The organism is Streptomyces sp. NPDC040432, from assembly GCF_055595445.1.
In genome coordinates this window covers 1-112,937 of sequence record NZ_JBVIVP010000017.1, presented here as the reverse complement: position 1 = coordinate 112,937, position 112,937 = coordinate 1, and the positions used below count along the sequence as shown (strand labels likewise).

Annotated in this window: 106 protein-coding genes, 5 tRNA genes and 2 pseudogenes (1 of these 113 running past the window's edge); 34 read left to right on the top strand and 79 right to left on the bottom strand. The window is 71.2% G+C overall.

Annotated elements, in window-relative coordinates:
• From ACZ58N_RS28490 to ACZ58N_RS28455, 8 genes are all read right to left on the bottom strand, one after another.
• Window positions 1-12, bottom strand: partial view of a chitinase gene (locus ACZ58N_RS28490; protein ID WP_471165507.1) — the start only. The gene continues 1,779 nt to the left of window position 1, outside the view; only the first 12 of its 1,791 coding nucleotides appear in the window; its start codon is at window positions 10-12; its stop codon lies beyond the left edge, outside the window.
• An 88-nt stretch (window positions 13-100) separates the two neighbouring features.
• Complete coding sequence (locus ACZ58N_RS28485) at window positions 101-589, bottom strand: hypothetical protein (RefSeq protein WP_471165391.1); 489 nt, start codon at window positions 587-589, stop codon at window positions 101-103.
• A gap of 231 nt (window positions 590-820) precedes the next feature.
• Window positions 821-2,239: an NAD(P)/FAD-dependent oxidoreductase gene (locus ACZ58N_RS28480; RefSeq protein ID WP_471165388.1), complete on the bottom strand. Its 1,419-nt coding sequence runs from the start codon at window positions 2,237-2,239 to the stop codon at window positions 821-823.
• A gap of 23 nt (window positions 2,240-2,262) precedes the next feature.
• The gene (locus ACZ58N_RS28475; protein ID WP_281207335.1) at window positions 2,263-3,069 is read right to left on the bottom strand and encodes an ABC transporter permease; all 807 of its coding nucleotides are present in this window, start codon (window positions 3,067-3,069) and stop codon (window positions 2,263-2,265) included.
• A complete protein-coding gene (locus ACZ58N_RS28470) occupies window positions 3,069-4,004 on the bottom strand; it encodes an ABC transporter permease (RefSeq protein ID WP_471165384.1) in 936 nt (311 codons plus the stop codon). The genes ACZ58N_RS28475 and ACZ58N_RS28470 overlap by 1 nt, the downstream gene beginning before the upstream one ends.
• Window positions 4,001-5,152 carry an ABC transporter ATP-binding protein gene (locus tag ACZ58N_RS28465; RefSeq protein ID WP_471165382.1) on the bottom strand — a complete coding sequence of 384 codons (1,152 nt, stop codon included), beginning with the start codon at window positions 5,150-5,152 and terminating at the stop codon, window positions 4,001-4,003. The genes ACZ58N_RS28470 and ACZ58N_RS28465 overlap by 4 nt, the downstream gene beginning before the upstream one ends.
• Before the next feature lie 83 nt (window positions 5,153-5,235).
• Window positions 5,236-6,486 carry a polyamine ABC transporter substrate-binding protein gene (locus ACZ58N_RS28460; RefSeq protein WP_471165379.1) on the bottom strand — a complete coding sequence of 417 codons (1,251 nt, stop codon included), beginning with the start codon at window positions 6,484-6,486 and terminating at the stop codon, window positions 5,236-5,238.
• Between the two features lie 49 nt (window positions 6,487-6,535).
• Window positions 6,536-8,050 (bottom strand): gamma-aminobutyraldehyde dehydrogenase, encoded by a 1,515-nt coding sequence (locus ACZ58N_RS28455; protein ID WP_471165504.1) that lies wholly within the window; start codon window positions 8,048-8,050, stop codon window positions 6,536-6,538.
• A gap of 182 nt (window positions 8,051-8,232) precedes the next feature.
• On the opposite strand from ACZ58N_RS28455, the gene ACZ58N_RS28450 reads away from it, so the two are divergent.
• Together ACZ58N_RS28450 and ACZ58N_RS28445 are read left to right on the top strand one after the other, a co-directional pair.
• The gene (locus ACZ58N_RS28450; RefSeq protein ID WP_471165377.1) at window positions 8,233-8,787 is read left to right on the top strand and encodes an NADAR family protein; all 555 of its coding nucleotides are present in this window, start codon (window positions 8,233-8,235) and stop codon (window positions 8,785-8,787) included.
• Window positions 8,788-8,807: 20 nt separating this feature from the next.
• On the top strand, window positions 8,808-9,203 hold the full coding sequence (locus tag ACZ58N_RS28445; RefSeq protein WP_471165374.1) for an NUDIX hydrolase: 396 nt from the start codon (window positions 8,808-8,810) through the stop codon (window positions 9,201-9,203).
• 139 nt (window positions 9,204-9,342) lie between these two features.
• On the opposite strand, the gene ACZ58N_RS28440 is transcribed toward ACZ58N_RS28445, so the two are convergent.
• Window positions 9,343-10,041, bottom strand: a complete 699-nt coding sequence (locus ACZ58N_RS28440; RefSeq protein ID WP_471165372.1) for a DUF4190 domain-containing protein — start codon at window positions 10,039-10,041, stop codon at window positions 9,343-9,345.
• Between the two features lie 108 nt (window positions 10,042-10,149).
• On the opposite strand from ACZ58N_RS28440, the gene ACZ58N_RS28435 reads away from it, so the two are divergent.
• Window positions 10,150-11,175 (top strand): adenosine deaminase, encoded by a 1,026-nt coding sequence (locus ACZ58N_RS28435; protein ID WP_471165371.1) that lies wholly within the window; start codon window positions 10,150-10,152, stop codon window positions 11,173-11,175.
• A gap of 34 nt (window positions 11,176-11,209) precedes the next feature.
• Entirely contained in the window at window positions 11,210-11,899 is a 690-nt protein-coding gene (locus ACZ58N_RS28430) for a glycerophosphodiester phosphodiesterase (protein WP_471165368.1), read from the top strand.
• A 135-nt stretch (window positions 11,900-12,034) separates the two neighbouring features.
• Here the strand turns inward: ACZ58N_RS28430 and ACZ58N_RS28425 are convergent, their stop codons facing one another.
• The 3 genes from ACZ58N_RS28425 to ACZ58N_RS28415 form a co-directional block, all read right to left on the bottom strand.
• Window positions 12,035-12,589, bottom strand: coding sequence for a hypothetical protein (locus ACZ58N_RS28425; protein ID WP_471165366.1), 555 nt, complete (start codon window positions 12,587-12,589; stop codon window positions 12,035-12,037).
• An 80-nt stretch (window positions 12,590-12,669) separates the two neighbouring features.
• Window positions 12,670-13,848, bottom strand: a complete 1,179-nt coding sequence (locus ACZ58N_RS28420) for a polyamine ABC transporter substrate-binding protein (protein WP_471165364.1) — start codon at window positions 13,846-13,848, stop codon at window positions 12,670-12,672.
• A gap of 115 nt (window positions 13,849-13,963) precedes the next feature.
• The gene (locus ACZ58N_RS28415) at window positions 13,964-15,403 is read right to left on the bottom strand and encodes a gamma-aminobutyraldehyde dehydrogenase (RefSeq protein ID WP_471165501.1); all 1,440 of its coding nucleotides are present in this window, start codon (window positions 15,401-15,403) and stop codon (window positions 13,964-13,966) included.
• 169 nt (window positions 15,404-15,572) lie between these two features.
• Between ACZ58N_RS28415 and ACZ58N_RS28410 the strand changes: the two genes are divergently transcribed.
• From ACZ58N_RS28410 to ACZ58N_RS28365, 10 genes are all read left to right on the top strand, one after another.
• Window positions 15,573-16,076 carry an Lrp/AsnC family transcriptional regulator gene (locus ACZ58N_RS28410; protein ID WP_281207348.1) on the top strand — a complete coding sequence of 168 codons (504 nt, stop codon included), beginning with the start codon at window positions 15,573-15,575 and terminating at the stop codon, window positions 16,074-16,076.
• Window positions 16,061-17,440, top strand: a complete 1,380-nt coding sequence (locus ACZ58N_RS28405) for an aspartate aminotransferase family protein (RefSeq protein ID WP_030227477.1) — start codon at window positions 16,061-16,063, stop codon at window positions 17,438-17,440. Before ACZ58N_RS28410 ends, ACZ58N_RS28405 begins: the two co-directional genes overlap by 16 nt.
• Window positions 17,441-17,662: 222 nt before the next feature.
• On the top strand, window positions 17,663-18,412 hold the full coding sequence (locus ACZ58N_RS28400) for an ABC transporter ATP-binding protein (RefSeq protein ID WP_471165360.1): 750 nt from the start codon (window positions 17,663-17,665) through the stop codon (window positions 18,410-18,412).
• Window positions 18,394-19,476, top strand: a complete 1,083-nt coding sequence (locus tag ACZ58N_RS28395; RefSeq protein ID WP_471165357.1) for a hypothetical protein — start codon at window positions 18,394-18,396, stop codon at window positions 19,474-19,476. Before ACZ58N_RS28400 ends, ACZ58N_RS28395 begins: the two co-directional genes overlap by 19 nt.
• Window positions 19,477-19,502: 26 nt before the next feature.
• Window positions 19,503-20,594 carry an LOG family protein gene (locus ACZ58N_RS28390; RefSeq protein ID WP_471165354.1) on the top strand — a complete coding sequence of 364 codons (1,092 nt, stop codon included), beginning with the start codon at window positions 19,503-19,505 and terminating at the stop codon, window positions 20,592-20,594.
• Window positions 20,595-20,675: 81 nt separating this feature from the next.
• The gene (locus ACZ58N_RS28385; RefSeq protein WP_471165351.1) at window positions 20,676-21,593 is read left to right on the top strand and encodes a DMT family protein; all 918 of its coding nucleotides are present in this window, start codon (window positions 20,676-20,678) and stop codon (window positions 21,591-21,593) included.
• Between the two features lie 101 nt (window positions 21,594-21,694).
• Complete coding sequence (locus tag ACZ58N_RS28380; protein WP_471165348.1) at window positions 21,695-22,303, top strand: hypothetical protein; 609 nt, start codon at window positions 21,695-21,697, stop codon at window positions 22,301-22,303.
• Between the two features lie 126 nt (window positions 22,304-22,429).
• Window positions 22,430-22,666 carry a ferredoxin gene (locus ACZ58N_RS28375; protein WP_471165345.1) on the top strand — a complete coding sequence of 79 codons (237 nt, stop codon included), beginning with the start codon at window positions 22,430-22,432 and terminating at the stop codon, window positions 22,664-22,666.
• On the top strand, window positions 22,656-24,050 hold the full coding sequence (locus tag ACZ58N_RS28370) for an NAD(P)/FAD-dependent oxidoreductase (protein WP_471165343.1): 1,395 nt from the start codon (window positions 22,656-22,658) through the stop codon (window positions 24,048-24,050). The genes ACZ58N_RS28375 and ACZ58N_RS28370 overlap by 11 nt, the downstream gene beginning before the upstream one ends.
• Window positions 24,051-24,106: 56 nt before the next feature.
• Window positions 24,107-25,351: a cytochrome P450 gene (locus ACZ58N_RS28365; protein WP_471165340.1), complete on the top strand. Its 1,245-nt coding sequence runs from the start codon at window positions 24,107-24,109 to the stop codon at window positions 25,349-25,351.
• Between the two features lie 92 nt (window positions 25,352-25,443).
• Here ACZ58N_RS28365 and ACZ58N_RS28360 read toward each other — a convergent pair whose 3' ends face one another.
• From ACZ58N_RS28360 to rpsB, 9 genes are all read right to left on the bottom strand, one after another.
• On the bottom strand, window positions 25,444-26,472 hold the full coding sequence (locus tag ACZ58N_RS28360; protein WP_471165337.1) for an ABC transporter ATP-binding protein: 1,029 nt from the start codon (window positions 26,470-26,472) through the stop codon (window positions 25,444-25,446).
• Window positions 26,472-28,088, bottom strand: coding sequence for an ABC transporter permease (locus tag ACZ58N_RS28355; protein WP_471165335.1), 1,617 nt, complete (start codon window positions 28,086-28,088; stop codon window positions 26,472-26,474). Before ACZ58N_RS28355 ends, ACZ58N_RS28360 begins: the two co-directional genes overlap by 1 nt.
• Before the next feature lie 56 nt (window positions 28,089-28,144).
• On the bottom strand, window positions 28,145-29,245 hold the full coding sequence (locus ACZ58N_RS28350; RefSeq protein WP_471165332.1) for a thiamine ABC transporter substrate-binding protein: 1,101 nt from the start codon (window positions 29,243-29,245) through the stop codon (window positions 28,145-28,147).
• 260 nt (window positions 29,246-29,505) lie between these two features.
• Complete coding sequence (rlmN, locus tag ACZ58N_RS28345; RefSeq protein ID WP_281207361.1) at window positions 29,506-30,618, bottom strand: dual-specificity RNA methyltransferase RlmN; 1,113 nt, start codon at window positions 30,616-30,618, stop codon at window positions 29,506-29,508.
• Window positions 30,619-30,786: 168 nt separating this feature from the next.
• On the bottom strand, window positions 30,787-31,863 hold the full coding sequence (locus ACZ58N_RS28340; protein WP_471165328.1) for a phosphatidate cytidylyltransferase: 1,077 nt from the start codon (window positions 31,861-31,863) through the stop codon (window positions 30,787-30,789).
• Window positions 31,863-32,420 (bottom strand): ribosome recycling factor, encoded by a 558-nt coding sequence (gene frr, locus ACZ58N_RS28335; protein WP_471165326.1) that lies wholly within the window; start codon window positions 32,418-32,420, stop codon window positions 31,863-31,865. The genes ACZ58N_RS28340 and frr overlap by 1 nt, the downstream gene beginning before the upstream one ends.
• Window positions 32,421-32,515: 95 nt before the next feature.
• The gene (pyrH, locus tag ACZ58N_RS28330; RefSeq protein ID WP_281207363.1) at window positions 32,516-33,295 is read right to left on the bottom strand and encodes a UMP kinase; all 780 of its coding nucleotides are present in this window, start codon (window positions 33,293-33,295) and stop codon (window positions 32,516-32,518) included.
• 162 nt (window positions 33,296-33,457) lie between these two features.
• The gene (gene tsf, locus ACZ58N_RS28325) at window positions 33,458-34,294 is read right to left on the bottom strand and encodes a translation elongation factor Ts (protein ID WP_281207364.1); all 837 of its coding nucleotides are present in this window, start codon (window positions 34,292-34,294) and stop codon (window positions 33,458-33,460) included.
• 135 nt (window positions 34,295-34,429) lie between these two features.
• Entirely contained in the window at window positions 34,430-35,323 is an 894-nt protein-coding gene (rpsB, locus tag ACZ58N_RS28320; protein ID WP_471165321.1) for a 30S ribosomal protein S2, read from the bottom strand.
• A 251-nt stretch (window positions 35,324-35,574) separates the two neighbouring features.
• Between rpsB and ACZ58N_RS28315 the strand changes: the two are divergent.
• Window positions 35,575-36,243: pseudogene (locus ACZ58N_RS28315) on the top strand (peptidoglycan DD-metalloendopeptidase family protein); the annotation flags it as partial.
• 444 nt (window positions 36,244-36,687) lie between these two features.
• Here the strand turns inward: ACZ58N_RS28315 and ACZ58N_RS28310 are convergent.
• The 18 genes from ACZ58N_RS28310 to proS all read right to left on the bottom strand — a co-directional run bounded on the left by ACZ58N_RS28310 (window position 36,688) and on the right by proS (window position 51,442).
• Window positions 36,688-37,245, bottom strand: a complete 558-nt coding sequence (locus ACZ58N_RS28310) for a TetR/AcrR family transcriptional regulator (protein WP_471165499.1) — start codon at window positions 37,243-37,245, stop codon at window positions 36,688-36,690.
• A gap of 71 nt (window positions 37,246-37,316) precedes the next feature.
• On the bottom strand, window positions 37,317-38,153 hold the full coding sequence (gene whiG / locus ACZ58N_RS28305) for an RNA polymerase sigma factor WhiG (RefSeq protein WP_471165319.1): 837 nt from the start codon (window positions 38,151-38,153) through the stop codon (window positions 37,317-37,319).
• Window positions 38,154-38,362: 209 nt separating this feature from the next.
• Window positions 38,363-39,613 carry a DNA-processing protein DprA gene (gene dprA / locus ACZ58N_RS28300; RefSeq protein WP_471165317.1) on the bottom strand — a complete coding sequence of 417 codons (1,251 nt, stop codon included), beginning with the start codon at window positions 39,611-39,613 and terminating at the stop codon, window positions 38,363-38,365.
• On the bottom strand, window positions 39,610-41,235 hold the full coding sequence (locus tag ACZ58N_RS28295) for a YifB family Mg chelatase-like AAA ATPase (RefSeq protein ID WP_471165314.1): 1,626 nt from the start codon (window positions 41,233-41,235) through the stop codon (window positions 39,610-39,612). Before ACZ58N_RS28295 ends, dprA begins: the two co-directional genes overlap by 4 nt.
• Complete coding sequence (locus tag ACZ58N_RS28290; protein ID WP_471165312.1) at window positions 41,235-41,606, bottom strand: YraN family protein; 372 nt, start codon at window positions 41,604-41,606, stop codon at window positions 41,235-41,237. Before ACZ58N_RS28290 ends, ACZ58N_RS28295 begins: the two co-directional genes overlap by 1 nt.
• Before the next feature lie 138 nt (window positions 41,607-41,744).
• Window positions 41,745-42,053, bottom strand: coding sequence for a DUF2469 domain-containing protein (locus ACZ58N_RS28285; protein ID WP_281206306.1), 309 nt, complete (start codon window positions 42,051-42,053; stop codon window positions 41,745-41,747).
• A 55-nt stretch (window positions 42,054-42,108) separates the two neighbouring features.
• On the bottom strand, window positions 42,109-42,636 hold the full coding sequence (locus tag ACZ58N_RS28280) for an NUDIX hydrolase (protein WP_471165309.1): 528 nt from the start codon (window positions 42,634-42,636) through the stop codon (window positions 42,109-42,111).
• A complete protein-coding gene (gene lepB, locus ACZ58N_RS28275) occupies window positions 42,626-43,408 on the bottom strand; it encodes a signal peptidase I (protein ID WP_471165306.1) in 783 nt (260 codons plus the stop codon). Before lepB (ACZ58N_RS28275) ends, ACZ58N_RS28280 begins: the two co-directional genes overlap by 11 nt.
• 44 nt (window positions 43,409-43,452) lie before the next feature.
• Window positions 43,453-44,349 carry a signal peptidase I gene (lepB, locus tag ACZ58N_RS28270; RefSeq protein ID WP_471165303.1) on the bottom strand — a complete coding sequence of 299 codons (897 nt, stop codon included), beginning with the start codon at window positions 44,347-44,349 and terminating at the stop codon, window positions 43,453-43,455.
• Between the two features lie 112 nt (window positions 44,350-44,461).
• Window positions 44,462-45,499, bottom strand: a complete 1,038-nt coding sequence (gene lepB, locus ACZ58N_RS28265; protein WP_471165300.1) for a signal peptidase I — start codon at window positions 45,497-45,499, stop codon at window positions 44,462-44,464.
• Window positions 45,492-46,229, bottom strand: a complete 738-nt coding sequence (gene lepB / locus ACZ58N_RS28260) for a signal peptidase I (RefSeq protein ID WP_471165298.1) — start codon at window positions 46,227-46,229, stop codon at window positions 45,492-45,494. Before lepB (ACZ58N_RS28260) ends, lepB (ACZ58N_RS28265) begins: the two co-directional genes overlap by 8 nt.
• Window positions 46,230-46,273: 44 nt before the next feature.
• Window positions 46,274-46,624 carry a 50S ribosomal protein L19 gene (gene rplS, locus ACZ58N_RS28255; protein WP_030227407.1) on the bottom strand — a complete coding sequence of 117 codons (351 nt, stop codon included), beginning with the start codon at window positions 46,622-46,624 and terminating at the stop codon, window positions 46,274-46,276.
• Window positions 46,625-46,757: 133 nt separating this feature from the next.
• Window positions 46,758-47,579: a tRNA (guanosine(37)-N1)-methyltransferase TrmD gene (trmD, locus tag ACZ58N_RS28250; RefSeq protein WP_471165295.1), complete on the bottom strand. Its 822-nt coding sequence runs from the start codon at window positions 47,577-47,579 to the stop codon at window positions 46,758-46,760.
• Entirely contained in the window at window positions 47,579-48,148 is a 570-nt protein-coding gene (gene rimM, locus ACZ58N_RS28245) for a ribosome maturation factor RimM (protein ID WP_471165292.1), read from the bottom strand. Before rimM ends, trmD begins: the two co-directional genes overlap by 1 nt.
• Window positions 48,149-48,317: 169 nt before the next feature.
• Entirely contained in the window at window positions 48,318-48,557 is a 240-nt protein-coding gene (locus tag ACZ58N_RS28240) for an RNA-binding protein (protein ID WP_030011889.1), read from the bottom strand.
• A 2-nt stretch (window positions 48,558-48,559) separates the two neighbouring features.
• Window positions 48,560-49,000, bottom strand: a complete 441-nt coding sequence (rpsP, locus tag ACZ58N_RS28235) for a 30S ribosomal protein S16 (RefSeq protein WP_281206312.1) — start codon at window positions 48,998-49,000, stop codon at window positions 48,560-48,562.
• Between the two features lie 216 nt (window positions 49,001-49,216).
• Window positions 49,217-49,816, bottom strand: coding sequence for a hypothetical protein (locus ACZ58N_RS28230; protein WP_281206313.1), 600 nt, complete (start codon window positions 49,814-49,816; stop codon window positions 49,217-49,219).
• 213 nt (window positions 49,817-50,029) lie between these two features.
• Complete coding sequence (gene proS, locus ACZ58N_RS28225) at window positions 50,030-51,442, bottom strand: proline--tRNA ligase (RefSeq protein ID WP_471165288.1); 1,413 nt, start codon at window positions 51,440-51,442, stop codon at window positions 50,030-50,032.
• A 131-nt stretch (window positions 51,443-51,573) separates the two neighbouring features.
• On the opposite strand from proS, the gene ACZ58N_RS28220 reads away from it, so the two are divergent.
• Window positions 51,574-52,254 carry a methyltransferase type 11 gene (locus ACZ58N_RS28220; protein ID WP_471165285.1) on the top strand — a complete coding sequence of 227 codons (681 nt, stop codon included), beginning with the start codon at window positions 51,574-51,576 and terminating at the stop codon, window positions 52,252-52,254.
• 69 nt (window positions 52,255-52,323) lie between these two features.
• On the opposite strand, the gene ftsH is transcribed toward ACZ58N_RS28220, so the two are convergent.
• The 6 genes from ftsH to nsdA all read right to left on the bottom strand — a co-directional run bounded on the left by ftsH (window position 52,324) and on the right by nsdA (window position 62,156).
• Complete coding sequence (gene ftsH, locus ACZ58N_RS28215; RefSeq protein WP_471165282.1) at window positions 52,324-54,261, bottom strand: ATP-dependent zinc metalloprotease FtsH; 1,938 nt, start codon at window positions 54,259-54,261, stop codon at window positions 52,324-52,326.
• Window positions 54,262-54,426: 165 nt separating this feature from the next.
• Complete coding sequence (ffh, locus tag ACZ58N_RS28210) at window positions 54,427-56,001, bottom strand: signal recognition particle protein (protein WP_471165279.1); 1,575 nt, start codon at window positions 55,999-56,001, stop codon at window positions 54,427-54,429.
• A gap of 227 nt (window positions 56,002-56,228) precedes the next feature.
• Entirely contained in the window at window positions 56,229-58,670 is a 2,442-nt protein-coding gene (locus tag ACZ58N_RS28205; protein WP_471165277.1) for a [protein-PII] uridylyltransferase, read from the bottom strand.
• Between the two features lie 17 nt (window positions 58,671-58,687).
• Complete coding sequence (locus tag ACZ58N_RS28200) at window positions 58,688-59,026, bottom strand: P-II family nitrogen regulator (protein ID WP_362875886.1); 339 nt, start codon at window positions 59,024-59,026, stop codon at window positions 58,688-58,690.
• Window positions 59,023-60,366 (bottom strand): ammonium transporter, encoded by a 1,344-nt coding sequence (locus tag ACZ58N_RS28195; protein WP_471165274.1) that lies wholly within the window; start codon window positions 60,364-60,366, stop codon window positions 59,023-59,025. Before ACZ58N_RS28195 ends, ACZ58N_RS28200 begins: the two co-directional genes overlap by 4 nt.
• A 305-nt stretch (window positions 60,367-60,671) precedes the next feature.
• Entirely contained in the window at window positions 60,672-62,156 is a 1,485-nt protein-coding gene (nsdA, locus tag ACZ58N_RS28190; protein ID WP_471165272.1) for a transcriptional repressor NsdA, read from the bottom strand.
• A 406-nt stretch (window positions 62,157-62,562) separates the two neighbouring features.
• Between nsdA and ACZ58N_RS28185 the strand changes: the two genes are divergently transcribed.
• Complete coding sequence (locus ACZ58N_RS28185; RefSeq protein ID WP_471165269.1) at window positions 62,563-63,231, top strand: bifunctional DNA primase/polymerase; 669 nt, start codon at window positions 62,563-62,565, stop codon at window positions 63,229-63,231.
• Window positions 63,232-63,318: 87 nt separating this feature from the next.
• Here the strand turns inward: ACZ58N_RS28185 and ftsY are convergent, their stop codons facing one another.
• Window positions 63,319-64,542 carry a signal recognition particle-docking protein FtsY gene (gene ftsY / locus ACZ58N_RS28180; RefSeq protein ID WP_471165267.1) on the bottom strand — a complete coding sequence of 408 codons (1,224 nt, stop codon included), beginning with the start codon at window positions 64,540-64,542 and terminating at the stop codon, window positions 63,319-63,321.
• Window positions 64,543-64,699: 157 nt separating this feature from the next.
• Between ftsY and ACZ58N_RS28175 the strand changes: the two genes are divergently transcribed.
• Both ACZ58N_RS28175 and ACZ58N_RS28170 read left to right on the top strand, forming a co-directional pair.
• Complete coding sequence (locus tag ACZ58N_RS28175; RefSeq protein WP_471165264.1) at window positions 64,700-66,172, top strand: cytosine permease; 1,473 nt, start codon at window positions 64,700-64,702, stop codon at window positions 66,170-66,172.
• A gap of 59 nt (window positions 66,173-66,231) precedes the next feature.
• Window positions 66,232-67,218: an LLM class flavin-dependent oxidoreductase gene (locus ACZ58N_RS28170; protein ID WP_471165261.1), complete on the top strand. Its 987-nt coding sequence runs from the start codon at window positions 66,232-66,234 to the stop codon at window positions 67,216-67,218.
• A 45-nt stretch (window positions 67,219-67,263) separates the two neighbouring features.
• Here ACZ58N_RS28170 and ACZ58N_RS28165 read toward each other — a convergent pair whose 3' ends face one another.
• The 4 genes from ACZ58N_RS28165 to ACZ58N_RS28150 all read right to left on the bottom strand — a co-directional run bounded on the left by ACZ58N_RS28165 (window position 67,264) and on the right by ACZ58N_RS28150 (window position 73,740).
• Entirely contained in the window at window positions 67,264-68,694 is a 1,431-nt protein-coding gene (locus ACZ58N_RS28165) for a sugar porter family MFS transporter (protein WP_471165258.1), read from the bottom strand.
• 195 nt (window positions 68,695-68,889) lie between these two features.
• Complete coding sequence (locus tag ACZ58N_RS28160; protein ID WP_471165256.1) at window positions 68,890-72,642, bottom strand: AAA family ATPase; 3,753 nt, start codon at window positions 72,640-72,642, stop codon at window positions 68,890-68,892.
• A 251-nt stretch (window positions 72,643-72,893) separates the two neighbouring features.
• Window positions 72,894-73,109, bottom strand: coding sequence for a hypothetical protein (locus tag ACZ58N_RS28155; RefSeq protein WP_030227372.1), 216 nt, complete (start codon window positions 73,107-73,109; stop codon window positions 72,894-72,896).
• 349 nt (window positions 73,110-73,458) lie between these two features.
• Window positions 73,459-73,740 carry an acylphosphatase gene (locus ACZ58N_RS28150; RefSeq protein ID WP_389709262.1) on the bottom strand — a complete coding sequence of 94 codons (282 nt, stop codon included), beginning with the start codon at window positions 73,738-73,740 and terminating at the stop codon, window positions 73,459-73,461.
• Between the two features lie 130 nt (window positions 73,741-73,870).
• Here ACZ58N_RS28150 and ACZ58N_RS28145 point away from each other — a divergent pair, with 130 nt between their 5' ends.
• A complete protein-coding gene (locus tag ACZ58N_RS28145; RefSeq protein WP_471165251.1) occupies window positions 73,871-74,797 on the top strand; it encodes a CAP domain-containing protein in 927 nt (308 codons plus the stop codon).
• 24 nt (window positions 74,798-74,821) lie between these two features.
• Here the strand turns inward: ACZ58N_RS28145 and ACZ58N_RS28140 are convergent, their stop codons facing one another.
• Entirely contained in the window at window positions 74,822-75,436 is a 615-nt protein-coding gene (locus ACZ58N_RS28140) for a flavodoxin family protein (RefSeq protein ID WP_471165248.1), read from the bottom strand.
• A gap of 118 nt (window positions 75,437-75,554) precedes the next feature.
• Here ACZ58N_RS28140 and ACZ58N_RS28135 point away from each other — a divergent pair, with 118 nt between their 5' ends.
• Complete coding sequence (locus tag ACZ58N_RS28135) at window positions 75,555-75,959, top strand: winged helix-turn-helix transcriptional regulator (protein ID WP_471165246.1); 405 nt, start codon at window positions 75,555-75,557, stop codon at window positions 75,957-75,959.
• On the opposite strand, the gene mutM is transcribed toward ACZ58N_RS28135, so the two are convergent.
• From mutM to ACZ58N_RS28090, 9 genes are all read right to left on the bottom strand, one after another.
• A complete protein-coding gene (gene mutM, locus ACZ58N_RS28130) occupies window positions 75,932-76,801 on the bottom strand; it encodes a bifunctional DNA-formamidopyrimidine glycosylase/DNA-(apurinic or apyrimidinic site) lyase (RefSeq protein WP_471165244.1) in 870 nt (289 codons plus the stop codon). The two genes, ACZ58N_RS28135 and mutM, sit on opposite strands and share 28 nt — an antisense overlap.
• A gap of 159 nt (window positions 76,802-76,960) precedes the next feature.
• Window positions 76,961-77,794 (bottom strand): ribonuclease III, encoded by an 834-nt coding sequence (gene rnc, locus ACZ58N_RS28125; protein WP_471165242.1) that lies wholly within the window; start codon window positions 77,792-77,794, stop codon window positions 76,961-76,963.
• 19 nt (window positions 77,795-77,813) lie between these two features.
• The gene (gene rpmF, locus ACZ58N_RS28120; protein WP_003965982.1) at window positions 77,814-77,987 is read right to left on the bottom strand and encodes a 50S ribosomal protein L32; all 174 of its coding nucleotides are present in this window, start codon (window positions 77,985-77,987) and stop codon (window positions 77,814-77,816) included.
• 2 nt (window positions 77,988-77,989) lie between these two features.
• The gene (locus tag ACZ58N_RS28115; RefSeq protein ID WP_471165496.1) at window positions 77,990-78,640 is read right to left on the bottom strand and encodes a YceD family protein; all 651 of its coding nucleotides are present in this window, start codon (window positions 78,638-78,640) and stop codon (window positions 77,990-77,992) included.
• A gap of 143 nt (window positions 78,641-78,783) precedes the next feature.
• Window positions 78,784-79,833 carry a cell division initiation protein gene (locus ACZ58N_RS28110; RefSeq protein ID WP_471165240.1) on the bottom strand — a complete coding sequence of 350 codons (1,050 nt, stop codon included), beginning with the start codon at window positions 79,831-79,833 and terminating at the stop codon, window positions 78,784-78,786.
• Window positions 79,834-79,957: 124 nt separating this feature from the next.
• The gene (coaD, locus tag ACZ58N_RS28105) at window positions 79,958-80,437 is read right to left on the bottom strand and encodes a pantetheine-phosphate adenylyltransferase (protein ID WP_471165493.1); all 480 of its coding nucleotides are present in this window, start codon (window positions 80,435-80,437) and stop codon (window positions 79,958-79,960) included.
• 29 nt (window positions 80,438-80,466) lie between these two features.
• A complete protein-coding gene (gene rsmD / locus ACZ58N_RS28100; protein ID WP_471165237.1) occupies window positions 80,467-81,045 on the bottom strand; it encodes a 16S rRNA (guanine(966)-N(2))-methyltransferase RsmD in 579 nt (192 codons plus the stop codon).
• Between the two features lie 84 nt (window positions 81,046-81,129).
• Complete coding sequence (gene recG, locus ACZ58N_RS28095) at window positions 81,130-83,331, bottom strand: ATP-dependent DNA helicase RecG (RefSeq protein WP_471165234.1); 2,202 nt, start codon at window positions 83,329-83,331, stop codon at window positions 81,130-81,132.
• A 26-nt stretch (window positions 83,332-83,357) separates the two neighbouring features.
• Window positions 83,358-85,028 (bottom strand): DAK2 domain-containing protein, encoded by a 1,671-nt coding sequence (locus ACZ58N_RS28090; RefSeq protein WP_471165231.1) that lies wholly within the window; start codon window positions 85,026-85,028, stop codon window positions 83,358-83,360.
• Window positions 85,029-85,270: 242 nt separating this feature from the next.
• Between ACZ58N_RS28090 and rpmB the strand changes: the two genes are divergently transcribed.
• Complete coding sequence (rpmB, locus tag ACZ58N_RS28085; RefSeq protein ID WP_073911113.1) at window positions 85,271-85,456, top strand: 50S ribosomal protein L28; 186 nt, start codon at window positions 85,271-85,273, stop codon at window positions 85,454-85,456.
• Window positions 85,457-85,650: 194 nt separating this feature from the next.
• On the opposite strand, the gene thiD is transcribed toward rpmB, so the two are convergent.
• Both thiD and ACZ58N_RS28075 read right to left on the bottom strand, forming a co-directional pair.
• Window positions 85,651-86,472, bottom strand: coding sequence for a bifunctional hydroxymethylpyrimidine kinase/phosphomethylpyrimidine kinase (gene thiD / locus ACZ58N_RS28080; protein ID WP_471165228.1), 822 nt, complete (start codon window positions 86,470-86,472; stop codon window positions 85,651-85,653).
• A complete protein-coding gene (locus ACZ58N_RS28075; RefSeq protein ID WP_471165225.1) occupies window positions 86,469-87,452 on the bottom strand; it encodes a thiamine-phosphate kinase in 984 nt (327 codons plus the stop codon). Before ACZ58N_RS28075 ends, thiD begins: the two co-directional genes overlap by 4 nt.
• Before the next feature lie 272 nt (window positions 87,453-87,724).
• On the opposite strand from ACZ58N_RS28075, the gene ACZ58N_RS28070 reads away from it, so the two are divergent.
• Entirely contained in the window at window positions 87,725-87,958 is a 234-nt protein-coding gene (locus ACZ58N_RS28070; RefSeq protein WP_281206340.1) for an Lrp/AsnC ligand binding domain-containing protein, read from the top strand.
• 23 nt (window positions 87,959-87,981) lie between these two features.
• Window positions 87,982-88,476 carry a DUF3515 domain-containing protein gene (locus ACZ58N_RS28065; RefSeq protein WP_471165491.1) on the top strand — a complete coding sequence of 165 codons (495 nt, stop codon included), beginning with the start codon at window positions 87,982-87,984 and terminating at the stop codon, window positions 88,474-88,476.
• A gap of 136 nt (window positions 88,477-88,612) precedes the next feature.
• On the opposite strand, the gene ACZ58N_RS28060 is transcribed toward ACZ58N_RS28065, so the two are convergent.
• From ACZ58N_RS28060 to ACZ58N_RS28050, 3 genes are read right to left on the bottom strand one after another with little or no spacing between them, the layout of a single operon-like run.
• Window positions 88,613-89,770, bottom strand: a complete 1,158-nt coding sequence (locus ACZ58N_RS28060) for a D-alanine--D-alanine ligase family protein (RefSeq protein ID WP_389709286.1) — start codon at window positions 89,768-89,770, stop codon at window positions 88,613-88,615.
• Window positions 89,771-89,809: 39 nt separating this feature from the next.
• Complete coding sequence (locus tag ACZ58N_RS28055; protein WP_471165222.1) at window positions 89,810-90,820, bottom strand: NAD(P)H-dependent glycerol-3-phosphate dehydrogenase; 1,011 nt, start codon at window positions 90,818-90,820, stop codon at window positions 89,810-89,812.
• On the bottom strand, window positions 90,817-91,569 hold the full coding sequence (locus tag ACZ58N_RS28050; RefSeq protein WP_471165219.1) for a lysophospholipid acyltransferase family protein: 753 nt from the start codon (window positions 91,567-91,569) through the stop codon (window positions 90,817-90,819). The genes ACZ58N_RS28055 and ACZ58N_RS28050 overlap by 4 nt, the downstream gene beginning before the upstream one ends.
• Window positions 91,570-91,758: 189 nt before the next feature.
• Between ACZ58N_RS28050 and cofC the strand changes: the two are divergent.
• A pseudogene (gene cofC, locus ACZ58N_RS28045) lies at window positions 91,759-92,409 on the top strand (2-phospho-L-lactate guanylyltransferase); the annotation flags it as partial.
• A gap of 313 nt (window positions 92,410-92,722) precedes the next feature.
• Here cofC and ACZ58N_RS28040 read toward each other — a convergent pair.
• From ACZ58N_RS28040 to leuC, 4 genes are all read right to left on the bottom strand, one after another.
• Complete coding sequence (locus tag ACZ58N_RS28040) at window positions 92,723-93,412, bottom strand: HU family DNA-binding protein (RefSeq protein ID WP_471165217.1); 690 nt, start codon at window positions 93,410-93,412, stop codon at window positions 92,723-92,725.
• Between the two features lie 144 nt (window positions 93,413-93,556).
• Complete coding sequence (locus ACZ58N_RS28035) at window positions 93,557-93,784, bottom strand: SCO5555 family protein (RefSeq protein WP_362875861.1); 228 nt, start codon at window positions 93,782-93,784, stop codon at window positions 93,557-93,559.
• A 137-nt stretch (window positions 93,785-93,921) separates the two neighbouring features.
• On the bottom strand, window positions 93,922-94,515 hold the full coding sequence (gene leuD / locus ACZ58N_RS28030; protein WP_389709294.1) for a 3-isopropylmalate dehydratase small subunit: 594 nt from the start codon (window positions 94,513-94,515) through the stop codon (window positions 93,922-93,924).
• A gap of 3 nt (window positions 94,516-94,518) precedes the next feature.
• Window positions 94,519-95,952 (bottom strand): 3-isopropylmalate dehydratase large subunit, encoded by a 1,434-nt coding sequence (leuC, locus tag ACZ58N_RS28025; RefSeq protein ID WP_471165213.1) that lies wholly within the window; start codon window positions 95,950-95,952, stop codon window positions 94,519-94,521.
• Between the two features lie 184 nt (window positions 95,953-96,136).
• Here leuC and ndgR point away from each other — a divergent pair, with 184 nt between their 5' ends.
• On the top strand, window positions 96,137-96,853 hold the full coding sequence (gene ndgR, locus ACZ58N_RS28020; RefSeq protein WP_007266782.1) for an IclR family transcriptional regulator NdgR: 717 nt from the start codon (window positions 96,137-96,139) through the stop codon (window positions 96,851-96,853).
• A gap of 195 nt (window positions 96,854-97,048) precedes the next feature.
• Here ndgR and ACZ58N_RS28015 read toward each other — a convergent pair.
• The 9 genes from ACZ58N_RS28015 to ACZ58N_RS27975 form a co-directional block, all read right to left on the bottom strand.
• Window positions 97,049-97,121: transfer RNA gene (locus tag ACZ58N_RS28015), tRNA-Glu, on the bottom strand.
• A gap of 15 nt (window positions 97,122-97,136) precedes the next feature.
• A tRNA-Gln gene (locus ACZ58N_RS28010) sits at window positions 97,137-97,208 on the bottom strand.
• A 27-nt stretch (window positions 97,209-97,235) separates the two neighbouring features.
• Window positions 97,236-97,308 (bottom strand) — tRNA-Glu (locus ACZ58N_RS28005).
• A gap of 64 nt (window positions 97,309-97,372) precedes the next feature.
• Window positions 97,373-97,445 (bottom strand) — tRNA-Glu (locus ACZ58N_RS28000).
• Window positions 97,446-97,471: 26 nt separating this feature from the next.
• Window positions 97,472-97,543 (bottom strand) — tRNA-Gln (locus tag ACZ58N_RS27995).
• An 85-nt stretch (window positions 97,544-97,628) separates the two neighbouring features.
• The gene (locus tag ACZ58N_RS27990) at window positions 97,629-98,357 is read right to left on the bottom strand and encodes an HAD family hydrolase (protein WP_471165211.1); all 729 of its coding nucleotides are present in this window, start codon (window positions 98,355-98,357) and stop codon (window positions 97,629-97,631) included.
• A 126-nt stretch (window positions 98,358-98,483) separates the two neighbouring features.
• Window positions 98,484-99,959: a glutamate--tRNA ligase gene (gene gltX, locus ACZ58N_RS27985; protein ID WP_471165208.1), complete on the bottom strand. Its 1,476-nt coding sequence runs from the start codon at window positions 99,957-99,959 to the stop codon at window positions 98,484-98,486.
• A complete protein-coding gene (locus ACZ58N_RS27980) occupies window positions 99,952-100,758 on the bottom strand; it encodes a fumarylacetoacetate hydrolase family protein (protein WP_471165206.1) in 807 nt (268 codons plus the stop codon). Before ACZ58N_RS27980 ends, gltX begins: the two co-directional genes overlap by 8 nt.
• 97 nt (window positions 100,759-100,855) lie before the next feature.
• Window positions 100,856-101,044 carry a hypothetical protein gene (locus ACZ58N_RS27975; protein WP_393713403.1) on the bottom strand — a complete coding sequence of 63 codons (189 nt, stop codon included), beginning with the start codon at window positions 101,042-101,044 and terminating at the stop codon, window positions 100,856-100,858.
• A 581-nt stretch (window positions 101,045-101,625) separates the two neighbouring features.
• Between ACZ58N_RS27975 and ACZ58N_RS27970 the strand changes: the two genes are divergently transcribed.
• The 8 genes from ACZ58N_RS27970 (at window position 101,626) to ACZ58N_RS27935 (ending at window position 112,065) form a co-directional block, all read left to right on the top strand.
• Window positions 101,626-105,399, top strand: a complete 3,774-nt coding sequence (locus ACZ58N_RS27970) for a nitrate- and nitrite sensing domain-containing protein (RefSeq protein WP_471165202.1) — start codon at window positions 101,626-101,628, stop codon at window positions 105,397-105,399.
• Between the two features lie 9 nt (window positions 105,400-105,408).
• On the top strand, window positions 105,409-105,822 hold the full coding sequence (locus ACZ58N_RS27965) for a roadblock/LC7 domain-containing protein (RefSeq protein ID WP_008739864.1): 414 nt from the start codon (window positions 105,409-105,411) through the stop codon (window positions 105,820-105,822).
• A 152-nt stretch (window positions 105,823-105,974) separates the two neighbouring features.
• Entirely contained in the window at window positions 105,975-106,367 is a 393-nt protein-coding gene (locus ACZ58N_RS27960) for a DUF742 domain-containing protein (protein WP_007266775.1), read from the top strand.
• Window positions 106,348-106,932 carry a GTP-binding protein gene (locus tag ACZ58N_RS27955; protein WP_100660867.1) on the top strand — a complete coding sequence of 195 codons (585 nt, stop codon included), beginning with the start codon at window positions 106,348-106,350 and terminating at the stop codon, window positions 106,930-106,932. Before ACZ58N_RS27960 ends, ACZ58N_RS27955 begins: the two co-directional genes overlap by 20 nt.
• Window positions 106,933-107,224: 292 nt before the next feature.
• A complete protein-coding gene (locus ACZ58N_RS27950; RefSeq protein WP_471165198.1) occupies window positions 107,225-110,413 on the top strand; it encodes a sensor histidine kinase in 3,189 nt (1,062 codons plus the stop codon).
• 10 nt (window positions 110,414-110,423) lie between these two features.
• Window positions 110,424-110,837 (top strand): roadblock/LC7 domain-containing protein, encoded by a 414-nt coding sequence (locus tag ACZ58N_RS27945; RefSeq protein ID WP_030037347.1) that lies wholly within the window; start codon window positions 110,424-110,426, stop codon window positions 110,835-110,837.
• A 93-nt stretch (window positions 110,838-110,930) separates the two neighbouring features.
• Window positions 110,931-111,491, top strand: coding sequence for a DUF742 domain-containing protein (locus ACZ58N_RS27940; RefSeq protein WP_471165196.1), 561 nt, complete (start codon window positions 110,931-110,933; stop codon window positions 111,489-111,491).
• Window positions 111,472-112,065, top strand: coding sequence for a GTP-binding protein (locus tag ACZ58N_RS27935; RefSeq protein WP_319192543.1), 594 nt, complete (start codon window positions 111,472-111,474; stop codon window positions 112,063-112,065). The genes ACZ58N_RS27940 and ACZ58N_RS27935 overlap by 20 nt, the downstream gene beginning before the upstream one ends.
• A gap of 549 nt (window positions 112,066-112,614) precedes the next feature.
• On the opposite strand, the gene ACZ58N_RS27930 is transcribed toward ACZ58N_RS27935, so the two are convergent.
• Complete coding sequence (locus ACZ58N_RS27930; RefSeq protein WP_471165193.1) at window positions 112,615-112,809, bottom strand: acyl-CoA carboxylase subunit epsilon; 195 nt, start codon at window positions 112,807-112,809, stop codon at window positions 112,615-112,617.
• Between the last annotated feature and the right edge of the window lie 128 nt (window positions 112,810-112,937).

Genomic DNA, 112,937 nt, shown 5'->3' with positions numbered 1-112,937 from the left:
GGCCGTAAGGATGGACCAGGCTCTGCGCACAACTGCCTCCGGGGCATGGGGGGATGGAGGGGGTCAGCGGCGCCCAAGATGGTCCAGACCAATGCGCTTGTCAAGGCTTCCGGCCCCCCGGGTCCCGTGGAGCGTCCGCGGCGGCGGCCGCCGCGGTCGCCGCCGCCTCGTGCATGGCGAGTTCCAGGACGGCCGGGTCGGTGAGGGTTCCGCTGCCGTCCGGAACCACCAGCCAGCGGACCCCGCCCGTCGCCCGGCCGGGGTACGGGACCACGATCCAGGTGCCGCGTCCGGCTCCCCGTACGCCGGTGCCGATCCAGCGCGAGGCCGTCCCCGGGGGCACGAAGAAGCCGACCCGGGAGTCCCCGAAGTCGGCCAGCACCGGGCCCGGTCCGCCGGGCAGTCGGTGCATCACGTCGAGGGCGGCCTGCCCCAGCTCCCCCGGGAGGATGAGCACGTCCCAGCTCCGACCGGCCGGGAGGAGGGTGACCGCCAAGGGGTGGCGCTCCCATTCCCGGCGGCAGGCATCGGGATCCGGCGCCACCGATACCAGCCAGTCCACTGCCGTCTTGGTGCCCGCGAGCGTCATCGCCCGGCCTCCGTTCGTCTCGTGCGGTGAGGGTTCTCACCGGGAGAGAGCGGGGCCGGGCCCGGCTATGACGCGGGTCGCGTCATTCCGTGGTGGTGAAGCGGGTCACACGGTGATCGCTCGCGCGCCCGGCGTGCGGCGGTGGGCTCATCCGTTGATCGACCGGACGGGCCCGCCCGGCGGACGGGCCGGACGGGGATTCGGCCGGCCGCGGATCGGCGCGCCCGTCGATCAGCTGTCGAACCCGAGGCCCAGCCTGTCCAGGGTCCTGAGCCAGAGGTTCCGGTGCCCGCCCCTGGCGTCCGCGCGGGCCAACGACCACTTCGTGAGGGTGATCCCGGTCCAGGCGAAGGGCTCGGGCGGGAACGGCATCGGCTTGGAGCGCACCATCTCCAGCCGGGTCCGTTCGGTGGGGACGCCGTCCAGCAGGTCGAGCATCACGTCCGCGCCGAAGCGCGTGGCTCCCACGCCCAGACCGGTGTACCCGGCCGCGTAGGCGACCTTCCCCGAGTGCGCGGTGCCGAAGAAGGCGGAGAACCGGGAGCAGGTGTCGATGGCACCGCCCCAGGCGTGGCTGAATTTGACCCCTTCCAGCTGCGGGAAGGCGGTGAAGAAGTGCTCCGCGAGCTTGAGGTAGGTCTCCGGGCGGTGGTCGTACTCGGAGTCGAGCCTGCCCCGGTAGGGGTAGATCGCGTCGTAGCCGCCCCACAGGATCCGGTGGTCCCGGGTGATGCGGAAGTAGTGGAACTGGTTCGCGCTGTCGCCCAGCCCCTGCCGGTTCCGCCAGCCGATGGCGGCCAGCTGCTCCTGGGTCAGGGGCTCGGTCATCAGCGCGTAGTCGTACACCGGGACCGTGAACGGCCGGATCCGCTTGACCAGCGACGGGAAGATGTTGGTGCCGAGCGCGACCCGACGCGCGAGGATCACCCCGTACGGGGTCTCCACGGTCATCCCGGCCCCGGCGGGGGACATCCTCAGGCCGCGGGTGTTCTCGTAGATCCGTACGCCCAGGTCCAGGCAGGCCCGCTTGAGGCCCCAGGCCAGCTTCGCCGGGTTGAGCATGGCGACGCCGTCGCGGTCCCACAGTCCGGCGAGGAAGGTCGGCGAGTCGACCTCGGCCCGCAGGGCGTCGCCTTCCAGCCATTCGGAGCCGTCTCCGAGACCGAGCCGGCGGGCCTCCTCGTGGAGCTCGCGCAGTTCCTCGACCTGGTGCGGTTCGGTCGCCACGTCGATCTCGCCGGTGCGCTCGAAGTCGCAGTCGATGGCGTAGCGGGCGACCGCCTCCTCGATGGCGTCGAGGTTGCGGGCGCCCATCTCCTCCAGCTTGGCGAGGTCCTTGGGCCAGCGGGCCAGCCCGTTGGCGAAGCCGTGCGTGAGGGAGGCGGCGCAGAAGCCTCCGTTGCGCCCGGAGGCGGCCCAGCCCGCCTCCTTGCTCTCGATCAGGACGACGTCCCGGGCCGGGTCGCGCTCCTTGGCGAGCAGCGCGGTCCACAGACCGCTGTAGCCGCCGCCGATGACGAGCAGGTCGCAGCGCTCGTCGGAGGTGAGGGCGGGCTGTGGTGCGGGCTTGCCGGGGTCGTCGAGCCAGTACGAGACCGGCTTCGCCTCGGAAAGTGAGTTCGCGACACTACGCATGGCGACTGGGGCCATGTCTTCCAACTCCCTACAGGGGTCTACTTCGGTTGCGCCTTCTTGCGGCGGTTGCCGACCATCTGGCCGGCGAGGACCACCAGCACCGCGATGACGAACATCGCCGTGCCGATGACGTTGATCTGCACGGGCGTGCCGCGCTGGGCCGATCCCCACACGAACATGGGGAAGGTGACGGTGTTGCCCGAGTTGAAGTTGGTGATGATGAAGTCGTCGAACGAGAGCGCGAAGGAGAGCAGCGCTCCCGCCGCGATGCCGGGCGCCGCGATGGGCAGCGTGACCCGCAGGAACGTCTGCACCGGGCCCGCGTAGAGGTCGCGTGCGGCTTCCTCCAGGCGCGGGTCCATGGACAGCACGCGTGCCTTGACGGCGGCGACGACGAAGCTCAGGCAGAACATGACGTGGGCGATCAGGATGGTCCAGAAGCCCAGGCGGATGCCCATGTTGAGGAAGAGCGCGAGCAGCGAGGCGGCCATCACGATCTCCGGCATGGCCATCGGCAGGAAGATCAGCGAGTTGACCGCGCCGCGCGCCCGGAACCGGTAGCGCACGAGCGCGAAGGCTATGGCGGTGCCGAGGACGGTCGCGCCGATGGTGGCCCACAGGGCGATCTGGAGGGACAGGGCCAGGGAGCCGCACAGGTCGGCGACTCCGCAGGGGTCCTTCCAGGCGTCGAGGGAGAACTCCTGCCAGGAGTAGTTGAACCGGCCGGTCGGGTTGTTGAAGGAGAACAGCGTGACGACGAGGTTCGGCAGGATCAGGTAGGAGAGCGTGCACAGTCCCGCGATGACGACGAGATGACGGCGCAGCCAGGCCAGGGGCTTGTTCATCAGACCAGGTCCTCCGTTCCCGCTCGGCGGATGTAGATGGTCACCATGATCAGCACGATGGCCATGAGGATGAAGGACAGCGCGGCCGCCGTGGGGTAGTCGAGGATCCGCAGGTACTGCGACTGGATGACGTTGCCGATCATCCGGGTGTCCGTGGAGCCGAGCAGTTCGGCGTTCACGTAGTCGCCGCTCGCCGGGATGAAGGTCAGCAGGGTCCCCGAGACGACGCCGGGCATCGACAGCGGGAAGGTCACCTTGCGGAACACCGTGGCCGGACGGGCGTACAGGTCGCCGGCGGCCTCGTGCAGGCGGGTGTCGATGCGCTCCAGCGAGGTGTACAGCGGCAGGATCATGAACGGCAGGAAGTTGTACGTCAGGCCACAGACGACCGCGAGCGGGGTGGCGAGGACCCGCTCCCCCTCGGTCATGCCGAGCCAGCTGGTGACGTCGAGGAAGCCGATGCCGTTGAGGACGGCGACCACCGGTCCGCCGTCGGCCAGGATCGTCTTCCAGGCCAGGGTGCGGATCAGGAAGCTGGTGAAGAACGGGGCGATGACGAGCACCAGCAGGAGCCCCCGCCAGCGTCCGGCCTTGAAGGCGATCAGGTAGGCCAGCGGGTATCCGAGCAGCAGGCACAGCGCGGTCGCGGTGCCCGCGTACAGCAGGGAGCGCAGGAACTGCGGGTAGTACTCGGTGAAGGCGTCCCAGTACGTGCTGAAGTGCCAGGTGACCTGGAAGCCCTCTTCGAGGGAGCCGGTCTGCACGGAGGTGGAGGCCTGGTAGACCATCGGCAGGACGAAGAAGACGAGCAGCCACAGGATGCCGGGGAGCAGCAGCCAGTACGGGATCAGCCGCTTGCGCAGCGAGGGCTTGTGCACCGGCGGCTCCGGTGCGGCCGGGGCGGGCGCCTGGGGCGGCGCGGTGGTGGCGCTCACGCGCTCTCCTCGACGGTCTCGACGCCGGCGTCGATGGACTGGGAGGCGTCCAGGCCGAAGGTGTGCTCAGGGTTCCAGTGGAGGACGACCTCGGCGCCGGGGACCAGGCGGGCGTCGCGTTCGATGTTCTGCGCGTACACCTCCAGTTCCGGGCAGACCGGGCTGTCGATGACGTACTGGGTGGAGACGCCGATGAAGGAGGAGTCCGCGATACGGCCGGCGATGGTGTTGCGGCCCGCGGCGATGGTGTGCTCGTCGTCCGCGTGGACCAGGGAGATCTTCTCCGGGCGGACGCCGACCAGGAGCTTTCCGCCCGCGCGGGGCGTGGTCGAACATCGTGCGGCGGGCAGCTTGAGCCGGGTGCCGGCCGAGCCGACGGTGACGTCTCCGGAACCCGCCTCCAGGACTTCCGCCTCGATGAGGTTGGAGGTGCCGAGGAAGTTGGCGACGAAGGTGGTCCGGGGGTTCTCGTAGAGCTCGGCGGGGGCGCCCAGTTGCTCGACACGGCCGCCGTTCATCACGGCGACCGTGTCGGCCATGGTCATGGCCTCCTCCTGGTCGTGCGTGACGTGGACGAAGGTGATGCCGACCTCGGTCTGGATGCGCTTGAGCTCCAGCTGCATCTGGCGGCGCAGCTTGAGGTCGAGGGCGCCGAGCGGCTCGTCGAGGAGGAGCACCTGCGGGTGGTTGATGAGGGCCCGGCCGACGGCGACGCGCTGCTGCTGGCCGCCGGAGAGCTGGTGGGGCTTGCGCTGCGCGAACTGGCCGAGCTGGACCAGCTCCAGCATGTCGTCGACCTGCTTCTTGACGGACTTCACGCCCCGGCGGCGCAGCCCGAACGCGACGTTCTCGAAGATGTTGAGGTGCGGGAACAGCGCGTAGCTCTGGAAGACCGTGTTGACCGGGCGCTTGTACGGCGGCAGGTGCGTGACCTCGCGTTCGCCGAGGCTGACCGTGCCGGTGGAGGGCTCCTCCAGGCCGGCGATCATGCGCAGGGTGGTGGTCTTCCCGCAACCCGAGGCGCCGAGGAGGGCGAAGAAGGAGCCCTGCGGGATGGTGAGGTCCAGCGGGTGCACTGCGGTGAAGGATCCGTAGTGCTTGCTGATACCGGCGAGGCGGACGTCCCCGCTCGCGGTCTTGTCAGTCATGGGCCTGGGCCTTCGGTGGTCTCGTCGGAAGGGGCGGGAGGCACGGGTGCGGGTGGCGGTGCACCGTGCGGGAGGCGGATCCGTCAGCCGCCGATGAGCTTGGCGAACTTCTCCTCGTACGCGGTCTCTTCCTCGCTCGTCAGGGAGCGGAAGGCGTGGGCCTTGGCGGCCATCGCCTTGTCCGGGACGATCAGCGGGTTGTCCGCGAGCGCGGGATCGATCTTCGCGAGCTCTTCCTTGACGCCTTCGACGGGACAGACGTAGCTGATGAAGGCGGCGAGCCGGGCGGCGATCGGGGGCTCGTAGTAGAAGTCGATGAGCTTCTCGGCGTTGGCCTTGTGCCGGGCCTTGGCGGGGACCAGCAGGTTGTCGCTGGAGGTGATGTAACCGGGCGCGGGGATGGCGTACTTGATGTCCGGGTTGCCGGCCTGGAGCTGGATGACGTCGCCCGCCCAGGCGAGGCAGGCGGCGAGGTCGCCCTTGTCGAGGTCGGCCGTGTAGTCGTTGCCGGTGAAGCGGCGGATCTGCTTGGTGTCCACGCCCTTCTGCAGCCGGCCGATCGCTCCGTCGAAGTCGGCGGTGGTGAAGTTCGCCGGGTTCTTGCCCTGGTCGAGGAGGGTCATGCCGACGCTGTCGCGCATTTCGGTGAGGAAGCCGACGCGGCCCTTGAGCGTGGGATCGTCGAGCATCTGGGTGACGGAGTCGACCGTCTTCCCGTCGGTGGCCTTGGAGTTGTAGGCGATGACGGTGTCGATGCCGGTCCAGGGGTAGCTGTAGGAGCGGCCCGGGTCCCAGTCGGGGCTGCGGAACTGCGGGATCAGGTTGGCGTAGGCGTGCGGCAGGTTCGCCGGGTCCAGTTTCTGGGCCCAGCCGAGCCGGATGATGCGGGCGGCCAGCCAGTCGGTGACGACGATCAGGTCGCGGCCGGTGTCCTGGCCCGCGGCCAGCTGCGGGCGGACCTTGCCGAAGAACTCGACGTTGTCGTTGATGTCCTCGGTGTACTTGACCTTGATTCCGGTGCGCTTGGTGAACTCGTCCAGGGTCGGACGGCTCTTCTCGTCGTCGCTGGTGTCCATGTACTCGGTCCAGTTGGAGAAGTTGAGCTCCTTCTCCTGCGCCGAGCGGTCGTCGGAGGCCGCCGCCGCGTCGCCCTCCCGCTTGGCGGGCGGGATCCCGCAGGCGGTGAGGGCGGACAGGCTTCCGAGGGTGAGCGCGCCGACTCCGGACGCGCGCAGCAGGGAGCGGCGGGTGAGGGCGCCGCGCCCGCTGGTCAGACTGCGTCGCATCGCGGCGAGTTGCGCCGCCGAGAGACGGTCGGGCTCGAACTGCTCCATGCGCGTTGCCCTTTCGGGATGGGTGGGCCGCCGGTCGGGCGGTACTCGGCTATCGGTCCCCGAAGATCGTGCGGTGCCAGTCCTTCGCGGCGACCGCGGTGTTGTCGTACATCACATGCTTGACCTGCGTGTACTCCTCGAACGAGTACGAGCTCATGTCCTTGCCGAAGCCGCTCGCCTTGTAGCCTCCGTGCGGCATCTCGCTGATGATCGGGATGTGGTCGTTGACCCAGACGCAGCCCGCCTTCATCTCGCGGGTGGCCCGGTTCGCCCGGTACAGGTCGCGGGTCCAGGCGGAGGCGGCGAGGCCGTACGGGGTGTCGTTGGCCAGGTCGAGGCCCTCGTCGTCGGTGTCGAACGGCAGGACGACCAGGACCGGGCCGAAGATCTCGGACTGGACGACCTCGCTGTCCTGCGCGGCGCCGCTGATGAGCGTCGGCCGGTAGTACGCGCCGGCGGCGAGTTCGCCGACCGGGATCTCGCCGCCGGTGACGACGGTGGCGTACGCGCGGGCCCGCTCGACGAAGGCGGCGACCCGGTCGCGCTGCGCGTGCGAGACCAGCGGGCCGAGGTCGGTACCGGGCGCGAACGGGTCGCCCAGGCGAACGGTCTCCATCAGCTCCGCGACCCGGGCGACGAAGGCGTCATGCAGGGGCCGCTGGACGTAGGCGCGGGTGGCCGCGGTGCAGTCCTGGCCGGTGTTGATGAGCGAGGCGGCGACGGCGCCGTGGGCGGCGGCCTCCAGGTCGGCGTCGTCGAACACGAGGAAGGGCGCCTTGCCGCCGAGTTCCAGGTGGAGTCGCTTGACGGTGGAGGTGGCGATCTCCGCGACCCGCTTGCCGACGGCGGTGGAGCCGGTGAAGGAGGTCATGACCACGTCGGGATGGCCCACCAGGTGCTCGCCCGCGTCCCTGCCCGCCCCGGTGACGATGTTGATGACACCGTCGGGCAGTCCCGCCTCCTTGGCCGCCTGGGCGAACATCAGGGAGGTCAGCGGGGTCAGCTCGGCGGGCTTCAGGACGATGGTGTTGCCCGCCGCGATGGCCGGGAGGATCTTCCAGGCGGCCATCTGGAGCGGATAGTTCCAGGGAGCGATGGAACCGACGACGCCGATGGCCTCGCGGCGCACGTACGAGGTGTGGTCGCCCGAGTACTCGGCGGCCGCCTGGCCCTGGAGGTGGCGGGCGGCGCCCGCGAAGAAGGCCGTGTTGTCGATGGTCCCCGGTACGTCGAACTCCGTGGACAGCTTGAGCGGCTTCCCGCACTGCAGTGACTCCGCGTGGGCGAAGTCCTCCGCCTGTTCGGCCAGTACGGCGGCCAGCCGGTGCAGTGCGTCCGACCGCTCGCCCGGGGTGGCGCCCGACCACGCGGGGAAGGCGCGCTTGGCGGCGGCGACGGCCGCGTCGACGTCCGCCGTCCCGGCCAGTTCGTAGGTGAGGACGTCCTCACCGGTGGCGGGATCGACGACGGTGTGTGAACGGCCCGAGGTACCGGACCTGAGCTGCCCGTCGATGTACTGCGCGCCGTCTGCGAAGCGGTCCTTGACCTGGAAGCGGTTACCCATCACGCTCTCACGCTCTCCGTAGCTACAGCTCGAATTGAGTGCCGATCCTGGCAGAGGTGTTCCCCTCCGCCAAGGGATTCCGTTGTTGCCTTTTGATTACGCGACGGAATCGGTCGACCATGTGTCGAGGCACGCCCGAAATCCCGTACGAAGTGTCAGTGGTGACTGTCAGACTCGCGTGCATGGAGAGGGTCGACAAGTTGATCGAGCAGGTCAGGCGCGGTGAGAAGGTCAAGTACCTGCCGTTCTGGGGGCACCGACCGACACCGGACGGGCGGCTGGGGCCGAGCTGCCTGAGCCAGTGGTGGCCGTCCGCTTTCACTGTGGGTGACGTCCGGTATCCCACCGCCGAGCACTGGATGATGGCCGGCAAGGCTCGACTGTTCGAGGACCCGGAGGCGGAACGGGCCGCGCTGGGCGCCGGGAGCCCGGCGCAGGCCAAGGCCGCCGGGCGGTTGGTGCGCGGCTTCGACGACGCGATATGGGCGCGGGAGCGGTTCGCGCTGGTCGTCGAGGGCAGCGTCCACAAGTTCGGCTCGGACCCGGCCCTGCGCTCCTACCTGCTGGGCACCGGCACGCGGGTGCTGGTCGAGGCGAGCCCGATGGACCGCGTCTGGGGCATCGGACTCGCCGCCGACGACGAGCGGGCGCAGGACCCCGCGCGCTGGCGCGGGCTGAACCTGTTGGGGTTCGCCCTGATGGAAGCCCGGGAACGACTGCGCGAGGGCACCGGGTGACCGGGCGGGAGCGGCAGCGGGTGGCCGCCGTCATCATCCGGGACGGGTGCGTCCTGATGGTCCGCGAACGCGGCCGGGGACCGTCCGGCCTGCATGACGGAGCCGAGTACTGGACCCTGCCCGGCGGCGGTGTGGAGGCCGACGAGGACCTGGCGACGGCCGTGCGGCGGGAGGTGGCCGAGGAGACCGGCCTGCGCGCCCTGGAGGTGCGGTACGCGTACGACGCCCCCTACCCCTCGGGGTGGACCTCCTGCTTCCGGGTCGAGGTGGCGCCCGGGGAGCCCCGGCTCGGGGTGGACGGCGACCTGGAGTGCGCGTGCCCCCGGATGATCGGGCTCACGTGGGTGCCCCTGGCCCGGAGCTCCCCGGACGGCCCGCCCATGGTGGCGACCCTGCTGTCGGCCGTCCCGGACTGACCCCGCCCGCGGGGCCGGGCGTACGGCCCCACCGACCCCGACAGGGCCGCGCGGCGCGGACCGCGGCGGCCCGGACGGTGAACGCCGGACCCGCGGCCCGGACCGTGGCGGCCGGGAGCGGACGCCGGATCCGCATCGGTCAGACGCGCTCGCGGACCTGCGAGACCGAGGGCGGATCGCCCCCGTCGCCGGAGCCCTCCTCGGTGCTGTCGAACACGACGATCAGGGTCATGACGATGCCGAGGACGATGCCCACGGACCCGAGGATGACCCCGGCCATGGCCATGCCGCCACCGCCCGCCTGACCGCGGTTCGCCTTGCCCCACCCCAGCGCGCCGAAGACGACCGCGGCGATGCCCAGGGCCACCGAGCCGACCATGGTCACGCAGAGCACCACCGAGGCGATGCCGAGCACGAGGGCGGTCACCGCCATGCCGCCGGCAGCGGGCGGGCCCTGCGGCGGGTACGTGTACCCGGGCGCCACCGCGTACCCGTGTCCGGGGGGCCCGGCGGGCGGGGGCGCCGCGTACCCGGGGTAGGCGTACCCCGCTCCGGCCGGGTACGCCGGGCCCGCCGGATCCGGCTGCGCCGGGTAGCCGTAGGCGGGCGTCGGCCCGGGACCGTACGCGGAGGTCGGGGGCGGCTCGTACGGTGCGGGCACGGCGTACCCGGAGGGGCCGGGCGCGCCGGGTATCCCGGTCATCGTCACCTGCTCGTGCACCGGGGGCACGGGCGGCGCGGGCCGCCCGCCCGGGGTCGCCGGCGTGCTGCCCGGGTGCGCCGCCGATTGCTCCGGCGGCGCCCACGGGTCCCTCGGTTCCGGGCTGTGGTCGGTCATAAGGCGCCCCCCTTCTCGTACAGCCATGCTAGGCGCTGCCCCGACACCTCCCGGCGCTGCCTACGATGAAGCCGACCTGACCGCACCCGCGTCCATACGGAGGCACCCATGCCCGACCTGCACCCCTTCATCGGCGGGCTGCCCAAGGCCGAACTGCACGTCCATCACGTCGGCTCGGCCTCCCCGCGCATCGTGGCCGAACTCGCCTCCCGCCACCCCGATTCGAAGGTCCCGACGGATCCCGAGGCGCTCGCCGACTACTTCACCTTCACGGACTTCGCCCACTTCATCGACGTCTACCTGTCGGTCGTCGACCTGGTCCGCACCCCGGAGGACGTACGACTGCTGACGTACGAGGTGGCGCGTGACATGGCCCGGCAGAACATCCGGTACGCCGAGCTGACCATCACGCCGTACTCCTCGACCCGCCGCGGCATCGACGAGAAGGCCTTCATGGAGGCCATCGAGGACGCCCGCAGGGCGGCCGAGACCGAGCTCGGCGTCGTCCTGCGCTGGTGCTTCGACATTCCCGGCGAGGCCGGACTGGAGGCGGCCGCCGAGACCACCCGCCTCGCCGTCGACCTGCGTCCCGAGGGCCTGGTGTCCTTCGGGCTCGGCGGTCCCGAGATCGGTGTCCCGCGCCCGCAGTTCAAGCCGTACTTCGACCGCGCCCGCGCCGCCGGACTGCACAGCGTGCCGCACGCCGGCGAGACCACCGGACCGCAGACCGTCTGGGACGCCATCCACGAGCTGGGCGCCGAGCGCATCGGCCACGGCACCACCTCCACCCAGGACCCGGAGCTGCTGGCCTATCTCGCCGAGCACCGCATCGCGTTGGAGGTCTGCCCGACCTCCAACATCGCCACCCGCGCCGTCACCGACCTCGACGCGCACCCGGTGAAGGAGATGGTGGCCGCGGGCGTCCTCGTCACCATCAACAGCGACGACCCGCCGATGTTCGGGTCGGACCTCAACAACGAGTACGCGGTGGCCGCCCGCCTCCTGGAACTCGACGAACTCGGCCTGGCCCGGCTCGCGAAGAACGCCGTCGAGGCCTCGTTCCTGGACGCGGCCGGCAAGGCGAAACTGAGCGACGAGATCGACACGTACACCGCCGCGTGGCTCGCGCGCTGACCCAACTGCTCGCGCCTGCCGCCAGAATGGGGGCATGAGCACCCTCACCGCCGTCGGGCACCGCGGCGACCCCTACCGTTTCCGTGAGAACACCCTCGCCTCCGTCCGCTCCGCCTTCGCCCTGGGGGCGGACGCGGTGGAGGTCGACGTACGACTCACCCGCGACGGAGTGCCGGTCCTGCTGCACGACGACACCCTCCAGCGGCTGTGGGGCCACGACGTACGGCTGGACGACGTCACGGCCCCGCAGCTGAAGGAACTGACGGAAGGTCGTGTCCCGACCCTGCGGGACGCCCTGATGGCGGCCGGGGCCGGTCGGTTGATGCTCGACCTGCCCGGCGCCACGACGGAGGCCGTCCGCGCCGTCGTCGGCCTGGTGCGCGAGTGCGGGGCGGGCGAGCGCACGTACTACTGCGCGGGCCCCTCCACCATGCTCGCGGTGCGCGCCGCCGATCCGGGCGCCGAGATCGCGCTCACCTGGACGACGCTGTCACCGCCGCGCCGGGTGCTGATCGACGCGGTGGCGCCGCGCTGGCTCAACTACCGTTTCGGGCTGGTCGACCGCGAGCTGACGGACGCCCTGCACCGGGACGGGCTGCTCGTCTCCGCGTGGACCGCGGACACCAAGCGGTCGATGCGGGCGCTCGCCGCGGCCGGCGTGGACTCGATCACCACCAACCGGCTGGACGCGCTGGCGGCCGTGCGCACCGGCCTCGGCGTCTGACGCGCGCGTCCCGGCCCGCCGCCGCGATCCCGCGGCGGCGGGCCCCGGTGACGGTCCTTGCCGTGGTCTCCCCAGCCGGCCGGCCCATCGTGCACGAGACCTTCGCCACGTGGCCGTTCCGGGGGCCGGGCCGGATCACGGCTGGGGCTGCGGCTGCGCTCCCGCCCGGGGGCGGGGGGCCTCCGGCGACACGGCCCCTGCGGCAGGAGCCCCGACGACAGGAGCACCGGCGGTCAGGGTCTCCAGTCGCTTGATCATGCGGCGCAGGATCAGCAGGGGCACCACCCCGAAGACGCCGAACGACATGTCGATGACCGACCACCAGACGGGGATGCCCCGGATGGGTCCGCAGATCAGGGCCAGCGGGATGATCCCGGCGCAGGCCACCATGCCGGCCTCGACGATCCAGATGTTGCGCACGGGGTCGCGGTGGACCCCGTAGAAGAAGACCGCGATCACCAGGTGGGCGAAGGCCAGCCAGTCGGTGCCGTAGAGGAGGAAGGGGTACTCGGCATCGGCCCGGACGAGGCCGTCCCCGACGCGCTGGAGCCACTCGTTGGAGACCAGGGCGTTGGCCCACCGAAGTTCGGTGACCAGCGGGAAGGCGGTGAGTCCGCTCAGGACGAGGCAGACGAGGAACAGGGCAAGCCAGGCACGGATCCGCCGCTCAAGGGCGCTTCTCTCGCTCATGGAAGTCACCCTACTCCCAGAATTGAACACGTTCAGCCAATTTCATGAACGCGTTCAACTCCCCTTCCGGGCGGTTCGGGTCACAGCCCGACGAGGGAGTTCCAGCGCTTGGCGAGGCTCCGGCGTTCGGCCGAGGAGATGTCCCGGGCCACGACGAGGCGTCCGCGCATGGTCTCGTCCGGGAAGATCAGCGGGTTCTCGGCGAGTTCGGCGGTCTCCTTGTCCGAGGAGCCGGCCAGCACCTCGCGGGCGGCGGGCACGGGGCAGACGTAGTTGACGGCCGCGGCCAGCTCCGCCGCCACCTCGGGGTCGTAGTAGTGGTCGACGAGGGCCTCGGCATTCGCCTTGTGCCGGGCGAGGTTGGGGATGAGCAGGCTCTCCGCCCAGAGCTCCGCACCCTCCTCGGGAACGACGAACTCGATGTCCGGGTTGTCGGCCTGGAGCTGTATGGCGTCGCCGGAGTACGCCTGACAGGCCAGGACGTCCCCCTTGCTCAGGTCGGAGGTGTAGTCGTTGCCGGTGAAGCGTCGGATGTGCTTCCTGCGCACCAGTTCCTCGACCTGGTCGCACATCCGGTGGAAGTCCGATTCGGTCCACCGCGTGACGTCGACGCCGTTGCCCTGCATCAGCAGGGCGAAGGACTCGTCCAGCCCCGAGAACAGCGTGACCTTGCCCGCGAGGTCCGGCTTCCAGAGGTCGCCGACCGACTTGATCTCGCGGCCCAGCGCCTTGCGGTTGTACGCGATGCCCGTGATCCCGGACTGCCAGGGGACGGTGTGCAGCCGGCCCTCGTCGAAGGCGGGGGAACGCAACTGCGGGTCCAGGTACTTGGTGACGTTGCCCTGCGTCGAGCGGTCCATTTCCTGGGCCCACCCCAGGTGGACGAAGCGGGCGGCCATCCAGTCGCTGACGACCACGAGGTCGTGCCCGGTGGCCTGGCTGTTCATCAACGCCGGGCTGATCTTGCCGAAGAACTCGTCGTTGTCGTTGATCTCCTCGGTGTACCGGACCTCGATGCCGGTCCGCTCGGAGAAGGCGTCCAGCGTCGGGCGGCTCTCCTCGTCCTCCTCATCGGTGTCGATGTAGAGGGGCCAGTTCGAGAAGGCGACGCTCCGGTCCCGGGCCGAGAGGTCCTCGCCCCGGCGCCGTTCCTGAGGGACGTAGGCGGCGGGAACACCGCAGCCGGCGAGGGCGGCCAGCAGGCCCGCGGCACCGAGGCCGCGCAGCGCCGCGCGACGGGAGAAGGCGAGTTCAGGCATGCGCACAGCCTCGGACAAGCCGAAGGGGCGGGCAATAGACAAGGTGTCTACTGCCCGCCCCTTCAGAGTCCTGCGGTGATCAGTGCGATCACCGCTGCGGACCGGCGTGCCGTGATCAGCCGTCGAGCGAGGTCATGACGTGCTTGATGCGGGTGTAGTCCTCGAAGCCGTAGGCGGAGAGGTCCTTGCCGTAGCCGGACTTCTTGAAGCCGCCGTGGGGCATCTCGGCGACGAGCGGGATGTGGGTGTTGATCCACACACAGCCGAAGTCGAGGTTCTTGGACATCCGCATCGCGCGGCCATGGTCCTTGGTCCACACGGAGGAGGCGAGGGCGAACTCGACACCGTTCGCGTAGTCCAGGGCCTGGGCCTCGTCCGTGAAGGACTGGACGGTGATGACGGGGCCGAAGACCTCGTTCTGGATGATCTCGTCGTCCTGCTTCAGGCCCGAGACGACGGTCGGGGCGTAGAAGTAGCCCTTGTCGCCGACCCGGTGGCCGCCCGCCTCGACCTTGGCGTGCGCGGGAAGGCGCTCGATGAAGCCCGCGACCTGCTTGAGCTGGTTCGGATTGTTCAGCGGACCGTAGAGCACGTCCTCGTCGTCCGGCTGCCCGGTCTTGGTGTCGGAGGCGGCCTTGGCGAGCGCGGCGACGAACTCGTCGTGGATCGACTCGTGCACGAGCACGCGGGTGGCGGCGGTGCAGTCCTGGCCGGCGTTGAAGTAGCCGGCGACCGCGATGTCCTCGACGGCCTTGGCGATGTCGGCGTCCGGGAAGACCACGACGGGAGCCTTGCCGCCGAGCTCCAGGTGGACGCGCTTGACGTCCTTGGAGGCGCTCTCGGCGACCTGCATGCCCGCGCGCACCGAGCCGGTGATGGAGGCCATCGCCGGGGTGGAGTGCTCGACCATGGCCTTGCCGGTCTCGCGGTCGCCGCAGACGACGTTGAAGACGCCCTTGGGCAGGACGGAGTCGATGATCTCCGCCATCAGGACGGTGGAGGCCGGGGTGGTGTCCGACGGCTTGAGCACCACGGTGTTGCCCGCGGCGATCGCCGGGGCGAACTTCCACACGGCCATCATCATCGGGTAGTTCCACGGCGCGACCTGGGCGCAGACGCCGACCGGCTCACGGCGGACGATCGAGGTCATCCCCTCCATGTACTCGCCGGCCGAACGGCCTTCGAGCAGGCGGGCGGCACCGGCGAAGAAACGGATCTGGTCCACCATCGGCGGCAGCTCCTCGCTGGCCGTCAGGCCCAGCGGCTTGCCCGTGTTCTCCGACTCGGCGGCGACCAGCTCGTCCGCGCGCGCCTCGAAGGCGTCCGCGATCTTGAGCAGGGCCTTCTGCCGCTCCGACGGGGTGGTGTCGCGCCAGCCCGGGAAGGCGGCAGCGGCGGCGGCCATGGCCGCGTCCACATCGGCCTGGCCGGACAGGGGGGCCGTCGCGTACGCCTCGCCGGTGGCGGGATTGACCACCTCGGTGGTCCGCCCGTCGGCGGCGTCCTTGAACTCCCCGCCGATGTAGTTGCGCAGACGACGCAGTTCGGTGGTCACTACAGCCACTCTCCTGATCACATGTCCAATGATTGAGACGAATCCCCAGCCTAGCCCCTCGGGCGACGCTTTCGACAGAGCCAGACACACCGAGCTGCGAAATCCGTGTAATCCACGACCCCACACAACGGATTTCATCGCCTACGGGTTGCGGAACAGACGACTCCTCGTGCACAGTGAGGTCGTGGTCAGTCGAAGCGCAGATTCCAGGAACAGACAACCGTCCCCTTCGGTCGATGCTGTGTCCCTGGCGATCATCGAGCAACTGCAGGAGGACGGCCGCCGTCCCTATGCATCGATCGGCAAGGCCGTCGGCCTGTCCGAAGCGGCCGTGCGCCAGCGCGTGCAGAAGCTGCTCGACCAGGGAGTCATGCAGATCGTCGCCGTCACCGACCCGCTCACCGTGGGCCTGCGACGGCAGGCCATGGTCGGCATCAACGTCGAGGGCGACCTCGACCCGGTGGCCGACGCGCTGACCGACATGGCCGAGTGCGAGTACGTGGTGATGACCGCGGGGTCGTTCGACCTGATGGTGGAGATCGTCTGCGAGGACGACGACCACCTGCTCGAAACGATCAACAAGAAGATCCGCACGCTCCCCGGCGTGCGATCAACCGAAAGCTTCGTTTACCTGAAGCTGAAGAAGCAGACCTACATGTGGGGAACCAGATAACCGTGAGCCAGGACCTCTCCAAGACCGCGTACGACCACCTGTGGATGCACTTCACCCGCATGTCGTCCTACGAGAACTCCCCCGTACCCACCATCGTCCGGGGCGAGGGCACCTACATCTGGGACGACAAGGGCAAGCGCTACCTGGACGGCCTCGCGGGCCTGTTCGTGGTCAACGCCGGTCACGGCCGCAAGGAACTGGCCGAGGTCGCCTACAAGCAGGCGCAGGAACTCGCGTTCTTCCCCATCTGGTCGTACGCGCACCCCAAGGCCGTCGAGCTCGCCGAGCGCCTCGCCCACTACGCCCCCGGTGACCTGAACAAGGTCTTCTTCACCACCGGTGGCGGCGAGGCCGTCGAGACGGCCTGGAAGCTGGCCAAGCAGTACTTCAAGCTCCAGGGCAAGCACACCAAGTACAAGGTCATCTCGCGTGCGGTCGCCTATCACGGCACCCCGCAGGGCGCCCTGTCCATCACCGGTCTGCCCGCCCTCAAGGCCCCCTTCGAGCCGCTGGTCCCCGGCGCGCACAAGGTGCCGAACACCAACATCTACCGCGCCCCGATCTTCGGTGACGACCCGGAGGCCTACGGCCGCTGGTGCGCCGACCAGATCGAGCAGGAGATCCTCTTCGAGGGCGCCGACACCGTCGCGGCCGTCTTCCTTGAGCCGGTGCAGAACGCCGGTGGCTGCTTCCCGCCGCCGCCCGGGTACTTCCAGCGCGTCCGCGAGATCTGCGACGAGTACGACGTGCTCCTCGTCTCCGACGAGACGATCTGCGCGTTCGGCCGCCTCGGCACGATGTTCGCCTGTGACAAGTTCGACTACGTGCCGGACATGATCACCTGCGCCAAGGGCATGACCTCGGGCTACTCCCCGATCGGCGCCTGCATCATCTCGGACCGCCTCGCGGAGCCCTTCTACAAGGGCGACAACACCTTCCTGCACGGCTACACCTTCGGCGGACACCCGGTGTCCTCCGCCGTGGCGCTGGCCAACCTCGACATCTTCGACAAGGAGGGCCTGAACCAGCACGTGCTGGACCAGGAGGGCAACTTCTTCAACACCCTGAAGAAGCTGCACGACCTCCCGATCGTCGGCGACGTGCGCGGCAACGGCTTCTTCTACGGCATCGAGCTCGTCAAGGACAAGGTCACGAAGGAGTCCTTCACGGACGAGGAGACGGAGCGCGTGCTCTACGGCTTCCTCTCCAAGGCGCTCTTCGAGAACGGCCTGTACTGCCGCGCCGACGACCGTGGGGACCCGGTCATCCAGCTGGCCCCGCCGCTGATCGCGGACCAGGGCACCTTCGACGAGATCGAAGGCATCCTGCGCTCGGTGCTCACCGAGGCGTGGACCAAGCTGTAACAGGACCCGCCACGACCGTCCGGTCCGACGACGACCGCCCGGCGCACGACCGGTCCGAGCACGACCGGTCCGAACACACGGCCCGGATCCTCCGTTCGAGTGAGAACGCGAGGGTCCGGGCCGTGTGCTGTCACCATCCAAGCGGTTCATCTCTTTACATCTCATTGCGGCGCCAGTGACTGAAAGGGCTCCGCTTCGTTCCCCCGGACGGAGGTGTACGCCATGGTGGCTCCACCGGACACTGCCCCGCCTGACAATGACGTCCTGTGGGCGCGGTCCCTGCACTACTCCCACAGCGGTTCCCCCGGCCTGATCGGGGTCTCCGTCGAAGTGCGGCAGGGCGAGATCCTGGCCGTGACCGGCCCCCGCGGCAGCGGGAAGACGACGCTGCTGCGCTGCCTGAGCGGACAGCTGGCCCCCGAACAGGGCGAGGTCTGGTTCAACAGCGTTCCCGTCCACACCATGGGAGCCGTGGCCCGCGAGCGCCTGCGCCGCGACCGGTTCGCCTGGATCGGGCCCGAGCCGCAACTGCTGCCCGAGCTCAAGGTGTGGGAGAACGTGGCCCTGCCCCTGCTGCTGGCCGGCGCCACGAACCGCGCCGCGAAGCACGCCGCCTGCGAATGGCTGGAGCGCCTGGACATCGGTGCCTTCGCCCGCAAGCGCCCCGGCGCCCTGACCCGGGCCGAGTCGCAGCGGGTGGCACTGGCCAGGGCCCTCGTCCCCGAGCCGGCCGTGCTCTTCGCCGACGAGCCGACGGCCCCCCTGCACCGCGCCGAACGGTCGCTGCTCCTGCGCACCCTCACCACGGCGGCCCGCTCGCACGGCATCACCGTGCTGCTGGCCACCCATGACGAGGAGACCGCCGCCGCGGCCGACCGGACCACGGCCCTGCTCGACGGCCGCCCGGCCTCCGCCGCGGCCGCACCCCCACAGGCAACGGAGGACCAGGCCGCGTGCTCGCTCTCCGCCTAGCCCGCGGCTCCCGGCCCCTCGTACAGATGCGGCGGCTGCTCGTCGCCACCGCCTCGGCCGGCACCGGATTCCTCTTCCTGTACGTCCTCGCGGGGGCCATGGACCGGCCCGCCGGATCGTTCCCCCGCCTGCTGTGGGCCCTGGTACCGCTGGCCGCCACCGTGCAGTTCGCCGTGGCGGTGGCCCGGACCGACCCGGCGACCCGGCCCCGCCAGGGGCTGGACGCCGTCGGGATGGGACCCGTACGGCTCGGCCTGGCCGCGGCGGTCTCCACCGCCGTCGCCTGCACCCTGGGCGCCCTCCTGGCCCTGGCGGTTTTCCTGCACCTGCGGGGCGAACTGACCGGGCTGCCCTTCGACGGCGTGGGCGCCCGGCTGCTCCACGCCGAGCAGCCGCTGCCCGTGGCGGCAGCGCTCACCCTGCTGGCCCTGATCCCGCTGACCGCGTCGGCCGCCACGGCCCTCGCCCTGCGCCACCGGGCCTCGCCCGCCGGACCGGCGCCCCTGACCGGGGTGCCCTGGGGGGTCGCGCTCACCGCGTGCGGACTCGCCGTCGAGGCCTTCACGGGCCCGGACGGCGCCGCGATGCCGGCGGGCTGGGCGCTGATCGTCGCCGGACTCGCCCTCGCCGGGCCCGGCCTGGCCTACACCTGCGGAACCCTCGTACAGGCCGCCCGACCGGGCGCGCTGCGACTGCTGGCCGGACGGGCCCTGCAGGAGGAGGCGCCCCGGCTGGGCCGCCCCCTCGGGGTGCTGTGCGCGGTCGCAGCGGCCGCGCTGACCGCCCTGGCGCTGCGCGACGGGACCGGGCCGCTCCCCCCGCTGGGTCCCCTGACCTGGCCGGCCGCGACCCTGGTGGCGCTGTGCGCGGCCGCGACCCTTCTCACATCGGCGGTCGAATCCAGGCAGTCCCGGTCCGCCGCCCGGGCAGCCCTCCTCGACCTCGGAACCCCCGGAACGGTGCTGCGTACGGCCGCCACGGTGCGTGCCGGAGCACTGCTGGCGGTGTGCCTTCCGCTCAGCTGGGGTGTGGCGCAACTGACGTCCCTGGCGTTGACGCGCTGAGCCGAACGGCCCTTAGTGTGGGCCGAATGGTCAACGCAGACATCGAGATCGAGACGCTCGCCGAATTCGACCGCGTCGCCGCCAGGGGTTCCCTGAGCGGCTACCGGATCCAGTCGGTCAACCTGTTGGAGCGGACCTTCGCGCTGTTGTCGGCCGACACCTCCGCGGCGGTCTTCCTGGGCTGCCCGATGGAGCCCGACGCCTCGGTGAAGGTCCGCGCCGACGGCGCGCTCGTCTTCCCCCCGGTACCGGACCTGCCGTTCAACCCGTACCGGGGTCTGCTCTACACGGCCGAGGAACTGTTCTCGGGGCTGGACGAAGGCTACGAGGCGACCCCGGACGCCCAGGCGTACGCCTGGTTCCAGGAGACCGGGACCGACGGCGACGTCTTCTCCTCGATGCTGCGTTCGATCCACGACGACGCCGTCTCCGACGCCCTCGACGAGCACCTGACGGGTGCCCGGGTGGTGGGCGTGATGGGCGGCCACGCCATGGCCCGCGGCGCCGCGGACTACCGCGGTGCGGCCGAGCTGGGTCGGACCCTGGCCCGTTCCGGTCTCACGGTCGCCACCGGTGGCGGGCCGGGCGCCATGGAGGCCGCGAACCTCGGCGCCTATCTGGCCCCCGCCCCGGACGAGGCCCTGCCCGAGGCGCTGGAGCTGCTGGCCAAGGCCCCCTCCTTCGTCCCGTCGGTCTCCGACTGGGCCCGCGCGGCCTTCGCCGTCCGGGAGCGCTGGCCCGACGGCGGCGACTCGACCGGCATTCCGACCTGGTTCTACGGGCACGAGCCGCCGAACGCCTTCGCGGGCCACATCGCGAAGTACTTCGCGAACGCCACCCGTGAGGACGGGCTGCTGGCCCGGTCGAACGCGGGCGTCGTGTTCCTGCCCGGTGCGGCCGGCACCGTCCAGGAGGTGTTCGACAACGCGACGCCGAACTACTACTCGTCGCGCGGGGAGCCGACCCCGATGGTCCTGGTGAACCGTACGCACTGGACCGAACACCTGCCCGCCTGGCCGCTGCTCACGGCGCTGGCCCGGGGCCGTGCGATGGAGTCCCGGATCGCGCTGGTGGACTCGGTGGACGAGGTACCGGACGCACTCGCCGCAATGGGCTGACCCCCGGAGGCAACTTCTCATCCGTTTCTCACGTCTGGCAGAGGTAACGCGAAAACCTGCCAGACGTGAACGGAGCCCTCTGTGCTCATAGGCCTGCTGACCGCTGTCGCGGCGTCCATCTGCTACGGCACGGGATCCGTCCTGCAAGCCGTCGGCTCGCGGCGGGCGGCCCGGATGTCCCCGGCCGCCGCCGGGGTGACCGCGCACGGCGGACCGAACCTGACGTCCACCGCCAAGGCCGCGATGACCTGGGAGTTCATCGTCGGCACCATCCTCGACTTCGTGGGGTTCGGGCTCGGCGCGCTGGCCGCGCGCATGCTGCCGCTCTTCCTCTCCCAGACGGTCATCAGCGCCAACCTCGTGATCACGGCCGTGCTGAGCGTGAAGATGCTCGGCATCCGGCTCACCCGCAAGGAGTGGACGTCGATCGGCGTCGTCTGCACGGCACTGGTTCTGCTGGCCACGGCCGCGGGGCACGAGGGCGGCCACCACGCTCCGATGTCCACCCACTGGTGGCTGCTGGGGATCACCCTCTTCCTGATGATCGGCGGCACGGTCGCCGTCCGTCTCCTCGGCGGGAACGCGGCGATCCTGGCGGGTCTGCTGTCGGGCCTCGGCTTCGGCGCCCTGGGGGTCGGCGTCCGCATCCTGAACGGGATCGACCCCTTCGACCTCGGCTCCCTCCTCGGTGACCCGGCGCTCTACGCGATCCTGGCAGCGGGCTTCGGTGGCATGTACCTGCACACCGTCGCCCTGCAGATCGGCTCGGTGAACGGCGCGACCGCGGCCCTCGTCGTCGGCGAGACCGTGCTGCCCGGCGCCATCGGCGTGGTCTGGCTCGGCGACGCCTCCCGCCCGGGCCTGGCCTGGCTGGCGGTCCTCGGCTTCGTCCTGGCGGTGGCCGGCGCGGTCGCCGTGGCCTGGTTCGGCAAGCACGGGTCCGAGGAGGACGAGGACAAGGGGGCCGCCGCGGCTCCCGTCCCCGAACCCGTCGGCTGACCCGACGCCCGTCGGACCTCCCGCTCACCCGCCCGGCCGTCCCCTGGTGGCGGCCGACCCGCCGCCGGCGCTTGCTGGACGGGGGAGAGAGCGAGAGGTCCATGGAGGAGTCCACGACCGCGCGGTTGCGCACGCCCCGGGCCGCCGGCATGGCCGGTATCGCCTTCGCGGTACTGCTCGCGGGGGCGATCGCGCTGATGCGCATCGCCGTCCCGGAGGGCGGTGCCCCCGATGCCGCGGTCGATCCCGGTAACCGGTGGGCCGTACGCCTGGCCCTGGAGATCGTCCCGTTCGCCGGGATCCTGTTCCTCTGGTTCATGGGCGCCCTGCGCGCCCACGCCGGAGAGGCCGAGGACCGGTTCATCTCGACCGTCTTCCTCGGCAGCGGATTCGTTTTCGTCGCCACCCTGTTCGTCGCCGCCGGGGCCGCCGGCACCGTGCTGGAGGAGGGCACCGACACCGCCTTCGGCCGCGACTACGCCTACACGATCCTGACCACGTACGCGATGCGCATGGCGGCCGTCTTCGTCTTCGCCACCTCCAGCATCGGACGCAGGCTGGGCATCTTCCCGCGGCCTCTCGCCCTGCTGGGGTACCTGACGGGCCTGGTCCTGATCGTCATCGGCTCCGGCGTGCCCTGGAGCGAGATGATCCTCCCCGCCTGGGCAGTGATCGTCGGCGCCTACATCATGCGTTCCGCACGGCGGTAGCCGCCCGCCGGCGCCCGGCAGGCGGACCCCGCCTCCCCCGTGCATTCTGGATGGGAAAGCTGCGGGGGACTCGGGGACGAACAGATGAGAACGGCCATGTTCGGGCCACGGAAGGGCTGGTGCCTCATGAGGCTTGTCGTCGACCTCAACCGCTGTCAGGGATACGCCCAGTGCGCCTTCCTCGCTCCGGACGTGTTCGCCATGCACGGCGACGAATCGCTGCTGTACAACCCCGAGGCGGACGAGGAGCAGCGCGAGAACGTCATGCGCGCCGTCGCGGCCTGTCCCGTCGGGGCCATCCTCGTCGAGCTCGACGAGCGGGACATGTCGGCGCTCACCCCGGAGGCGCAAGGTGCACGCTGACGGGAACCTGGAACGGCTCAAGCGTGACGGGCGCATCGTCGTCGTCGGTGCTTCCCTGGCCGGTCTGCGGGCCGCCGAGACCATGCGCGACAAGGGCTTCACGGGTTCGCTGACCATGATCGGCGATGAACCCTACGAACCCTACGACCGGCCCCCGTTGTCGAAACAGGTCCTGTTGGGCAAGGCGACCGCGGACCACACCGCGCTCCCCCGACGCCGGGACATCGGCGCCGAGTGGCGGCTCGGGGTCCCCGCTTCGGGGCTGGACATGGCGGGCCGCCGGGTCCTCCTCGCCGATGGCGGGGCGGTGGAGTACGACCGACTGCTCATCGCGACCGGGGTCCGGGCCAGGCCCTGGCCGAACGAGGAGGAGGGCGCCCTCACCGGCGTCTTCGTCCTGCGCACCCGTGATGACGCCGTCGCACTGGAACGCAGCCTCGCGGCCGGTCCCCGTCGGGTACTGGTGATCGGGGCCGGATTCACCGGCTCCGAGATCGCCTCGGCCTGCCGGGAACGCGCCTTGCCCGTCACCGTCGCCGAACGCGGGGCGGCGCCGCTGGTCGGCGCGCTCGGCGGGGTCATCGGCGACGTAGCGGCCGAGATGCACCGCGAGAACGGCGTCGACCTGCGGACCGGGATCATGGTGACGGGTCTGGAGGGCGACCCCGCCGGTCGGGTCCGCGCCGCGCACCTGTCCGACGGCTCCTCCATCGAGGCCGACGTGGTGATCGTCTCCCTCGGCGCGCAGCGCAACACCGAGTGGTTGGCCGGCTCCGGGCTGGGGGCGGGTCCCCGCGGCATCGCCTGCGACGCGGGGTGCCGGGCCTTCGACATCCGGGGCATCGTCACCGACGACATCTACGTGGCGGGTGACGTGGCACGGTCCCCGCACGCCCTGTTCGGGTACCAGTTCCTCTCCCTGGAGCACTGGGGCAACGCCGTGGCCCAGGCCGAGACGGCGGCGCACAACATGCTCAGCGAGAGCGCGGACCGCCGCCCCCACATGTGGGTGCCGGCGTTCTGGTCCTCGCAGTTCGGCGTCAACATCAAGTCGGTCGGGGTGCCCTCGATGGGTACCGAGATCATGATCACCCAGGGATCGCGCTCCGAGCGGCACTTCGCCGGCGTGTACGGATACCAGGGCCGGGTGATCGGGGCGGTGACCTTCGACAACTGCCGCTGGCTGCCCTTCTACCAGCAGATGATCGAGTCCACGACGCCGTTCCCGCCGCCGTTCCCGACCGTGGACCGCAGGCCCGAGGGGCAGAAGCCGATGCCCGCGGACTTCCCGGACCCGTCGGTGCCGACGCACGGCCCGACGATCACGCTCAGCGGGTACTCCCCGGACGACCGGAAGATGACCTTCACCCCAGCCCGCCACTGAACCGCACGTGCGTCGCCGCCCCGCCCCGAGGACCCCGAGGAGCACGAGGACCTGCCATGACACAAGCCATCCTGCGGGAGATCATGGACTACGCGAACCGCGCAGATCCGTATCCGCTGTACGAACGACTCCGCGAGACGCCGGTGGCCCACGACGGGGACGGGCCGTACGTGATCAGCACGTACTACGAGATCCAGAGCCTCCTGCACGATCCTCGGATCAGTTCCGACGCCTCCAACCTGGCGTCCACCGCGGGCGACCCGCTGGCCGGCGCCGAGGACGAGGGGTCCACGACCCTGCCGCCGTCCTTCCTCAAGCTCGACCCGCCCGACCACGACCGGCTCCGCCGGATGACGAACCGGCCGTTCGGCCCGCCGCACTCCCCGCACAAGGTGCACGACATGCGGGACGAGCTGGGCGGCATCGTGTCCGGGCTGATCGAGGGCATCGTCGCCGCGGACTCGATGGACCGGATCGACCTGGTCGACCAGTTCGCCTACCCCTTCCCGGTCACGGTGATCTGTCGGCTGCTCGGCGTGCCCCAGGAGGACGAACCGCGCTTCCACGTGTGGGCCGACGCGATCGCCGCCAGCCTCGACCCCGACCCGGACGCCGACCCGACGAAGCGGCGCGTCCCGGCCGACGCCCGGATGGAACTCGGCATGTACCTGGCCGGTCTGATCGAGGAGCGCCGCAAGAACCCCGGGAACGACATGCTGTCCCACCTGGCGACCGCGGACGGGCCCGACGGTGCCATGACCACGATCGAGGCGCTGAGCACCTCGGCGCTGCTGCTGATCGCGGGTCACGAGACCACGGTCAACCTCATCACCAACGGGATGCTGACCCTGCTCCGCCACCCGGACGTCCTGGAGCGGCTGCGCCAGGACCCCGAACTGGCCGTTCCGATCGTCGAGGAACTGCTGCGCTACGAGCCGCCGGTGCAGTTGCTGCCGCAGCGCACCACGCTGTCCGAGATCGAGGTCGCCGGTGTGACCATCCCGAAGGGCGCCTCGCTCTGGCTGGTCCTCGCGTCCGGCAACCGCGACCCCAAGAAGTTCGACAACCCGGACCGCTTCGACCCCGACCGCGTGGACATCCAGCACCTCGGCCTCGGCAGCGGGATCCACAGCTGCTTCGGCGCGCCCCTGGCCCGACTCGAAGCCCAGCTGGCGCTGAGCGAGCTGGCCCGTCGGTTGGTCAACCCGCGACTGCTGGAGGACCCGCCGCCGTACCGCCAGAACGCGGTGCTGCGCGGCCCCCGCCACCTGCGGATCGCCTGCGACGGCATCCGCGACTGACCCCGTTCGGTCGGAGCGCCGTCGGGGTTCACGCGACCCCGGCGGCGCTCCGACGTGGTTCCGTCAGGGCCCCGTGGCCGGCGCCACGGGGTTCAGCCCGTCTCCTTCGGTAGCACGACCACCTCTGCCGGGGAGAAGGCCACCGACACCCGGTCGCCCACCGCCGGCGCCCCGGCCAGCCCGCATTCGGCCTCCAGGACGGGTCCCGCCTCGGGCCGCAGCGACAGCGCGACGTGCGTGCCGCGGAAGGTGCGGGACAGCACCTCGCAGCGCAGCCCCTCGTCCCGCAGGAGCACCCCCGCGGGCCTGATCAGCAGCTGTCGTTCGCCCTCCGTCGACCCGGCCGGTACGGGGACCTTGCCCCACGGGGTGGCGGCGCCCCCCGCCGTCACGGTCGCCGGGACCACGTTCTCGAAGCCGAGGAACCTGGCGACGAACTCCGACGCGGGCCGCTGCCAGACCTCCAGCGGGGTGCCCGTCTGGGCGATCCGTCCGTCCCGCATCACCACGACCCGGTCGGCCAGCGCGAAGGCCTCCCCCTGATCGTGTGTCACGGCCAGCACGGTCGTGCCCAGTCGGGAGAAGAGCCCCTGGAGCTCGACGACGAGCCGCTCGCGCAGCCCCCGGTCCAACTGGCCCAACGGCTCGTCCAACATCAGGAGCCGTGGCGACGGGGCCAGCGCCCTGGCCAGCGCCACCCTCTGCTGCTCGCCCCCGGACAGTGAGGCCACGGCCCGGCCCTGGGCTCCCGGCAGCCCGACCAGCTCCAGCAGCTCGGCGACCTGGCCCTCGTAGGCCCTCTTCGTGGAGCCGCGCATCCGCAGGCCGAAGGCGACGTTCCCACCGACGTCGCGGTGCGGGAACAGCTGGTGGTCCTGGAACATCAGCCCGACGCCCCGCCGGTGCACGGGCACCGCGTCCTGGTCGGCCCCGGCCAGCAGGACCCGGCCGGCCGACATCCGCTGGAGGCCGGCCACCACCCGCAGCAGGGTGGACTTGCCGCTCCCGCTCGGACCGAGCACGCACACGATCTCGTGCTCGGCGACCTCCAGGTCGACGGCGTCCACGACCGCGCGCCCGCCGAAGCGGACCGTCACCCCTTCGAGGCGGAGCAGGGTCATCAGAACTCTCCCGAGGTCTTGTCGGGGCGCAGCCGCTCCAGCACCAGCAGGGACACCGCGCACACCAGCATCAGAATCGTGCTCAGGGCCATGGCCTGCCCGTAGTTCAGCTCACCGGCCCGCCCCAGCAGCCGGGCGACGGCCACGGGCAGGGTCGGGCTGTCCGGCCGGGCGATGAACACGGTCGCCCCGAACTCGCCGAGGGACACCGCGAACGCGAAGCCCGCCGCGATCAGCAGGGCCCGACGCACCAGCGGCAGGTCCACCTCGCGCCAGGCCCGCAGCGGGGAGGCGCCCAGTACGGCGGCGGCCTCCCGCAGGCGCCCGTCCACCGCCCGCAGCACCGGCAGCATGGTCCGCACGACGAAGGGCACCCCGACGAGCGCCTGCGCGAGCGGCACCAGGATCCAGGAGGTCCGCAGGTCCAGCGGCGGTTCGTCCATGGTGATCAGGAACCCGAAGCCCACGGTCACGGCGGACACCCCGAGCGGGAGCATCAGCAGCGCGTCGAAGCCGCGGACGAAACGTCCGCCGCGCCGGGTCAGCGCGGCGGCGGCGAGGCCACCGATGAACAGGGCGATGCCCGTGGCGGCCAAGGCGTACCGCAGGGAGTTCCCGATCGCCTCCAGGGGCGGCACGAGGAACGTTCCGCCGCCGGAGCCCGCGTCCTGCAGGGCCCGGTAGAAACCGAACCCGTAACCGCCGGGGGCGTCGAAGGACCGCTCGACCAGGACGCCCAGGGGCAGCACGATCAGCAGCGCCACCGTCAGCAGCACCCCGCCGAGCAGGCTCCGCTGGGCCCAACCCCGCGGCCGGTGCGCCGTGCGCGCCGGGTCGACCAGCCGCAGCGCGGTCTCCCGTCGGCGCACGGTCCAGGCGTGCAGGGCGAGGATCGCGCCGACCGCGACGAACTGCACCATCGTCAGGACGGCGGCCGTCGGCAGGTCCAGCAGCTGCGCGGTCTGCCGGTAGACCTCCACCTCCAGGGTGGAGTACGCGGGACCGCCCAGGATCTGCACGACGCCGAAGGAGGTGAAGGTGAACAGGAAGACCATCAGCGAGGCGGCGGCGACCGCCGGCCCGAGCGCCGGCAGCGTCACCCGGCGCCAGGCACCGAAACGCCCCGCGCCGAGGACCCGCGCCGCCTCCTCCTGACGGGGGTCGAGCTGGGCCCAGAGCCCGCCGACCGTGCGGACGACGACGGCGTAGTTGAAGAAGACGTGCGCCAGCAGGATCGCCCAGACCGTGGTGTCGAGGCGGATGCCCCACAGCTCGTCCAGCAGACCGCCGCGCCCGACCAGTGCCAGGAACGCCGTGCCGACGACCACCGTCGGCAGCACGAACGGAACGGTGACCACCGCACGCAGCAGTTGCTTGCCGGGGAACTCGAAGCGCGCGAAGACGTACGCCCCGGGCAGCGCGATCAGCAGGGTGAGCAGCGTGGAGGCGAGGGCCTGCCAGGTGGTGAACCACAGCACGTCGGCGATGTCGGGCCGGGCCAGGACCTCGCCGATCCGGCCGAACTGCCATCCGGAGTCCGTCTTCAGCCCGCGGCCGACGATCGCCGACACGGGATAGGCGAAGAACAGCCCGAAGAAGACGAGCGGCACCGCCATCAGGCCGAGCCTGACGGCGGTGGCGCGCCCGTTCTCCTTCGGGGAGCTCCCGCGTCCTACTTCACGACGAGCGAGGACCATGTCTTGACCCACTGCTCACGGTTCTTGGCGATGGCGTCCGGGGTGACGTTCTCCGGCTTCTCGATCACCACACCGTGCTTCGTGAAGATCTCCGGCAGCTGCGCGTCCTTGACCACCGGGTTCACGAACATCTGGAGCGGCATGTCCTCCTGGAACTTCTTGCTCACCAGGAAGTCGAGGAGCGCCTTGCCGCCCTCGGGGTTCTTCGCGCCGTTCAGCAGGCCCGCGAACTCGACCTGGCGGAAGCAGGTTCCGGTGGAGACGCCCGTGGGGGCCTCGGCCGGCTGCGGTTCGCCGTAGAGCACCTCGACCGGGGGGCTGGAGGCGTAGGAGACGACCAGCGGACGGTCGCCCTTGGCCTTCTTGCCGCCCGCGGAGCCCGAGAAGCGCTCGTTGTAGGCCTGCTCCCAGCCGTCGACGACCTCGACGCCGTTGGCCTTGAGCTTGCTCCAGTAGTCCTTCCAGCCGTCCTCGCCGTACTTGCCGACGGTGGCGAGGAGGAACCCGAGGCCGGGCGAGGACGTCGCGGCGTTCTCCGTGACCAGGAGGTTCTTGTACTCCGGCTTGATCAGGTCGTCCAGCGTCTGCGGCGGGGCGATCTTCTTGTCGGCGAAGTACTGCTTGTCGTAGTTGACGCAGACGTCACCGGAGTCGATCGGTGTGACGCGGTGCTGCGGGTCGAGCATGAACTCGGTCTTGATCCCGTCCATGCCCTTGACCTGGTACGGGGTGAAGATCCCGTTGTCGAGGGCCCGCGAGAGCAGCGTGTTGTCGACGCCGAAGAAGACGTCGCCGCGCGGGGAGCCCTTGGTGAGGATCTCCTGGTTGAGCGCCGTGCCCGCGTCCCCGGACTTCAGTCGCTTGACGGTGTAGCCGCTCTGCTGCTCGAACTCCTTCAGGACCGAGTCGGTCACGTTGAAGGAGTCGTGGGAGACGAGCGTGACCGTCTTGGACTTCGGGGCGTCGCTCGCGCCGGCGGTCTTGTCGTTGGCGTCGCCGCCGCCGCAGGCGCTGAGCGTGGTGACGCCGAGCGCGGCCGCGAGTGCGGCGCCCGCGATCTTCTTGGTGGTGCTCACTGGTTGATTCCTCCTGGGATGTCCAGGAGAAGACGCGGCCCTGCCCGGCGCTCTGCGAGAGCGGACGCCGGGCAGGGCGCAACAGCATGAGTGGTGACCGAACTTCCTACCCCGAATGACCGGGGCGAGGTTCAGAGGGTCTGCGGATGACGGATACCGCACTCTCAGCGCTGTGGCGCTCCCCTGTCGGAATATGAAATTGGTTCGGCCACAGGGTACCCCTGCGGCCGAATGTGATCGACCATGGCCGAATTTCGGCCTTATCGCTCCGAGGCGGCCAGCTGGCCGCACGCGCCGTCGATCTCCTGACCGCGGGTGTCCCGGACGGTCACCGGCACGCCGTGGCGGGCGATGGCCTCGACGAACGCCTTCTCGTCCTCGGGCCGCGAGGCGGTCCACTTCGAGCCCGGAGTCGGGTTCAGCGGGATCAGGTTGACGTGGACCCGCTTGCCCTTGAGGAGCTTGCCGAGCAGGTCACCGCGCCAGGCCTGGTCGTTGATGTCGCGGATCAGGGCGTACTCGATGGAGATACGACGGCCGGACTTCTCGGCGTACTCCCAGGCCGCGCCCAGGACCTCGCGGACGTTCCAGCGCGTGTTCACCGGGACGAGGGTGTCGCGCAGCTCGTCGTCGGGGGCGTGCAGCGAGACCGCCAGGCGGCACTTGAAGCCCTCGTCGGCGAACCGCAGCATGGCCGGGACCAGGCCGACGGTGGAGACGGTGATCCCGCGCTGCGACAGGCCGAGGCCGTCGGGCTCCGGGTCCGTGAGGCGGCGGATGGCACCGACGACGCGGTTGTAGTTGGCGAGCGGCTCGCCCATGCCCATGAACACGATGTTCGACAGGCGTGCCGGGCCGCCCGGTACCTCTCCGTCGCGCAGGGCGCGCATGCCGTCGACGATCTGGTGCACGATCTCGGCGGTGGAGAGGTTGCGGTCGAGGCCGGCCTGGCCGGTGGCACAGAACGGGCAGTTCATGCCGCAGCCGGCCTGCGAGGAGATGCACATCGTGACGCGGTCGGGATAGCGCATCAGCACGGACTCGACGAGCGTGCCGTCGTGCAGCTTCCACAGCGTCTTGCGGGTGGTGTCGTTGTCGCAGCTGATGTGCCGCAGGACGTTCATCAGGTCGGGCAGCAGCTCCTGCTGGAGCTTCTCGCGGGAGGCCGCGGGGATGTCGGTCCACTCCGCCGGGTCGTGGGCGTAGCGGGCGAAGTAGTGCTGGGAGAGCTGCTTGGCCCGGAACGGCTTCTCGCCGATCGCGGCCACCGCCTCCCGGCGCTCGGCCGGGGTGAGGTCGGCGAGGTGCCGGGGCGGCTTCTTGACCCCACGAGGGGCGACGAAGGTGAGCTCTCCCGGAACGGGGCGGGCCATGGCAGGTACTCCTTGTAAGACGAAAGGCGCGCCGCAGAAGCAGCGCGCCCTTCAAGAGTAACCGCCCGGCCGGACCGGAGCTTTTCCTCCGTTGCCGCCCCGGTACCGCGGGGGGTGGGGAGGATCAAGCGGTGATCGGCGGTGATCAGCGGTGGACCGGTCGGTGGATCACCCGGTGCCGACGAAGGCCGCCAGGAGCAGCCACACGACGGGGGCGGTCGGCAGGAGCGAGTCGAGCCGGTCCATGATGCCGCCGTGGCCCGGCAGCAGGGTGCCCATGTCCTTGATGCCCAGGTCGCGCTTGATCATCGACTCGCCCAGGTCGCCCAGGGTCGCGCTGACCGCGACGGCCAGGCCGAGCACCAGGCCCTGCCACCAGGAGCCCCCGTCGATCAGGAACTCCATGCACAGCGCGCCGGCGGCCATCGCGAAGGCCACGGCGCCGAACAGTCCCTCGCGGGTCTTCCCGGGGCTGATGCGCGGTGCCAGCTTCGTCTTGCCGAAGCGCCAGCCCACCGCGTAGGCCCCGGTGTCGCTGACGACGGTGAGCACCAGGAAGGTGACCACGCGCTGCGGACCGTCGTCCGCGGTGAGCAGCATCGTGACGAAGGTGGCCAGGAAGGGCACGTAGAACGCCGCGAAGACGCCGGCGGTGACGTCCTTGAGGTAGTCCTCGGGTGGTTCCGTCATCCGCCAGACGAGGACCGCGAGCGCGGTCAGGGCCATGGCCACCCAGGCACCGTCGGCCCCGCGGACGTAGCCGGCGATGACCATGGCGGCGCCACCGACCGCGAGCGGGACGAGCGGCGCCTTGATGCCCTTCTTCTCCTGGAGCCGGGAGGTGAGTTCCCACAGGCCCACCACGACCGCGACGACGACGACACCGACGAAGACGGCCTTGACGATGAACAGCGAGGCGAAGATCACCGCTCCGAGGCCGACGCCGACCCCTATGGCGGCACGCAGATCCCGCCCCGCGCGCTTCTTCTGCGGCGGCGGGGAGGCGTCCTGCGGTGCCTGCGAAGGCGGAGGCGGAGGGCTGGGCATGGGCTCCTGCAACGGCGTCTCGGCGCGGAGCGGGGGGACGCCCGCGAAGGCGGCCCCCCGATCGCGTGCTTCCCGGTCGTCGAAGGCACGGCCGGCGGCATCGGGCACGATGGGCATGGGCCGAGTGTGCGGGCCCACCAGCGCATCGTATGCGGGACCCGCCGGAACCGGCTCCGTGGCCCAGGGAGAGTCGTTCATCAGACCTCTAGGAGCTCGGATTCCTTGTGCTTCAGCAGCTCGTCCACCTGCGCGACGTACTTCGCGGTGGTGTCGTCGAGCTCCTTCTCGGCGCGGCGCACCTCGTCCTCGCCGGCCTCCTTGTCCTTGACGAGCTTGTCAAGGGCGTCCTTGGCCTTGCGGCGGACGGACCGGATGGAGACCTTGGAGTCCTCGGCCTTGTTCTTGGCGACCTTGATGTACTCCTTGCGGCGGTCCTGCGTCAGCTCGGGGAAGGTCACCCGGATGATGCGGCCGTCGTTGCTCGGGTTGACACCGAGGTCGGAGTCGCGGATCGCCTGCTCGATGTTGCGCAGCGCGGACGCGTCGAACGGCGTCACGATGGCCATGCGCGGCTCGGGGACCGCGAAGGACGCGAGCTGGTTGATGGGCGTGACGGCGCCGTAGTAGTCCGCCACGATCTTGTTGAACATCGCCGGGTGCGCACGGCCCGTGCGAATCGCGGCGAAGTCCTCCTTCGCGACGACGACGGCCTTCTCCATCTTCTCCTCGGCTTCGAGGAGGATTTCTTCGATCACCACGTGCTCCTGCATGTCAGATATGGATGGTTCGGGCGGGCGGGGCGGGTCGGGCCGCCCGGACCGGGCCGGTGGGCGACCCGGTCACGGAACGCTCAGGCCCGGGTGCCCTGGTCGCTCACGAGCGTGCCGATCTTCTCACCCTTGACGGCGCGGGCGATATTGCCCTCGGCGAGGAGTTCGAAGACCAGGATCGGGAGCCGGTTGTCGCGGCACAGCGTGATGGCGGTGGCGTCGGCGACCTTGAGGTCCCGGGACAGCACCTCGCTGTACTCCAGCGCGTCGAACTTCACCGCGTCCGGGTTGGTCTTCGGGTCCGAGTCGTACACGCCGTCGACGCCGTTCTTGCCCATGAGGAGGGCTTCGGCGTCGATCTCCAGGGCGCGCTGGGCGGCCGTGGTGTCGGTGGAGAAGTAAGGCATGCCCATGCCGGCGCCGAAGATGACGACGCGGCCCTTCTCCAGGTGCCGGACGGCACGGAGCGGGATGTACGGCTCCGCGACCTGGCCCATGGTGATGGCGGTCTGGACCCGGCTGTCGATGCCTTCCTTCTCCAGGAAGTCCTGGAGGGCGAGGCAGTTCATGACCGTGCCGAGCATGCCCATGTAGTCGGACCGCGCTCGGTCCATGCCGCGCTGCTGAAGCTCGGCCCCGCGGAAGAAGTTGCCGCCGCCGATGACGATCGCGATCTCCGCGCCGTCACGGACCACGGCCGCGATCTCACGGGCGATGGCGTGCACGACGTCAGGGTCGACGCCCAGCCCGCCGCCGCCGGAGAAGGCTTCGCCGGACAGCTTCAGCATGAAGCGGCGACCCTTCTTGCCGTGGTCGCTCTTGTCGTCGGAAGCGGTGTGGGGGTCCACGCCCTGATTCATGGAGATCTCCTCGTGCACATACGAAGAAGGCCATTGCCGGTGGGTCCTCGCGGTTCCCTCTTCGGCAATGGCCTCCTCGTCAGATCTGCGGTCGCCTCGCGCGTGCGCGGACGACTGCTTCAGACCCTATCGGGGTCCGGTGTCCGTCGCTTACGGACGGACTCAGATGCCGACCTTGATGCGCGCGAAGCGCTTCAGGGTGACACCGGCCTCGTCCAGAACCTTCTGGACGGACTTCTTGTTGTCCAGCGCGTAGGGCTGGCCCAGGAGCGTGACGTCCTTGAAGAAGCCGTTGACGCGACCCTCGACGATCTTGGCGATCGCGGCCTCGGGCTTGCCCTCGGCGCGGGTGACCTCTTCGGCGACGCGGCGCTCGGACTCGACGACGTCGGCCGGAACCTCGTCGGCGGTCAGGTACTTCGGCGCGAACGCGGCGATGTGCTGGGCGATGCCCTTGGCCAGGTCGGCGTCGGCCTTGTCCAGCTCGACCAGGACACCGATCTGCGGGGGCAGGTCGGGCATGGTGCGGTGCATGTAGGAAGCCACGAAGGCACCCTGGTACTGCGCGAAGCGGTCCAGGACGATCTTCTCGCCGAGGTTGGCGTTGGCCTCGTCCACGAACGCCTGGACGGTCTTGCCGGCCTCGATCTCGGACGCCAGCAGCGCCTCGATGTCAGCCGGGGAGGTGGCGGCCACGTGGGCGGCGAGCTGGTCGGCGACGACCAGGAACTTCTCGCTCTTGGCGACGAAGTCCGTCTCGCACTTGAGCTCAAGCAGCACACCGGAGGTGGCGTCGGCGGCGATCAGGGAGGTGACGGCACCGTTCTCGGCGGAACGGCCCTCGCGCTTGGCGACACCCTTCAGGCCCTTGACGCGCAGGATCTCGTTGGCCTTGGTGACGTCACCGTCGGCCTCGACGAGCGCGTTCTTGCAGTCCAGCATGCCGGCGCCGGTGAGCTCGCGGAGCTTCTTGACGTCAGCGGCGGTGTAGTTCGCCATGAGTCTGTGATTCTCTCTCGAAGTCGTAGATCTACGGGTGAACGGCGGAGGAGTCGCGCTCGTGGCGCGGCTCCCCCGCCGTCATCGTCCGTGCTGCGAGTGCCCGGCGGATGAACGCCGGGCTCTCTCAGAGGGTCAGGCCTGCTCGGCGTCGGCGGCCGGGGCCTCGACGACGGGCTCGGCGACGGCCTCGGCCGCGGGGGCCTCGGCGGCGGCGTCAGCCGCGGGGGCCTCGGCGTCGTCGGCCTTCTTCTCACCTTCGAGCAGGTCGCGCTCCCACTCGGCGAGCGGCTCGGCGGCGGCCTTCTCGCCCGGCTTCGAGTCACCGGTAGCGGCGCCGGAGCGGGCGATGAGGCCCTCGGCGACGGCGTCGGCGATCACGCGGGTGAGCAGGGTGACGGAGCGGATCGCGTCGTCGTTGCCCGGGATCTTGTAGTCGACCTCGTCGGGGTCGCAGTTGGTGTCGAGGATCGCGACGACCGGGATGTGGAGCTTGCGCGCCTCACCGACGGCGATGTGCTCCTTCTTGGTGTCGACGATCCAGACGGCGCTGGGGACCTTCGACATCTCGCGGATACCACCGAGGGTCTTCTCCAGCTTGATCTTCTCGCGAGAGAGGACCAGGAGCTCCTTCTTGGTGAGACCCGAGGCGGCGACGTCCTCGAAGTCGATCGCCTCAAGCTCCTTCAGACGCTGGAGGCGCTTGTAGACGGTGGAGAAGTTGGTGAGCATGCCACCGAGCCACCGCTGGTTGACGTACGGCATGCCAACGCGGGTCGCCTGCTCGGCGATGGCCTCCTGGGCCTGCTTCTTCGTACCGACGAACATGATGGAGCCACCGTGCGCGACGGTCTCCTTCACGAACTCGTAGGCGCGGTCGATGTACGACAGCGACTGGAGCAGGTCGATGATGTAGATGCCGTTGCGCTCCGTGAAGATGAAGCGCTTCATCTTCGGGTTCCAGCGACGGGTCTGGTGACCGAAGTGGACGCCGCTTTCCAGCAGCTCCCGCATCGTTACGACGGCCATGGCCATCTCCTTGGTTTCTCGGTTTGGTTCCTGACGCCCCGACGCGCCCTGCCCCGAAGAGGGACCGAGAGGCGCTTTCACCCGACCTGGTACGGGTCGGTGCTGGGGCGTGCGAAGTCGACCCGGTGACCCGGATCGCCACAAGAAGTGTACGGGACCCGCCGGTATGCCGGGTGACGCCGTTGTCCACACCCCCGTGGCCGTCCACAGGCACGAACGCCCGGAGCCCCGACGGCGGGACCCTGTGCGGCATGACGAAACTGCTGCTCACCCTGCTCGTGACCCTGGCGTCCCTGTCCCTCGGTCCGGACGTGCGGCCCCCGCTCCCGGCCCGCGCCGGGGCCCTCTCCACGGCCGTCCACCCGCTGCCGGCGCCCCCGTCCCCGACGTCGGGGCCCCCGGCTCCGACGCCGCCGGGGGTCCTCACCCCGGGTGGTCACCCGCGGCTCCTCCATCGGCCCGGCCCCGTGGGCGGCCGTCCCGCGCCCTCCGCCCGCGCCCTCGTCCCGCCGGACCGCCGGTCGACCTCGCCCCGCACCGGGGACGCCATCCCGCCGGGCGGTGGCCCGCCGCGCCCGGCCGGAGCGAGGGGGCCGAACCGGGGCGGCCGACCCCTGCCCGCGCCGCTGTCGGTGGCGCGCTGGTGGGACCCGCCGCCGACCCCGTACGCGGCCGGGCACCGGGGAGTCGACCTGTCCGCCCCGGTCGGCGCGGAACTGCGCGCCGTCGGCCCGGGTCGGGTGCACCACGCGGGGCCGGTGGCCGGCCGCGGGGTCCTCTCGCTCACCCTTCCCGGCGGCCTGCGCACCACCTACGAACCGGTCCGGCCGTTGGTCGCTGAGGGTGAGGCGGTGGTGGCGGGCCAGGTCGTGGCGGTCCTCACGGCGGGCTCGCACTGCGCGACCCCGTGCCTGCACTGGGGCCTGCTCGCGGGCGAGGACCTCTACCGCAACCCGCTCGCCCTGCTCCCGCGCGCGACGCCCCGACTGCTGCCGACCACGACGGGCCGGGAGACCTCGACGCCCGCACCGGCCCCGACGGACGAAGGTCCGCCCGCCGCACCGGGCGGACACCTCGTGGCCGACACGGGCAACGCCCCCTCCGCGCCCGGTACCGACCGACACCGCTCCGCCGTGACTTCGCGGGCTGCCGACCGGCGGACGCGGCTGCGCACCCGCCCCGCCCCACCCCCCGGGCCCGGCAGCACCGACCCGAGTCGAAGCGGAGTGCGGGGCAGACGCCCCGCCCCTGCCGGTGGATCGCGGCGCCGAGCCGAAGGTGTCGCCCATGCCCGGCAACGCCGGGCCACGGGCCGGAAGCCCCGGCCCGAACAGGCGGGACGGGTGCGCAGCCCGCCCGGGCGGTCAGCCGCGCACGCCCCGCAGGGCCATGGAGACGGCCGCGTCCGTCACCACGACCGGGTCCTCCGCGGCACCGAGCTCGATCCGCCGAACGGCCGCGTCGACGACGCCCTGCAACAACATCGCGGCCAAGCGCGGCTCGCCGTGACCCAGCGCCGCCAGCGCCTCGACGATCATCGCCACCAGGCCGCCGTGCGCGGCGCGGATCTTCTCGCGCGCGCCCGCGTCGAGCTCGCTCGCGGAGATCGCGACCACCGCCCGGTGCCGCCGGTCCCCGACCAGCCCCAGTTGGCTGCGCACGTACGCCTCGATCTTCGCCTCCGGCGTCTGCGCCGCCTCCATCGCGGCTTCGATCTCGGCGGCCCAGACGGGGAAGTCCACGGCGCACAGCTCTTCGACGACAGCCGCGCGCGAGCGGAAGTACTCGTACACGGAGGACCGGGCGAGGCCGGTGCGTTCCGCGAGGGCGGGGAAGGTCAGCGCCTCCGTCCCGCCCTCGGACAGCAGGGAGCGCGCGGCGTCCAACAGGGCGCCGCGCTGCATCGACCGGTGCTCGGCCACGGAGGCCGCTCGAATCCTGGGCACGTGACCACTCTACGGAGGTTCTGCGAGGTCATCACGGGCTGTTCCGCTCAGCGGCCGACATCGGCCAGCTTCGCGCGCAGCTGGAGGACCGATTTGGTGTGGATCTGACTGACCCGGCTCTCGGTGACGCCCAGGACGTTGCCGATCTCGGCGAGCGTCAGGCCCTCGTAGTAGTAGAGGGTCACCACCGTCTTCTCCCGCTCCGGCAGGGTGTTGATGGCACGGGCGAGCAGCCGCCTCAACTCCCGGTCCTCGGCCACCGCCACCGGATTGTCGGCGGCGTGGTCCTCCAGGGTGTCCATCAGCGAGAGGCGGTCACCGCCCTCGCCCCCGACGTGCAGCAATTCCTCCAGGGCCACCACGTTCGCCAGCGACAACTGGCTGAACACCGTGTGGAGTTCCTCCACCGCGATGCCCATCTCCGCGGCGACCTCGCCCTCGGTGGGGGTGCGTCGCAGCTGCGCCTCCAGCGTGGCGTACGCACGCTCCACGGCCCGGGCCTTCTGCCGCACGGAGCGCGGGATCCAGTCCAGTGCGCGCAGTTCGTCGATCATCGCGCCGCGGATCCGGGTGATGGCGTACGTCTCGAACTTGATCGAGCGCTCGATGTCGAACTTCTCGATCGCGTCGATCAGGCCGAAGACCCCGGACGAGACGAAGTCGGCCTGCTCCACGTTGGGCGGCAGGCCCACGCTGACCCGGCCCGCCACGTACTTCACCAGCGGCGAGTAGTGCAGGATCAGCTGCTCCCGCAGCCGCTCGTCACCCGAGTCCTTGTATGAGCGCCAGAGGACCTCCAGGGACGAGGGCGCGGTGGACCGCACGCTGCCACGAGCAGCGGGGGGCGCCGCGGCGCGGTCGGACCCTGAGGTGTGCTGGGGCATGCTTCGCCTTTGCCGGAGCGGGATTCCTTGGGAGCGTAGCGTGACGGAAGTGTCGCGGTGCGCGAAGAGTACGGGATGGCACGGGGCCGCCGGGGCGCCCGGACTCGCGCGGGCGGCCCGGGACCGGCGCCTGGCGCTCGGCCCCGGAGGTTGCCACCGGGAAGACCGCGTCTCTCATCGCCGTCACTCTTTCACCGGAACGCCCCAGGTCAACGACCGCCTCGCCGGGTGGCTCCCGATTGCGCCCCCTCTCCCGGCCCCTGCCTGGTCAACTGCCAAGCGTCGCCCTGCCGTTCGACGAACCCCAGGGAGTGAAGTTCGTACAGTCTGCCGATGACTTCATCGGTACCGATGCCCGCGGCGAGGGAGATCGCGCCGAGGTCCGCGGGCCGGCCGGCGGGCAGGGCTTCGAGCACCCGTGCGGTGCCACGGTCCAGGAGGTCGCGGGCGAGTACCGGGCCGCGCCTCTCGGGTGCCAGCTCCCCGATGGCGCCGACCAGTTCGACGATCTCGGCGGCATCCGTCACCAGCAGTCCCTCGCCGCGCAGGAGTTCGTGCACGCCTCCCGACAGCCCGCTGGTCGCCGGACCGGGGACTCCCATGGTCAGGCGGCCGAGCCGCTGGGCCCGCCGGGCCGTGACCAGCGAGCCGCTGCGGTGCGCCGCCTCCACGACGACGGTGCCCCGGGTGAGGGCGGCGATGACCCGGTTGCGCAGGACGAACCTGCTCGCGGTGGGGTGGCTGCCCGGAGGCAGTTCACCGAGGACGAGCCCTTGGCCGCTGATCCGGCCGAGCAGCTCCGCGTGTCCGCGCGGGTAGGCCACGTCCACCCCGCAGGCCAGCACCGCCGCGGTGGCGCCACCCGCGGCGAGGGCTCCGCGGTGGGCCGCGGCGTCGATCCCGTACGCCGCTCCGGACACCACGACCCAGCCGCGTTCCGCGAGCCCCGCGGCCAGGGTCTGCGCCATGTGCGCCCCGTACGGGGTGCACGCCCGGGCCCCGACGACGGCGACCGAACGCAGGGCCCAGGTCCGCAGGTTGGGCCTGCCCCGCAGCCACAGGCCGACGGGCCGCGCGTCGCCGAGGTCGTCGAGCTGGGTCGGCCACTCCGGTGAGCCGGGGCGGACGAACCTGCAGTCGGCCTCCGCGGCCTCGGCCAGGTCGCGTCGGGGATCGGCGGCGAGGGCCCGTCCCCGGTATCCCGCGAGCCGTTCGGGCCTCGCTCCGGTCAGGACGGCGGTCTCCCGCTCCGGACCGGTCAGCAGCCGCATCAGCCCGACGGCGCCCCTGTCCCGGAGCCAGCGCCCGCCGCGTTCGTCCCCGGGCTCCAACACCCGGGTCAGCGCGGCCCGGGCCAGCGTTTCCGCGTCCGGCCCGTCGGGTCCGTCCACCCGCTGGGGTCCGTCGGGTCCGGAGGACCCGTCCGGCCCGTCCGCCCCGTCGGGTCCGTCGGCGGTCACCGCGCCACCCCCTCCGCGAGCACCGCGCCGCGGGCGATTCCGGTGCGCAGTTCCAGCGCGACGGCCGTGTCCAGCGCGTCGGGGCGGTCCCGGCCCCGCAGGTCGGCCACGGTCCAGGCGACCCGCAGCACCCGGTCCAGCCCCCGGGCCGTGAGCACTCCGCGCTCCATGTCCCGCTCGGCCACCGCCAGGGCGCCCGGTCCGGCGGGCCAGCGGGTGCGCAACTCGTACCCGGGGACTTCGCTGTTGAGCTTCCAAGGGGTGTCGGTGAGCCGAGCGGCGGCCCGCTCGCGGGCCTCCCGGACCCGATCCGCGACGACCGCGCTGGTCTCGCTCCTGCCACTGCCGCCGAGGAGGTCCGAGCGGGTGACCGGCTCCACCCGAACCCGCAGGTCCACCCGGTCGAGCAGGGGTCCGGACAGCCGGGCCTGGTAGCGCCGGACCAGTGAGGCGGGACATTCGCAGCCGGCCCCGAGGACGGTGTGCCGCCCGCAGGGGCAGGGGTTGGCCGCGAGCACCATCAGGAACCGGGCCGGCAACCGCACCACGCCCGCGGCCCTGGCGATGACCACGTGCCCGGCCTCCAGGGGCTGGCGCAGGGCGTCGAGGGCCTTGGCGCTGAACTCGGCGGCCTCGTCCAGGAACAGCACGCCCCGATGGGCCAGGGACACCGCCCCGGGCCGGGGGATCCCGGCCCCGCCCCCGACGAGGGACTGCATGGTCGCGGAGTGGTGCGGGGCGCAGTACGGGGCCCTGGCGACGAGGGGTTCCCCCGGCGGCAGGATTCCGGCGACCGAGTGCACGGCGGTCACCTCCAGGGAGTCCTGCCGGGTGAGGGGCGGGATGATCCAGGGGATGCGCTCGGCCAGCATCGTCTTCCCGGCCCCCGGGGGGCCGCTCAGGAACAGGTGGTGGCCTCCGGCGGCCGCGACCTCCAGGGCCCGGCGGGCGCCGTGCTGCCCGGCGACGTCGGCGAGGTCCGGGTGGTCCCCGCTGTCGCCCGCGCTCCGCGCCAGGCCCGTACCGAGGCCGGCACCCGGGAGCGCGAGGCCCGCGAGCATGGCGTCGGGGCGCCCCGCCCCGTCGGGCGGCTCCTCGTCGGGCGGTTCCGTGTCGGTCAGCACCGCGATCAGTTGCCGCAGGCTGCGCACGCCCAGCACCGAGACGTCCGGGACGAGGCAGGCCTCCGCGGCGCACTGCTGGGGCACCACCACCTGCCGGTACCCGGCCTCCGCGGCGGCGAGCACCGCCGGCAGGATGCCGCGGACGGGACGGACCCGGCCGTCGAGGCCGAGCTCCCCGATGAGGACGAGGTCGGCGATGACGGCGGGGTCGATCACCTCGGCCGCGCCCAGGACCGCCACGGCGACGGCGATGTCGAAGTGGGCCCCGGCCTTCGGGACGGACGCCGGGCTGAGCCCGACGGTGAGCTTCTTCTGCGGCCACTGGGCACCGGAGTTGACCACGGCGGCCCGCACCCGGTCCCGGCTCTCCACCAGCGTCTTGTCGGGCAGCCCCACCAGTGTGAACGCCGCGACCCCCGGTTCCAGGTCGGCCTGGACCTCCACGACCACGCCCTCGACACCCACGAGGGCCACGGAGCAGGCCCGGGCGAACCCCATCAGGCCACTCCCCGCACGTGCTCCACCACGGGCGCACCGCGCTGCGGCAGCAGGACGGCGACCAGGTCGATCCGGACTCCGCCGGGCGGCGGTCCCCCGTGGTCGGCGAGCCACCGCTCGGCGAGCCGGCGCAGTCGCGCGGCCTTGGCCGCCCGGACCGCGGCCATGGGGTGTTCGAAGCTCCCCACGCGCCGCGTCTTGACCTCGCACACGACGAGGGCGTCCCCGTCCCGCGCGACGATGTCGACCTCGCCGCCCCGGCAGCGCCAGTTCCGCGCGATCACCGTCATCCCCGCCCGGGTCAACGCCCGCGCGGCGAGGTCCTCGCCGTACCGCCCCAATGCCTGCTGTGCCACGCCCTTCGCGTTCATTCGGCACCACCTCCGGCACCGAAGATCCCGCGTCCCCGCCCACCTTGTGGATCTTGGTGGACAAGCGGGCTGTTGTGGAGAACCCCCTCACTCCCCCGGGGGAACCATCTCGCCCCGCCGAACCCAGGAGGCCGAGGATCAGGCCCCCGGCAGCTCCAGGTCGGTCTTGTTGAGCTCCTCGATGTTCACGTCCTTGAAGGTCAGCACCCTGACCTGCTTGACGAACCGGGCCGGTCGGTACATGTCCCAGACCCAGGCGTCCGCCATCGAGACCTCGAAGAAGACCTCCCCCTGAACCGAGTGCACCTGCATCTCGTAGTCGTTGGTGAGGTAGAACCGACGTTCGGTTTCGATCACGTACTTGAACAGCCCGACGACGTCGCGGTACTCGCGATAGAGCTTCAGCTCCATCTCGGTCTCGTACTTTTCGAGGTCCTCGGCACTCATGGCATGTTCCCCTTCAGCCGTGCGTCCCCCTATTGTGCGCCGGCACCCCCCGCCCCTAAACGATTTCCGGGGCCAGGACCACCGGAGCACCCGGAGGGCCGTCGTCGAGCAGTGCGCGGAGCAGTTCGGCGAGTCTGGTCGGGTACACCGTCTCACGCGCCGACAGCAGTTCCTCGGAGGTCCACCACCGCGCTCCCGTGACGCTGCGCCGTTCCAGTTCGGTGAGGCCGTCCAGCACGGTCCCGGTCCGGGTGGTGCGGGCGAGGAAGTACCACTCGTCCTGCTCCCAGCGCCGCCCGTCGAAAGGGAAGGCGCAGTACCGGCGCCACAGCACCGGCCCCAGGTCCACCTCGGTGATCCCGGTTTCCTCGGCGAGCTCCCGCAGCGCGGCCTCCTCCCTGGTCTCGGTCCCCTCCAGCCCGCCGCCGGGGGTGAACCACCAGTGGTCGGAGGGGTCACCCGGTTCGAAGCCGTGGAGCAGCAGGATCCGGTCCGCGGGATCCAGGAGGACCACCCGGGACACCTTCCGGGGCTCCCGCCCCGCCCCCGCACCCGGCTCCGTACCGGCCCGGTCAGCGGCCACCGGAACGCTCCCGCCGGCCGCGCCCCCGAAGGCGTGAAAGGGGCCCGTAGGCGGCGCCCAGCAGCACCAGCGCCGCGCCGGCCACCACCGCGGTCACCTGGAGCAGGAGCGGCCCGGGCCGCGAGACGCCGCCGGGCAGGTCGGCGTAGGTCCTGGCCGGGTCCAGCATCCTCATCGACGGCCACGCCAGCGCGTCGACCCGCGCCGTCACCGCGGACCGGGGCACGGTCCCCTGTCCCGCCTCGGTGAGGTGCGCCCGTGAGTCCAGGGAGGCCCCGCGCCGGTCGCCGAGCAGGAAGAGGTTGCCCTCGGGAACCTTCACCTCGAAGGGGGTCCCGGACGCCGTCCCCGCGGCCACGGCCGCCGGGTCGGTCTGCGCGGGGGCCAGGTAGTCCTCGTCCAGCTCCTTGCCGTTCACGGTCAGCCGGCCGCCCTTGCCGCAGCAGGACACGGTGTCGCCGCCGACCGCGACGACGCGCTTGACCATGGGCGAGTCGCTCCACTGGGCGTCCTTGAAGACGACCACGTCCCCGCGCCTCACCTCGGCACCGTCGATCCGCTGGGCGAGCACCCGGTTGCCGGGGTTGACGGTCGGAACCATCGAGTCCGTCGGCACGGTGTACGGCTGGTACACGATCGCGCCCCAGACGAACCCTCCGAGGAAGAGCACAAAACCGATGGCCACGGCCAGTCCCGACAATGTGTTGCCGAGACCGCCGCGGCCATCCTTGCCACCACGTATACGTGTACCGCTCGCCTGCGTTCCGCCCATTGCAGCGCCCCCACACCTCGGAGATCGTCGACCTGGGCGGCACCCTACCGGGCGGTACGCCCCTTGGTCAGCCTCCGCCGGCGCCACAGCACGAGCGGTACGGCCCCGGCGAGCCCGAGGGCGGCCGGGCCGAGCCCGACGGGCGCCAGTCCGGCGGCTCCGAGGCCGAGGGCGGTCGCCGCGGCCTGGTTGCCGATGCCGGGCTGGTCGAAGGTGTCCGGGATCGGCAGCGTGGCCCAGCGGGTGACCGGCCAGGCGACGACCACGGCGCGCCCGACGACCTTGTCGACCGGCACGAAGCCCTGGGTGGAGTCCTGCATGTGCCAGCGGGAGTCCCGGGAGTTCTGGCGGTGGTCACCCATCACCCAGATCTTGCCCTCGGGCACCTTGATGGGACCGAAGGGCGCGTCGTCGCACGGGCTGTCCCCGGGGTAGATGTACGGCTCGTCGAGCTCCTTGCCGTTGACGACGACCGGTCCCCCCTTCTTGCACGAGACCGTGTCCCCGCCGATCGCGATGGTCCGCTTGATCAGGTCCTTCTCCTCGGCGGACGGCATGAGGCCGATCCAACTGAGGGCCTTCTGCGCGAAGTTCGGCTCCGGCGTGGGCTGGTCGGACAGCCAGTCCGCGGGGTCGTGGAAGACGACGACCTCACCGCGCTCGGGCTCCGAGCCGAACCACGGGGTCAGCTTGTCCACGAGGACCCGGTCGCCCCGTTGCAGCGTGTCCTGCATCGAGTCGGACGGGATCGAGAAGGCCTGGACCAGGAACGTCTTGATCAGCAGGGCCAGCAGCAGGGCGATACCGATCAGGAGCGGCAGCTCCTTCCAGAAGGAACGCTGCGGGCTCTCCTCTGCGGCGTCCTCCTCGGCCTCGCGCTCGACGGCGTCGTCCGGCCGCTCCTCGCCCTCGTCGCGTCCGGATCGTGCGCCTACTGCCACATCCCCCACATCCACTCCTCAATCGAGAATCGCGGCCCGCTCCAAAGGGAAACGGGCCCTCCCCTCCCTTAACGAGCGGGAGTTCCCTAAGGCGCGGGAGACCAAGGACACACTATGCGAACGGTGTGCCCGCCCGGCGCCCGCCCGGCCCGCGCCGGCGGCCCCGCCGGGCCTGGTCGGGCACGGTGAGGAAGGTCGCCGGCTGCTCCAGCCTGCGCCAGTGGTCGAAGGGCCAGGCGATCACCACGGCCTCCCCGACCACCTTCTCCACGTCGATCGTGCCTTCGAACGCCTCGTCCAGGTGGAACCGGGAGTCGGCGGAGTTGGCCCGGTGATCACCCATGACGAACAGCCGTCCGGCCGGCACCTTGACCTCGAACTGGATCTCCGAGGGGGCGTTGCCCGGCGACACGTACGGCTCATCGAGCGGCGCGCCGTTGACGGTTACGCGGCCCCGGTCGTCGCAGCACTTCACGGTGTCGCCGCCCACGCCGATGACGCGCTTGATCAGGTCCTGTTCGTCGGCGGACGGCAGCAGGCCGATGAAGGTCAGGGCCTCCTTGATCTGCTTGATCCCGGCCGGGTCCTTGGGCGGCCTGGCCGCCTCCCCCTTGAGCCAGCCACCCGGATCCTCGAAGACGACGACGTCCCCGCGCTCGATCTCGGAGCCGAACCACGGCGTCAGCTTGTCCACGAGGACGCGGTCGCCGATCCGGATCGTCTGTTCCATCGACCCGGAGGGGATGAAGAAGGCCTGCACCAGGAAGGTCTTGAGCACCAGGGCGATGCACAGCGCGACCACGACCAGCAGCGGCAGCTCGCCCGCCCGACGGGTGCGTCGGCGCCGCCGGACCCGCCGCGCCACCCGGCGCCGCTCCGCCCTGCTTCCGCCCTCACCCGGGACGGAACCCGAACCGGAACCGGAACGGATGCCCGAAGCGGTGTCCGAAGCGGTGTCCGGCTTCCGTCCGGGCCCCTCCACCGTCCCCGCGGTGTCCGGTTCCATGCCGATGCCGCGCCACGCGCCGAAGTCCGTTCGCCCGGAGGGGAGTTTCGGCTTGCGGGCCGTCCGCCCGGAGGGGCTCTCCCCGGGCCCCTGCGACCGCGATCCCGGCTTGCGTCCGCCCTTCGGGCGGCCCCGGCTACCCATGCGGGCCACCGCCCGGGCCGTCGTCGACTCCCGCGACGGAACCCCAGCGCGAGACGGGCCAGCCGATCCAGTCGGCCCGCCCGATCACCTTCTCCACCGGCACCATCCCCCCGCCCGGCTCACCGAGGTGGTCGCGCGAGTCCCGGGACTGGGACCGGTGGTCACCCATCACCCACAGGGTGCCCAGTGGCACGACGATCCGGAAGGGCACCTTCGAGGGGGTGTCACCGGGAAAGAGGTACGGCTCGTCGACCGCGACCCCGTTGACCTGGATCCGACCGCCCGCGTCGCAGCACACGACGTCGTCCCCGCCGACGCCCACGACCCGCTTCACGAAGTCGGTGTCGGGCGGCTGGGCCAGCCCCAACGCCGATCCGGCGCCGCGCAGGATCTCGCCGACCGGGTTGCCCTCGGCGCGTTCCCGCACGAAGGACCCGGTGCCGTCGAAGACCACCACGTCCCCGCGCCGCGGCTCGTCGCCGAACCGGTACGCCAACTTGTTGACCAGGAGCCGGTCGCCGACCCGGAGCGTCGGTTCCATCGAGTGGCTCGGGATCAGGAAGGGCTGGACGACGAAGTTCCCGAGCAGCAGCAGGAAGACGGCGCAGATCACGCCGAGCAGCCCGGCACGCCGCCAGGCCGGAACCCCCGAAAACACAGAACGCGGCCCCTCCGCCCCCTTCTCGGGGACGGAGCGGCCGCGCTGTGTGAGATCTGCTTCGGTGTCCATCGCAGGCGAGCCTATCCGGCCGCCCGCTGGATCCGGAGCGGAGATCAGCGGTCGCGCTTCTCCTTGATCTTCGCGGCCTTGCCGCGGAGCTCACGGAGGAAGTACAGCTTGGCGCGACGCACGTCACCGCGGGTGACGAGCTCGATCTTCTCGAAGATCGGGGAGTGGACCGGGAAGGTACGCTCCACGCCGACGCTGAAGGAGACCTTGCGGACGGTGAAGGTCTCGGAGACGCCAGAACCCTGGCGACGGATGACCACACCCTTGAACTGCTGGATACGGGAGCGGTTGCCCTCGATCACGCGGACGTGCACGTTGATCGTGTCACCGGGGCGGAAGGCCGGGACGTCGGTGCGCAGCGAGGCGGCGTTGACGCCATCGAGCAGGTGAGACATGGAGTTCGTCTGCTTTCTTCGCACGACGCCACAGGTCGCCGGTGCGGATTTCCGTAGAGAATTCGGGAGTCGTGTCACGTCGCCGACGACGGTCCCCCTGTGGCAGGGGCGCCTGCGAGCACACAACAGCCGCCTATTCTTCCACGGCGGCGGGCCTGCGCCAAAATCGGCCGTCGGTGGTCGGCTTCCAGCCCAGGATGCTCAGGATCTCCCGGTCCTTCTTGTCGAAGGCGGTGGCCTCACAGCGCTCGATCAGGTCGGGGCGGTTCCGCGCGGTGCGGCGGAACGCCTCGTCGCGGCGCCAGCGGGCGATCTTCCCGTGGTGGCCGCTGAGCAGCACCTCGGGGATGCCGCGCCCGCGCCACTCCGGGGGCTTGGTGTAGACGGGGCCTTCCAGCAGGTTGGCCATTTCGCCGGGTGCGAAGGAGTCGTCGCGGTGCGATTCGGCGTTGCCCAGCACCCCGGGCAGCAGCCGGGCCACGGCCTCGGTCACGACCAGGACGGCGGCCTCGCCGCCGGCGAGGACGTAGTCGCCGATGGACACCTCGTAGACCGGCAGGCGCGTCGCGTACTCGTCCATGACGCGGCGGTCGATGCCCTCGTACCGTGCCGGCGTGAAGATCAGCCAGGGGCGCTCGGACAGCTCGACGGCCAGTTCCTGGGTGAAGGGCCGACCGCTGGGGGTGGGCACGACCAGGACCGGGCCGTGCGCCCCGGACTCGTAGCCGTCGGCCAGCGCCGTGTCGAGGGCCTCGCCCCACGGGTCGGTCTTCATGACCATGCCGGGGCCGCCGCCGTACGGGGTGTCGTCGACCGTGTTGTGCCGGTCGTACGTCCAGTCCCGCAGGTCGTGGACGTGTACGTCGAGCTGTCCGCGGGCCCGCGCCTTGCCGACGAGGGAGACGTTCAGCGGTTCGAGGTACTCGGGGAAGATCGTGACGACGTCCAGCCGCATCAGGCAGCGCCCTCGGTGTTCGCCCCGGCCTCGGCGTCCCGCGCGGAGGCGATCTCGGCGCGGTCGTCGATCAGCCCGGGCGGCGGGGTGATGACGCAGCGCTGCTCCTCCAGGTCGATCTCGGAGACGATCTCCTCGACGAAGGGGATCATCACCTCGGTGCCGTCGGGGCGTTCGACGATGAAGAGGTCCTGCGAGGGCAGGTGGGAGATCTCGGTGATGCGGCCGACGGGGGTTCCGTCGGCGAGCACGACGTCCAGGTCCATCAGCTGGTGGTCGTAGTACTCGTCGGGTTCTTCCGGCAGTTCCGCCGGGTCGACCTCGGCGACGAGCAGGATGTTGCGCAGCGCCTCGGCGCCGGTGCGGTCCTTGACGCCGGCGAAGCGGAGGAGGAGCCGACCGCTGTGGACCCGGCCCGTCTCGATGGTCAGCGGACCCGCCGACGCGGGTTCGGTCCGCAGGACGGCACCGGGCCCGAGCCGCAGCTCGGGCTCGTCGGTCCGTACCTCGACGGTGACCTCACCCTTGATCCCGTGGGCGCGGCCGATCCGCGCGACTACCAGCTCCACTGTCTGTCCCTCTCCATTTCGCGGCGGCCGACCCGCCGCCGCTCCCGCGGAGGTGTACCTCTCCGTCGTGGCTTCTCAGGTCAATGGTGGCTCCGCCCGGGGGCGGAAACGACTCGGGCCGGGGTGGGCGACGAACGCCCTCCCCGGCCCGTGCCGGTGATTCAACTTCTCAGCGGACCTGGTCCACGTCGACGAGGTCGACGCGGATGCCCCGTCCGCCGATGGCACCCACGACGGTACGCAGGGCACGTGCGGTGCGGCCGTTGCGACCGATCACCTTACCGAGGTCGTCCGGGTGGACCCGGACCTCCAGCACCTGCCCGCGGCGCAGGTTGCGCGAGGCGACCTGCACTTCGTCGGGATTGTCCACAATGCCCTTCACGAGGTGCTCAAGAGCCTCCTCGAGCATGCTCAGGCCTCGGTCGACTCGGCGGCGGCCTCGGCCTCGTCCGCCTTCTTGTCGGCCTTCTTGGCCTTCTGCGTGATGGCCTCGCCCTTGGTCTCGCCGATGCCCTCAAGGGCCTTGGCGAACTCGTCGAAGGTGCGACGCTTGCTTTCCTTGGTCTCCGGCTGCAGCAGCGGCGCGGGGGCCGGGAGGCCCTTGTGCGCCTGCCAGTCACCGGTCAGCTTCAGGATGGCGAGCACGGCCTCGGTGGGCTGGGCGCCGACCGACAGCCAGTACTGCGCACGCTCGGCGTTGACCTCGATGCGCGACGGGTTGTACGTCGGGTGGTAGATACCGATCTCTTCGATCGCGCGACCGTCCCGACGGGTACGGGCGTCGGCGACGACGATGCGGTAGTGCGGCTGGCGAATCTTGCCGAGGCGCTTGAGCTTGATCTTGACTGCCACTGGAGTGGTGTCTCCTGAACTTGACGTGGTTGGGCACATGAGATGCCACGTGGGGTTGCGGTACTCGGGTGCCCGATGGACGCGTCAGCCGGAGGAGAGAGGGGTCCTATGCGACTGTCGAGTACAGCTAGCCATTGTGCCATACGCCTGCGGCACGCTCGCCCGCGAGAGGCGCGCCGACCCGGCCCGGAGCCACCCCGGAGCCGCCCCGGGCGATTACGAGGCGGCCGCGGTGACGACCACGTCCGGGATGCGGAACGGCTTCATGCAGCCGCCGCACACGATCGGCGCCTGGGCCAGCACCGACGGGACCACGCGTACGTTGCGCCCGCAGTCGCAGACGGCCTTGACCCGTACGCCGCCGCCGGAGGAACCGTGGCGGGCGGCGGGGCCGCGGAAGCTGCGCTTGGTGTCGGCCGCGGTGGCGACCGTGTGCGCCTTGAGGGCGCGCTGGAGCCGCTCGATGGTGGGGCGATAGCGCTTCTTCGCCTCGGGATTGAGCGAGACCAGGGAGAAGCCGCTGCTGGCGTGCGGCTCCTCGGAGTGGTCCAGCCCCATCTCCTCGGCGATCGCGAGGAATCTGCGGTTGTGGTAGCGGCCGGCCCGGGAGGTGTCCCGGACTCCGCGGGCGGCTGCGATGCCGTGGACTGCCTCGTGCAGCAGTCGCTCGAAGGAGAGCTCGGCGCCGCAGGCGGACGAGGACTCTCCGATCAGGGACTCGGGCGCGGCAAGGTCAGGCAGCTCGGGGTGGTACCGCTGAATGTCGGCCCACGCCTGCGCCAGCTCTGCGGCGAGAACAGGTGGTGTCGTGCTCACGTCGTGACAACGAGCCGGGGTGCCCCGGTGTTCCGATTCCGGGCCATTCCAAATTTTTTGCACGTACCCGTCAGTTCAGCCTCATGCGTCCGGAGGAGGACGGGTGCGTCGATCCCAGGAGGAGTCGGTACGTAACGAGTACCCCCGGGTGCGCTCACGGCCACGCCCCCGGTGCGCGGCCTGAGCCGCACGCCGGGGGCGTGGCCCTGGAACTCAGTACGAGCGCGCGACGATGGCGAGCGTACCCGGGGCGTCGTCCGTCGCCGGAACCGACCCGTCCGGAGCGATCAGGCACCGTACGGAGACGGCCTGCTCGGCGAGCTTGGCCTCGCCCTCGGGGCCGAGGTCGGCCCACGGGATGCGCGCCCAGCCACCGGCGACGGCGGCCTCCGCGGCCTCCTCGATGGTCGCGACGTCCGACGTGCGGGACTCGCGGCGCTCGCGGGACTCGCGCAGCAGCTGCGCCTGGTCCTCGTCCAGCACCTTGGGCAGCAGGTCGGCGAGCGCGTCGATCTGCACCGGGGTCTTGCCGCCCGGGATGCGGCGGGCCAGCATCGCGGTGCCGGCCTCCAGGTCGCGGGGGCCGATCTCGATGCGGACCGGTACGCCCTTGAGCTCCCAGTCCACGGCGCGGCGGCCGAAGGGGGTGTCGACGCGGTCGTCGACGAACACGCGCAGACCGGCGGCCTTCAGTTGGGCGCCCAGCTCGCGGACCTTGGCCACGGCCTCGTCGCCCTTGATCGCCATGACGACGACCTGGACGTGCGCGAGGCGCGGCGGGACCCGCAGGCCGTTGTCGTCGCCGTGGGACATGATCAGGCCGCCGACCATGCGGGTCGACACGCCCCAGGAGGTCTGCCAGACGAGCTCCTGCTTGCCTTCCTTCGACAGGTACTGCGTGTTGAAGGCCTTGGCGAAGTTGGTTCCCAGCTCGTGGCTGGTGCCCAGCTGGAGGGCCTTTCCGTCACCCATCATGCCTTCGAGGGTGAGGGTGTTGATCGCCCCGGCGAAGCGCTCCTTGGCGGTCTTGCGGCCGAGGACCACGTCGATGCCGAGGACGTTCTTCATGAAGTCGCCGTAGACGTCCGTGTGGATCCGCGCCGCGTAGTCGCGGGCGTCCTCGTAGGTGGCGTGGGCCGTGTGGCCCTCCTGCCAGAGGAACTCGCTCGTACGGAGGAACACGCGGGGGCGCATCTCCCAGCGGACCACGTTGGCCCACTGGTTGATCAGCAGGGGCAGGTCGCGGTAGCTCTGGACCCACTTGGAGAAGTAGTCGTTGATGATCGTCTCGGAGGTGGGCCGGACGACGACCGGCTCGTCGAGCTCCTTGCCGCCGCCGTGCGTGACGACCGCGAGCTCGGGGGCGAAGCCCTCGACGTGCTCCGCCTCCTTCGTCAGGTAGGACTGCGGGATGAAGAGCGGGAAGTAGGCGTTCTGGGCGCCCGCGTCCTTGATCCGCGCGTCCATCTCCTGCTGCATCCGCTCCCACAGGCCGTAGCCGTACGGTCGGATGACCATGGTGCCGCGGACCGGACCGTTGTCGGCCAGCTCGGCCTTGTTGATCAGATCCTGGTACCAGCGGGGGAAATCCTCCGCCTGCGGGGTGAGAACGGGTGCCTTTGCCATGGCGCGAATGGTACGGCGCCGCGCGCACCGAGCGTGAATCGGGTGGCGCGCTCCTCTGGACGCGGGGGCGAATGGGGAGTTCCCTGGCAACGGGGGCAAGGGGGCGATACGGAATCAGGAGCGCTCTTTCGATGACACCGACGCCGACGGCGACGCTCGTCGCCCGGGACTGGGCCGAGATCCAGGAACGGATGCTGGTACCGCTCTACGAGGCGGTCTACGACCGACTGGAGGTCGGGCCGGGTGACCGGCTGCTGGGCCTCGGCTGTGGGGCGGGGCTGCCGCTGCTGCTGGCCGCGGGGCGGGGCGCCGCCGCCACGGGTGTGGAGGCGGATCCGGCGCGCCGGGCGCTGGCCCGGGAACGACTGCTGGAGGTGGCGGCGGACCCCCCGGTTCCCGCCGAACGGCCCTACGACGTCCTGCTGGCCTTCTCGCCGTCCCCGGGAGCGCTGGCCACGGCCCTGCCCGGGGTCCGGCGGGGCGGGGCCGTGGTGCTGGCCGACTGGGGGCCGCCGGAGCGGTGCACGGTGCCCGCGGTGCTGGGCGGCGGCCCGGTGGGGCGGGACCTGGACGCGATGGCGGCGCGGGCCGGACTGGTGCCGGACGGTTCGGGGCGGGTGTTCTGCCCCTTCGGGTACGCGGACGTGGACAGTGCCGTACGCGGTCTGCTGTCGACCGGGCTGTACGACGGCGCGGCCGATCCGGCGCTCGCGGAGAAGGAGCTGTCGGAGGCGCTCCACCCCTTCGAGCGGGGTGACGGCGCCGTCTGGCTGCCGAACATCTTCCGGTACGTCGTCGCCCGGGTGGCCTAACGCGCCCGTTCCGGTTCCGGCTCCCGTACGGAGGGGCCGGAGCCGGGCGCGGGCGGCGACCGGATCCGGTCAGTCCCCCGGGTCGTGGTCCTTGGTGAGCCTCGGGATGCCGGCGGCCGCGTACGCCGCCGCCTCGTCGAGGGTTTCGGCGGCCAGCAGGGCCCGCGCGAGGTCGTCGAGCTGTGGTCGGTGCTCGCGCAGCAGCCGGCAGGCGTCCTCGTAGCACTCGTCGACGATCCGCCGCATCTCGTGGTCGACCGCGTCGAGGGTGGCGGGGGCGGCGGCGAGTCCGTAGGGGCTCTGGCCGTCGGAGGGGATGGCGGTGAGCCGGCCGACGCGCTCGCTCATGCCCCAGCGGCCGGCCATGCCGCGGGCGATGTTGGTGACCTGTTCGAGGTCGCTCTCCGAGCCCGTGGTGATGACGTCGTAGACGACGTGTTCGGCCGCCATGCCGCCGAGGGCGCCGATGATCCGGCCGCGCAGGTACTCCTCGGTGTAGGCGTACCGGTCCGCGTCCGGGGTGGAGAGCGTGACGCCGAGCGCGCGGCCGCGCGGGACGATGGTGATCTTGCGGACGGGGTCGGCGCCGGGCTGGAGCATGCCCAGGAGGGCGTGCCCGCTCTCGTGGTAGGCCGTGCGGCGGCGCTCCTCCTCCGGCATGACCAGGGAGCGCTCGGCGCCCAGTTGGACCTTCTCCAGCGCGTCGGAGAGGTCGGCCGCGGTCACCGCGTCCCGGCCGCGCTTGACGGCGAGCAGCGCGCCCTCGTTGGCGAGGTTGGCCAGTTCGGCGCCGGTCATGCCCGGGGTGCTGCGGGCCACCCGGTCGAGGTCCACGTCCGGGGCGAGCGGGATGTCCCGGGTGTGGATGCGCAGGATGGCCTCGCGGCCCGGGCGGTCGGGCGGGGAGACGACCACGGTCCGGTCGAAGCGGCCGGGGCGGGTCAACGCGGGGTCGAGGACGTCGGCCCGGTTGGTGGCGGCGATGACGACGACGCCCTCCGAGCCGGAGAACCCGTCCATCTCGGTGAGGATCTGGTTCAGGGTCTGTTCGCGTTCGTCGTGGCCGCCCATGCCCGCGCCCGCGCCCCGGGCCCGGCCGATGGTGTCGATCTCGTCGATGAAGATGATCGCGGGAGCCACCTTGCGGGCCTCGGCGAAGAGTTCGCGGACCCGGGACGCGCCGACACCGACGATCATCTCGATGAACTCGGAGGCGGAGGCGGAGAAGAAGGGCACCCCGGCCTCGCCGGCGACGGCCCGGGCCAGCAGGGTCTTTCCGGTTCCGGGCGGGCCGGAGAGCAGGACGCCGCCGGGCATCCGGGCTCCCATCCTCCGGTACTGCCCGGGGTTCTTGAGGAAGTCGACGACGTCGTTGAGTTCGCCCTCGACCTCGTCGATCCCGGCCACGTCCGCGAAGGTGGTGCGCTGCGCGCCCTCCAGTTCCACCGGTTTGGGCGGGGCCTTGCGGCCCAGGCCGCCCGCACCGCCCATCGCGGCGCCCATCCGGCGGGCGACGAGCACCCACAGCAGGACCAGTAGGAGCATCGGGGCGAGCGAGAGCAGCAGGTTGGCGAGGAAGCTGCGCTGGACGACGACCGGTGAGGCGGTCACGGTCACGTTCTGCTTGGTGAGGTCGGCCCACAGGGCGTCGTCGGCGAAGGCGGGGCGCTGCGTGACGAACTTGGTGTAGTCGCCCTTGTCCCCGTCGGGCAGGGGCTGTTTCGCCTTGAGTTCGCCCTGGATGGCGTCGCCCTTGGAGTAGATCTTCGAGACGTTGCCGTTGGTGACCTGCTTGCTGAACTCCGTGTAGGAGATGACCGGTTCGTCGCCCTCGTTGAAGAACGACAGGACGAGGTTGGTGATGAGGTAGACGATCAGAGCGGCGAGGATCAGTCCGCGCCAGCCGCCGGGCATCTTCTTGCGGGGCGGCGGGGTGGGCGGGGCGCCCTCGGAGCGCCAGGGCGTATCGGCCCGGTCGCGCGGCGGTACGGGGGTGGGGCTGGGCACGGGGCCTCCTTATGCCGTCCTCCCGGCCGACGATAAGGGACAAACGTGATCATCGCCCCCGCAGGTCGCGGGCGGGGAACCCGGGGGAACGGGGGAGGGCCCCGGCCGGGCGACCTCGTCGGTCTCCTCCGGCCGGGGCCCTCCCCGACGTGCGTGGCGTGCGCCCTACTTCATGAACTTCTTGAACTCGTCCGGCAGGTCGAAGTCCTGACCGGCCTGGCCGCCGCCCGCGGGGAGACCGAACGGGTTGCCGGCCGCGGCCGGCTCGTCCGCCTGGGGACCCTGCTCGCGCCGGGCCGCGGCGGCGGCCTCCTCTTCCTTGCGCTTCATCGGGTTGCCGCTCTTGCGCTTGCCCTTGGCCTGCTTGACCTGCTTCTTCTGCCGACCGGGGCCGCCCCCCATGCCCGGGATGCCGGGCATGCCGGGCATCCCGCCGCCCTGGGCCATGCGGGACATCATCTTGCGGGCCTCGAAGAAGCGCTCGACGAGGCTCTTGACGGCGCTGACCTCGACGCCGGAGCCCTTGGCGATGCGGGCGCGGCGGGAGCCGTTGATGATGTGCGGGTCGTGGCGCTCGGCCGGGGTCATCGACTTGATGATCGCGGCCGTGCGGTCGACGTCGCGCTCGTCGATGTTGTTGATCTGGTCCTTGATCTGCCCCATGCCCGGCAGCATGCCGAGGAGCTTGGAGATGGAGCCCATCTTGCGGACCTGCTCCATCTGGGCCAGGAAGTCGTCGAGCGTGAACTCCTTGGGGCCTTTGGCGAGCTTGGCCGCCATCTTCTCGGCCTCGGCCTGCGAGAAGGTCTTCTCGGCCTGCTCGATGAGGGTGAGCATGTCACCCATGTCGAGGATCCGTCCGGCCATGCGGTCCGGGTGGAAGGCGTCGAACTCGTCGAGCTTCTCGCCGTTCGAGGCGAACATGATCTGCTTGCCGGTGACGTGCGCGATGGAGAGCGCGGCGCCACCGCGGGCGTCACCGTCGAGCTTGGAGAGCACCACGCCGTCGAAGCCGACGCCGTCGCGGAAGGCCTCGGCGGTGTTGACCGCGTCCTGTCCGATCATGGCGTCGACGACGAAGAGGATCTCGTCGGGGCTGACGGCGTCGCGGATGTCCGCGGCCTGCTGCATCAGTTCCTGGTCGATGCCGAGGCGGCCGGCGGTGTCGACGATCACGATGTCGAACTGCTTGGTGCGCGCGTACTCGACGGAGTCCTTCGCGACCTGGACCGGGTCGCCGACGCCGTTGCCCGGCTGGGGCGCGTAGACCGCGACGCCCGCGCGCTCGGCGACGACGGAGAGCTGGTTGACGGCGTTGGGGCGCTGGAGGTCGCACGCCACGAGGAGCGGGGAGTGCCCCTGCCCCTTCAGCCAGAGGCCGAGCTTTCCGGCGAGGGTGGTCTTACCGGCACCCTGGAGGCCCGCGAGCATGATCACGGTGGGCGCGGTCTTGGCGAACCGCAGTCGGCGGGTCTCACCACCGAGGATGCTCACCAGCTCGTCGTTGACGATCTTCAGGACCTGCTGGCCGGGGTTCAGCGCCTTGCTGACCTCCTCGCCACGGGCCCTTTCCTTGACGTTCGCGATGAAGGAGCGGACCACGGGGAGCGCGACGTCGGCCTCAAGGAGGGCGATACGGATTTCCCGCGCCGCAGCGTCGATGTCCTGCTCGGAGAGGCGGCCTTTGCCCCGGAGGGACTTGAAGGTCGCGCTGAGGCGGTCGGAAAGCGTATCGAACACGGTGGTCGCGATTCCTCGGGTCGGGGGCGTGGTGGTCGTCCCCCAGGGTATCGGGCCGCGCCGCCTGCCCGGCCCTGCGGGCGCCATTGCCTTTTCCGCTCCCCGTCCCGCCCCTTTCCTCCCCCGTCCCGTCCCGTTCACCGTCCGGGGAGCACGGCTGGCGACGACGGACTACGTACGGGGGCGGGCGGCGGGGGCGGGCGGCGGGGGCCCGCGGCGCGGGCGGCCTACGTCAGCGCGGTCTGCACCGACGCGGCCAGGACGGCGGCGTCGGCCCCGGCCAGGGGCTTGCCGTCGGCGTCGACGACGTAGACGGTGTCCACGGCGTTGGCGCCCAGGGTGGAGACGTGCGCGCTGCGCACCCGGACCCCGGCCGTCTCCAGGGCCCGGCCGATGCGGTGCAGCAGCCCGACCGCGTCGGGAGCCCGCACCTCCAGGACGGTGGCCAGCGAGGAGACGTCCGGCACGGCCCTGACCCGCGGCGGCGGCGGTACGACGCCCCGCCGACGCGGGTAGGCCGCCTCGCGGTCCGCGAGCTTCGACGGGACGTCGAGCGAGCCGTCCAGCGCCCGCATCAGGTCGGTCCGCAGCCGGGCCGCCTGGGGCAGCGCCCCGTACTCGGCGGCCACCCGCCAGCGCAGCACCAGGACCTCGCCGGGCAGGTCCGGAAGCTCCATCGAGCGGAGGTCCGCCGCCCGGACCGTCAGCCGGTGCAGCGCCAGGACCCCGGCGGCGGCCGGGAGCACACCGGGCTGGTCGGGAACGGCGAGGACCAGTTCCACCCCGACGGCTTCGTCCTCCTCCTCACGGGCGCGCAGCGCCAGCACGGGTTCCCCCGTGCGCAGCGCCTCCACCGCCAGGCGCTCCTGTTCGGTGCTCGGGATCTCCGGCTCGCCGGCGGCGGGCGGTGCGCCGCGCAGGACGGCGGCGACCCGCTCCACGAGGTCGGCCACGAGGGAGGCCCGCCAGGTGCTCCAGGCCGCGGGGCCCGTCGCGAGGGCGTCGGCCTCGGTCAGCGCGTGCAGGATCTCCAGCGTGCCGGGCGATCCCAGGGCCCGGGCGACGGAGCGGACGGTGGCCGGGTCGTCCAGGTCGCGCCGGGTCGCGGTGTCGATGAGCAGCAGGTGGTGGCGTACGAGGACGGCCAGCACGGCGGCGTCCTCGGCGTCGAAGCCCACCCGGACGGCCATGTCCCGGGCGATGGTCTCGCCGGCCACCGAGTGGTCCCCCGGCCAGCCCTTGCCGATGTCGTGCAGCAGGGCGGCCATGAGCAGCAGGTCGGGGCGGCCGACCCGGCGGGTCAGGGCCGAGGCCCGTACCGCCGTCTCGATGAGGTGCCGGTCCACCGTCCAGGTGTGCACCGGGTTGCGCTGCGGCCTGCACCGCACCCGTTCCCAGTCGGGGAGCAGTCGGGTGATCAGCCCCTCCGCCTCCAGCGCCTCCCACACCCCGATGGTCGGCTCGCCCGCGCCCAGCAGGGTCACGAGCTGTTCCCGCGCCTCGGCCGGCCAGGGCACCGGCAGCGGTTTGGCCTGGGCCGCGAGGCGGCGTACGGCGTGCAGGGAGACGGGCAGTCCGGCCTGCGCCGCCGCCGCCCCGAACCGCAGGGGCAGTACGGGGTCGCGGTCGGGTCGCGCGGCCAGGGCCAGTACGGCTTCCCCGTCGGACTCGACGACGCCTTCGGCCAGGGGTGCGCGCTCGACTGCCGGGACCCCCCGTGTCCCCAGCAGTCCGCGCAGGCGCGGCCGGGCGGCCCGGGCCCGGAGGACCCGTCCGACCTCGCGCCAGGTGACGTCGCCCGCGTAGGAGATGACCCGTGCGGCCTCGTACACCTCGCGGAGCAGGGCGTCGGAGTCCATCAGGCCGAGCCGGGCGGCGACCTGTTCCTGTTCCTGGAGGGCGAGCCGGTCGGTCGCCCGGCCCGTCACCAGGTGCAGGGCGTCCCGCGCGTCCAGCAGCCGGCGCCTGGCCTCGGCCAGTCCCCCGCGCGGGGCGTCGGCCAGCCAGGACGCGGCCACGGCCCGCAGCGCCGTGGCGTCGCGCAGCCCACCGCGGGCCTCCTTGAGGTCGGGTTCCAGCAGGAAGCGCAGCTCCCCCGCCCGGTCGGCCCGGTCGCGGCACAGGGCGTGCAACTGCGGGAGCCGTTGGGTGGCCTGGTTGCGCCAGTCGGCGAGCACCGAGGTGCGCAGGCCGGCGAGCAGTCCGGCGTCCCCGGCGACGGGCCGGGCGTCGAGCAGTCCGAGGTGCACCTTGAGGTCCTCGGCGGCGGTCCTGCGGGCCTCCCCCGGGGTGCGCACCGAGTGGTCCAGGGCCAGGCCGAGGTCCCACACGGGGTACCAGAGCCGGTCGGCGAGCGCGGCGAGCGCCCGTGGTCGCGCCTTGCCGTCGTGGAGCAGCAGCAGGTCGAGGTCGCTGCGCGGGGACAGTTCCCCCCGGCCGTAGCCGCCGACGGCGACGAGGGACGCGCCGCGTACTCCGGTCTCGCGCGCGGCGGTGGCGAACAGGGAGGTCAGCCATCCGTCCGTCAGTGCGGACAGGGCGGAACGCCGGGACGGCCCGGACCGCGACTCCTCCTGGAGGAGTCGCAGCCGGGCCGCGGCGTAGCCGCTGGGCCCCGCGTCGCGCGGATCGTTGTCCGGACCGGTCGTGGTCGGTTCGACGCTCGTCACCCGGGGGCTCCTGTCAGCTAGAGCGCGTCGGCGCCGCGCTCGCCGGTGCGGACCCGGACCACCGAGTCCACGGGGACGCTCCACACCTTGCCGTCGCCGATCTTGCCGGTGCTGGCGACGCGCACGATGAGGTCGATCAGTTCCTCGGCGTCGGTGTCCTCGACGAGGACCTCGACGCGGATCTTGGGTACGAGGTCCACGGTGTACTCGGCGCCCCGGTAGACCTCGGTGTGACCGCGCTGGCGTCCGTACCCGCTGGCCTCGGAGACGGTGAGTCCCTGGACCCCGAACGCCTGGAGGGCTTCCTTGATCTCGTCCAGCTTGTACGGCTTGACGATCGCGGTGATCAGCTTCATGCGTCTACCTTCTTGCTCGCTGCGGCGGTGGCGGGTGCGGGGGCGGTGCGCGTGGCCGCTCCGCCGCCGGCTCCGCTGAAGTCGTAGGCGGTCTCGGCGTGCTCGACCTGGTCGATTCCGGAGACCTCGACGTCCTCGTCGACCCGCATCCCCATCGTCCTGTCGAGGAGGAGGGCGAGGAGCGCCGATGCGACGAGAGAGTAGGCGAGGACGGCGAGGACGCCGACGGCCTGCTTGCCGAGTTGTTCGAGGCCGCCGCCGTAGAAGAGGCCCGCCGCGTCGGACTGGACCCCGCCCGTGGCGAAGAGGCCGACGAGGAGGGAGCCCGCGATGCCGCCGACGAGGTGGACGCCGACCACGTCGAGGGAGTCGTCGTAGCCGAACTTGTACTTGAGGCCGACGGCCATGGCGCACAGGACACCGGCGATGGCACCGACGGCGATCGCGCCGAGCGGGCTGACGGATCCACCGGCGGGGGTGATGGCGACGAGGCCGGCGACCGCGCCGGAGGCGGCGCCGAGGGTGGTGAACGAGCCGTGGCGGAGCTTCTCGTAGGCGAGCCAGGCGAGCATGGCGGCGGCGGTGGCGACCTGGGTGTTGACGAACATGACGGCGCCGACGCCGTCGTCGTTGCCGAGCCAGGATCCGGCGTTGAAGCCGAACCAGCCGAACCACAGCAGGCCGGCGCCGAGCATCACGAGGGGGAGGCTGTGCGGGCGCATCGGGTCCTTCTTGAAGCCGACGCGCTTGCCGATGACCAGGATGACGCCGAGGGCGGCCGCGCCCGCGTTGATGTGGACGGCGGTACCGCCCGCGAAGTCGATGACGCCGAGCTCGAAGAGCCAGCCGCCCGCGCCCCACACCCAGTGGGCGACGGGGAAGTAGACGACGGTGACCCACAGGACGGTGAACAGCACCCAGGCGCTGAACTTGACGCGGTCGGCGAGGGCGCCGCTGATGAGGGCCGGGGTGATGACGGCGAACATCAGCTGGAAGACGGCGAAGACGTACACGGGGATGGTGTAGCCGTCCCAGAGCTCGGTGATCCCGATGCCGCTGAGGCCCACGTAGTCGGAGTTCCACCCGATGAGGGAGCCGTGGTCGGTGCCGAAGGCGAGGCTGAAGCCGTAGAGGACCCAGAGGATCGTGACGATCCCGAGGCTGATGAAGCTCATCATCAGCATGTTGAGGCTGCTCTTGACGCGGACCATGCCTCCGTAGAAGAAGGCGAGTCCCGGGGTCATCAGCATGACCAGGGCGGAGCAGATGAGCATGAACCCGGTGTTCGCGGCAGACAGCGTCGGGGCGTCTGCCGCGAGGGTCGTGATGGCTGATGCCATCGGCGTCTCCTCGTCGTCGGTACGTTCGCGTGCGGGCGAGCGTGAAAACCTGAGCGGCGTTAAGGGGTCCGGTCGGTGGGGGCCGGCCGGTTATTGGCCCTGAGATTCGCGCAGGCCGGTTTCCGGCGACGCCGCTGGGTGTTTCGCCCCGATGACGAAGAGGTCGGGCGTGTTACGCGTCCATGAACGGATCATGGTGGGGGTCCGGCCGCGGCGGTGACCCGGGAGACCTGGCTGGGGGAGCCTGATCGGGCTTCACGGGGTGACTGCCGCGGCCGGGGCCTTGGGGGCGGCCGCGAGGGCCGTCAGACGGCCTCGGCCGCTTCGGGGAGGCGGGAGGCGAGGAGGTCGGTCAGGCGGACCACCTCGGCGACGTCGCCGTACTCACGGGCGGCGGTGTCCACGGTCTTGCGCAGCCGGGTGTTCACCCGTTCGGAGCGCACCTTTCGCGCCACGTCGAGGGCTTGGTCGACGAGGACCGTGGCCTGCTCCGGCTCGCGCTGGAGCAGGTGGACGGTGGCCATGCCGATGAGGTTCAGGGCGTACGAGCGCTGGTGCACGTCGTCCTTGGCGAACATGTCGACGGCGCGTTCCATGATGGGTTCGGCGAGGGAGGCGTAGGTGGGGCTGCGGCCGGCGACGTAGGCCAGGTCGCGGTACGAGTGCGAGTTCTCGCCGTTGAGTTCGGCCTCGGAGAAGAAACCGATCCAGTCGGGTTCGGGCTCCCCGCCGAAACCGACGTCGGAGAAGGTGTCCTCGGCCATCCGGACGGCGCGCTTGCAGCGGCTGGGCTGGCCCATGTTGGCGTAGGCGCGGGCCTCCATCGCATACAGCATGGCCTGGGTGCGGGGGCCGGCGCAGTCGCGGCTGCCGTACTGCGCGAGGTGGATGAGTTCCAGCGCGTCCTCGGGCCGGCCGAGGTGGATCATCTGGCGGCTCATGCTGGACAGGATGTACGAGCCGAGCGGCTTGTCCCCGCCCTCCTTGGCGGCGTGCAGCGCGAGGACGAAGTACTTCTGGGCGGTGGGGTGCAGGCCGATGTCGTAGCTCATCCAGCCGGCGAGTTCGGCGAGTTCGGCGGCCACCTTGAACAGCCGCTTCATGACCGGGGCGGGGTGGTTCTCCTGGAGGAGGTCGGTGACCTCGTGCAGTTGGCCCACGACGGCCTTGCGACGCAGTCCGCCGCCGCACTGGGCGTCCCACTGGCGGAACATGACGGTGGTGGCTTCGAGGAGGTCGAGTTCCGGTTCGGAGAGCCGGGGCGGGCGGTGGCCGGTCTGCGGGCCGGCGAGGTCGCGTGATCCGGGGTCCGCCGCGGGGACGGGGACGAGCCAGCGCTGCATGGGCTCGATGAGGGCGGGGCCGGCGGACAGCGCGAGCGAGGTGCCGAGGAACCCTCGGCGGGCCAGCATCAGGTCGCTGCGGGAGAACTCGCTGAGCAGCTCCACGGTCTGCGGTCCGGCCCAGGGCAGGTCGACCCCGGAGACGGACGGCGTCTGGTGGGCGGTGCGCAGGCCGAGTTGCTCGATGGCGACGACGGACCCGAAGCGTTCGGAGAACAGCTCGGAGAGGATGCGCGGCACGGGTTCGCGGGGTTGTTCCCCGTCGAGCCAGCGGCGGACCCGCGAGGTGTCCGTGCTGATGTGGTGGGCGCCCATCTGACGGGCCCGGCGGTTGACCTGGCGGGCGAGTTCGCCCTTGGACCAGCCGCTGCGGACGAACCACGACGTCAGCTGGACATTGCGGTCGGCGGATTCGTCGACCGTCCCGCTCGCGCCGTTGCCGCTCACTGGAACGCCCCCATCCGCATCGCTTCTCCACACGGAACCCTGGCCGTGGCGGACCGAACCGTCGGGGACCTTCACAGGTCCTCCACGGATTGCCTCCGGCATACCCATCATCGGGTACGCGCCCGGGTTCGTGCACCGAAAGTAATCCTACGATCACCCCTGCCGCGAGGTCGATTCCAGAAACGCCACCATTCGCCACCCCTTCGAATGAACTCGCCACCGGCCAGGCGCGATTCACTTGACACGGAGGCGGAACGGAACGGTTGGTCGGGAGTGCGCACGGGGCGCGCGCGGCGAGGAGTGCGCCGGGCGGGCCCGACCGGAGGACGCGACGCACCCGACCGCCCACAGGTCCCGCCGACGTCGTAACCACCGGCGCGTCCGACCCGTTGGAGGGGGCATGGGCATGGGCTTCACGATCGGCGGCAGCCGCGGCACCAAGGAGTTCCGTACCGGCGCCCGGCGCCGCGGCCGGACCTCGGAGTGCACGACGGTGGCGGAGTACACGGGGCTGTGGGGCTGGGACGTGAGGCCCGGCGCCAGGGCCGCCGGTCCCTCACGCGATTGCTCCTGCGGTCATACGAACTGCGGTGCGCCGGGGGCGCATCCGCTGGACTTCGCTCCCACCGTCCCCGCGGGCGCCACCCTCGACGAGGTCACCGAGGTCTGGGGCGAGTACCCGGGCGCGGCGATCATGCTCCCGGTCGGCCGCGCCTTCGACGTCATCGAGGTGTCCGCGGAAGCGGGCCGTCGGGCCCTGGTCCGGCTGGAGCGGATGGGCCTGCCGCTGGGACCGGTGACGACCACCCCGGACGGCCGCGCGCAGTTCTTCGTGGCCCCCGGCGCCGCCGCCGAGCTGCCGCAGCTGCTGTACCGGATGGGCTGGGACGACGCCGATCTCGACCTGCGCGCCCTGGGCCCCGGTGCCTTCCTGACGGCCCCGCCCTCCGACCGCGCGGGCCTCGGCCCGGCCGACTGGCTGCGCAGGCCCGCCCTGGACTGCGCGGGCGGCCCGCCGCAGGCCCGGCTGCTGCTGGGCACCCTGGCCTACATCTGCCACCGCTTCCGGCGCTGACGCCCCCGCGAGCGACGGTGCCCCCGGTCCGATCGGACCGGGGGCACCGGGGTGCGGAGCCGCGCCCTCGTGCGCTTCCGGGCGGTTTCAGTCGCCGATCAGGGCGTCGACGAACGCCTCCGGCTCGAAGGGGGCCAGGTCGTCCGGGCCCTCACCGAGGCCGATGAGCTTGACCGGGACGCCGAGCGCGCGCTGTACGGCGACGACGATGCCGCCCTTGGCGGTGCCGTCGAGCTTGGTGAGGACGATGCCGGTGATGTCCACGACCTCGGCGAAGACGCGGGCCTGCGTGAGGCCGTTCTGTCCGGTGGTGGCGTCGAGGACGAGCAGGATCTCGTCCAGCGGGCCGTGCTTCTCCACGACGCGCTTGACCTTGCCGAGCTCGTCCATGAGGCCGGTCTTGGTGTGGAGCCGGCCGGCGGTGTCGATGAGCACCACGTCGGCGCCCTCGGCGATGCCCTCCTTGACCGCGTCGTAGGCGATCGACGCCGGGTCGCCGCCCTCGGGACCGCGCACGGTGCGCGCCCCGACCCGCTCGCCCCAGGTCTGGAGCTGGTCGGCGGCGGCCGCGCGGAAGGTGTCGGCGGCGCCGAGGACCACGCTGCGGCCGTCGGCGACGAGGACGCGGGCGAGCTTGCCGGTGGTGGTGGTCTTGCCGGTTCCGTTGACGCCGACGACCATCACGACGGCCGGGGTGTCGACGCCGCTCTCGGTCTTCACGGAGCGGTCGAAGTCGGTGCCGACCAGGGCGACCAGCTCTTCCTTGAGCAGGGCGCGCAGCTCGGCGGGGGTGCGGGTGCCGAGGACCTTGACGCGCTCGCGGAGCCGTTCGACCAGCTCCTGGGTCGGCGCGACGCCCACGTCGGCGATGAGGAGGGTCTCCTCGATCTCCTCCCAGGTGTCCTCGTCGAGGTGCTCGCGCGAGAGCAGCGTGAGCAGGCCCTTGCCGAGGGAGTTCTGTGAACGGGCGAGCCGCGCCCGCAGTCGGACCAGGCGGCCGGCGGTGGGCTCGGGCACCTCGATCTCGGGCGCGGCGGGGGCTTCGACGACCGGATCCTCGACCGCGACCGGGGAGGCGAGGGCCGCCTCGGCGTCGGGAAGGGTGACCTCCTCGATCGTGCGGCGCGACTCTTCCGCCGTCGGTGCGGCGTCCTCCCCCACCTGCGGTTCGGCGGGCGGGGCAGTGATGGTCGGCGTGCTCGGCGGCGCCGTGGGGGGCAGCTGCTTCTTCTTGCGGCTGCTGACCACGAGCCCGCTGATCGCGCCGACCGCGACCAGGGCGATGACTACAGCAAGGATCAGGATTTCCATAACAGAGTCAGTATGCGCGACCACGTCCGCGGCGGTCCGTCGGTCCCGCCGGGGCGTTTCAGGCCGTTCCCCGGGAGCACTAAGACTCTATTTGGGCTTTTAGCGAGGAATCTATGATGATGGTCGACTCCCCCTCCCTGCCCCCACGGAGTAGCGCATGCCTGCCGAGACCGCCGACGGCGCGATAGCCGCCCCGGCCGAGACCGCCGTCGAGACCCGAGGCCTGGAGCCCGTGCCCGACGGCGAGCGCACCGGCCGGGTCCGCGAGCTCGTCCCCACCTGGGTCGCCGCGAACATCAGTGTGCTGCTGCTCACCATGGGCGCGGGTCTGGTGATCCTGAACGGGCTGAACATCTGGCAGGTGCTGGTCGTGGCGATCGCCGCGCCCGTGATCTCGTACGGGCTCGTCGGGCTGATCTCCATCGCCGGCAAGCGCGGCGGGGCGCCCGGCATGGCCCTGTCACGGGCCGTCTTCGGGCAGCGCGGGAACCTGTTCCCGGGCGCCCTGATCTGGGTGGCCCGGTGGGGCTGGGAGACGATCAACGCGGTCAGCGGGGCCTACGCCGTCCTGACCGTCCTGGACCTGCTCTTCGGGATCCGGACCAACACCGCGCTCATCGTGCTCACCCTGCTCCTGTTCGTGGGCTGCACCTTCGTGGTCTCGGGGCTCGGCATCAACGCGCTGCGCGTCTGCTCCACCTGGTCGACGTACCTGTTCGGCGGCTTCAGCGTGCTCGTCCTCGGCTACCTGCTGTTCACGACCGACTGGTCGGCCGTCTTCGACAAGCCGGCCGGCTCCACGGCGATGATGATCGCGGGCATCGGCACCATCGCGGCGGGCGGCATCAGCTGGGTGCCCTCCGGCCCGGACTTCACCCGGTACCTGCCCCGCACCGCTTCCTCGCGGGGCATGGTCGGCGCGACGATCGGCGGCGCGGGCGTCGTGGTGCTGCCGATGGTCCTGATGGGCGCCGTGATGGCCGTCGGGACGCCGGACCTGGCCACCGCCCAGGACCCGGTCTCCTTCATCGGCGAGCTGCTGCCGATCTGGCTGGCGGTCCCGTACCTGCTCATCGCGCTGATCGGCATGCTGCTGATCAACTCGATGTCCATGTACTCGGCCGGCTTCACCGCGCAGACGCTCGGCATCAAGGTCCCGCGCGCCTGGGCCGTGAGCGTCAACGCCGTCATCAGCCTGGTCTTCGGCTTCCTGCTGATGGTCGTGGCCACGAGCTTCTTCGGCTCGTTCATCTCGTTCCTGACGCTGCTGGCCGTGGCCTTCTCCGCCTGGATCGGCGTGTTCGGCGTGGACATGCTCCGTCGCCGGACGTACGACGGCGCCGCGCTGCTGGACACCAGCCCCACCAGCGCCTACTGGTACCGCGGCGGGTTCGCCTGGCAGGCCATGACGGCCTGGGCCCTGGCCCTGGTGACGGGCCTGCTGTTCACCAAGGTGGACTGGTTCAGCGGGCCGCTGGCCTCCACCTGGATCGGGCAGAACGGCCTCGGCTGGGTGACCGGCATCGTCACCTCCGGCGTGCTGTACGCCGTCCTGCCGCGCACGGCACCGGTCGCGCCCGCGGCCGGCTCCCCGGAGGACCGCGCGCCCGCGCGGACCCTGTCCAACTGACGCTGCGTCAGCTAACGTCCCCCTTCGCCCACCCACCTCAGGCGAAGGGGGACTCCTCCATGCCCATCACCGTGGCCCGGTTCAATCTGGTCGACCCGAACGGCACCCCCGAGACCCTCTCCGCCCGCTACCGGGCGGCGCTGGAGATGGCCGTCTACGCGGACCAGCAGGGCATCGACACCCTCCAGACCGAGGAGCACCACGGCACCGCGAACAACTGGATGCCCTCGCCCTTCACCTTCGCCGGCGCGGTCCTCGGCGCCACCCGCCGGCTCACGGTGACCGTCTCCGCGATCATCGGCCCGCTGCACGACCCCCTGAAGGTCGCCGAGGACATCGCCGTCCTGGACCTGCTCGGCGGGGGACGTCTCGTCACCGTCGCGGGGATCGGCTACCGGCCCGAGGAGTACGAGCAGCACGGCGTGGAGTGGGGTCGGCGCGGCAAGCTCCAGGACGAGCTGTTGGAGACCCTGCTGAAGGCGTGGACCGGCGAGCCGTTCACCTTCCGCGGCAGGACCGTACGGGTCACCCCGCGCCCCCTCAGCCAACCGCACCCGCTGCTCCTGGTCGGCGGCAGCTCGCAGGCGGCGGCCCGTCGCGCGGCCCGCCTGGGGCTGCCCTTCTTCCCCAGCGCGCACCTGCCGGAGCTGGAGGCGTACTACCTGGCGCGGCTCGCGGAGTACGGCACGGAGGGGTTCTGCATGATGCCCGCGGCGGTGACCCCGCTGCTGCACATCGCGGAGGACCCGGACCGGGCGTGGGCCGAGTACGGCGGGCACTTCCTGCACGAGGCAGCGACGTACGCCTCCTGGCAGTCCAAGGACATCCGCAGCGCGGTGCGCTCGGGCGCGCGCACGGTCGAGGAGCTCCGCGCGGAGGGGGTCTACCGGATCCTGAGCCCGGAGCAGGCGGTGGACTTCGCCCGGGAGGCGGGCGAGGCGGGGAACCTGGTGCTGCACCCGCTGTGCGGGGGGATGCCGCTGGAGGAGGGCCGGCGCAGCCTCCAGCTGCTGTGCGAACGGGTACTGCCCCGGCTCAAGGACTGAGCCGGGGCAGCGCCGGAGGAGGAGAGGGGGTGGTGGCGGGGATGATTACCCCATCTCCTCCAACGCCTTGCCCTTGGTCTCCGGCACCCATTTGAGGATGAAGGGGACCGAGAGCACGGCGAAGATCGCGTACATGACGTAGGCGCCGGACAGGTTCCAGTCCGACAGGGTCGGGAACGACACCGTGATGGCCCAGTTGGCGATCCACTGCGCGGCGGCCGCCACGCCGAGGGCCGCGGCGCGGATCCGCCCGGGGAACATCTCGCCGAGCAGCACCCAGACCACCACGCCCCAGGACAGGGCGAAGAAGAGGACGAAGCAGTTGGCGGCGATGAGGGCGACGAGGCCCTGGGTGTGCGGCAGGGCGATCTCGCTACCGGTGGTGTCCTTGTAGGAGAAGGCCCAGGCGGCGAGCGCGAGGGAGATCGCCATGCCGACGGAACCGATGAGGGCCAGCGGCTTGCGGCCGATCCGGTCGACGAACAGCATCGCGATCACCGTACCGATGATGTTCACGACGGAGGTCTCGAAGGAGTACAGGAACGACGAGCTGGGGTCGATGCCGACCGACTGCCACAGCGAGGAGCTGTAGTAGAAGATCACGTTGATGCCGACGAGCTGCTGGAACACGGAGAGGCCGATGCCGATCCAGACGATCGGCAGGAAACCGAAGCGGCCTCCGAGCAGGTCCTTGAACGTCGACTTCTGCTCCGAATGGATGGCGTTGTCGATCTCGCGCACCCGGGCGTCCGCGTCGATGCCGTCGCCCTCGACCTCGCGCAGGACCGTCTTGGCCTTCTCCATCCTGCCGACGGAGACGAGGAAGCGCGGGGATTCGGGGATCGCGAACGACAGCAGGCCGTAGAGCACGGCCGGGACGACCATCACGCCGAGCATCCACTGCCAGGCTTCCAGGCCGCCGAGCTCGCCGCGCTGGTCACCGTCGGCGAGGTTGAGGATGCCCCAGTTGACCAGCTGCGAGACGGCGATGCCGATGACGATGGCTGCCTGCTGGAACGAGGCGAGCCGGCCGCGATAGGCGGGCGGGGACACCTCGGCGATGTAGGCGGGACCGATCACCGAGGCCATGCCGATGCCGAAGCCGCCGACGATGCGCCACATGGCCAGGTCCCAGAGGGCGAACGGCAGGGCGGAGCCGATGGCGCTCGCGGTGAAGAGGACCGCCGCGATCTGCATGCAGCGGATTCGTCCGATCCGGTCGGCGATACGGCCGGCCGTGGCCGCGCCGAGGGCGCAGCCGATGAGTGCGGCGGCGATCACCTGGGCGAGGGCGGCGGACCCGACGTCGAAACGGTCGCGGATCGCCTCCACGGCTCCGTTGATGACGGAACTGTCGTAGCCGAAGAGGAATCCGCCCATGGCCGCGGCCGCGGTGATGAAGATGACGTGCCCGAGGTGCTCGGGCTGCGGCGAGCCGCCGCCCGGCGCGGGTGCCTTCGCTGTGCTGCTGGTCAAGGTGCGCTCCGTGGGGGTTTTGTCCGTTCTCCTAGTGGCGCACAGGTCAAGATCGGGCACCACCCGAAGTCGGGGGACAGCGGAGCGAGCCTATGTGTTCATTTCCTGAAGTCAAGAGGTCATGTGAAGGTCTCGTTAACTGAGGGAATCGCCACTTGCATTAATTTCTTGAAGATCCAAGGTGCGTGACCGGCATCAACGCAACCGCTGGCTGATCACCTTGGACACGCCGTCGCCCTGCATCGACACCCCGTAGAGGGCGTCCGCGACCTCCATCGTCCGCTTCTGGTGCGTGATGACGATCAGCTGGGAACTCTCCTGGAGTTCCACCATGATGCGGATCAGCCGCTGGAGGTTGGTGTCGTCCAGGGCCGCCTCCACCTCGTCCATCACGTAGAACGGACTGGGGCGCGCCTTGAAGATGGAGACCAGCAACGCCACGGCCGTCAGCGACCGCTCGCCGCCGGACAGCAGCGACAGCCGCTTGACCTTCTTGCCGGGCGGCCGGGCCTCCACGTCCACCCCGGTGGTCAGCATGTTGCCCGGGTCGGTGAGGATCAGGCGGCCCTCGCCACCGGGGAACAACCGGGAGAACACTCCCTCGAACTCCCGGGCGGTGTCGTGATACGCCTCCGTGAAGACCTGCTCGACCCGCTGGTCGACCTCCTTCACGACTTGAAGGAGGTCGGTCCGGGTCTTGCGCAGATCCTCCAGCTGCTCGCTGAGGAACCGGTGCCGCTCCTCCAGCGCCGCGAACTCCTCCAGCGCCAGCGGGTTGATCTTGCCGAGCTGCTGGTAGGCCCGCTCCGCCGCACGGAGCCGCTTCTCCTGTTCGGCCCGTACGAAGGGCCCGGACGGCCGGCTCGGGTCCGGCTGGTCCGCGTCCCCGGCGACGGGGCCACCCGCGTCCCCCTCGCCCCCGACGGGCGGGGAGGGCGGGACGGGCTGGTCGGGACCGTACTCCGCCACCAGGGCGACCGGGTCCACGCCCAGCTCCTCCAGGGCCCGCGTCTCCAACTGCTCGATCCGCAGCCGCTTCTCCGCGCCGAGCACCTCGCCCCGGTGGACGGAGTCGGTCAGCTTGTCCAGTTCGCCCTTCAGGTCACGGCCCCGGCCGCGGGCCTCCCCGAGCTCCCGCTCCCGCGACGCCCTGGCCCGTTCCGCGGCCGCGCGCTCCTGTTCCGCCCGCCCGACCGACACCTCCAGGTGCGCCAGCAGTTGTCGCGCCCCGTCGGCCACCGCCCGGGCCACCTCGGCCTCGTGGCGCAGTCGCGCGCGCCGCCGCTCCGCCCGCGCCCGGGCCTCGCGTTCCGCCCTGGCCCCCCGGTCGAGGGCCTCCGCCCGCCCGGCCAGGCCCTTGACCCGCTCCTCGTGCGTCCGCAGCTGGAGCCGGGCCTCCATCTCCGTCTGCCGGGCGTTCGCCCCGTCGGCCGCGAGCCGGTCCCGCGCCGAGCTGTCGGGTTCCTCCTCGGCGGGCATCTCCTGCGCCACCGCGAGCCGCTCCGCGCACTCCTCGACGTCGATGCGTGCCCGTTCCAGCGACTCCTGCGCCGTCGACGCCGCCAGGGCGCTGCGCTCGGCCTCGCCCGAGGCCCCCTTCGCCTGCCCGGCCAGCCGCCCGAGCTGCTGCGCCACCCCGGCCCGGGCCTGCTCCCCCGCCCGTCGCGCCTCGGCCAGCTCGTCCACCCGGGCGGCGGACGCGGTGCGGCGCTCCCGGGCGCCGTCCTGCGCCGCGGCCAGTTCGCGGCACCGCTCCTCCAGCCGGTCCAGCTCCGCCGCCGCCTCGTCGACGGCGGCCTGCACCTCGATCAGGCTCGGCGCCCCCGCCGAACCGCCGTGCGCGGCGTGGGCCCCGATCACGTCGCCCTCCGCGGTCACCGCCACCAGGTGCGGGTGCTCCGTCACGACCGCTTCGGCCTCGTCCAGGCCGATGACCACCACGTGGTCCCGCAGCACCCAGGCCACGGCCCGCCGCACCTCGGCGTCCCCGCCCACCAGGGTCGCGGCCTCCCGCCACGCCGGCGCCAGCACGCCGACGGCCGTCCGGACAGCGGCTCCGACCCCCTCGGGCCCCGTCTGCGCGGCGGCGCCGCGGTCCCGGCCGTCCGCCGGGTGCGGAACCCCGACGGGCACGGGTCGGGGGCCGCCCGGCCCGGAGACGCTCGCCGCCGTCCCCGGGCCGCCGCCGGCGGGTTCGACGACGCTCCCGACCGCATCGGCGTCGGGGCGGCCCGACGCCGGGGCGATCAGGAAGGCGGCCCGCCCCGCGTCCGTGTCGCGGAGGTGACGGATGGCCCGCGCCGCCGACCCCGGGGAGTCCACCGCCACCGCGTCGGCCGCGGCCCCGAGCGCCGCGGCCACCGCGACCTCGTACCCCGGCGTCACCGTCAGGCGCTCCGCCGCCGGTCCGAGCAGCCCGGCCAGCGTCTCGCGCGCCGCGAGCAGCGCCCCCGTTCCGTCCTTGCGCCGCAGCCCCAGGGCCAGGGCGTCCCGGCGGGCGGAGACCGCCGCGCGGGAGCGTTCCGCGGCGGTCAGTGCCTCCCGGGCGGAGCCGAGGGCCGCCTCCGCCTCGACCAGTTCGGCCCGGGCGGCCTCGTACTCCCCCTCCGCCTCGGGGTCCTCCAGCCCTCCGACCTCCTCGGCCAGGGCCTCGTACTCCTCCCGGGCCGCCACGGCCCGGGCCTGCGCGCCGTCCCGGGCCGCCACCAGCCGGTCGATCTCCGCCTCGGCGGCGCCGGCCCGGGAGCGGGCCGCGCCCAGGCGCCCGGTCAGTCGGGCCAGTTCCTCGCGCCGGTCGGCGATGGCCCGCGCCGCGTCCCGCAGTCGGCGTTCCTCCGCGGCGAGCGCCCGTTCCAGCTCGGCCCGGTGCGCGGACGTGTCCTCCAGCGCCCGTTCGGCGGCCTCCAGGGCGGCCGTCAGCTCCGCCTCCTGTTCACGGATCCGCTCGGCCTCCTTCTCCATGTCCTGCGGGTCCCGCCCGCGCCGTTCCTCCTCCACGGGGGCCGTCGCGCTCCTGATCCGGGCGTCGGCCAGCGAGGCGGTGCCGCGAACCCGCTCGGCGAGCTGCGCCAGCTCGTGCCAGGTCTGCTCGGCGCGCCGGAGCCGGGGCGAGAGCTCCCGTACGGCCGCCTCCAGTTCCGCCTCCCTGCGCAGGGCGCCGGCGAGGTCCCGTTCGGCGGACTCCTTGCGCTCCTTGAGCGCCGCCTCGTCCGCGATCTCCGCGTCGAGCGCGCCCCGCAGCGTCACCAGGTCGTCGGCGAGCAGCCGCAGTCGCGCGTCGCGCAGGTCCGCCTGGATCACGGCGGCCCGGCGGGCCACGGCGGCCTGGCGTCCGAGCGGCTTGAGCCGGCGCCGCAGTTCGTCGGTGAGGTCCTGCACCCGCGCGAGGTTGGCCTGCATCGCGTCGAGCTTGCGCAGCGCCTTCTCCTTGCGCTTGCGGTGCTTCAGTACGCCCGCGGCCTCCTCGATGAAGGCGCGGCGGCCCATGGGGTCGGCGTGGAGCACGGAGTCCAGCTGTCCCTGGCCGACGATGACGTGCATCTCGCGGCCGATGCCGGAGTCGGAGAGCAGTTCCTGGATGTCGAGGAGCCGGCAGGTGTCCCCGTTGATCTGGTACTCGCTGCTGCCGCCGCGGAACATGATCCGCGTGATGGTGACCTCGGCGTACTCGATCGGCAGGGCGCCGTCGGAGTTGTCGATGGTCAGGGACACCTCGGCGCGGCCGAGCGGCGGGCGCCCGGTGGTCCCGGCGAAGATGACGTCCTCCATCTTGCCGCCGCGCAGGGATTTGGCTCCCTGTTCCCCCATGACCCATGACAGCGCGTCCACGACGTTCGACTTGCCGGACCCGTTCGGGCCGACGACGCAGGTGATCCCCGGTTCGAAGCGCAGGGTGGTCGCGGAGGCAAAGGATTTGAAACCGCGGAGGGTCAGGGACTTGAGGTGCACGCCGCCGGACTCTACCTTTCGCGTCCGGTTTCACCCATGAAGGTGCAGGGCAGATCGGACGCCGAGGGAATCAGCCCCCCGCCCGGCCCAATGCGGATCCGGCGACGGAGACGGAACGCCGACGGGGGAGGGCGGGGCGGACGACCGAGGGAGAACGCGCGCGGGTGAAGGGAAGAGGTGAAAGAAAGAAGGGACGCCGGAGCGTCCCTTGCAGATCATGCGGGGCTGGAGTTGCGACGGGTGAGCGCGGATCAGGTGAGCGCAGGCTCCGCCTGGGGTACGTCGAGGTCGATGCTGTCGAGCAGCGAGTCTCCGTGCTGAGCGGCGGCCGCGTTCAGTGCGTCGTTCTCGGACTGGATCCGTCCGAGCTCGGACTCAAGGTCCTGGACGCGCTGCTGAAGCCGTCGCATCTCGGCGAGGAGTCGCGGGTCGGAACCGCCGACGTAACCGAGAAGCGCCTTTGCCATGATGGATGGTCCTCCACACTGAGTGACCGACCGAAGCGGTGTGGGTCGTGAGGGAATCGCACCCGCGGATGTCCGGCAGCGACTGACAGTCACTGCGCTTACTACTGCCAACACTGCCAAACAGCTCAGGTGCGCGGGGCTTCCAGCGTCTCACCAAAAAGTTTGACGGTCAACACGATCACGCCCCGTATCGGCGGGCGGCCCGGTCCGCGCAAGGGTCGCGGAGATCATCCTCGTCTCCGAGCCTTCCACGGATCGGCGCCCGCGGCAACGCGTCGGCGATGAATGCGCAGATCCGACCATGTGCGTGCGAGCCGCGAGTCCGATCAATTCATGATCGGTCGAAAGATCACCGCATCCCGAACCCGTCGTAGCCGCCACGCGGTGTGCCCCAGATCTCCGTCACACCGTCCACCCTCCCGGGCGTGTCGGCGGAGTGGAGCCAATCCAGCAGCCGGTGGCAATTCTCACGTTGACCTTCGGCCACCACCTGGACCCGTCCGTCGTCCAGATTGAGGGCGAATCCGACCATGCCGCCGATCTCCAGAGCATTCGCCCTGGTGAACCAACGGAAGCCCACTCCCTGTACACGGCCACGCACCCAGGCGGTCAGCCGGACTTCTTCATTCATGCGTGAACGCTAACGGGGCAAACACTTTCGGGTCACATCGCCCCCTGGCGTCATGGACTACAGTCCCCCACCAATACCTCACCCGTTCGGGTGATTAAAGGTTGATCTTGCAAGGAAGGGCGAGCCGCCGATGGGACGCCACCGACTCCACGCCGCTTCGCCCCGCCGGGGCGTCACGCGCCGCACCGCCGTGCGCACCGGCCTGCTCGGCGTCTCGGTGGCCGTGGCGCTCGGCACGGCGGCCGTGACGACCGGCTTCGTCCCGGTGGGCGGTTCGTTCCCCTACGTGGGACCGGGCGCCGACCGGACCGAGGCGAAGGCCGACCCCACCGCGAGGGCGGACCGGACTCCGGAACCGCAGGGCGGCCTCGCCGGCCTGTCGGGCCGCGCCTCCTCGGCCCCCGCCGGCAAGGGCGGCACGACCGGCCCGTCCGCCTCCACCGGCGCCTCGACCTCGCCGTCCCCTTCGGCCTCGGCCTCGGACCCGTCGTCACCGACGCCCTCGACCTCCCCCTCGACGGCCCCCTCCTCGAAGGAACCGGAGCCGGAGCGGACCACCGCCCCACCGGCCCCGAAGCCGCCCGCCCCCGAGCCCGCGGAACCCAAGCCCGCGAAGCCCGAGCCCGCGAAGCCCGAGCCGCCGGCGCCGAAGCCCACCGCCCCGAAGCCCGACGACGGCCACAACGCCGAGGAGGCGGCCGTCCTCACCCTGGTGAACCAGGAACGCGCGATGGCGGGCTGCGGTCCGGTCCGGGCCAATCCGCCGCTCGCCGCGCTGGCCGGGGCCTTCAGCAAGGACATGGCGGTCCGGGGATTCTTCGACCACACCGACCCGGACGGGAACACCCCCTGGATGCGGGCCGACAAAGCCGGGATCTCGGGCATGGGCGGCGAGAACATCGCGCGCGGCCAGGGTGACGCCGACGCCGTGATGAAGGCCTGGATGAACAGCCCGGGCCACAAGGCGAACATACTCAACTGCGAATTCCGCACTCTGGGCGTCGGCGTGTACGTCGCGTCCGGCGGCCCCTGGTGGACCCAGGACTTCGGCTTCTAGGAGCCCCGGGCGCCCGACGTCCGATCAGGCGGCGACGGTCGCCAGCAGCGCCGCCCGGCCCGCCACGACCACGCGGGTGTGGTCGGCCACCCGACGGCCGAGGTGCTCGGCCGTCGCGAGGTCGGCCTTGTGCACGCCCTCCGGGCCCTCGTCGGAGTTGCTCTGGGCCGCGGCGCCGGAGAAGAAGCCGAGGCGGTTCAGGTCGAACTCGGATCCCGTGGTGGAGTTCCAGCCGGGCTTCAGGCCCAGGTTGACCCAGCTCATGCCGTGCTGCGCGGCCAACGTCTGGAAGAACTGCAGGGTGTGCAGCTTGTCGCCGCTCTTGGACCCGGAGTTGGTGAAGCCCGCGGCGACCTTGTCCTGCCACACGTCGCCGAACCAGCGCTTCGAGGTGGCCTCGGCGAAGACGTGGAAGGCGCCCGAGGCGGTGCCCATGTAGGTCGGGGAGCCGAAGACGATGGCGTCGGAGGCGTCGAGCAGCTCCCATTCGGCCTCGCCGATCTCGTCGACCTTGATCAGGTGGACGGTCGCGCCGGCCGCGGCGGCTCCCGCCCGCACGGCCTCGGCGACGACCGCGGTGTGCCCGTACCCGGAGTGGTAGGCGATCGATACGACGGGGGCGGGGGTGACTGCGGACATGACGGTTCTCCTCAGGAGCGGTGCGGTGGGTGCCGCTGTGCGACGAGAGAAAGAGAAGCACTAACTTTTCGAAAGCGCAAGCAGACAGTTAGCGCTACCCGGGGGTACGCTTGTACGTATGGAGTCACCTGTCTGTACCGATGCCGCCGGCGCGGACCTGCCGTTCGACGTCTTCGCGCGCACCTGTCCCTCCCGGGAAACGCTGGAGCACGTCACCGGCCGCTGGGGCAGCCTGACGGTGGGAGCCCTGCGCGAAGGGCCCTGCCGCTTCAACGAGCTGCGCCGCCGGGTCGACGGCGTGAGCGAGAAGATGCTCTCGCAGACGCTGCACGCGCTGGAGCGCGACGGCATCGTCCACCGCGAGGCACAGCCGACCAACCCGCCCCGCGTCGACTACGAGCTGACGCCGCTGGGCCGGGAGGTCGCGGACCGACTGCTCGCGCTCATCCACTTCCTCGAAGGCAGCATGGACCAGGTCCTGGTCTCCCGGGGGACCTACGACGCGGAGCGCGGCGGGCGCTGACAGCGCGGGCAGAAGTAGCTGGACCGGTTCATCCAGGCGCGGCGCCGCATCGGCGTGCCGCAGCGACGGCAGGGTTCACCCTCTCGGCCGTAGGCGTCGAGCGAACGGTCGAAGTAGCCCGACTCGCCGTTCACGTTGACGTACAGGCTGTCGAAGCTGGTACCGCCGACGGCGAGCGCGGCGTTCATGACGTCCCGCACGTGGGTCAGGAGATCCGTGCTCAGGGGGCGCGTCAAGGTGGCGGTGGGGCGCTCGTAGTGCAGCTTCGCACGCCACAGCGCCTCGTCCGCGTAGATGTTGCCGACCCCGCTGATCAGCGACTGGTCCAACAGGGCCCGCTTCACGGTGGTGCGCTTGGCGCGCAGCGCGAGGTGGTAGGCCCCGTCCTCGAAGAGCGGGTCCAGCGGGTCGCGCGCGATGTGCGCGATGACGTCGGGCAGCCCCTCGGCGCTGTCGGCGACGCTCTCGTGCAGGGACAGTCCGCCGAACGTCCGCTGGTCGACGAAGCGCAGCTCGGTGCCGGTGTCGTCGGCGAAGCGGACCCGGATGCGCAGGTGCTTCTCGTCGGGGGCCCCGGTCGGCTGCACCAGCAGCTGTCCGCTCATCCCGAGGTGGCCGAGCACGGAGAGGTCCCCGCCCTCCAGCGGCAGCCACAGGTACTTGCCGCGCCGCCGCGGCACCCCGATGGTCCGGCCGACCAGGCGCGCGGCGAAGTCGGCTCCGCCGGCGAGGTGACGGCGTACCGCGCGGGGATGCAGCACTTCCACGGACGCGACCGTCCGACCGGCCACCCATCGCTCCAGCCCGCGTCGCACGACTTCGACTTCGGGCAGCTCGGGCACGGCGTTCTCCTCCGGAGATCCACGGACGGGGGGCTTCGGCGAGCCTACCGGCCGCCCGCCGCCGCTCGGAAAGGGATCGGGAAACAGCCCCGGAAACGGGTCCGCCCGCCCCCTGCCGGAGCAGAGGGCGGGCGGGGAGAACCCGAAGGGGCGGTTCGATCAGGCGCCCGGCGTCGGTTCGGCGGGCGTCGGCGCCCCGTCGTCCTCGGCCGGAACGGCGGCGGGAGCCGCCGCGATCACGGCGGCTGCCGCGATCCGCTCGTCCGCGGCGGCGCGGATCCCGCGCCAGGCGGACTCCGCTGCCTGCTGTTCCGCTTCCTTCTTGCTGCGACCGGTGCCGGTGCCGTACGAGACACCACCGACGCGGGCGGCAGCGGTAAAGGTCTTCTCGTGGTCCGGTCCGGTCTCGGTCACCAGATATTCCGGTACGCCGAGGCCCTCAGCCGCCGTGAGCTCCTGGAGACTGGTCTTCCAGTCCAGGCCGGCCCCGAGGTTGGAGGACTTCTCGATGAGCGGGTCGAAGAGCCGGTGAACCAGCTCCGAGGCCGCGTCGAGGCCCTGATCGAGGTAAACCGCGCCGATCACCGCTTCAAGGGTGTCGGCGAGGATGGAGGCCTTGTCCCGGCCGCCCGTGCCCTCTTCGCCCCGGCCGAGCCGGATGAAGGAGCCGAGTTCGAGGCCGCGCCCCACCTCCGCCAGCGCACGCGAGTTGACCACCGCGGCCCGCAATTTGGCCAGCTGGCCTTCAGGCAGGTCGGGGTGGGTGGTGTACAGCGTGTCCGTGACCACCAGGCCCAGCACGGAGTCCCCGAGGAACTCCAGGCGTTCGTTGGTGGGCAGACCGCCGTTCTCGTACGCGTACGAACGGTGGGTCAGCGCACGCACCAGAAGGGCGGACTCGAGTTGGTACCCGAGCCGCCCTTCCAGAAGCGTGTGGGACGAGGCCGCGTTGTTACTGTCTGCCTGCTTCTCAGCGTTGGACAGCTCAGACATTGCGCCTCTCACCAGCCGCTCAGACCTCGAGGACCTGGCGCTTGTTGTAGGTGCCGCAGCTCGGGCACGCAATGTGCTGGAGCTTCGGCTCCTGGCAACGCTCACACGAAACCAGGGTGGGGACCGCAGCCTTCCACTGCGACCGGCGGTGGCGCGTGTTGCTGCGCGACATCTTCCGCTTCGGAACAGCCACGGCTACTTCTCCTGCTTCTCGGCGGCGCCCTGAACTCCGTCAGAGGCAGTGCCGCTCATGTTGTCCTTCTCGTCGTCCTGATCGGTCACGACGAGTCCCTGCAATGCCGCCCAACGGATGTCGACGGCGTCATGGTGGTGTTCCGGGTCGTCGTTCAGGCTGAGCCCGCAATCGGGGCACAGTCCGAGACAGTCCTCCCGGCACACCGGCTGCATGGGCAGTGCGAGCACCACCACATCGCGCAGCACGGGTTCGAGGTCGAACAAGCCGTCCTCTAGGTAGAGCGTGTCCTCGTCGTCCTCGGCGTCGTCGGCCGGCTCCGCGTTGGAGCGGGTCCGGTCGTCGGCGTCAGGGTACGAGAACATCTCCTGGAAGTCCGCCTTGAGCTCACGCTCGACGGACTCCAGACACCTTACGCACTCCCCCACGGCCGATGCACGGGCGGTGCCTGTGACAAGCACCCCTTCCATGACCGACTCCAAGCGGAGGTTGAGCTTCATCGGGGTGCCTTCCGGCACTCCGATGACACCGGAGAGACCGAAGTCCGCCGGGGTCGCGATCTCACGGGACAACCGCTGCATGGCACCCGGACGCCGACCCAGTTCGTGCGTGTCGAACACGAGGGGGTCGCGGTGGTCAAGGCGGGTATTCAGGGCCGTTCCTGCTTTCACGGATCGTTGAAGATCAAGTACCTGCCACACAAGCGAAGAACCGCTTACGGGCAGCATGGATCGCGGTGCATACGCGCGACCGAAGTGCCAGGATACCCGGCGACGCGCCGTGCGCCCAATCCGGGCTAGCGTCCCTGTTCGTACTGGCGCAGCTGGTCCAGGTTGATCATGCTCGTGTCGAAGAAGCTGGTCTCGTCGAGCGCCGCCCGGGGCTGCTGGGCCTGCTGCTGGGGCTGCTGCTGGTACGCCGCGTACGGGTCGTGGTGCTGCCCGCCGCCGTACGGATCGACGTACGCGGCCTGCTGCTGCGTGCCGTACGCCTGTGCGGCGTAGGGGTCCTGGTAGCCGTAGGCGTCCTGCTGCGCGGCCACCGGCTGCGGGTAGTACGGCTCGTACGCGGGCTGCGGCTGCGCCTGTGCGGGGATCGGGGCGTGCGCCGGAGCGGGTTCGGCCAGGCCCGCCAGGAAGTCCGCGTCGCTCGACGGCGTTCCCGCCCGGTCCGCCGCCGCGTCCTGGGCGGCCATGTGCGCGCCGAGGTCGTCCTCCCGGGCGCGGCCCAGGAGCTTCTGACGGCCCCGGCCGACGGCCTCCAGGGTCTTGGCGAGCACCGCCTCGAACGTCGCCAGCTTCGTGTCGACGTACGCGTCGGCCTGCTCGCGCAGGGTCTGCGGATCGAGGCTGCCCTCGGGGGCGTCCGCGTCGTCGGGGTGGCCGTGGCCCTGCCCGTCCGGGGCGCGGCCCAGGAGCTTCTCGCGGCCCCGGTCCACCGCGCCGATGGTCTTGCCGAGGACGACCTCGAAGTTGGCCAGCTTGCTGTCGACGTAGTCGTCCGCCTCGGCCCGGATCTCCTCGGCCTCACGACGGGCGTCCGCCAGGATCCGGTCGGCCTCGGCCTGCGAGCGGCGGGCCACCTCGGTGTCGGCGATCAGCGCGCCCCGTTGGGCGTGCGCGGACCCGATGATCCGCTCCGCCTCCCGTCGGGCGTCCTCGACCATCTGCTCCCGGCCCCCGAGCAGTTCCCGTGCCTGTTCGAGCGAACCGGGGAGGGCCCGGCGCACCTCGTCGAGCCGGTCGAGGAGCTCCGTGCGGTTGAGCACGCAGGAGGCCGACATGGGCATGGACCGGGCCGCGCCGACGGCCGCGACGATCTCGTCCAGCTTCTTCTGTACGTCCATGGGGGCTCGCACTCTCTGCCCCGGGCCGGTGCCGGGACGGACGGGACGGCTGAGGAGACGACTGTAGGGCCACCGGGCCCGTGTGCGGCGCGGACCGGTGGATCCCGGTCCGCCCGCCGCCGGGTCACCTGGAGCCGAGTCGCTCGATCAGCGCCGCGTGCACGTGCGCGGGAAGCAGGTGGGCGACGTCGCCGCCCCAGGCCGCGACCTCCTTGACCAGGGAGGACGACAGGAAGCTGTAGGTCGGGTTGGTCGGCACGAACAGCGTTTCGACGCCCGAGAGACCCATGTTCATCTGGGCCATCTGGAGCTCGTAGTCGAAGTCGCTGACGGCGCGCAGGCCCTTGACGATGGCCGGGATGTCCCGCTGCTTGCAGAAGTCGACGAGCAGGCCGTGGAAGGACTCGACCTCGATGTTTCCGTAGTCGGCGGTCGCCTCACGGATCAGCTCGATCCGTTCCTCGACGCTGAAGAGGCCCTGCTTGGACTGGTTGATCATCACGGCGACGTGGACCACGTCGTAGAGCCGGGAGGCCCGGCCGATGATGTCGAGGTGTCCGTTGGTGATGGGGTCGAACGACCCCGGACAGACGGCGCGGCGCAACTGAAGTCCCTCGCTCTCCCGTGCGGGCATCATGAATCTTCGCTGGTGAAGGCGGCGCGACCGTACCAAAGCGTGCCCTCGCCGTACTTGCGCGAACGCAGCGCCTCGAACCCCTCGGGCCACGGGAACGCACCGCTCCTCGTGCTGCGCTCCACGGTGACGAGCGCATCGTCCGTGAGCCAGCCATTGGACCGGAGTGTGAGGAGGATCTCGCCAAGATCGCCGTGCTCGACGGCGTACGGGGGGTCCAGGAAGACGATGTCGTACGGCTCGCCCTGCGCGGTCGCGGCGACGATCTGCTCCGCCTTGCCCGGCCGGAACTCGGCGCCGGGCAGCCCCAGGGTCGTGATGTTCTGCCGGATGGCCTGGGAGGCCTTGGCGTCGGCCTCCACGAGCAGGGCGTGGGCCGCGCCCCGGGAGAGGGCCTCCAGGCCCACGGCGCCGGAGCCGCCGTAGAGGTCGAGGACCCGGGCGCCGTCCAGGCCGTGCAGCGACTCCCAGGTGGAGAAGAGCCCCTCGCGCATCCGGTCGGAGGTGGGACGGGTGCCGGTGCCGGGCGGCACGGTCAGCCGCCGCCCGCCGGCGGTGCCGGCGATCACGCGGGTCATCTGGGGTTCCTTCGCTGGGTGGGCGGGTGGGGGCGGTTTCGCTCTCGAACCCCACGATAGGTCGTGCCGCCCGGAAGGCACCGCTCAGCCCTTCTCCAGGTACTGCTCGCGCTCGGTGTCCAGCAGGGCGTCGAGTGCGGTCCGCAGCCCCGGCAGTCCTTCCAGGTCCGGGTCGGTCGCGACGACGCGGGTGGCTTCCTCCCGGGCCTGGGCGATGACCTCCTCGTCCTCGATGACGGCGAGCATGCGCAGCGAGGAGCGCACGCCCGACTGGGCTTGGCCGAGGACGTCGCCCTCGCGGCGCTGTTCCAGGTCGATCCGGGACAGTTCGAACCCGTCGAGGGTGGCGGCGACCGCGCCCAGCCGGGCCCGGGCGGGACTGGCCTCGTGCATCTCGCTGACCAGCAGGCACAGGCCGGGGGCGGTGCCGCGGCCGACGCGACCGCGCAGCTGGTGGAGTTGGGAGACGCCGAACCGGTCCGCGTCCATGATCACCATGACGGTGGAGTTGGGGACGTTCACCCCGACCTCGATGACGGTGGTCGCGACCAGCACCTTGACCTCGCCGGCGGCGAAGCGGCGCATCACGTCGTCCTTGTCGGCGGGGTCCATCCGGCCGTGCAACACCTCGACGGACAGCCCGGACAGGGGGCCCTTGACGAGCTGTTCGGCGATCTCCAGGACGGCGAGCGGGGGGCGCCTGTCGCCGTCCTCCTCGGCGGCCTTCTTCTTCTTGGGCTCGTCCTCGCCGTCCCCGATCCGGGGGCAGACCACGTACGCCTGGTGGCCGTTCTCGACTTCCTCGCGGACCCGTTCCCAGGCGCGGGCGAGGAAGTGCGGCTTGTCCTTGGCGGGTACGACGTGCGTGGCGATCGGGGATCGTCCGGCGGGCAGCTGGTCGAGTACGGAGGTCTCCAGGTCGCCGAAGACGGTCATGGCCACGGTGCGCGGGATCGGGGTGGCCGTCATGACGAGCAGGTGCGGGGGCTGCTTGCCCTTCGAGCGCAGGGCGTCGCGCTGTTCGACGCCGAACCGGTGCTGTTCGTCGACCACGACGAGGCCGAGGTCGTGGAAGCGGACCTTGTCCTCGATGAGGGCGTGGGTACCGATGACGATGCCGGCCTCGCCCGTGACCAGGTCGAGCAGGGCCTGCCGGCGGGCGGGCATGCCCATCGACCCGGTGAGCAGCACCACCTTGGTGCCCCGGTCGGAGCCGCCGAGCATGCCTCCCTCGGCGAGTTCGCCCATCATCTCGGTGATGGACCGGTGGTGCTGTTGGGCGAGCACCTCGGTCGGCGCGAGCATCGCGGCCTGCCCGCCGGAGTCGACGACGGCGAGCATGGCCCGCAGGGCGACCATCGTCTTCCCGGAGCCGACCTCGCCCTGGAGGAGCCGGTGCATGGGGTGGCTGGTGGCGAGGTCGTCGAAGATCTCCTTCGAGACGTTCTGCTGGCCCTCGGTGAGGGTGAAGGGCAGCTTGGCGTCGAAGGAGTCGAGGAGGCCGCCGGGGGCGGCGCGGCGCGGGACGGCCGGGAGTTGGGAGTCGTCGTGCCGGCGGCGGGCCAGGGCGACCTGGAGGACGAAGGCCTCGTCCCACTTGAGGCGTTGGCGGGCGTCCTCGACGTCCGCCTTGGTGGTGGGTCGGTGGATCTTGAGGAGGGCCTCGGTGAGCGGGACCAGGCCGCGGCCCTCGCGCAGGGCGGGCGGCAGCGGGTCCACGACCTCGGCGACGCCGGGCAGTACGGCGTCGACGCACTTGGTGATCTTCCAGGACTCCATCTTGGCGCAGGCCGGGTAGATCGGGATGAGCCGGCCCGCGAAGGCGGTGGCGGCGTCCCGGTCGGAGGCGTCCGCGCCGAGGGGTTCGTAGGCGGGGTGGGCCAGCTGGAGCTTGTTGTTGAACTTCGAGACCTTGCCCGCGAACATGGCGCGGCTGCCGGGCAGCAGGTCCTTGTGCGGCTTGTGGACGCCCGCGCCGAAGAAGACCAGCTGGAGGCGGCCGCTGCCGTCGGTGATGGTCACCTCCAGGCGTTTCCCGCCGCCGCGGCTGCCCTGGTAGGTCAGCAGGCGGGCGTCGGCGACCTGGGCGACGACGGTGACGTGCTCGTCGATCTGGTCGGCGAGTTCGGCGAGCGAGGTGAGCTCGCCGCGCTCGGCGTACCGCCGGGGGTAGTGGTGCAGGAGGTCCAGGGCCGTGTGCAGGCCGAGCTGCTCGGCCAGCACCTTGGCGGTGGCGGGGCCGAGCGTCTTCTTGAGGTCTTCGTCGAGCGCGGGCACGTGTTCCATTGCACACCATGGCGCCGACAAGCCCGCTATTCCACCCCGATGAGGAGGGGCGCCGACCAGCGTCCGCCGCGGTAGGTGACGGTGTCGACGGCCAGGTGTCCGTGCTGGACGTACGCCTCCAGGTGCGTGGCCAGGGTGTCGGGGACCTCGGGTCCCAGGACGAGGGTGACGAGCTCGCCGCCGGAGCCGAGCATCCGTTCCAGCACCGCCTCGGCCGTTTCGGGAAGGCCCGAGCCGATGACGGCGACGTCCCCGTCGATGAGTCCGAGCACGTCACCGGCCTGGCAGATGCCGGCGGAGGTGAAGGAACGGGCCTCGGCGACGGCGAGTTCCGCGTACCGGGTGGCGCCGGCCGCGGCGGTCATGGCGACGACGTCCTCGTCGAAGTCGGCGTCGGGGTCGTGGACGGCGAGCGCGGCCAGGCCCTGCACGGCGGATCGGGTGGGGATCACCGCCACCCGGACGCCGTCGGCGCGGGCCCGCTCGGCGGCGGCTCCGGCGGCGGCGCGCAGTTCGACGGAGCCGGCCAGCAGGATGACCTCGCGGGCGTGGGCGCGGGCCACGGCGTCGACGAGTTCGGTGACGGCGGGCGCCTCGCCGGGGCGGGCCAGCACGGTGGTCGCGCCGGCCTCCCCGCACAGCGCGGCCAGCCCCTCGCCAGGGACCACGGCGACCACGGCCCGTTGGGCGCGCGGGGCCTTGGCGCGGCGGCGTTCGTCACCGAAGTGCGTGATGCGGATCCGGTACGGCCGGCCGGCGACGACGCCGGCCTCCACGGCGGCTCCGGGGTCGTCGACGTGCACGTGGACGTTCCACAGGCCGTCACCGCCGACCACCACGAGGGAGTCGCCGAGTCCGTCGAGGCGTTCGCGCAGCTCGCCGACGGCCTCCTCGGAGGCCTCCAGCAGGTAGATCACCTCGTAGCCGGGGCCGCCCTGTTCCTCGGCGCAGGGCTGCGGCGTCGACGGTACGGGGACGGCCCGACCGCGCACCGGCTCGTCGGCGGGCGCATCGCCGGACAGCGCCTGCCACAGGGCGCCGAGCACGGCGACCAGCCCGCACCCCCCGGCGTCCACGACCCCGGCCCGGCTCAGCGCGGCGAGCTGCCCGGGGGTCTCGGCGAGGGCGGCGCGGGCGCCGTCGTACGCCGCCCGGGCGACGTCGGCGGCGGTGGCCGCGGCGGCCCCCACGGCCACCCCGGCGCGCGCGGCGGCGCCCGCGACGGTGAGCATGGTGCCCTCGACGGGGTGTGCGACGGCCTGGTACGCCTCCTCCGCGGCCCGGGTCAGGGCCCGTGCCAGCAGCGGCCCGGAGGCGCGGTCCCGGTCGGGGGCGGCGTCCTCGGCGCCCAGGACGTCGGCCACCCCGCGCAGCAGCTGGGCGAGGATCGTGCCGGAGTTGCCGCGGGCGCCTATGAGGGCGCCGTGCGCGTAGGCCCGGACGGCCTCGGACAGGGAGGCGGTCCCGGTTGTGCCTTCGGTCACTCCGGCGCCGGCCTTCTCGAAGGCTTCGGTGAGCGCGCGATCGGCCGCCTCGGCGGTCAGGTAGAGGTTGGTGCCGGTGTCCGCGTCGGCGACGGGGTAGACGTTGATCGCGTCGATGTCCTCGCGGGCCCGGCCCAGTGCGGCCAGGGCCAGCGAGCTCCAGGTGCGCACCGCTTCGGCGTCGAGGGTGTGCGGGCCGGGCTCGTTCGCCACCGGGCGTTCCTCCTTGTGCGGGCCAGGGTTCACCGCAGGGTAACGAAGGGTGGCCGCCGGCCGGGGACCCCGGGGCGTGGCCGGTGGCTCACATGGTAGTTTTCTTGGACCGAAGCAGTCGTTGTATGCTGCTCAGGTTGCCCGTCGAGAGTCGGGCCATTCGTCCGGCAAGCCACTTCAGATCTCTGATTCCGGTGCGCCGGATTTCACTGTAATTGCATCTGAAGTCTTTGGAGTGACCTGTGGCTGCCAACTGCGACGTTTGCGCCAAGGGGCCGAGCTTCGGCAACAGCATCTCCCACTCGCACCGCCGCACCTCGCGTCGCTGGAACCCGAACATCCAGCGCGTCCGTGCCGTGGTCAATGGGACGCCGAAGCGCCTCAACGCCTGCACCTCGTGCATCAAGGCCGGCAAGGTCTCGCGCTGACGGCCTCCGTCGTCGTCGCGCAGCCCTTTACGGTTGCCAGAAAGGCCGGTTCACCCAGGTGAACCGGCCTTTTGCCTTGCCCGGAACCGTCCCGGGCCGGGCCGCCGCCTGCTGGTCCCGCCGGGGCCGCGCCGCCCTGCACCGGACGACGCGGACCTGACCGACGGGCTCCCGCAGGCTCCGGGAGGGATTCCCTAGACGTCCGGCTGCGGGCTCCGCCACTGCCAGGCGTGGTCGACGGGTCCGATGCCGCCGCCGAGGGCGAAGCCGGCGGCTATGGCGCCGGTGACGTAGGCCTTGGCCGCCGTGACGGCCTCGGGGACGGTCAGGCCCCGGGCCAGTCCGGCGGCGACGGCGGCGGCCAGCGTGCAGCCCGTGCCGTGCGTGTGCCGGTTGTCGTGGCGGGGCGCGCGGAGCCAGGTCTCCGCGGTCCCGTCGGTGAGCAGGTCGACGGCCTCGCCGCCGTGCGCCACGAGGTGGCCGCCCTTGATGAGTGCCCACCGCGCCCCGTGGCCGAGGATCGCGTCGGCGGCCCGGCGCATGCCGTCCTCGTCCTCGACGAGGATGCCGGTGAGCTGGGCGACCTCGTCGAGGTTCGGCGTCGCGACCGTGGCCCGCGGCAGCAGTTCCCGGCGTACGGCGTCCAGCGCCGAGGCGGCGAGCAGGGCGTCCCCGTGCTTGGAGACGCCCACGGGGTCCACGACCGCCGGTGCGTCCGTGCCGGCCAGCAGCTCCGCCACGGTCTCGACGAGTACGGCGGAGGCCAGCATCCCGGTCTTGACCGCCCCCACCCCGATGTCGTCGACGACGGCCCGGTACTGGGCCGTGACGGCCTCGGGCGGCAGTTCCCAGGCCCCGTGCACGCCGAGGGAGTTCTGGGCGGTCACGGCGGTGAGCACGCTCATGCCGTGCACGCCGAGGGCGAGCATCGCCTTGAGGTCGGCCTGGATGCCGGCGCCGCCGCCGGAGTCGGATCCGGCGACGGTCAGGCACAGCGGCGGGGCGACGCCGTTCATCGGAGGTTCTCCTCGGCGGCCGGGTCGGCGCCGAAGTGGTCCCAGCCGCCGGTGCTGGTCCAGGGGGCGCCGTCCACGGTCACCTGGGGCAGCGCGGAACGGTTCTGGACCTCCCCGATGACCTTCCAGCGGGCCGGCAGCTTCACGTCGGGCGGGAACGTCGCCACGATGGCGTGGTCCTCTCCCCCGGTGAGCACCCACTGGAGCGGGTCCACGCCGACGGCCTGCCCGATGTCGTGCATCTGGGTGGGGATGTCCACGGCTCCCGACCGCACGTCGATGCGCACCTTGCTGGCCTCGGCGATGTGCCCGAGGTCGGCGATCAGTCCGTCGCTGACGTCGGTCATGGCGGTGGCGCCGAGTCCGGCGGCCGCCGGTCCCGCGTGGTACGGCGGTTCGGGCCTGCGGTGGGCCTCGACGAAGGCCCGCGGGGAGCGGAAGCCGCGCGAGAGCACCGCGAACCCGGCCGCGGACCAGCCGAGCCAACCCGTCACGGCCACGACGTCGCCGGGCCGGGCGCCCGAGCGCAGCACGGGTTCGTGGTTGCGCAGGTCACCGAGGGCCGTGATGGCGACGGTGATGGCGTCGCCGCGTACGACGTCCCCGCCGACCACGGCCGCGCCCGCGACCTGGCACTCGTCGCGGATGCCGTCCATCAGCTCGGTGGGCCAGGTGACGGGCAGTTCCGCCGGGACGACCAGACCGAGCAGGAGCGCGGTCGGTACCGCGCCCATGGCGGCGATGTCGGCCAGGTTCTGCGCGGCGGCCTTGCGGCCGACGTCGTAGGCCGTGGACCAGTCGCGCCGGAAGTGCCGGCCCTCCAGCAGGATGTCCGTGCTCGCCACGACCCGGCGGTCGGGTGCCGACACGACCGCGGCGTCGTCGCCCGGTCCGAGCCGGACCGCCGGGGTGGTGGTGAGCCGTGAGGTGAGCTCCCGAATGAGCCCGAACTCCCCCAGCTCGCCCACAGTGCCCTTCATCGCTGTGCCCCTTCTTGGCAAGTCCGCTTGCGGTCGCGAGCCGTCACAGCTCTGGGTACCGTCAACAGATACGTCAACTTCAGCTCTCCGTACGCCCCGCCGTGCGTGGCACCGGGTCCATCGGATCTCCCCACGGCACGTACAGGAAGGGTCTCCCCGCGGCACGCGGCGACGCGGTACCGTGGCGTCCCTTCGTGCCGGGGCCCGCCCGTTGTCCCCGGGCCCATCCGAAGGTTAGGGGAAATGATCCTCGTGGCCGTCCTGGAGGTTCCGTGGTACAGGCGTACATCCTCATCCAGACCGAGGTGGGCAAGGCGTCGTTCGTCGCCGAGTCCATCAGCCAGATCGCGGGGGTGATCCAGGCCGAGGACGTGACGGGCCCCTACGACGTGATCGTGCGCGCCCAGGCCGACACCGTCGACGATCTGGGCCGCATGGTGGTGGCCAAGGTCCAGCAGGTGGAGGGCATCACCCGCACCTTGACCTGCCCGGTGGTCCATCTGTAGCCCCCGTCTACTCTGGGCCGGTGATGTCACTGCACCGCCGGCCGCTCCGTCTGCTGGCCCTGCCCGCCGCCGCGGCGGCCCTGCTGACCCTCGCGGGCTGTGCCCCGGGGGATGCCCGGGCCAGGGTGGTTCCGCCGCCCGCTCCGCCCACCGACGTCGCGGGGCTCTGTGCGACGCTGCACGAGAAGCTCCCCGAGGAGGTGGCCGGGCTGGCGCGGACCACCACCGAACCGCGCTCCGATCTGACGGCCGCGTGGGGCGGCTCGGCGATCGTACTGCGGTGCGGTATCCCCAAGCCCCCCAAGATGGCCGATCCGAAGCAGGAGGGCGTCGAGGTGAACGGCGTCGGTTGGCTGCTGGAGAAGACGGACGACGGCGGGTTCCGGTTCACCACCGGGTCGCGGCTGGCCTACACCGAGGTCCTGGTCGACAAGGAGCATGCCACGGATGCCGGGATGCTGGTCGGTCTGTCCGGCGCCGTTGCCGAGTCCGTGCCCGTCGGCATCTCGTCCTACTGAATCGTCCCCACCGGATCCGCCCCCACCGGGATCCGTCCCGCCGCCCGCCGATCCGCCCTCCCGCACACCGCCGCCCGCCGCCGCGCTCGATGAGCGCGGCGGCGGGCGGTCGGCTGTCCGGGACCCGGGCCGCCTGCTAGCGCAGCCCGGTGGAGCGGCGGAGCGCCGCCTGGATGAGCAGGTCCACCAGCTCCTGGTACTCGATGCCGGACTCCTGCCACATGCGCGGGTACATGGAGATCGGCGTGAAGCCGGGCATCGTGTTGATCTCGTTGATGACGAACTCGCCGTCCTCGGTGAGGAAGAAGTCGGCGCGCACCAGGCCCTCGCAGGAGGCGGCGTCGAACGCCTCGATCGCGAGCCGCTGGACCTCGGCGGTCTGCTCCGGGGTGAGCGGGGCGGGCACGATCCCGGAGGCGGAGTCGATGTACTTCGCCTCGAAGTCGTAGAAGTCGTGGCTGGAGACCGGCGGGATCTCCGCGGGGGCGCTGGCGCGCGGGCCGTCCTCGAACTCCAGCACCCCGCACTCGATCTCGCGGCCGCGCAGCAGCGCCTCCACGATGATCTTCGGGTCGTGCCGGCGGGCCTCGCGGACCGCGGCGTCGAGCCCGGCGGCGTCGTCGACCTTGGTGATGCCGATGGAGGAGCCCGCGCGGGCGGGCTTCACGAACAGCGGCCAACCGTGCTCGGCGGCGAAGTCCAGGACCTTCGCCCGGGCGGCGTCCTGGTCGGCCTCCCACTCACGGGGGCGGATGGTCAGGTACGGGCCGACCTTCAGTCCGAAGGACGTGAAGACCCGCTTCATGTAGTCCTTGTCCTGGCCGACGGCCGAGGCGAGGACGCCCGAGCCGACGTACGGGATCCCGGAGAGCTCCAGAAGGCCCTGCAGGGTGCCGTCCTCGCCGTACGGGCCGTGCAGGACGGGGAAGACGACGTCGACCTCGCCCAGGGCCTTGGGAACGGCGCCCGGCTCGGTGTAGACGACCTCGCGGCTGGCGGGGTCGACGGAGAGCACGACGGTGCCGTCGGCGGAGTCGGCGAGCGTCTCCACGCTCGGCAGCTCGCGGTCCGCGATGGCCATGCGCTCGGGCTCGTCGGCGGTCAACGCCCACCGGCCGTCCGTGGTGATGCCGATGGGCAGCACCTCGTACTTGGAACGGTCGATGGAACGCAGCACGGCGCCGGCCGTGACGACCGAGATGGCGTGTTCCGAGCTGCGGCCGCCGAACACGACGGCCACGCGGGGCTTGCGGCCCTGCTGCTCAGGGGTCTGGGGGAGGTTCTCGCTGCTCATATCGCCACGAGGGTACCCGCTCGAACGTCCGGAAAGGTGTCAGCGCCGTTCCGGTTTGGCGCTGCGCCCCATGAGTTCCTTCAGTGCGACCAGCGTGGGCTTGCCGTGGTGGACGATGTCGACCACGGTGTCCGTGATCGGCATGTCCACTCCGTACCGGTTGGCCAGATCTGCCACGGACTGGCAGGACTTGACCCCCTCGGCGGTCTGCTTGGTGACCGCGATGGTCTCCTCCAGGGTCATCCCGCGGCCCAGGTTGGTGCCGAAGGTGTGGTTCCGGGAGAGCGGCGAGGAGCAGGTCGCGACGAGGTCGCCGAGGCCGGCGAGACCGGAGAAGGTGAGCGGGTCGGCGCCCATGGCCAGGCCCAGCCGGGTGGCTTCGGCGAGTCCGCGGGTGATGAGCGAGCCCTTGGTGTTGTCGCCCAGGCCCATGCCGTCCGCGATGCCGACGGCGAGGCCGATGACGTTCTTGACGGCGCCGCCGAGCTCGCAGCCGATGACGTCGGTGCTCGTGTACGGGCGGAAGTACGGGGTGTGGCAAGCGGCCTGGAGCCGCTGGGCCACGGCTTCGTCCACGCAGGCGACGACCGAGGCGGCGGGCTGCCGGGCGACGATCTCGCGGGCCAGGTTGGGGCCGGTGACGACGGCGACCCGCTCGGAGGGGACCTTGGCCACCTCTTCGATGACCTCGCTCATCCGCTTGGCCGTGCCGAGTTCGATGCCCTTCATCAGGGAGACGAGGACGGCGTCGGCGGGCAGCAACGGCGCCCAAGCGGCGAGGTTGCCGCGCAGGGTCTGCGAGGGGATCGCCAGGACCGCGAAGTCGGCGCCGCTCGCCGCCTCGGCCGCGTCGGTGGTGGCCCGCAGGTTCGCGGGCAGTTCCACGTCGGGGAAGTAGTCGGGGTTGGTCCGGCCGTTGTTGATGGCGTCGGCAAGCTCCTGCCGACGGCCCCACAGGGTCACCTCGCAGCCGGCGTCGGCGAGCACCATGCCGAAGGCCGTTCCCCACGAGCCGGTTCCGAAGACGGCCACCTTCACGGGACGTGTCACTTGTTGCCCTCCCCCGCGGCGTTGCGCCGCTGCTGCGCCCTGGCCTTGCGGTGGTCGTAGGGCTGCGCGGGGGCGTTCTCGCCGCGCAGCTCCTCCAGGAGCTTGGTGATGTCGGCCATGATGGCCTCGGTGGCGCCCTTGAGGACGTCCGGCGTGGGTTCCCGGTCCAGGAAGGCCGAGAGGTCCACCGGCGGCCCGGCGATGACCTGGAGGGTCTTGCGGGGGAACAGGCGGAGCTTGTTCTCCTCGGCATAGGGCGGCATCGCGAGATTCGCGCCCCATTGGGCCACCGGAATGACGGGCGCCTTGGTGATCAGCGCCACCCTGGCTGCGCCGGTCTTGCCGGCCATCGGCCACATCTCGGGATCCCGGGTCAGGGTGCCTTCGGGGTAAAAGGCCACGCATTCACCGCGTTCGATGGCGTCCACGGCGGCCCGGAATGCGTCCAGGGCGTTCGTGGTCTCCCGGTAGACGGGGATCTGGCCGGAGCCGCGGAGGATCATGCCGACGAAAGGCACCTTGAAGAGTCCGGCCTTCGCGAGCAATCGGGGCACCCGGCCGGTGTTGTACTGGAAGTGCGCGTAGGACAGCGGGTCCAGATACGAGTTGTGATTGACGGCGGTGATAAATCCACCGTCGGCCGGAATGTGCTCCATTCCCCGCCAGTCCCGCTTGAAGAGCACTACCAGCGGCGGTTTCGCGATGACCGCCGCGAGGCGGTACCAGAAGCCGATTCTGCGGCGGGACACTCGGACACCTTCCTCTAGGACCGGTGCGCGGCTTGGGCACCTCATCGGCCGGACAAGTCTCGCCCCAGGTCCGGTCTCTGTCGAGGACACCGTACGCCCCGCCCGCACCACCGGGCCCCCCAGTGGCCGGTCCGGGGCGACAATGGGCCGACTGATGACCAGGTCATGACCTACTGATGGCCCTGGCGGGTGCGGAAGTGCACCGGAGGGAAGGAGTCCGCCACGAACGCCGTGTGGAGTCTGGTGGTTCCGCTCAAACCCTTGGCATTGGCCAAGAGCCGGCTCGCGGCGGCCGTCGGCGCGTCCCGTCCGGGGCTGGCGCTGGCGTTCGCCCAGGACACCGTCGCCGGGGCCCTGGCCTGCGCGGCGGTGGCGGATGTGGTGGTCGTCACGGACGATTTCCTGGCAGGTGCGGAACTGGCCAGGTTGGGGGCGAGGATCCTCCCCGACTCCCCGGGCGCCGGGCTCAACGCGGCCCTCGCGCACGGTGCGGGGGCGGTGCGCAGGGGACGTCCCGGGGCCCGGGTGGCCGCGCTGAACGCCGATCTGCCCGCTTTGCGGCCACCGGAATTGCTACGCGTGCTCGATAACGCATCGACATTTCCCAGGGCATTTCTGGCCGATGCGGCGGGAATCGGGACGACTCTGCTTTCCGCTGCTCCGGACGTGGAATTGGCACCCTCGTTCGGGGGACCGTCCCGGGCCCGGCATTCGGCTTCGGGAGCGGTGGAAATAGCCCTGCCGGGCGTCGAGAGCGTGCGCCGGGACGTGGACACCGCCGCCGATCTGCGCACGGCCCTCACCCTCGGTGTGGGCCGCCACACGGCCCGATACAGTGCGCGTATGCAGGCGACCGCGTACACGTACGACTCCCAGACCCGCAGCGGCAGCGTGCTGCTGGACGACGGCACCCCGGTGCCCTTCGGGGCCCCGGCCTTCGACGCGGGCGGTCTGCGGCTGTTGCGCCCCGGGCAGCGGGTACGGATCGAGACGGACGGCGAGGGCGCGGCCCTGCGCATCACGCTGATCACCCTGCAGACCTTCTGACACCGCCACCGCCACCTCCGCCCCACCCCGTCCGACCTGCGGGGAAAGCACCGCGGGCCGGCTTCCCCCGGAAAGGGAAACCGGCCCGGCGTGTGTGACTCGTGCCCTACTTCTTGCGAGCGGTGGTCTTCTTCGCGGTGGTCTTGCGGGCGGTCGCCTTCTTGGTGGCGGGCGCCGTGGTCTTCGCGGTGGCCTTCTTGGCCGCGGGGGCGGTCTTCTTGGCGGTGGTCTTCTTCGCCGCCGCCGTCGTGGACTTCACGGCCGCCTTCTTCGCGGTCGCCGTGGCCTTCTTCGCCGTGGGCGTGGCCTTCTTCGCCGTGGCGGTGGCCTTCTTGGCGGTGGCGGTCGTCTTCTTGGCCGCCGCGGGCGTGGTCTTCTTCGCGACCGCGGTCTTCGCCGCGGCCTTCTTGGCGGTGGTGGCCTTCTTGGCCACGGCCTTCTTGACGGTCGCCGACGCGCCGCCGCTCAGGCTGCCCTTGGGCGCCTTCTTCACGGACACCTCGCCGCCCTTGGGCAGCTTCTTGGTGCCGCTGACCAGGTCCTTGAAGCCCTGGCCCGCACGGAAGCGGGGAACAGAGGTCTTCTTGACCCGGACGCGCTCACCCGTCTGCGGGTTGCGGGCGTAGCGGGCGGGCCGGTCGACCTTCTCGAACGAGCCGAAGCCCGTGACCGAGACCCGGTCGCCCGCGACGACTGCGCGGACGATCGCGTCGAGTACCGCGTCGACGGCGTCGGCGGCCTGCTGGCGGCCTCCGACCTTGTCGGCAATCGCTTCTACGAGCTGCGCCTTGTTCACGTCTTCCCCTTCGGAGACTTCGCCAGAACGAATGTGTTCAAGCTTATTTCGCACGTTAGGCGGATATATACCGCAAATCAAACACGAAACGGGCTAATCACCCTAGTGCCGCAACGATGCAGACCGTTACGGAGTTCCTTCGCATCAGTCGCCTTCAGGGAATCGACCCTCGTCGAGGTCCTTCATCAACCTGTCCAGGCGCCTTGCCGCGTCGGCGAGATCGTGCTTCGCCGCGGCTGTGGCGACCAACAGCTTCCGGGACAGCGCCATCCTTACGCCCTCCGGGACTTGCAGTGTGCGCACCCTTGTGTGTGCTTCTTTCAGTCGGTCTGCGACGAGTTCCCAGAGCTCCAGTTGACTGTCGCGTTCCATGCACAGATTGTGCCATCTGGGGCGAGTTGTCGCCTCACGGGGCCTCAACATACAGCTGTGCCCCCCGCCGGAAGGCGAGGGGCACAGTGTTGTCGATGTGATCACCCGGGGGTGAATAAGCGCTGATCAGGCTGGAATCACGCCCGAATCGTGCGCGGCTTGAACGCCGGGCGGGTGCTTTCGTAGGTGGCGATGTCCCCTTCGTTCTGAAGGGTGAGCGAGATGTCGTCCAGCCCCTCCAGGAGACGCCAGCGGGCGTTGTCGTCGAGTTCGAACTCCGCCTCGACGCCGGTCGCTCGGACCTTGCGGTCCACCAGGTCGACGGTCACCTCGGCGGTGGGGTCGGCCTCGGTCAGCTCCCACAGCCGATCGACGGTCTCCTGCGGCAGAACGACGGTCAGCAGACCGTTCTTCAGCGAGTTGCCGCGGAAGATGTCGGCGAAGCGGGAGGAGATGACCGTCTTGAAGCCGAAGTTCTGCAGGGCCCAGACGGCGTGCTCGCGCGAGGAGCCCGTACCGAAGTCGGGGCCCGCGATCAGCACGGTCGCGCCGGCGCGCTCCGGGCGGTTCGTGACGAACTCCGGGTCCTTGCGCCAGGCCTCGAAGAGCCCGTCCTCGAAGCCGTCGCGGGTGATCTTCTTCAGCCAGTGGGCCGGGATGATCTGGTCGGTGTCGACGTTGCTGCGCCGCAGCGGGACGGCCCGGCCGGTGTGGGTGGTGAAGGCTTCCATGGTTCAGACTCCGGAGGGGGCGGGGTTGGCCGAGTTGGCGGACAGGTCGGCGGGTGAAGCCAGGTGGCCCAGCACCGCGGTGGCGGCGGCCACCTGCGGGGAGACCAGGTGGGTGCGTCCGCCCTTGCCCTGCCGGCCCTCGAAGTTGCGGTTGGAGGTGGACGCGGAGCGCTCACCGGGGGCCAACTGGTCGGGGTTCATGCCCAGGCACATCGAGCAGCCCGCGTGCCGCCATTCGGCCCCGGCCTCCTTGAAGACCTTGTCCAGCCCCTCCTCGACGGCCTGGAGCGCGACGCGCACCGAGCCCGGGACGACCAGCATCCTTACGCCGTCGGCGACTTTGCGGCCCTCGACGATCCCGGCGACGGCCCGCAGGTCCTCGATGCGGCCGTTGGTGCAGGAACCTACGAAGACTGTGTCGACCTTGATGTCCCGCAGCGGCTGGCCGGCGGTCAACCCCATGTACTCCAGGGCCTTTTCGGCGGCATGCCGCTCCGAAGCGTCCTCGTACGAAGCCGGGTCGGGGACGTTCGCCGACAGGGGCGCACCCTGGCCCGGGTTGGTGCCCCAGGTGACGAACGGGGCCAGCGCCGTGCCGTCGATGACGACCTCGGCGTCGAAGACGGCGTCGTCGTCGGTGCGCAGCGTCCGCCAGTACTCGACGGCCGCGTCCCAGTCCGCGCCCTCGGGCGCGTGGTCGCGGCCCTGGAGGTAGTCGAACGTGGTCCTGTCGGGCGCGATCATGCCCGCGCGGGCGCCGGCCTCGATCGACATGTTGCAGATGGTCATGCGGGCTTCCATCGACAGGTTCTCGATGGCCTCGCCGCGGTACTCCAGGATGTACCCCTGGCCGCCGCCCGTGCCGATCCTGGCGATGATCGCCAGGATCAGGTCCTTGGCGGTGACGCCGTCGGCCAGCGCGCCGGTGACGGTGATGGCCATCGTCTTCGGGCGGGCCAGCGGCAGCGTCTGGGTGGCCAGCACGTGCTCGACCTGGCTGGTGCCGATGCCGAAGGCCAGCGCGCCGAACGCGCCGTGGGTGGAGGTGTGCGAGTCGCCGCAGACGACGGTGGTGCCCGGCTGGGTCAGCCCGAGCTGGGGACCCACGACGTGGACGACACCCTGCTCGACGTCGCCCAGCGAGTGCAGGCGCACACCGAACTCGGCGCAGTTCTTGCGCAGCGTCTCCAGCTGGGCCCGGGAGACCGGGTCCGCGATCGGCTTGTCGATGTCGAGGGTGGGGGTGTTGTGGTCCTCGGTCGCGATGGTGAGGTCGAGGCGCCGGACCTTGCGGCCGGCCTGGCGCAGACCCTCGAAGGCCTGCGGGCTGGTCACCTCGTGCAGCAGGTGCAGATCGATGAAGAGGAGGTCGGGCTCGCCCTCGGCGCGCCGGACGACGTGGTCGTCCCAGACCTTCTCCGCGAGTGTCCTACCCATCGCTTTCCCTCCGGCCGGCCGGTTGTGCCGGCGCTTCATAGAGACCTGGTGCGCCTGATCGCCCGCACCCCCCGCGCGGATCGACGGCTCGGACCCAGTGGTTCGTGGACCCGCACATACAGACTCGCTTGTTCTTGGAAAAATTGAACTTGCGTTTCACAGTGTGAGACGTGAATATCGTTTCATGGACAACTCTAGCGGCGTCGGCGTTCTCGACAAGGCAGCTCTGGTACTGAGCGCACTGGAGTCCGGTCCGGCCACCCTCGCCGGGCTGGTCGCGGCGACAGGGCTCGCACGACCCACGGCACATCGCCTTGCCGTGGCACTGGAACACCACCGAATGGTGGCGAGGGACATGCAGGGCCGGTTCATCCTCGGTCCGCGGCTGGCAGAACTTGCCGCCGCGGCCGGCGAGGACCGTCTGCTGGCCACGGCCGGACCGGTGCTCACGCACCTCCGTGACGTGACGGGCGAGAGCGCACAGCTCTACCGTCGTCAGGGCGACATGCGCATCTGCGTGGCAGCGGCGGAACGGCTCTCGGGCCTGCGGGACACCGTCCCGGTGGGCTCCACCCTGCCCATGAAGGCGGGCTCGGCCGCGCAGATCCTGATGGCGTGGGAGGAGCCCGAGCGGCTCCACCGCGGCCTCCAGGGCGCGCGCTTCACGGCCACGGCCCTGTCGGGCGTACGGCGCCGCGGCTGGGCGCAGTCGATCGGCGAGCGGGAGCCCGGCGTGGCCTCCGTCTCCGCGCCCGTGCGCGGGCCGTCGAACCGCGTGGTGGCCTCCGTGTCGGTCTCCGGCCCGATCGAGCGCCTGACCCGCCACCCGGGGCGCATGCACGCCCAGGCCGTCATCGACGCGGCCGCCCGACTGACGGAGGCGCTGCGCCGTTCCGGCTGAGCACCCCCCGGTCCGCAGGACCTTTACCCACCCATCCCCCGGGCCCGGGGGCGCGTACGACGCCGCACACGTCCGAACTCGCGCCTCCGGGCCCGCACTTGTCGTAGGTCCGCAGCCCACGGCAAGGGGCCCGCACGACCGTCGGGAACAGCGAAGAGGCCCTCCGCGATGATCGCGGAGGGCCTCTTCCTTGCGTACCCCCGACCGGATTCGAACCGGCGCTACCGCCTTGAGAGGGCGGCGTGCTAGGCCGCTACACAACGGGGGCCTGTTTGGTGTTGCGCTGGGCTACCAGGACTCGAACCTAGAATAAGGGAACCAGAAACCCTCGTGTTGCCAATTACACTATAGCCCATAGTGGTCTAGACCTTGCTAGACGTAGTACCCCCGACCGGATTCGAACCGGCGCTACCGCCTTGAGAGGGCGGCGTGCTAGGCCGCTACACAACGGGGGCCCTAGCGATCCTGCATCAAGACGTCCGGGAGCTACCCAAATGAAGATCTTGCGGGAAGGATCTGTACCCCCGACCGGATTCGAACCGGCGCTACCGCCTTGAGAGGGCGGCGTGCTAGGCCGCTACACAACGGGGGCAAGCACTGCGTTACTTCTGCACTGCGCTGGGCTACCAGGACTCGAACCTAGAATAAGGGAACCAGAAACCCTCGTGTTGCCAATTACACTATAGCCCACCAAAACTCAAGCCCCTGAAGGACTTTCGTTCGGTTAGCGCTTCCCTCCGGCCTTTCGGCCCGCTCGGGCGGCGCAGAAAGAACATTACCGGATGCCTGACCGTGCTCCAAAACGGGTATCCCCGGCCAGCACCCCCGGCAGGAGGTCGAGGCCCGTGATGTGGTGGACGTCGTCGGGCGCCGGACCGCGCCCGCCGTCGCGGTCGAGCCACACCGCGGTGAGGCCCGCGTCGCGGGCGCCCCGGGCGTCGATCTCGGGCTGGTCACCGACGTACGCCACCTCCCCGGGCGGCAGGCCGAGGGCCTCGCAGGCGCTGAGGAAGGCGGCCGCCTCGGGCTTGCTGACGCCGAGCTCCGCGGCGCAGACCAGCACCTCGAAGCGCTCGCGCAGACCGAGCCGGCGCAGCTTGGGGTCCTGGTTGGCGACGGAGGAGTTGGTGAGGACACCGTGCCGGTAGGCGCCCGCCAGGGCATCCAGTGCGGGCACGACGTCGGGGAAGAGCGTCCAGGCGGCCTGGTAGTGGCGCACGTAGCGGTCGAACCAGGCGTCGGCCTGCCCGGCCGTCAGCGCGGGCTCCCCGAGGAAGTCCCGGACGCGGTCCTGACGCTGGCCCGGGAAGGTGACCTCGCCGGCGGCGAAGCGCGCCCAGTGGCGTTCGGTGAGGCGCCGCCACAGGACGAGGGCCTCGGCCGGGGACCCGTAGCGCTCCCCCAGTCCCTCCTCGACGAGGTGCTGTCCGAATCCGGCGGTGTCGGCACCCGTGTAGTCGAAGAGGGTGTCGTCGATGTCCCACAGCACGGCGCGGATCGGCATGCGGCCGAGCCTACGCCCGGGCGGTCGCCGGCGGGGCGGTGACGCGGAAGCCCGTCACCGTGGAGCGGTGCGACGCCGTGGGGGCGGCGGCCGGGGTCGGCCGCCGCCCCCACGGGGTGGTGCGGGTCAGGCGTCGAGCTTGGCCAGGGTGGCGTCGATGCGGGCCAGCGAGCGCTCCTTGCCCAGGATCTCCAGGGACTCGAAGAGCGGCAGGCCGACGGTGCGGCCGGTGACGGCGACGCGGACGGGGGCCTGGGCCTTGCCGAGCTTGAGGCCGTGGGCCTCGCCGGCGGTCAGGACGGCCTGCTTGAGGGCCTCCGGGTCGGACCAGTCGGCCGTCTCCAGGTTGGCGCGGGCCGTGGTCAGGAGGGCCGCGGGCTCGCCCTTCATCGCCTTGTCCCAGGACGCCTGGTCCTCGACGGGCTCCTTGCGGAAGAGGAAGTCCACGTTCGCGGTGATGTCCGACAGGACGGTGACGCGGGTCTGGGCGTGCGGGGCGATGCGGGCCCAGGCCTCGGCGTCGAAGTCCTCGGGCGCCCAGTTGGCGTGCGGGGCCGCGAGCCAGGGGGCGCAGGCGTCCGCGAAGGCCTTGGGGTCCAGCTGCCGGATGTGGTCGGCGTTGATCGCCTCGGCCTTCTTGAGGTCGAAGCGGGCCGGGTTGGCGTTGACGTCCGGGATGTCGAACTTCGCCACCATCTCCTCGATCGAGAAGATGTCCTGGTCCTTGGAGAAGGACCAGCCGAGGAGCGAGAGGTAGTTCAGCAGGCCCTCGGGCAGGAAGCCGCGCTCGCGGTAGAGGTTGAGCGAGGATTCCGGGTCGCGCTTGGAGAGCTTCTTGTTGCCCTCGCCCATCACGTACGGCAGGTGGCCGAACTCGGGGACGCCCTTGGCGACGCCCAGCTCGATCAGTGCCCGGTAGAGCGCGATCTGGCGGGGGGTGGAGGACAGCAGGTCCTCGCCGCGCAGGACGTGGGTGATCTCCATCAGCGCGTCGTCGACCGGGTTGACCAGGGTGTACAGCGGGGCGCCGTTGGCCCGGACGATGCCGAAGTCCGGCACGTTCTCCGGGGTGACGGAGATCTCGCCGCGCACCAGGTCCGTGAAGGTGATGGTCTCGTCGGGCATCCGGAAGCGGACGATCGAGGCGCGGCCCTCGGTCTCGTACGCGGCCTTCTGCTCGGCGGTGAGGTCGCGGCAGTGGCCGTCGTAGCCGGAGGGCTTGCCGGCCGCGCGGGCGGCGTCGCGGCGGCGGTCGAGCTCCTCGGTGGTGCAGTAGCAGCTGTAGGCGTGGCCGCCGTCCTGGAGCTTCTTCGCGACGTCCGCGTAGATGTCCATGCGCTGGGACTGGCGGTACGGAGCGTGCGGGCCGCCGATCTCGGGGCCCTCGTCCCAGGTGAAGCCGAGCCAGCGCAGCGAGTCGAGCAGCTGCTCGTAGGACTCCTCCGAGTCGCGGGCCGCGTCGGTGTCCTCGATGCGGAAGACGAACGTGCCGCCGTGGTGGCGCGCGAACGCCCAGTTGAACAGGGCGGTGCGGACCAGGCCCACGTGGGGGTTGCCGGTCGGGGAGGGACAGAAACGTACGCGGACAGGTCCGTTAACCACGCTTGATCACCTTGTTGGTGAGAGTGCCGATGCCTTCGATGGTGACGGCGACCTCGTCGCCGACGTTGAGGGGGCCGACTCCGGCCGGGGTCCCCGTGAGGATGACGTCGCCCGGGAGCAGCGTCATGGCCTCGCTGATGTGCACGATGAGGTCCTCGATGGAGCGGACCATGTCGCTGGTGCGGCCGAGCTGGCGCTGTTGGCCGTTGACGGTGCACTGGATGGTCAGGTCGCTCGGGTCGAGGTCGGTCTCGATCCAGGGGCCGAGGGGGCAGGAGCTGTCGAAGCCCTTGGCCCGGGCCCACTGCTTCTCCCGCTGCTGCACGTCGCGGGCGGTGACGTCGTTGGCGCAGGTGTAGCCGAGGATCACGTCCTTGACGCGCTCCTTCGGGACCTCGCGGCACATGCGGCCGATGACCACGGCGAGTTCCGCCTCGTGGTGCAGGTCCTGCGAGAAGGAGGGGTACGTGATGGGGTCGCCGGAGCCGACCACCGAGGTGGAGGGCTTGAAGAAGGTGAGGGGCGGTTCGAGACGGCCCTGCTCGTCCGCGACGGAGTTCCCGAGCTCCGCCGCGTGCTCCGCGTAGTTGCGGCCGACGGCCACGACCTTGTTCGGGAGCACGGGCGGCAGCAGCCGGACCTTGGCGAGCGGGACCTTCGTGCCGGAGAGCTCGAAGTCCGCGAACGGGATGCCCTTGATGATGTCGAGGACGAGCTCGCCCCCGGCGCCGGGGGCGGCGTCGCCCTCGACCGCGCCGAAGGCGACGTTGCCGTCGATCGAGAACCTGGCGATGCGCACGTGTTGCGTCTGCCCCTCTGTATGTCCGCTGGCTGGAGTCTGCGGACTCCAGGCTAACGCGGTGGGAGGGGCCGTTCGGCGCTCCGTGCCCGGGGGACTACGGCGCGGCGACGGCGACCGGGGCGTCCATCAGGACGGTGCGACGGGGGTTGGCCGTCTGGGCCGGCAGCTCGACGGAGTGCTCCGGGGTGGCCGGGGCCGCCTGCAACTCCTCGGCGTCCTTGAGGTGCGCGAGGGTGGTGCGACGGGGGTTGGCTATGTTGCGGAACATCATCGTCGTCTTCATCGGAGTCCGGGGTCCTCGGTTCGGTCGTGGTGGGTGATGGTTGTCGGATGCGCCAACCCTGGCGCCAACCCTTCAATGGGCAAGGCTAAACATCTGAATCCCCGGCTGAACCGGGAAGTAATGGCCACGACCGTGTGAGTTTGCTCACCAATGACCGGGCATTCCCGGCAAACCGGACGGCCAACTCCGCCCGGCCAAACGGACATTGCGCCACTGAATGCGTCATTCCGCTCCTGATCATCAGGACTGGGACACCTTGCCAGACGGAAGCTTTGATTGGCGTAAGTCCGGTTCGTCCCGGTAGTGGTTCCACATGGCGTAGTGCTCCTGTCACGTGCCGTGACGGGCTCGCCGAGGCGACACGCGCACCTTGTTGGAGATCCCCCACTGTGCTGGAATTCGCGGGACCGCCGCGGGAATCAGCCGGCGCGCAGGTGGCGCGAGACAGCGCCGAGCGCGGTGGCACGGAGAGGGAGACGCGCCGGTCACCGACGACCACCATGGGGCCGTCAGTGCCCCAAGACTCGACACCGTCCCACCGGTCACCCGGCGGGACGCCTGGTCCAGAGGTTGCGACGCTAGTGCAGGGACGATTCAAGAGGGATGGCAGCGCTGCGGCGGAGCAGGAGCCGCGCGGCGGGACCGACCGTGGCTCCTCGCCCCAGCACGCCCAGAACCGCGGGCCGGCTGTCGAAGGAGCGGGACCTGACGCCTCCGCTTCGGCGAAGGCGAAGGGCCGCGGCAAGTCGGGCAAGCCCGGCAAGGCCCTGAAGGCCAGGCCGAAGGGCAAGCTCGACGCGCCCCAGCCGGCGATCGAGGCGATACCGAAGGCCCCCAGTGGGCCCGGTTCCCGTCTCGCCATGCAGAACTGGCGCATCAGCACGCGACTGGTGTCGCTGCTGACCCTGCCGGTCGTCGCCGCCACCACGCTCGGTGGCTTCCGCATCAACGACTCGATGAACGACATCTCGCAGCTGGAGCACATGCAGCTGCTGACGACGATGACCCGGCAGGCCACCAACCTGGCCGCCATGCTCCAGGAGGAGCGGGACAAGTCGGCCGGTCCGATGTCCGTCCTCAAGGACGGCAAGACCAACAGCCTCGTCGAGGGCGTCCGCGACCAGACCGACGCCGCCGCCATCGCGTTCACCGCGGCGACGGAGAAGGTCAACGAGACCCAGGACCAGGACGAGACCCTCAAGTCGATCCGCAACAACATCCTGCAGATCGCACGCCAGCTCACCGGCATCGAGGACATCCGCAAGAAGGCGTACGCCAACGGCGCCCAGCAGACCGTCACCGAGTACAACGCGCTGATCACCTCCCTCCTCTCCCTCTCGCAGGACATGGCCCAGGCCACGTCCAGCCCCGAGATGATCAAGCGCACCCGCGCCCTCGCGGCCTTCTCCTCCGCCAAGGAGTACGCCTCCATCCAGCGCGCGGTCATCGCCGCCTCGCTCCCCGAGAGCAGCACCCAGCCGGGCAAGCTGGAGGAGAACGACCGCCTCTACGCGCTCTCCGCCCTCCGCGGTGAGAGCCAGTCCCGGAAGGCCTTCGACGTGGCCTACCAGGGCAAGGCGGAGGACCTCCTCGCCTCGCTCGGCGACGGCAACTCGGAGATCGGCGCCGCGGACCACTACGCCCGCCGCGTCCTGACCACCCCGGGACAGCTCGGCAAGGAGAAGAACCGGTCCTGGATGGACTGGTACGACGCCGACGACACCAAGCTCCAGGCGATGAAGGTCATCGAGCTGACCCTGCTCGAAGACATGGAGCAGAAGGCCCGCGAGCTCAAGAACGAGTCGCAGCAGGACGCCATCATCAACGGTGCCCTGATCCTCCTCGTCCTCGGTGTCTCCCTCGTCGGCGCCTTCGTCATGGCCCGGTCGATGATCCGCTCGCTGCGCCGCCTGCAGGACACCGCGACGCGCGTCGCCCAGGACCGTCTGCCCGAGCTCGTCAAGCAGCTCTCCGAGTCGGACCCGCAGGACGTGGACACCTCCGTGGAGTCCGTCGGTCTGCACACCCGCGACGAGATCGGCCAGGTGGCCGCGGCCTTCGACGACGTGCACCGCGAGGCCGTCCGCCTCGCCGCCGAGCAGGCCCTCCTCCGGGGCAACGTCAACGCGATGTTCACCAACCTCTCGCGCCGCTCGCAGGGCCTCATCCAGCGTCAGCTCTCGCTCATCTCCGAACTGGAGTCCCGCGAGGCCGACCCGGACCAGCTGTCCTCGCTCTTCAAGCTCGACCACCTCGCGACCCGCATGCGCCGTAACGGCGAAAACCTCCTCGTCCTCGCGGGCGAGGAGCCGGGTCGCCGGTGGACCCGTCCCGTCCCGCTCGTCGACGTGCTCCGCGCCGCGGCGTCCGAGGTGGAGCAGTACGAGCGCATCGAACTCTCGTCGGTGCCCGGCACCGACGTCGCCGGCCGCGTCGTCAACGACCTCGTCCACCTGCTCGCCGAGCTGCTGGAGAACGCCACCTCGTTCTCCTCCCCGCAGACCAAGGTGAAGGTGACCGGTCACGCGCTGCCCGACGGCCGCGTGCTCGTCGAGATCCACGACACCGGCATCGGCCTCTCCCCCGAGGACCTGGCCGCGATCAACGAGCGCCTCGCGGCGCCGCCGACCGTGGACGTCTCCGTCTCCCGCCGCATGGGCCTGTTCGTGGTCGGCCGCCTGTCCCTGCGACACGGCATCCGCATCCAGCTGCGCCCCTCCGACTCGGGCGGTACGACGGCCCTCGTCATGCTGCCGGTCGACGTCGCCCAGGGCGGCAAGAAGCCGGCTCCGATGCCGGGCCAGGGCGGCCCGGGATCGCAGGGCAACGCGGGTGGCCCCGGCGGCCCCGCCGGTCAGGCCTCCGTGCCCGGTGCGGGCGCGCGTCCCCCCGTCGGCGCCGGTCCGCAGCGCGGTCACGTCGCCGGTGGCGGACCGCGCCCCGCGCTGTCCGGTCAGGGCGGTGGCCCCGGTCAGCAGCAGCGTCCCCAGGGACAGGGCCCGGGTCAGGGTCCCGGTCAGGGCCAGGGGCCCCAGGGCGGTCGCCCGCAGCAGGGTGGCCCCTCGGCTCCGACCGGCCAGGGTCAGGCGGCCTTCGGCAGCGGTGCCCCGCTGCCGTCGCGCGGCCAGACCGGTGGCCCGCAGGCCCGCCCGGCGGCGCCCCAGCCGTCCGGCCCCGGCGCGTTCGCCCAGGGCAACGGCTTCGAGCGGCCGCAGCAGGGCCATCAGCAGCCGCAGCAGGGCCAGCAGGCGCAGCAGGGCGGCCAGCAGCAGCCCGGGCAGCAGCAGTCGCAGCAGCCGCCCGCCGCCCCCGTCCAGCGCAAGCGGCCCCAGCTGCCGCCGCGCGGTGGCGCCCCCCGTGCGGAGCTTCCGGGTTCGAGCGGCTCGCCCGCCGGTATCCCGCAGGCCACCAGCTGGGGTTCCGGCCAGGGCGGCCACGAGGTCCCGCGCGGCCACGACGAGCTCTCGGGCCCCGGCTCGACCTCCGAGTTCGCCCGCCCGGACTACAACGCCCCGTACCCGCCCCAGGCGACCGGCGGCAACCCTGCCAACAGCACGACCGGACAGTTCGAGCGTCCCGACGTACGGGGTCCCCAGGACCCGTCCACCACGGGCCAGTTCGAGCGCCCGCAGCTGGGCGGCCCGCTGGACCCGGCCTCGACCGGCCAGTTCGCCCGTCCGGTCGCGCCCCAGCAGCCGGCGCCGCGGACCGGTGGTCCGGGCGTCGGTGGCTACGGCCAGGACCAGCAGCCCGGCGGCTACGCGCCGGCGCCCGTCCCGGTTCCGCGTCCCGACGCACCCCGGCTGCCCCAGGCCCACCAGCCCGAGGCCCTGCCGCCGGCGCCGGCGCAGCCGACGGGCGGCCCGGGCCGCAGCCCGATCTTCGACACCCTGGAGTCGAACTGGTTCCGCGAGGAGGGCGAGCAGCCCGCCGCGCAGGCACCGGCCGTACCCCAGCAGCCTCAGCAGCACCAGCAGCAGCCGCAGGCCCAGCGCGGCCAGGAGCTCGCCGCCGAGCCGGCCGCCGCGGTGACCGGCAGCACGCCGACGGTCAGCTGGCGCTCCTCCCCCAACGACGAGCTGATGCGGCAGGCCGAGCGCGTCCGTCAGCCCGCCGCCGGAGGCATCACGACGTCGGGGCTGCCCCGCCGGGTACCGCGGGCGAACCTCGTGGCCGGCACCGCGCAGCAGCAGGCCGAAGCCCAGGCGGGCCCGCAGGTCTCACGTGCTCCGGACGACGTCCGTGGCCGTCTCACCAACCTCCGACGCGGTATCCAGCAGGGGCGCCAGGCCGGCACCACCGGCCCCGCGACCGGCAGTTACCACATCGACCCCACTTACCAGCAGGAGCGTTAGTTGAGTTCGATGAGCCAGGCGGCACAGAACCTGAACTGGTTGATCACCAACTTCGTGGACAACACCCCCGGGGTGTCCCACACGGTGGTGGTTTCCGCCGACGGACTCCTTCTGGCGATGTCCGAAGGATTCCCCCGTGACCGCGCCGATCAGCTGGCGGCCGTGGCCTCCGGTCTGACGTCGCTGACCGCCGGTGCCTCCCGGATCTTCGAGGGTGGCGCCGTCAACCAGACCGTCGTGGAGATGGACCGCGGGTTCCTCTTCCTCATGTCCGTCTCGGACGGCTCCTCGCTGGCCGTACTCGCCCACCCCGAGTGCGACATCGGCCTCGTGGGCTACGAAATGGCCCTCCTCGTGGACCGCGCGGGCAGTGTCCTCACCCCGGACCTGCGCGCCGAGCTTCAGGGAAGCCTGCTCATCTGACTGCACATCCCCCGGCCGGACGGTACTTCCGGTCGGGGGAGCCGGGACCCCACCCCCGGTACCCAGTACCCCCGCCAGGCCGTCATCACGTCCCCCCACCGGCCGCCCCGTCAGACGGCACGCTGACCACTGCTGTCCAGCCCGGAGGATCAATGACCCCGCCCCCCGCCTATCCCGATGCGTACGGAGATTCGTACTCGGAAGGCGACCAGCCGCTGGTACGTCCGTACGCGATGACCGGTGGTCGGACCCGTCCGCGCTACCAGCTCGCCATCGAGGCGCTGGTCAGCACCACGGCCGATCCGATGCACCTCTCCGGTCTGCTGCCGGAACACCAGCGCATCTGCACGCTCTGCCGCGAGGTGAAGTCGGTCGCGGAGGTCTCCGCACTGCTGTCGATGCCGCTCGGTGTCGCCCGGATCCTCGTCGCCGACCTGGCGGAGGCCGGAATGGTGGCCATCCACCAGCCGGGCAATGGAGAGGCCGGCGGAACGCCGGATGTAACGCTGCTCGAGAGGGTTCTCAGTGGACTTCGCAAGCTCTGACGCCGGAGCGGCTCCCCGCTCCACCACCTCCGCGAAGATCGTGGTGGCGGGCGGCTTCGGCGTGGGCAAGACCACGTTCGTCGGCGCGGTCTCCGAGATCAACCCGCTGCGTACGGAGGCCGTCATGACGTCCGCGAGCGCGGGCATCGACGACCTCACCCACACCGGTGACAAGACGACCACCACGGTCGCCATGGACTTCGGCCGCATCACCCTGGACCAGGACCTGATCCTGTACCTCTTCGGTACCCCCGGTCAGGACCGCTTCTGGTTCATGTGGGACGACCTGGTCCGCGGCGCCATCGGCGCGATCGTGCTGGTCGACACGCGGCGCCTGGCGGACTGCTTCCCGGCGGTGGACTACTTCGAGAACAGCGGCCTGCCGTTCGTCGTGGCCCTCAACGGCTTCGAGGGGCACCAGCCCTACACGCCGGAGGAAGTCCGCGAGGCCCTGCAGATCGGCCCGGACGCCCCCATCATCACCACCGACGCCCGTCACCGCGCGGACGCGAAGAGCGCGCTCATCACGCTCGTCGAGCACGCGCTGATGGCCCGCCTGAAGTAACACGTTTCGTCATGCCGTGCGCCGGGGCGGGTTGTGTCTTACGACACGACCCGCCCCTGTCGTTCATAACGTTTCGACAGAGAATTATCGGCCCGTGCGCACAGGGTGCGTTCACCCGGTGCCGCTGCGCGCACGACCGGCCCCGTTTTTGCCGCAGCTCGCTCTTTATGTCCGGTTTACGTGGGGCTTAAGTCTCTGTGAATCGCCGATTTCAACTGTTTGGAACACGGCCGTCAACCGTGCTGGAATTCAACGAACTAGCTAGTAGCACCGCCGAGAGGTTGTTGGTCGAGTGAGGCGAAGCAACTCGAGCCCCGCGGATGAACCCGCGCGCGGCAACTTCACCCCGCCGCCGCGCGCGGCCACGTCATCCGTCGACGTGCCCGTGGACCCACCCACGAGCGGCGGTAGCACCAGCAAGCTGTCCCCCCGCAACTGGCGCGTGCCGACCCGTCTGAACGCCATCCTCCTCGTACCCGTCCTCGTCGGACTGGTCATGGGCGGCTTCCAGGTCAAGGGTTCGGTCGACAGCTGGAACGAGGCGAAGGACGCGGAGCAGACCGCGCGCATCGTCCAGGCCGCGGCCGAGTACGGCCAGGCGCTCCTCAACGAGCGCGACCTGACCGCCGAGCCGCTCCTCAAGGGCGACCGCAACAGCGACGTCGTGTCGAAGGCGTACGCCGCCACCGACGCCGCCAAGGCCAAGTTCGCGACGGCCGCGAAGGACCTGCCCGCGAAGCAGGGCCTGGAGCGCCGCCTGGAGCTCTTCCGCCAGGAGGAGCCGAAGCTGGAGCAGGTCCGCAAGACCGCCTACGCCGTCCCCGAGTCGGCGAAGAAGAACCTCCCGGCCTCGGCGGGCCCCATCCCGACCGAAGAGGGGTACGTGCTGGTCCAGCACTACCTCATGCAGTTCTCGAACGAGCTCGGGCTCGGCACCGGCAACGTCACCAGCTACGGCCGCATGGTCTACGCGCTCGAACTGGCGAAGGCCGCGAACTCCCTCCAGCGCTCGGTCGGCACGCACCTGCTGGTGCGTCCGAACGAGAGCGAGGAGATCCGCAAGGCCCAGCTCGTCGCCTTCTCCTCCTACGCCTACCTCGAAGAGATAGCCATCGGCGAGTACGTCGCCGCCGGTACCGACGAGGACACGAACCGGCTCAAGGAGGTCATGGGCAAGAAGTCCCAGGAGGGCGCCGCCAAGCTCGCGCAGGCCAAGCAGGCCGCCGAGCAGTCCGGTGCCGTCTTCAAGGCTCCGCCCGTGGTCAACGGCTCCCCGCTGATCGGCATGACCGAGGCGATAGCCGGCGGCGACAAGAACACGAAGCTGGCCCAGAACGGCACGACGCCGGCGGCCTGGCAGGCCGCCGCCACCGCGAAGTTCGACGGCTACGCCGAGATCGAGAAGGAACTCCTCGAAAAGGCCGTCGACGACGCCGTGGCGGTGTCCGACGAATCCCGCGGTGACGCCATCCTGACCGGTGCGATCGTGGTCGTGGCCCTGCTCGCCGCCTTCATCCTGGCCGGCATGATGGCCCGCCAGATGGGCCGCGCGATGCGCCACCTGCGCAGCTCGGCCTTCGACATCGCCGAGCAGCGCCTGCCGATGCTCGTCGACCAGCTCTCGCGGACCGACCCGGGCAAGGTCGACACCCGCGTCGCGCCGATCCCGATCAACTCCCAGGACGAGATCGGCGAGGTCGCCCGCGCCTTCGACCAGGTCCACCGGGAAGCGGTCCGGCTCGCCGCCGAGCAGGCCCTCCTGCGAGGGAACGTCAACGCGATCTTCACGAACCTCTCCATGCGCAACCAGTCGCTGATCGAGGGCCAGCTGACCCTCATCACCGACCTGGAGAACAACGAGGCCGACCCGGACCAGCTGGAGAACCTCTTCCGCCTGGACCACCTGGCCACCCGCATGCGCCGCAACGGCGAGAACCTGCTCATCCTCGCGGGTGAGAACCCGGGCCGCCGCTGGGACCAGCCGGTGCCCCTCGTCGACGTCCTGCGCGCCGCCTCCTCCGAGGTGGAGCAGTACGAGCGCATCGAGCTCTCCGGCGTCTCCGAGGCCGAGATCCACGGCCAGGCCGTGACCGACCTCGTGCACCTGCTCGCCGAGCTGTTGGAGAACGCCACCACGTTCTCCTCCCCGCAGACCAAGGTCCGCGTCAACGCCACGCGTCTGCCCGACGGCCGCGTCATGGTCGAGATCCACGACAAGGGCATCGGCCTCACCGCCGAGGACTTCGCGGACATCAACCACAAGCTGGCCAACCCGCCGACCGTGGACGCCGCGATCTCGCAGCGCATGGGTCTGTTCGTGGTCGGCCGGCTGGCGGACCGGCACAGCATCCGCGTCCAGCTGCGCCCCTCGGGCGAGGCCGCGGGCACCACTTCGCTGGTCATGCTCCCGGACGCCATCACCCACGGTGGCGGTGGCGAGGGCGTCCCGGACGACGACTTCACGGTCTCCTCGATCATTCCGGAGCAGAAGTCCCAGCTGGCCGCTCCGCTGCGGACCGCGGCCGAACTCGGCTTCGACGACTCGGCGTACGACCGCCAGGGCGACCGGAACGCCGACGCGGCCCCTGCGGACCCGATGGTGCGGTCCCTGGGCCGCGAGGACCGCCGGGCCGCGCTGGAGGCTCAGGTCGGCTACCCGCAGGGGCAGTCCGAGTACCCGGCGCAGGAGTATCCGGAACCTCAGCCGGAACACGGCTACCAGCCGTACCAGGGCTATGAGGAACCGGCCGCGCAGACCTACGAGAACGGCTACGAGGCTCCGCAGCAGCAGCAGGGCTACGAGGCGTACCCGGACCAGGCATATGCCTATCCGGAGGTCGGCTACCAGGACCCCCAGCAGTCCGCCCCGTCGTACGAGGGTGGCTACGAGGACCAGTCCCAGCAGGGCGAGTGGCCCCAGCAGAACACCTATTCGGCCTCCTACCAGCAGAGCTACGGGACCGAATCGGAATCGCCGTCCGCTCCCGAACCGGCCGCGGAGCGCGTAGGCTTCGACCGTCCGGGCGCCGCTGCCGACACCGGTCACCAAATGACCGGAGCGGGCCTGCCGCGACGCGGCAGCCAGCAGCAGTGGCAGCCGGCGAAGCAGGAAGCGGAGTCCACCGGATCTCTCTTCGAGCAGCGGCCGCAGCGTCAGCAGCAGCCCGCCGAACCGAAGCGGGCCCCGGAGGAAACCGAAGGCACCGAGGCCTGGCGCTCGACGAACGACGAGCGCTGGCAACAGGCCGGCAAGCTCCGTGAGCCGAAGGCGGGCGGGGTCACCCCGTCCGGTCTCCCTCGGCGGGTGCCCAAGGCCAACCTGGTCGAGGGCGCTGCGGAGACGACCCCGCAGGGCGGCCCCCAGGTCTCCCGCGCACCGGAGGACGTCCGCGGCAGGTTGAGCAACCTGCGGCGGGGTGTCCAACAGGGACGCAGCGCGGGATCCGAGCAGTCAAGTAACAGCTATGACCAGGAGCGTTAGTGTGAGCCCGATGAGCCAGGCGGCACAGAACCTGAACTGGTTGATCACCAACTTCGTGGACAACACCCCAGGGGTGTCCCACACGGTGGTGGTCTCCGCCGACGGCCTTCTTCTGGCGATGTCCGACGGATTCCCGCGCGACCGCGCCGATCAGCTGGCGGCCGTGGCCTCCGGTCTGACGTCGCTGACCGCCGGAGCCTCCCGGATCTTCGAGGGTGGCGCCGTCAACCAGACCGTCGTGGAGATGGACCGCGGGTTCCTCTTCCTCATGTCCGTGTCGGACGGTTCCTCGCTCGCGGTGCTCGCGCACCCCGAGTGCGACATCGGCCTCGTGGGCTACGAGATGGCCCTCCTCGTGGACCGGGCGGGCAGTGTCCTCACCCCGGACCTGCGTGCGGAGCTCCAGGGAAGTCTTCTCAACTAGCAAACAAGCAGTGCGTTTCGCGTCACCGCACCATAGGGTGCGGTGGCGCGGTTCCACAGGGAGTACTGCGTTCTTGGAGTCGGAGGAGGAAACGTGACAACACCCGGAGGACATCCCTATGGCGGCGCGCAGCAGCCGCAGGGTGGGCACGACCAGAACCGCTTCAACTTTCCCTCCGCTCCCAGCCGGCCCGTGCCGGAGCACAACCCGTACCAGCAGTACGGCCAGCCCCAGCAGCCGCAGCAGCCCCCGCAGGGTCACCGGCCCTCGCAGGGTCCCATGCGGTCCTCGCAGCCCCCGGCTCCGAAGGCGCACAACCCGCTGGTCCGTCCGTACGCCATGACCGGCGGCCGTACGCGGCCGCGTTACCAGCTCGCCATCGAGGCGCTGGTCAGTACCACGGCCGATCCCGCGCGGTTGCAAGGGCAGTTGCCCGAGCACCAGCGCATCTGCCGCCTGTGCCAGGAGATCAAATCCGTCGCGGAGATCTCGGCACTTCTCTCCATTCCTCTTGGTGTCGCCCGAATCCTCGTCGCCGACCTGGCGGAGGCGGGCCTTGTCGCCATTCACCAGCCCGGCGGCGACGAGTCTGCCGGCGGCCAGCCAGATGTGACACTGCTCGAAAGGGTGCTCAGTGGACTTCGCAAGCTCTAACGGAGGTTCTGCCGGAGGAGCACCGCGCTCCACCACCTCCGCGAAGATCGTGGTGGCGGGCGGCTTCGGCGTGGGCAAGACCACGTTCGTCGGCGCGGTCTCCGAGATCAACCCGCTGCGCACCGAAGCCGTCATGACGTCCGCGAGCGCGGGCATCGACGACCTCACCCACACCGGTGACAAGACGACCACCACGGTCGCCATGGACTTCGGCCGCATCACCCTGGACCAGGACCTGATCCTGTACCTCTTCGGTACCCCCGGTCAGGACCGCTTCTGGTTCATGTGGGACGACCTGGTCCGCGGCGCCATCGGCGCCGTCGTCCTCGTGGACACCCGCCGCCTGGCGGACTGCTTCCCCGCGGTGGACTACTTCGAGAACAGCGGCCTGCCGTTCGTGATCGCGCTCAACGGCTTCGACGGGCACCAGCCGTACACGCCGGAGGAAGTCCGCGAGGCCCTGCAGATCGGCCCGGACGCCCCCATCATCACCACCGACGCCCGTCACCGCGGTGACGCGAAGAGCGCGCTCATCACGCTCGTCGAGCACGCGCTGATGGCCCGCCTGCGGTAGGCGATCCGCTCGTCGTTCACCCGGGACGCCGGGAACCCCTGGAGGGTTCTCGGCGTTCTGTCGTTCTGCCGCACGGGCGGACGTGGGCGTCGTCGGCGCCGCGGGGGTCGATCCGGTGTCCCCGTGGTTCGAGCCGGGCAGGCGTGCGCACAGGGCCCGCCGCCCCGGCACCGGAGCTGATTCGCCTCCGTACGGCGGGACTTCGCCTCCGCGCGGGGCGGGATTTCGTCACCAGCCGCGCCCCGAGCGGCAGTTCGAGGGTATGCGCGTGTCGTTGCGGCATGCGGGAGGCCGCCGTGGCGTCCCGACTCCCGGGCCAAGTCGTCGGTCGGGTCCGCGCGTTCACGGGCCGGTGCCGCAAGGGCTCCCCGGGGAGGTCGAGTTCGAAGCCGAGGACCGGAGCGGTTCCCGGCGCGCTCGACCGACGGGCCGCGGCCGGATCGGTGCCGAACGGCCGACGGCCGCCCGCCGCCCCCGACCCGGTGCCGAGGGGCACGGAGGTCGTGGGCGGCCGGGCGGCCGTCGGGTGGAACGGGTGCGTGCTGCGGGTCAGCGCCAGCTGTGGGGGGCCTGGAAGCCCCGGCTGCGCTCCAGGCGGCGCCAGCCGGCCGGAGCGCGGGGGATGCTGACGGCCTCGGGGGTCGCGGCGGCGCGGGCGAGCAGGATCGCGGTGATCGCGGCCAGCTCCTCGGGCTCGGCGTTGCCCTTCTCGACCTTCAGCAGGGTGTCGGTGGCGATGCTCATCGGTGGCATGTCTCCTTCGTTTACTGCGGCGGGTTGCCGTGCTTGCGCGACGGCAGGTCGGCGTGCTTGGTGCGGAGCATCGCGAGGGCGCTCGCGAGGACCTCGCGGGTCTCGGCGGGATCGATGAC

Excerpts from the sequence above, each read along its gene's own strand:
- ACZ58N_RS28485 (WP_471165391.1), bottom strand. The coding sequence starts at position 589 with ATGACGCTCGCGGGCACCAAGACGGCAGTGGACTGGCTGGTATCGGTG.
- ACZ58N_RS28480 (WP_471165388.1), bottom strand. The coding sequence starts at position 2,239 with ATGGCCCCAGTCGCCATGCGTAGTGTCGCGAACTCACTTTCCGAGGCG.
- ACZ58N_RS28475 (WP_281207335.1), bottom strand. The coding sequence starts at position 3,069 with ATGAACAAGCCCCTGGCCTGGCTGCGCCGTCATCTCGTCGTCATCGCG.
- ACZ58N_RS28465 (WP_471165382.1), bottom strand. The coding sequence starts at position 5,152 with ATGACTGACAAGACCGCGAGCGGGGACGTCCGCCTCGCCGGTATCAGC.
- ACZ58N_RS28460 (WP_471165379.1), bottom strand. The coding sequence starts at position 6,486 with ATGGAGCAGTTCGAGCCCGACCGTCTCTCGGCGGCGCAACTCGCCGCG.
- ACZ58N_RS28455 (WP_471165504.1), bottom strand. The coding sequence starts at position 8,050 with ATGGGTAACCGCTTCCAGGTCAAGGACCGCTTCGCAGACGGCGCGCAG.
- ACZ58N_RS28450 (WP_471165377.1), top strand. The coding sequence starts at position 8,233 with ATGGAGAGGGTCGACAAGTTGATCGAGCAGGTCAGGCGCGGTGAGAAG.
- ACZ58N_RS28440 (WP_471165372.1), bottom strand. The coding sequence starts at position 10,041 with ATGACCGACCACAGCCCGGAACCGAGGGACCCGTGGGCGCCGCCGGAG.
- ACZ58N_RS28435 (WP_471165371.1), top strand. The coding sequence starts at position 10,150 with ATGCCCGACCTGCACCCCTTCATCGGCGGGCTGCCCAAGGCCGAACTG.
- ACZ58N_RS28430 (WP_471165368.1), top strand. The coding sequence starts at position 11,210 with ATGAGCACCCTCACCGCCGTCGGGCACCGCGGCGACCCCTACCGTTTC.
- ACZ58N_RS28425 (WP_471165366.1), bottom strand. The coding sequence starts at position 12,589 with ATGAGCGAGAGAAGCGCCCTTGAGCGGCGGATCCGTGCCTGGCTTGCC.
- ACZ58N_RS28420 (WP_471165364.1), bottom strand. The coding sequence starts at position 13,848 with ATGCCTGAACTCGCCTTCTCCCGTCGCGCGGCGCTGCGCGGCCTCGGT.
- ACZ58N_RS28400 (WP_471165360.1), top strand. The coding sequence starts at position 17,663 with ATGGTGGCTCCACCGGACACTGCCCCGCCTGACAATGACGTCCTGTGG.
- ACZ58N_RS28390 (WP_471165354.1), top strand. The coding sequence starts at position 19,503 with ATGGTCAACGCAGACATCGAGATCGAGACGCTCGCCGAATTCGACCGC.
- ACZ58N_RS28380 (WP_471165348.1), top strand. The coding sequence starts at position 21,695 with ATGGAGGAGTCCACGACCGCGCGGTTGCGCACGCCCCGGGCCGCCGGC.
- ACZ58N_RS28375 (WP_471165345.1), top strand. The coding sequence starts at position 22,430 with ATGAGGCTTGTCGTCGACCTCAACCGCTGTCAGGGATACGCCCAGTGC.
- ACZ58N_RS28365 (WP_471165340.1), top strand. The coding sequence starts at position 24,107 with ATGACACAAGCCATCCTGCGGGAGATCATGGACTACGCGAACCGCGCA.
- ACZ58N_RS28360 (WP_471165337.1), bottom strand. The coding sequence starts at position 26,472 with ATGACCCTGCTCCGCCTCGAAGGGGTGACGGTCCGCTTCGGCGGGCGC.
- ACZ58N_RS28355 (WP_471165335.1), bottom strand. The coding sequence starts at position 28,088 with ATGGCGGTGCCGCTCGTCTTCTTCGGGCTGTTCTTCGCCTATCCCGTG.
- rlmN (WP_281207361.1), bottom strand. The coding sequence starts at position 30,618 with ATGGCCCGCCCCGTTCCGGGAGAGCTCACCTTCGTCGCCCCTCGTGGG.
- ACZ58N_RS28340 (WP_471165328.1), bottom strand. The coding sequence starts at position 31,863 with ATGAACGACTCTCCCTGGGCCACGGAGCCGGTTCCGGCGGGTCCCGCA.
- pyrH (WP_281207363.1), bottom strand. The coding sequence starts at position 33,295 with ATGAATCAGGGCGTGGACCCCCACACCGCTTCCGACGACAAGAGCGAC.
- tsf (WP_281207364.1), bottom strand. The coding sequence starts at position 34,294 with ATGGCGAACTACACCGCCGCTGACGTCAAGAAGCTCCGCGAGCTCACC.
- rpsB (WP_471165321.1), bottom strand. The coding sequence starts at position 35,323 with ATGGCCGTCGTAACGATGCGGGAGCTGCTGGAAAGCGGCGTCCACTTC.
- whiG (WP_471165319.1), bottom strand. The coding sequence starts at position 38,153 with ATGCCCCAGCACACCTCAGGGTCCGACCGCGCCGCGGCGCCCCCCGCT.
- ACZ58N_RS28295 (WP_471165314.1), bottom strand. The coding sequence starts at position 41,235 with ATGGGGTTCGCCCGGGCCTGCTCCGTGGCCCTCGTGGGTGTCGAGGGC.
- ACZ58N_RS28290 (WP_471165312.1), bottom strand. The coding sequence starts at position 41,606 with ATGAACGCGAAGGGCGTGGCACAGCAGGCATTGGGGCGGTACGGCGAG.
- ACZ58N_RS28285 (WP_281206306.1), bottom strand. The coding sequence starts at position 42,053 with ATGAGTGCCGAGGACCTCGAAAAGTACGAGACCGAGATGGAGCTGAAG.
- lepB (WP_471165306.1), bottom strand. The coding sequence starts at position 43,408 with ATGGGCGGAACGCAGGCGAGCGGTACACGTATACGTGGTGGCAAGGAT.
- lepB (WP_471165300.1), bottom strand. The coding sequence starts at position 45,499 with ATGGGTAGCCGGGGCCGCCCGAAGGGCGGACGCAAGCCGGGATCGCGG.
- lepB (WP_471165298.1), bottom strand. The coding sequence starts at position 46,229 with ATGGACACCGAAGCAGATCTCACACAGCGCGGCCGCTCCGTCCCCGAG.
- rplS (WP_030227407.1), bottom strand. The coding sequence starts at position 46,624 with ATGTCTCACCTGCTCGATGGCGTCAACGCCGCCTCGCTGCGCACCGAC.
- trmD (WP_471165295.1), bottom strand. The coding sequence starts at position 47,579 with ATGCGGCTGGACGTCGTCACGATCTTCCCCGAGTACCTCGAACCGCTG.
- ACZ58N_RS28240 (WP_030011889.1), bottom strand. The coding sequence starts at position 48,557 with ATGCTCGAGGAGGCTCTTGAGCACCTCGTGAAGGGCATTGTGGACAAT.
- proS (WP_471165288.1), bottom strand. The coding sequence starts at position 51,442 with ATGGCAAAGGCACCCGTTCTCACCCCGCAGGCGGAGGATTTCCCCCGC.
- ACZ58N_RS28220 (WP_471165285.1), top strand. The coding sequence starts at position 51,574 with ATGACACCGACGCCGACGGCGACGCTCGTCGCCCGGGACTGGGCCGAG.
- ACZ58N_RS28200 (WP_362875886.1), bottom strand. The coding sequence starts at position 59,026 with ATGAAGCTGATCACCGCGATCGTCAAGCCGTACAAGCTGGACGAGATC.
- ACZ58N_RS28195 (WP_471165274.1), bottom strand. The coding sequence starts at position 60,366 with ATGGCATCAGCCATCACGACCCTCGCGGCAGACGCCCCGACGCTGTCT.
- ACZ58N_RS28185 (WP_471165269.1), top strand. The coding sequence starts at position 62,563 with ATGGGCTTCACGATCGGCGGCAGCCGCGGCACCAAGGAGTTCCGTACC.
- ftsY (WP_471165267.1), bottom strand. The coding sequence starts at position 64,542 with ATGGAAATCCTGATCCTTGCTGTAGTCATCGCCCTGGTCGCGGTCGGC.
- ACZ58N_RS28175 (WP_471165264.1), top strand. The coding sequence starts at position 64,700 with ATGCCTGCCGAGACCGCCGACGGCGCGATAGCCGCCCCGGCCGAGACC.
- ACZ58N_RS28170 (WP_471165261.1), top strand. The coding sequence starts at position 66,232 with ATGCCCATCACCGTGGCCCGGTTCAATCTGGTCGACCCGAACGGCACC.
- ACZ58N_RS28155 (WP_030227372.1), bottom strand. The coding sequence starts at position 73,109 with ATGGCAAAGGCGCTTCTCGGTTACGTCGGCGGTTCCGACCCGCGACTC.
- ACZ58N_RS28150 (WP_389709262.1), bottom strand. The coding sequence starts at position 73,740 with ATGAATGAAGAAGTCCGGCTGACCGCCTGGGTGCGTGGCCGTGTACAG.
- ACZ58N_RS28145 (WP_471165251.1), top strand. The coding sequence starts at position 73,871 with ATGGGACGCCACCGACTCCACGCCGCTTCGCCCCGCCGGGGCGTCACG.
- ACZ58N_RS28140 (WP_471165248.1), bottom strand. The coding sequence starts at position 75,436 with ATGTCCGCAGTCACCCCCGCCCCCGTCGTATCGATCGCCTACCACTCC.
- ACZ58N_RS28135 (WP_471165246.1), top strand. The coding sequence starts at position 75,555 with ATGGAGTCACCTGTCTGTACCGATGCCGCCGGCGCGGACCTGCCGTTC.
- rnc (WP_471165242.1), bottom strand. The coding sequence starts at position 77,794 with ATGTCTGAGCTGTCCAACGCTGAGAAGCAGGCAGACAGTAACAACGCG.
- ACZ58N_RS28110 (WP_471165240.1), bottom strand. The coding sequence starts at position 79,833 with ATGGACGTACAGAAGAAGCTGGACGAGATCGTCGCGGCCGTCGGCGCG.
- rsmD (WP_471165237.1), bottom strand. The coding sequence starts at position 81,045 with ATGACCCGCGTGATCGCCGGCACCGCCGGCGGGCGGCGGCTGACCGTG.
- recG (WP_471165234.1), bottom strand. The coding sequence starts at position 83,331 with ATGGAACACGTGCCCGCGCTCGACGAAGACCTCAAGAAGACGCTCGGC.
- thiD (WP_471165228.1), bottom strand. The coding sequence starts at position 86,472 with ATGAACGGCGTCGCCCCGCCGCTGTGCCTGACCGTCGCCGGATCCGAC.
- ACZ58N_RS28075 (WP_471165225.1), bottom strand. The coding sequence starts at position 87,452 with ATGAAGGGCACTGTGGGCGAGCTGGGGGAGTTCGGGCTCATTCGGGAG.
- ACZ58N_RS28065 (WP_471165491.1), top strand. The coding sequence starts at position 87,982 with ATGTCACTGCACCGCCGGCCGCTCCGTCTGCTGGCCCTGCCCGCCGCC.
- ACZ58N_RS28060 (WP_389709286.1), bottom strand. The coding sequence starts at position 89,770 with ATGAGCAGCGAGAACCTCCCCCAGACCCCTGAGCAGCAGGGCCGCAAG.
- ACZ58N_RS28035 (WP_362875861.1), bottom strand. The coding sequence starts at position 93,784 with ATGGAACGCGACAGTCAACTGGAGCTCTGGGAACTCGTCGCAGACCGA.
- leuD (WP_389709294.1), bottom strand. The coding sequence starts at position 94,515 with ATGGAAGCCTTCACCACCCACACCGGCCGGGCCGTCCCGCTGCGGCGC.
- leuC (WP_471165213.1), bottom strand. The coding sequence starts at position 95,952 with ATGGGTAGGACACTCGCGGAGAAGGTCTGGGACGACCACGTCGTCCGG.
- ndgR (WP_007266782.1), top strand. The coding sequence starts at position 96,137 with ATGGACAACTCTAGCGGCGTCGGCGTTCTCGACAAGGCAGCTCTGGTA.
- ACZ58N_RS27990 (WP_471165211.1), bottom strand. The coding sequence starts at position 98,357 with ATGCCGATCCGCGCCGTGCTGTGGGACATCGACGACACCCTCTTCGAC.
- ACZ58N_RS27975 (WP_393713403.1), bottom strand. The coding sequence starts at position 101,044 with ATGAAGACGACGATGATGTTCCGCAACATAGCCAACCCCCGTCGCACC.
- ACZ58N_RS27965 (WP_008739864.1), top strand. The coding sequence starts at position 105,409 with ATGAGCCAGGCGGCACAGAACCTGAACTGGTTGATCACCAACTTCGTG.
- ACZ58N_RS27960 (WP_007266775.1), top strand. The coding sequence starts at position 105,975 with ATGACCCCGCCCCCCGCCTATCCCGATGCGTACGGAGATTCGTACTCG.
- ACZ58N_RS27945 (WP_030037347.1), top strand. The coding sequence starts at position 110,424 with ATGAGCCAGGCGGCACAGAACCTGAACTGGTTGATCACCAACTTCGTG.
- ACZ58N_RS27930 (WP_471165193.1), bottom strand. The coding sequence starts at position 112,809 with ATGAGCATCGCCACCGACACCCTGCTGAAGGTCGAGAAGGGCAACGCC.